General features: G+C 59.6%; 112 protein-coding genes (2 of these 112 only partly in view). 53 read left to right on the plus strand and 59 right to left on the minus strand.

The features are described 5' to 3' along the window. From FHX05_RS05920 to FHX05_RS05935, 4 genes are all read right to left on the minus strand, one after another. Positions 1-722, minus strand: partial view of a methyltransferase domain-containing protein gene (locus FHX05_RS05920; RefSeq protein WP_183870937.1) — the 5' portion only. 7 nt of this gene lie to the left of the window's left edge; only the first 722 of its 729 coding nucleotides appear in the window; the start codon lies at positions 720-722; its stop codon lies off the left edge, out of view. A gap of 126 nt (positions 723-848) precedes the next feature. Continuing rightward, on the minus strand, positions 849-1,355 hold the full coding sequence (locus tag FHX05_RS05925; RefSeq protein ID WP_112604429.1) for a VOC family protein: 507 nt from the start codon (positions 1,353-1,355) through the stop codon (positions 849-851). After that, complete coding sequence (locus FHX05_RS05930) at positions 1,355-1,744, minus strand: RidA family protein (RefSeq protein ID WP_183870938.1); 390 nt, start codon at positions 1,742-1,744, stop codon at positions 1,355-1,357. Before FHX05_RS05930 ends, FHX05_RS05925 begins: the two co-directional genes overlap by 1 nt. Before the next feature lie 61 nt (positions 1,745-1,805). Continuing rightward, positions 1,806-2,702, minus strand: a complete 897-nt coding sequence (locus tag FHX05_RS05935) for a DMT family transporter (RefSeq protein WP_112411484.1) — start codon at positions 2,700-2,702, stop codon at positions 1,806-1,808. 247 nt (positions 2,703-2,949) lie between these two features. On the opposite strand from FHX05_RS05935, the gene FHX05_RS05940 reads away from it, so the two are divergent. Continuing rightward, positions 2,950-3,375, plus strand: a complete 426-nt coding sequence (locus tag FHX05_RS05940; RefSeq protein ID WP_183870939.1) for a hypothetical protein — start codon at positions 2,950-2,952, stop codon at positions 3,373-3,375. 51 nt (positions 3,376-3,426) lie between these two features. Here FHX05_RS05940 and FHX05_RS05945 read toward each other — a convergent pair whose 3' ends face one another. The 3 genes from FHX05_RS05945 to ung form a co-directional block, all read right to left on the minus strand. After that, on the minus strand, positions 3,427-4,038 hold the full coding sequence (locus FHX05_RS05945) for an alpha/beta hydrolase (RefSeq protein WP_183870940.1): 612 nt from the start codon (positions 4,036-4,038) through the stop codon (positions 3,427-3,429). A 15-nt stretch (positions 4,039-4,053) separates the two neighbouring features. Next, a complete protein-coding gene (locus tag FHX05_RS05950) occupies positions 4,054-4,986 on the minus strand; it encodes a VOC family protein (RefSeq protein ID WP_183870942.1) in 933 nt (310 codons plus the stop codon). 167 nt (positions 4,987-5,153) lie between these two features. After that, entirely contained in the window at positions 5,154-5,855 is a 702-nt protein-coding gene (gene ung, locus FHX05_RS05955; protein ID WP_112415417.1) for a uracil-DNA glycosylase, read from the minus strand. A gap of 40 nt (positions 5,856-5,895) precedes the next feature. Here ung and FHX05_RS05960 point away from each other — a divergent pair, with 40 nt between their 5' ends. Then, complete coding sequence (locus FHX05_RS05960) at positions 5,896-6,621, plus strand: AAA family ATPase (protein WP_246698844.1); 726 nt, start codon at positions 5,896-5,898, stop codon at positions 6,619-6,621. Positions 6,622-6,666: 45 nt separating this feature from the next. Here the strand turns inward: FHX05_RS05960 and FHX05_RS05965 are convergent, their stop codons facing one another. Together FHX05_RS05965 and FHX05_RS05970 are read right to left on the minus strand one after the other, a co-directional pair. Further along, positions 6,667-9,114 (minus strand): FAD-dependent oxidoreductase, encoded by a 2,448-nt coding sequence (locus FHX05_RS05965; RefSeq protein ID WP_183870943.1) that lies wholly within the window; start codon positions 9,112-9,114, stop codon positions 6,667-6,669. 9 nt (positions 9,115-9,123) lie between these two features. After that, positions 9,124-10,002, minus strand: coding sequence for a choline kinase family protein (locus tag FHX05_RS05970; protein ID WP_183870944.1), 879 nt, complete (start codon positions 10,000-10,002; stop codon positions 9,124-9,126). Positions 10,003-10,311: 309 nt separating this feature from the next. Here FHX05_RS05970 and FHX05_RS05975 point away from each other — a divergent pair, with 309 nt between their 5' ends. After that, positions 10,312-11,121 carry a DeoR/GlpR family DNA-binding transcription regulator gene (locus tag FHX05_RS05975; RefSeq protein WP_112334951.1) on the plus strand — a complete coding sequence of 270 codons (810 nt, stop codon included), beginning with the start codon at positions 10,312-10,314 and terminating at the stop codon, positions 11,119-11,121. 15 nt (positions 11,122-11,136) lie between these two features. Here the strand turns inward: FHX05_RS05975 and FHX05_RS05980 are convergent, their stop codons facing one another. Beyond that, a complete protein-coding gene (locus FHX05_RS05980; RefSeq protein ID WP_183870945.1) occupies positions 11,137-12,018 on the minus strand; it encodes a LysR substrate-binding domain-containing protein in 882 nt (293 codons plus the stop codon). A 115-nt stretch (positions 12,019-12,133) separates the two neighbouring features. On the opposite strand from FHX05_RS05980, the gene FHX05_RS05985 reads away from it, so the two are divergent. Then, positions 12,134-13,153 (plus strand): YeiH family protein, encoded by a 1,020-nt coding sequence (locus FHX05_RS05985; protein WP_183870946.1) that lies wholly within the window; start codon positions 12,134-12,136, stop codon positions 13,151-13,153. 25 nt (positions 13,154-13,178) lie between these two features. On the opposite strand, the gene FHX05_RS05990 is transcribed toward FHX05_RS05985, so the two are convergent. The 6 genes from FHX05_RS05990 to FHX05_RS06015 form a co-directional block, all read right to left on the minus strand. Beyond that, complete coding sequence (locus FHX05_RS05990; RefSeq protein ID WP_183870947.1) at positions 13,179-14,948, minus strand: GGDEF domain-containing phosphodiesterase; 1,770 nt, start codon at positions 14,946-14,948, stop codon at positions 13,179-13,181. A gap of 145 nt (positions 14,949-15,093) precedes the next feature. After that, entirely contained in the window at positions 15,094-16,878 is a 1,785-nt protein-coding gene (locus tag FHX05_RS05995) for an IlvD/Edd family dehydratase (protein ID WP_183871197.1), read from the minus strand. Positions 16,879-16,885: 7 nt separating this feature from the next. Beyond that, positions 16,886-17,770: an NAD(P)-dependent oxidoreductase gene (locus FHX05_RS06000; protein WP_112604406.1), complete on the minus strand. Its 885-nt coding sequence runs from the start codon at positions 17,768-17,770 to the stop codon at positions 16,886-16,888. A gap of 326 nt (positions 17,771-18,096) precedes the next feature. After that, positions 18,097-21,294, minus strand: a complete 3,198-nt coding sequence (locus tag FHX05_RS06005) for an efflux RND transporter permease subunit (RefSeq protein WP_112399206.1) — start codon at positions 21,292-21,294, stop codon at positions 18,097-18,099. Between the two features lie 120 nt (positions 21,295-21,414). Next, on the minus strand, positions 21,415-22,605 hold the full coding sequence (locus tag FHX05_RS06010) for an efflux RND transporter periplasmic adaptor subunit (RefSeq protein WP_112334957.1): 1,191 nt from the start codon (positions 22,603-22,605) through the stop codon (positions 21,415-21,417). A gap of 170 nt (positions 22,606-22,775) precedes the next feature. Beyond that, complete coding sequence (locus FHX05_RS06015; RefSeq protein ID WP_112399207.1) at positions 22,776-23,588, minus strand: alpha/beta hydrolase; 813 nt, start codon at positions 23,586-23,588, stop codon at positions 22,776-22,778. Positions 23,589-23,821: 233 nt separating this feature from the next. Here FHX05_RS06015 and FHX05_RS06020 point away from each other — a divergent pair, with 233 nt between their 5' ends. Continuing rightward, a complete protein-coding gene (locus tag FHX05_RS06020) occupies positions 23,822-24,733 on the plus strand; it encodes a LysR family transcriptional regulator (RefSeq protein WP_112399208.1) in 912 nt (303 codons plus the stop codon). Between the two features lie 61 nt (positions 24,734-24,794). Here the strand turns inward: FHX05_RS06020 and FHX05_RS06025 are convergent, their stop codons facing one another. Further along, complete coding sequence (locus tag FHX05_RS06025) at positions 24,795-25,253, minus strand: carboxymuconolactone decarboxylase family protein (RefSeq protein WP_183709211.1); 459 nt, start codon at positions 25,251-25,253, stop codon at positions 24,795-24,797. Positions 25,254-25,386: 133 nt separating this feature from the next. Here FHX05_RS06025 and FHX05_RS06030 point away from each other — a divergent pair, with 133 nt between their 5' ends. Next, positions 25,387-26,271 (plus strand): sigma-70 family RNA polymerase sigma factor, encoded by an 885-nt coding sequence (locus FHX05_RS06030; RefSeq protein ID WP_183709209.1) that lies wholly within the window; start codon positions 25,387-25,389, stop codon positions 26,269-26,271. 2 nt (positions 26,272-26,273) lie between these two features. Here the strand turns inward: FHX05_RS06030 and FHX05_RS06035 are convergent, their stop codons facing one another. Next, positions 26,274-27,035, minus strand: coding sequence for a helix-turn-helix transcriptional regulator (locus FHX05_RS06035; RefSeq protein ID WP_112604400.1), 762 nt, complete (start codon positions 27,033-27,035; stop codon positions 26,274-26,276). A gap of 139 nt (positions 27,036-27,174) precedes the next feature. Here FHX05_RS06035 and FHX05_RS06040 point away from each other — a divergent pair, with 139 nt between their 5' ends. From FHX05_RS06040 to FHX05_RS06070, 7 genes are all read left to right on the plus strand, one after another. Then, the gene (locus FHX05_RS06040) at positions 27,175-28,122 is read left to right on the plus strand and encodes a DMT family transporter (protein ID WP_183870948.1); all 948 of its coding nucleotides are present in this window, start codon (positions 27,175-27,177) and stop codon (positions 28,120-28,122) included. Between the two features lie 83 nt (positions 28,123-28,205). Then, a complete protein-coding gene (locus FHX05_RS06045) occupies positions 28,206-28,934 on the plus strand; it encodes a GntR family transcriptional regulator (protein ID WP_183870949.1) in 729 nt (242 codons plus the stop codon). A gap of 93 nt (positions 28,935-29,027) precedes the next feature. Then, complete coding sequence (locus FHX05_RS06050; RefSeq protein WP_183870950.1) at positions 29,028-30,308, plus strand: cysteine desulfurase-like protein; 1,281 nt, start codon at positions 29,028-29,030, stop codon at positions 30,306-30,308. 169 nt (positions 30,309-30,477) lie between these two features. Beyond that, positions 30,478-31,260: an aldolase/citrate lyase family protein gene (locus FHX05_RS06055; protein ID WP_183870951.1), complete on the plus strand. Its 783-nt coding sequence runs from the start codon at positions 30,478-30,480 to the stop codon at positions 31,258-31,260. A gap of 188 nt (positions 31,261-31,448) precedes the next feature. Beyond that, complete coding sequence (locus FHX05_RS06060; RefSeq protein ID WP_246698845.1) at positions 31,449-32,657, plus strand: pyridoxal phosphate-dependent aminotransferase; 1,209 nt, start codon at positions 31,449-31,451, stop codon at positions 32,655-32,657. Positions 32,658-32,736: 79 nt separating this feature from the next. Next, positions 32,737-33,534, plus strand: a complete 798-nt coding sequence (locus FHX05_RS06065; protein WP_112399211.1) for an ABC transporter substrate-binding protein — start codon at positions 32,737-32,739, stop codon at positions 33,532-33,534. Between the two features lie 93 nt (positions 33,535-33,627). Further along, a complete protein-coding gene (locus FHX05_RS06070; RefSeq protein ID WP_112334969.1) occupies positions 33,628-34,302 on the plus strand; it encodes an amino acid ABC transporter permease in 675 nt (224 codons plus the stop codon). Positions 34,303-34,366: 64 nt separating this feature from the next. On the opposite strand, the gene FHX05_RS06075 is transcribed toward FHX05_RS06070, so the two are convergent. After that, on the minus strand, positions 34,367-34,882 hold the full coding sequence (locus tag FHX05_RS06075; protein WP_112604390.1) for a MarR family transcriptional regulator: 516 nt from the start codon (positions 34,880-34,882) through the stop codon (positions 34,367-34,369). Between the two features lie 97 nt (positions 34,883-34,979). Next, a complete protein-coding gene (locus FHX05_RS06080; protein ID WP_183870952.1) occupies positions 34,980-36,548 on the minus strand; it encodes an NAD(P)/FAD-dependent oxidoreductase in 1,569 nt (522 codons plus the stop codon). A gap of 390 nt (positions 36,549-36,938) precedes the next feature. Between FHX05_RS06080 and FHX05_RS06085 the strand changes: the two genes are divergently transcribed. From FHX05_RS06085 to FHX05_RS06095, 3 genes are all read left to right on the plus strand, one after another. Continuing rightward, positions 36,939-37,721, plus strand: a complete 783-nt coding sequence (locus FHX05_RS06085; RefSeq protein ID WP_183870953.1) for a cyclase family protein — start codon at positions 36,939-36,941, stop codon at positions 37,719-37,721. 71 nt (positions 37,722-37,792) lie between these two features. Next, positions 37,793-39,382: an NAD(P)/FAD-dependent oxidoreductase gene (locus FHX05_RS06090; RefSeq protein ID WP_183870954.1), complete on the plus strand. Its 1,590-nt coding sequence runs from the start codon at positions 37,793-37,795 to the stop codon at positions 39,380-39,382. A 27-nt stretch (positions 39,383-39,409) separates the two neighbouring features. Further along, positions 39,410-39,916, plus strand: a complete 507-nt coding sequence (locus FHX05_RS06095; protein ID WP_112334973.1) for a MarR family transcriptional regulator — start codon at positions 39,410-39,412, stop codon at positions 39,914-39,916. 49 nt (positions 39,917-39,965) lie between these two features. Here FHX05_RS06095 and FHX05_RS06100 read toward each other — a convergent pair whose 3' ends face one another. Both FHX05_RS06100 and FHX05_RS06105 read right to left on the minus strand, forming a co-directional pair. Beyond that, positions 39,966-41,525 carry an indolepyruvate oxidoreductase subunit beta family protein gene (locus FHX05_RS06100; protein WP_183870955.1) on the minus strand — a complete coding sequence of 520 codons (1,560 nt, stop codon included), beginning with the start codon at positions 41,523-41,525 and terminating at the stop codon, positions 39,966-39,968. Between the two features lie 9 nt (positions 41,526-41,534). Beyond that, a complete protein-coding gene (locus FHX05_RS06105; RefSeq protein ID WP_183870956.1) occupies positions 41,535-43,688 on the minus strand; it encodes an indolepyruvate ferredoxin oxidoreductase subunit alpha in 2,154 nt (717 codons plus the stop codon). A 116-nt stretch (positions 43,689-43,804) separates the two neighbouring features. On the opposite strand from FHX05_RS06105, the gene FHX05_RS06110 reads away from it, so the two are divergent. The 7 genes from FHX05_RS06110 to FHX05_RS06140 all read left to right on the plus strand — a co-directional run bounded on the left by FHX05_RS06110 (position 43,805) and on the right by FHX05_RS06140 (position 50,058). Continuing rightward, entirely contained in the window at positions 43,805-43,963 is a 159-nt protein-coding gene (locus FHX05_RS06110) for a hypothetical protein (RefSeq protein WP_183870957.1), read from the plus strand. An 82-nt stretch (positions 43,964-44,045) separates the two neighbouring features. Next, complete coding sequence (locus FHX05_RS06115; RefSeq protein WP_183870958.1) at positions 44,046-45,581, plus strand: ABC transporter substrate-binding protein; 1,536 nt, start codon at positions 44,046-44,048, stop codon at positions 45,579-45,581. Between the two features lie 230 nt (positions 45,582-45,811). After that, positions 45,812-46,819, plus strand: coding sequence for an ABC transporter permease (locus FHX05_RS06120; RefSeq protein WP_183870959.1), 1,008 nt, complete (start codon positions 45,812-45,814; stop codon positions 46,817-46,819). Further along, positions 46,812-47,705, plus strand: coding sequence for an ABC transporter permease (locus tag FHX05_RS06125; protein ID WP_183870960.1), 894 nt, complete (start codon positions 46,812-46,814; stop codon positions 47,703-47,705). Before FHX05_RS06120 ends, FHX05_RS06125 begins: the two co-directional genes overlap by 8 nt. Next, positions 47,702-48,574 (plus strand): ABC transporter ATP-binding protein, encoded by an 873-nt coding sequence (locus tag FHX05_RS06130; RefSeq protein WP_183870961.1) that lies wholly within the window; start codon positions 47,702-47,704, stop codon positions 48,572-48,574. Before FHX05_RS06125 ends, FHX05_RS06130 begins: the two co-directional genes overlap by 4 nt. Then, positions 48,571-49,425, plus strand: coding sequence for an ABC transporter ATP-binding protein (locus FHX05_RS06135; RefSeq protein ID WP_183870962.1), 855 nt, complete (start codon positions 48,571-48,573; stop codon positions 49,423-49,425). The genes FHX05_RS06130 and FHX05_RS06135 overlap by 4 nt, the downstream gene beginning before the upstream one ends. 69 nt (positions 49,426-49,494) lie before the next feature. Continuing rightward, complete coding sequence (locus FHX05_RS06140) at positions 49,495-50,058, plus strand: VOC family protein (protein WP_183870963.1); 564 nt, start codon at positions 49,495-49,497, stop codon at positions 50,056-50,058. A gap of 34 nt (positions 50,059-50,092) precedes the next feature. Here the strand turns inward: FHX05_RS06140 and FHX05_RS06145 are convergent, their stop codons facing one another. After that, complete coding sequence (locus FHX05_RS06145; protein ID WP_183870964.1) at positions 50,093-51,706, minus strand: AMP-binding protein; 1,614 nt, start codon at positions 51,704-51,706, stop codon at positions 50,093-50,095. A 297-nt stretch (positions 51,707-52,003) separates the two neighbouring features. Between FHX05_RS06145 and FHX05_RS06150 the strand changes: the two genes are divergently transcribed. The 8 genes from FHX05_RS06150 (at position 52,004) to FHX05_RS06185 (ending at position 61,240) form a co-directional block, all read left to right on the plus strand. Then, on the plus strand, positions 52,004-54,322 hold the full coding sequence (locus FHX05_RS06150; protein ID WP_183870965.1) for a bifunctional salicylyl-CoA 5-hydroxylase/oxidoreductase: 2,319 nt from the start codon (positions 52,004-52,006) through the stop codon (positions 54,320-54,322). Positions 54,323-54,329: 7 nt separating this feature from the next. Beyond that, positions 54,330-55,109 carry an SDR family NAD(P)-dependent oxidoreductase gene (locus tag FHX05_RS06155; protein ID WP_183870966.1) on the plus strand — a complete coding sequence of 260 codons (780 nt, stop codon included), beginning with the start codon at positions 54,330-54,332 and terminating at the stop codon, positions 55,107-55,109. Between the two features lie 3 nt (positions 55,110-55,112). Next, a complete protein-coding gene (locus FHX05_RS06160; RefSeq protein WP_183870967.1) occupies positions 55,113-55,964 on the plus strand; it encodes an enoyl-CoA hydratase family protein in 852 nt (283 codons plus the stop codon). A gap of 4 nt (positions 55,965-55,968) precedes the next feature. Continuing rightward, positions 55,969-57,147 carry an acyl-CoA dehydrogenase family protein gene (locus FHX05_RS06165; protein WP_183870968.1) on the plus strand — a complete coding sequence of 393 codons (1,179 nt, stop codon included), beginning with the start codon at positions 55,969-55,971 and terminating at the stop codon, positions 57,145-57,147. A 107-nt stretch (positions 57,148-57,254) separates the two neighbouring features. Beyond that, positions 57,255-58,442: an acyl-CoA dehydrogenase gene (locus tag FHX05_RS06170; protein ID WP_183710101.1), complete on the plus strand. Its 1,188-nt coding sequence runs from the start codon at positions 57,255-57,257 to the stop codon at positions 58,440-58,442. 8 nt (positions 58,443-58,450) lie between these two features. Next, complete coding sequence (locus tag FHX05_RS06175) at positions 58,451-58,882, plus strand: thioesterase family protein (RefSeq protein WP_183870969.1); 432 nt, start codon at positions 58,451-58,453, stop codon at positions 58,880-58,882. Then, positions 58,860-59,255, plus strand: coding sequence for a RidA family protein (locus tag FHX05_RS06180; RefSeq protein ID WP_015340927.1), 396 nt, complete (start codon positions 58,860-58,862; stop codon positions 59,253-59,255). Before FHX05_RS06175 ends, FHX05_RS06180 begins: the two co-directional genes overlap by 23 nt. Positions 59,256-59,272: 17 nt before the next feature. Further along, positions 59,273-61,240, plus strand: coding sequence for a 3-hydroxyacyl-CoA dehydrogenase NAD-binding domain-containing protein (locus FHX05_RS06185; RefSeq protein WP_183870970.1), 1,968 nt, complete (start codon positions 59,273-59,275; stop codon positions 61,238-61,240). 20 nt (positions 61,241-61,260) lie between these two features. On the opposite strand, the gene FHX05_RS06190 is transcribed toward FHX05_RS06185, so the two are convergent. The 3 genes from FHX05_RS06190 to FHX05_RS06200 form a co-directional block, all read right to left on the minus strand. Next, entirely contained in the window at positions 61,261-62,472 is a 1,212-nt protein-coding gene (locus FHX05_RS06190) for an adenylate/guanylate cyclase domain-containing protein (protein WP_112334990.1), read from the minus strand. Between the two features lie 151 nt (positions 62,473-62,623). Then, complete coding sequence (locus FHX05_RS06195) at positions 62,624-63,526, minus strand: SDR family oxidoreductase (RefSeq protein WP_183870971.1); 903 nt, start codon at positions 63,524-63,526, stop codon at positions 62,624-62,626. Positions 63,527-63,605: 79 nt separating this feature from the next. Next, entirely contained in the window at positions 63,606-64,346 is a 741-nt protein-coding gene (locus FHX05_RS06200) for an SDR family oxidoreductase (RefSeq protein WP_183870972.1), read from the minus strand. 122 nt (positions 64,347-64,468) lie between these two features. Here FHX05_RS06200 and FHX05_RS06205 point away from each other — a divergent pair, with 122 nt between their 5' ends. From FHX05_RS06205 to FHX05_RS06215, 3 genes are all read left to right on the plus strand, one after another. Next, positions 64,469-65,380: a LysR family transcriptional regulator gene (locus tag FHX05_RS06205; protein WP_183870973.1), complete on the plus strand. Its 912-nt coding sequence runs from the start codon at positions 64,469-64,471 to the stop codon at positions 65,378-65,380. Positions 65,381-65,517: 137 nt separating this feature from the next. Beyond that, positions 65,518-66,864, plus strand: coding sequence for an LLM class flavin-dependent oxidoreductase (locus tag FHX05_RS06210; protein WP_183870974.1), 1,347 nt, complete (start codon positions 65,518-65,520; stop codon positions 66,862-66,864). 23 nt (positions 66,865-66,887) lie between these two features. Continuing rightward, positions 66,888-67,430: a hypothetical protein gene (locus FHX05_RS06215; RefSeq protein ID WP_183870975.1), complete on the plus strand. Its 543-nt coding sequence runs from the start codon at positions 66,888-66,890 to the stop codon at positions 67,428-67,430. A 166-nt stretch (positions 67,431-67,596) separates the two neighbouring features. Here the strand turns inward: FHX05_RS06215 and FHX05_RS06220 are convergent, their stop codons facing one another. Then, the gene (locus tag FHX05_RS06220) at positions 67,597-68,025 is read right to left on the minus strand and encodes an OsmC family protein (RefSeq protein WP_112334995.1); all 429 of its coding nucleotides are present in this window, start codon (positions 68,023-68,025) and stop codon (positions 67,597-67,599) included. Between the two features lie 211 nt (positions 68,026-68,236). Between FHX05_RS06220 and FHX05_RS06225 the strand changes: the two genes are divergently transcribed. After that, the gene (locus FHX05_RS06225) at positions 68,237-69,502 is read left to right on the plus strand and encodes a glycerate kinase (RefSeq protein WP_183870976.1); all 1,266 of its coding nucleotides are present in this window, start codon (positions 68,237-68,239) and stop codon (positions 69,500-69,502) included. Between the two features lie 18 nt (positions 69,503-69,520). Here the strand turns inward: FHX05_RS06225 and FHX05_RS06230 are convergent, their stop codons facing one another. Then, on the minus strand, positions 69,521-69,703 hold the full coding sequence (locus tag FHX05_RS06230; protein WP_112334997.1) for a hypothetical protein: 183 nt from the start codon (positions 69,701-69,703) through the stop codon (positions 69,521-69,523). A gap of 275 nt (positions 69,704-69,978) precedes the next feature. On the opposite strand from FHX05_RS06230, the gene ggt reads away from it, so the two are divergent. From ggt to FHX05_RS06245, 3 genes are all read left to right on the plus strand, one after another. After that, complete coding sequence (ggt, locus tag FHX05_RS06235) at positions 69,979-71,721, plus strand: gamma-glutamyltransferase (RefSeq protein WP_183870977.1); 1,743 nt, start codon at positions 69,979-69,981, stop codon at positions 71,719-71,721. 355 nt (positions 71,722-72,076) lie between these two features. Then, positions 72,077-73,531, plus strand: a complete 1,455-nt coding sequence (locus FHX05_RS06240; protein ID WP_183870978.1) for an MFS transporter — start codon at positions 72,077-72,079, stop codon at positions 73,529-73,531. Between the two features lie 127 nt (positions 73,532-73,658). After that, positions 73,659-75,212, plus strand: coding sequence for a VOC family protein (locus FHX05_RS06245; RefSeq protein ID WP_183870979.1), 1,554 nt, complete (start codon positions 73,659-73,661; stop codon positions 75,210-75,212). A 73-nt stretch (positions 75,213-75,285) separates the two neighbouring features. Here FHX05_RS06245 and FHX05_RS06250 read toward each other — a convergent pair whose 3' ends face one another. After that, a complete protein-coding gene (locus FHX05_RS06250) occupies positions 75,286-76,563 on the minus strand; it encodes an L-fuconate dehydratase (protein WP_112399233.1) in 1,278 nt (425 codons plus the stop codon). Between the two features lie 331 nt (positions 76,564-76,894). Between FHX05_RS06250 and FHX05_RS06255 the strand changes: the two genes are divergently transcribed. Continuing rightward, positions 76,895-77,308, plus strand: coding sequence for a carboxymuconolactone decarboxylase family protein (locus tag FHX05_RS06255; RefSeq protein ID WP_112415381.1), 414 nt, complete (start codon positions 76,895-76,897; stop codon positions 77,306-77,308). A gap of 57 nt (positions 77,309-77,365) precedes the next feature. Here the strand turns inward: FHX05_RS06255 and FHX05_RS06260 are convergent, their stop codons facing one another. Further along, complete coding sequence (locus FHX05_RS06260) at positions 77,366-77,755, minus strand: hypothetical protein (protein WP_112335002.1); 390 nt, start codon at positions 77,753-77,755, stop codon at positions 77,366-77,368. 331 nt (positions 77,756-78,086) lie between these two features. Between FHX05_RS06260 and FHX05_RS06265 the strand changes: the two genes are divergently transcribed. From FHX05_RS06265 to FHX05_RS06280, 4 genes are all read left to right on the plus strand, one after another. Continuing rightward, positions 78,087-78,590 (plus strand): cupin domain-containing protein, encoded by a 504-nt coding sequence (locus FHX05_RS06265; RefSeq protein WP_112399234.1) that lies wholly within the window; start codon positions 78,087-78,089, stop codon positions 78,588-78,590. A gap of 209 nt (positions 78,591-78,799) precedes the next feature. Next, positions 78,800-79,648 carry a MetQ/NlpA family lipoprotein gene (locus FHX05_RS06270; protein ID WP_112420288.1) on the plus strand — a complete coding sequence of 283 codons (849 nt, stop codon included), beginning with the start codon at positions 78,800-78,802 and terminating at the stop codon, positions 79,646-79,648. 125 nt (positions 79,649-79,773) lie between these two features. Beyond that, positions 79,774-80,859 (plus strand): methionine ABC transporter ATP-binding protein, encoded by a 1,086-nt coding sequence (locus FHX05_RS06275; protein WP_183870980.1) that lies wholly within the window; start codon positions 79,774-79,776, stop codon positions 80,857-80,859. After that, a complete protein-coding gene (locus FHX05_RS06280) occupies positions 80,849-81,505 on the plus strand; it encodes a methionine ABC transporter permease (RefSeq protein WP_183870981.1) in 657 nt (218 codons plus the stop codon). The genes FHX05_RS06275 and FHX05_RS06280 overlap by 11 nt, the downstream gene beginning before the upstream one ends. Before the next feature lie 29 nt (positions 81,506-81,534). On the opposite strand, the gene FHX05_RS06285 is transcribed toward FHX05_RS06280, so the two are convergent. The 3 genes from FHX05_RS06285 to FHX05_RS06295 all read right to left on the minus strand — a co-directional run bounded on the left by FHX05_RS06285 (position 81,535) and on the right by FHX05_RS06295 (position 84,399). Further along, positions 81,535-82,530 carry a prohibitin family protein gene (locus tag FHX05_RS06285; RefSeq protein WP_183870982.1) on the minus strand — a complete coding sequence of 332 codons (996 nt, stop codon included), beginning with the start codon at positions 82,528-82,530 and terminating at the stop codon, positions 81,535-81,537. An 87-nt stretch (positions 82,531-82,617) separates the two neighbouring features. Next, complete coding sequence (locus tag FHX05_RS06290) at positions 82,618-83,649, minus strand: hydroxyacid dehydrogenase (RefSeq protein WP_183870983.1); 1,032 nt, start codon at positions 83,647-83,649, stop codon at positions 82,618-82,620. Between the two features lie 54 nt (positions 83,650-83,703). Next, complete coding sequence (locus tag FHX05_RS06295; protein ID WP_112335009.1) at positions 83,704-84,399, minus strand: DNA-3-methyladenine glycosylase I; 696 nt, start codon at positions 84,397-84,399, stop codon at positions 83,704-83,706. A gap of 256 nt (positions 84,400-84,655) precedes the next feature. On the opposite strand from FHX05_RS06295, the gene FHX05_RS06300 reads away from it, so the two are divergent. Continuing rightward, positions 84,656-84,916, plus strand: a complete 261-nt coding sequence (locus tag FHX05_RS06300) for a DUF982 domain-containing protein (RefSeq protein WP_183870984.1) — start codon at positions 84,656-84,658, stop codon at positions 84,914-84,916. Positions 84,917-85,007: 91 nt separating this feature from the next. Here FHX05_RS06300 and FHX05_RS30310 read toward each other — a convergent pair whose 3' ends face one another. Further along, positions 85,008-85,436: a hypothetical protein gene (locus FHX05_RS30310; protein WP_246698846.1), complete on the minus strand. Its 429-nt coding sequence runs from the start codon at positions 85,434-85,436 to the stop codon at positions 85,008-85,010. A gap of 143 nt (positions 85,437-85,579) precedes the next feature. Between FHX05_RS30310 and FHX05_RS06310 the strand changes: the two genes are divergently transcribed. From FHX05_RS06310 to FHX05_RS06330, 5 genes are all read left to right on the plus strand, one after another. Continuing rightward, a complete protein-coding gene (locus FHX05_RS06310; RefSeq protein WP_112335012.1) occupies positions 85,580-85,834 on the plus strand; it encodes a DUF982 domain-containing protein in 255 nt (84 codons plus the stop codon). A 121-nt stretch (positions 85,835-85,955) separates the two neighbouring features. Then, entirely contained in the window at positions 85,956-86,207 is a 252-nt protein-coding gene (locus tag FHX05_RS06315; protein WP_112399240.1) for a DUF6074 family protein, read from the plus strand. Positions 86,208-86,339: 132 nt separating this feature from the next. Then, entirely contained in the window at positions 86,340-86,729 is a 390-nt protein-coding gene (locus FHX05_RS06320; protein WP_183870985.1) for a hypothetical protein, read from the plus strand. A gap of 287 nt (positions 86,730-87,016) precedes the next feature. After that, entirely contained in the window at positions 87,017-87,271 is a 255-nt protein-coding gene (locus FHX05_RS06325) for a PilZ domain-containing protein (protein ID WP_015340956.1), read from the plus strand. A gap of 182 nt (positions 87,272-87,453) precedes the next feature. Then, positions 87,454-87,663, plus strand: a complete 210-nt coding sequence (locus FHX05_RS06330; protein WP_183870986.1) for a hypothetical protein — start codon at positions 87,454-87,456, stop codon at positions 87,661-87,663. A 203-nt stretch (positions 87,664-87,866) separates the two neighbouring features. On the opposite strand, the gene FHX05_RS06335 is transcribed toward FHX05_RS06330, so the two are convergent. The 4 genes from FHX05_RS06335 to FHX05_RS06350 form a co-directional block, all read right to left on the minus strand. Then, positions 87,867-88,733: an SIR2 family protein gene (locus tag FHX05_RS06335; RefSeq protein WP_183870987.1), complete on the minus strand. Its 867-nt coding sequence runs from the start codon at positions 88,731-88,733 to the stop codon at positions 87,867-87,869. Continuing rightward, positions 88,730-89,713, minus strand: a complete 984-nt coding sequence (locus tag FHX05_RS06340; RefSeq protein WP_183870988.1) for an AAA family ATPase — start codon at positions 89,711-89,713, stop codon at positions 88,730-88,732. The genes FHX05_RS06335 and FHX05_RS06340 overlap by 4 nt, the downstream gene beginning before the upstream one ends. Before the next feature lie 242 nt (positions 89,714-89,955). After that, positions 89,956-90,273 (minus strand): hypothetical protein, encoded by a 318-nt coding sequence (locus tag FHX05_RS06345; protein WP_183870989.1) that lies wholly within the window; start codon positions 90,271-90,273, stop codon positions 89,956-89,958. A gap of 81 nt (positions 90,274-90,354) precedes the next feature. Then, a complete protein-coding gene (locus FHX05_RS06350) occupies positions 90,355-90,867 on the minus strand; it encodes a phospholipase D family protein (RefSeq protein ID WP_183870990.1) in 513 nt (170 codons plus the stop codon). A 477-nt stretch (positions 90,868-91,344) separates the two neighbouring features. Here FHX05_RS06350 and FHX05_RS06355 point away from each other — a divergent pair, with 477 nt between their 5' ends. The 4 genes from FHX05_RS06355 (at position 91,345) to FHX05_RS06370 (ending at position 93,551) form a co-directional block, all read left to right on the plus strand. Further along, positions 91,345-91,584: a hypothetical protein gene (locus FHX05_RS06355; protein ID WP_183870991.1), complete on the plus strand. Its 240-nt coding sequence runs from the start codon at positions 91,345-91,347 to the stop codon at positions 91,582-91,584. A 58-nt stretch (positions 91,585-91,642) separates the two neighbouring features. Then, positions 91,643-92,194, plus strand: a complete 552-nt coding sequence (locus FHX05_RS06360) for a hypothetical protein (protein ID WP_183870992.1) — start codon at positions 91,643-91,645, stop codon at positions 92,192-92,194. Positions 92,195-92,593: 399 nt separating this feature from the next. Next, complete coding sequence (locus FHX05_RS06365) at positions 92,594-92,935, plus strand: hypothetical protein (RefSeq protein WP_183871212.1); 342 nt, start codon at positions 92,594-92,596, stop codon at positions 92,933-92,935. Then, on the plus strand, positions 92,826-93,551 hold the full coding sequence (locus FHX05_RS06370; RefSeq protein WP_183870993.1) for an SOS response-associated peptidase: 726 nt from the start codon (positions 92,826-92,828) through the stop codon (positions 93,549-93,551). Before FHX05_RS06365 ends, FHX05_RS06370 begins: the two co-directional genes overlap by 110 nt. Before the next feature lie 299 nt (positions 93,552-93,850). On the opposite strand, the gene FHX05_RS06375 is transcribed toward FHX05_RS06370, so the two are convergent. From FHX05_RS06375 to FHX05_RS06475, 21 genes are all read right to left on the minus strand, one after another. Beyond that, on the minus strand, positions 93,851-94,282 hold the full coding sequence (locus FHX05_RS06375) for a hypothetical protein (protein ID WP_112399255.1): 432 nt from the start codon (positions 94,280-94,282) through the stop codon (positions 93,851-93,853). A gap of 274 nt (positions 94,283-94,556) precedes the next feature. Next, entirely contained in the window at positions 94,557-94,814 is a 258-nt protein-coding gene (locus tag FHX05_RS06380; protein WP_183870994.1) for a hypothetical protein, read from the minus strand. Beyond that, entirely contained in the window at positions 94,811-95,710 is a 900-nt protein-coding gene (locus FHX05_RS06385; RefSeq protein ID WP_183870995.1) for a glycoside hydrolase family 108 protein, read from the minus strand. Before FHX05_RS06385 ends, FHX05_RS06380 begins: the two co-directional genes overlap by 4 nt. A 598-nt stretch (positions 95,711-96,308) precedes the next feature. Then, entirely contained in the window at positions 96,309-97,007 is a 699-nt protein-coding gene (locus FHX05_RS06390; RefSeq protein ID WP_183870996.1) for a methyltransferase domain-containing protein, read from the minus strand. Positions 97,008-97,102: 95 nt separating this feature from the next. After that, the gene (locus FHX05_RS06395) at positions 97,103-99,835 is read right to left on the minus strand and encodes a hypothetical protein (RefSeq protein ID WP_183870997.1); all 2,733 of its coding nucleotides are present in this window, start codon (positions 99,833-99,835) and stop codon (positions 97,103-97,105) included. Positions 99,836-99,902: 67 nt separating this feature from the next. Continuing rightward, the gene (locus FHX05_RS06400; protein ID WP_183870998.1) at positions 99,903-102,089 is read right to left on the minus strand and encodes a hypothetical protein; all 2,187 of its coding nucleotides are present in this window, start codon (positions 102,087-102,089) and stop codon (positions 99,903-99,905) included. Next, the gene (locus tag FHX05_RS06405; RefSeq protein ID WP_246698847.1) at positions 102,086-102,421 is read right to left on the minus strand and encodes a hypothetical protein; all 336 of its coding nucleotides are present in this window, start codon (positions 102,419-102,421) and stop codon (positions 102,086-102,088) included. The genes FHX05_RS06400 and FHX05_RS06405 overlap by 4 nt, the downstream gene beginning before the upstream one ends. An 87-nt stretch (positions 102,422-102,508) precedes the next feature. Then, positions 102,509-103,108 carry a hypothetical protein gene (locus FHX05_RS06410; RefSeq protein ID WP_183871000.1) on the minus strand — a complete coding sequence of 200 codons (600 nt, stop codon included), beginning with the start codon at positions 103,106-103,108 and terminating at the stop codon, positions 102,509-102,511. Further along, a complete protein-coding gene (locus tag FHX05_RS06415; RefSeq protein WP_183871001.1) occupies positions 103,108-103,863 on the minus strand; it encodes a hypothetical protein in 756 nt (251 codons plus the stop codon). Before FHX05_RS06415 ends, FHX05_RS06410 begins: the two co-directional genes overlap by 1 nt. A 4-nt stretch (positions 103,864-103,867) precedes the next feature. Then, complete coding sequence (locus FHX05_RS06420; protein ID WP_183871002.1) at positions 103,868-107,362, minus strand: phage tail tip lysozyme; 3,495 nt, start codon at positions 107,360-107,362, stop codon at positions 103,868-103,870. Between the two features lie 11 nt (positions 107,363-107,373). Continuing rightward, entirely contained in the window at positions 107,374-107,544 is a 171-nt protein-coding gene (locus FHX05_RS06425; protein ID WP_183871003.1) for a phage tail assembly chaperone, read from the minus strand. 26 nt (positions 107,545-107,570) lie between these two features. Further along, the gene (locus FHX05_RS06430; protein WP_183871004.1) at positions 107,571-107,966 is read right to left on the minus strand and encodes a hypothetical protein; all 396 of its coding nucleotides are present in this window, start codon (positions 107,964-107,966) and stop codon (positions 107,571-107,573) included. Positions 107,967-107,977: 11 nt separating this feature from the next. After that, entirely contained in the window at positions 107,978-108,424 is a 447-nt protein-coding gene (locus tag FHX05_RS06435) for a phage tail tube protein (RefSeq protein ID WP_183871005.1), read from the minus strand. Positions 108,425-108,459: 35 nt separating this feature from the next. Then, on the minus strand, positions 108,460-108,870 hold the full coding sequence (locus tag FHX05_RS06440) for a DUF3168 domain-containing protein (RefSeq protein ID WP_183871006.1): 411 nt from the start codon (positions 108,868-108,870) through the stop codon (positions 108,460-108,462). A 1-nt stretch (position 108,871) separates the two neighbouring features. Next, positions 108,872-109,366, minus strand: coding sequence for an HK97 gp10 family phage protein (locus FHX05_RS06445; RefSeq protein WP_183871007.1), 495 nt, complete (start codon positions 109,364-109,366; stop codon positions 108,872-108,874). Beyond that, positions 109,366-109,755, minus strand: coding sequence for a head-tail adaptor protein (locus FHX05_RS06450; protein WP_183871008.1), 390 nt, complete (start codon positions 109,753-109,755; stop codon positions 109,366-109,368). The genes FHX05_RS06445 and FHX05_RS06450 overlap by 1 nt, the downstream gene beginning before the upstream one ends. 180 nt (positions 109,756-109,935) lie before the next feature. Continuing rightward, positions 109,936-110,232, minus strand: coding sequence for a head-tail connector protein (locus tag FHX05_RS06455; RefSeq protein ID WP_183871009.1), 297 nt, complete (start codon positions 110,230-110,232; stop codon positions 109,936-109,938). A gap of 24 nt (positions 110,233-110,256) precedes the next feature. Continuing rightward, positions 110,257-110,412 carry a hypothetical protein gene (locus tag FHX05_RS06460; protein WP_183871010.1) on the minus strand — a complete coding sequence of 52 codons (156 nt, stop codon included), beginning with the start codon at positions 110,410-110,412 and terminating at the stop codon, positions 110,257-110,259. Positions 110,413-110,476: 64 nt separating this feature from the next. Further along, positions 110,477-111,778, minus strand: coding sequence for a phage major capsid protein (locus FHX05_RS06465; RefSeq protein WP_183871011.1), 1,302 nt, complete (start codon positions 111,776-111,778; stop codon positions 110,477-110,479). A 12-nt stretch (positions 111,779-111,790) separates the two neighbouring features. Continuing rightward, positions 111,791-112,681: a head maturation protease, ClpP-related gene (locus tag FHX05_RS06470; protein WP_183871012.1), complete on the minus strand. Its 891-nt coding sequence runs from the start codon at positions 112,679-112,681 to the stop codon at positions 111,791-111,793. Next, a protein-coding gene (locus tag FHX05_RS06475; protein WP_348648307.1) for a phage portal protein crosses the window boundary here: on the minus strand, positions 112,665-113,409 show its 3' portion. It continues 506 nt past the right edge of the window; 745 of the gene's 1,251 nt are visible here — the last part of the coding sequence; the start codon falls outside the window, past its right edge — the gene reads right to left on this strand; its stop codon occupies positions 112,665-112,667. The genes FHX05_RS06470 and FHX05_RS06475 overlap by 17 nt, the downstream gene beginning before the upstream one ends.

The raw sequence follows: 113,409 nt of genomic DNA on the forward strand, positions 1-113,409 counted from the left end.
CGAGTGGAAATCAGGAGAAACATCGGCCGCTCGCGCTCGATTGCCCATTCCGGATGGGCTGCAAGATCCTCATCGCTCGGCGACCATTCTTCGACATGGGCAATGATGAAGCCGGACACGATCAACAGGTTGAGCGTCGTACCCATGGTGCGATGCTGCTTGACGACGCCCTCGGCGAGCCAGTTCGTCACGCGTGGCCCCTCGATTTGATAGGCACTGAGCGGCCAGATTTTGCCGCCGTCGGCGTCATCGAGCCATTCCGGCCGTCGGGGCGCCATATAGATCGGATGCTCGATTGAAAAGATCAGCCGACCGCCCGGCTTCAGCGCCTGACGGATCGTCGTCAGCAGTCCGGCAAAGCCTTCGATATAATGGAAGGCGAGTGAACTGTAGACGAGATCGAAGCTCGCTTTCGGAAGCTGAAGTTGCTCCAGATCAACGCGATCGTAGCGAACCCGCGCATCCTCCGTTTCCGCCCGCGCACGTTCCAGCATTTTTTCCGAGACATCGAACCCCAATACACTGGCCGCCCCCTGCTCGGCCGCCCAACGGCAGAACCAGCCGAAACCGCAGCCGAGATCCACGACATCGAGACCCTTCATGTCCGGCATCAAGGCACGGATGGCCGGCCATTCAGCCGCACCCGCCAGCCCGTCGATGGATCGCTGTAGGCGACTATAGCCTTCGAAAAAGCCCGGATTGTCGTAGATATTCTGCGTCATGTTGGTCTTCCACGCTTCTGCGCGCCCTGGAACTGGCAGTATCGCAGGTATAGCTCGTATCCTCTTCGCTTAGACCATAAGCAAGCCGACGAAAAGCCAGTTAAAGGGAGGTCCCGCCTGTACCGGTCAAGCCGCCGGCTTTGGCCGCGATAGCCACTGTGAATAGGGCTTTACGCCGAAATCCGGATCGGCCGCCTCTTCAAGCACGTGGATGAATTCGATCGAATGCCCGTCGGGGTCCGAAAAATATTGCGAGACGGCCGGCATCCAACCGACAACGACCGGCTCATCGAGCGGCTCGCCATTGAAACCCTTCGGCTGAACACCATGAGCCTTCAATGCGGCGGCGGAGCCGATTACATCGGCGAGAGACGTTCTGAACGCGATATGGAGACGCATCTTGAGAGGGGAGCTGCCCGTTTCCCAAAGGCCGAGCATGCCCATCCGTTTATCGTCGATCCAGAGGAAAGCAACATTTCTGCTCTCGATGACCGTCCCGACTTCGAGCTTCAGGACATCGCGATAGAAGGCGATCGAGCGCTGGAGATCGGCAACCGTCAGATGCGTCTCGTAAAGCCCCTGAATGCGCGGTATCGACGGATCGGCCGGACGCTCAGGATGACCGGCCGTCATCACATCACCTTCGCCGCCGTAACCTCGACCTCGACCAGAAACTCGGACCGTGTAAACCCGCCGACGATCAGCAACGTGGAGACCGGTGCGGGATTTTGGACATAGCGATCGCGCACGGCCATGTAGGCGGGAAAATCCTCGCGCGTAGTCACGAAACCGCCGATGCGGATGACGTCGGCAAAACCCATGCCAGCCTCCTCAAGGATAGCCCCGATCGCCTTGAAACATAGTTCGGCCTGGCCGGTAACGTCAGCCGGAATGCGATCGTCGATACCGATGCCGAGCTGGCCGGAGGTGACCAGCATGCTGGCGCCGGACGGCACCAGCAGGCCGTGATTGTAATTGCCGAAAGGGCGGCGGACAGATGCGGGATTGAAGACCTTTTTCATCGATTCCGACTCCTGATGACCGTGCCGATACCAGCATTTTATGATGAAAGGGGCAAGTCGGTCAGTGGGCCTGAGCCGATGTCACCGCTCGATTCCGCCGCACTTCCAACAGGATATGTCCGAAAAGCGCTGCAAGCACGATCGGCCCGCCGATGAGCGTCGCCGTCGAAGGGCGCTCGGCAAAAATCATCCAGACCCAGAGGGGCGTCAGCGGCACTTCGAGCGCTGTCAGCAGGGCGGCATCCGACGCCGGAACCAGCCGCGAGCCGAAGGTATAGAGGCTGAGGCCCATGGCGTTCTGGATAATGCCGAAGGCGATGATCAGTCCGAGATCCTGTCCGGAGATCGAAAGCGGCGAGGCGAACCAGAAGGTGATGGAGGAACACAACCAGGCGGAAAGCGCCATGGCAGGCAGCATCGGCACATTGCGATGCTGGCGCATGACGACGGCAAGACAGGCGACGGTCAGCGTCATGACGGCGGCAAGCCCCTTGCCGAGCCAGCTGCCGCCATCACTTGCATGGCCGGAAAGCATGACGAGCACGCCGATGAAGGCAACGCCACTGGCAATCAGCGTCCTCATGTTGGGACGTTCGCGGATGAAGAGAAAAGCGACCCCCGCGGTGACAAAGGGCACAGTCGCATAGATGACCATGGCATCGGCGACCGACGTATAATAGATCGAGCCGATGCCGCTGATCATCGACGCGGTGGAAAAGATCGTCGCCGCCAGCGAAGGACCACCCATGGAGCGCAGGATGCGAAAGGCGTTGCGGCGCTCGATATAGAAGAACAGCGCGAAAACGCCGAGGCCGGAGACGATGCCGCGGCAGAACAGAATGGTCATGAGATCGGCATGGATCGCCCGAACGAAAAGGCCCGATGTCGACCAGGCGAGCGCCGAAAGGGCCACATAAATCACACCGAGCCTGTATTGTTGCTGTTCCGCCAGCGTCACGATGGAATCCCCCCGCCCTATAGTGGCAGAGCATTAGCGGGCGGGCATGATACCCACAAGCAAAGCTTGCGCCGCTGGAGCTCGCGGATGCCGGAAGATGGAAAGGGTTGCAGGAAGGTCACGCCACACGTTGCCGCGGGTGGTCGAGGGAGCGCCTTCTCCCCGTTGCTGTTGGCAAGATCACATTGATCTTGCACATATTTGCGATCGCTCTACGGTTTCGGCGGCTTTGTCGAAGGAGAATCAATTGCGCCTGCTGTCAGCCACCTTGTTTGCGTGCGGCTGCGTCAGCCTGGTCGACGGACCGCTCTGGCCGCCGGCGCAAACCTATGTCGACCAGACGGTGCAATGCAGTCAGAGCAGCAATCCGGCTCGCTGCGAACATACAAGGGATAGCTGGAAGGATGATTACGAGGAAGCCATCGCGGGCGGGTATCGGGCGCAGAAACACGTCGCTTTATGCCTGAGCACAGGCTGCGATCAGGCAATCCAGCCTGACAAAATGCTTGGCTGCGCTTGGCGCATGGTCATTGCTGAAACAAGGCATGCGCTGCCTGACAGTATGGATTTCGCCAATCTCAACCGCTTCTGCGGAACAGGCTATCTCGACGAGAACGGAAAACTCGCAGCCGCCTCGCAAGCGAAGGCGATGGTGCGCCTCATCGGCAAATAGCAGGCCACGCGGCAGGAGCTGTCTGCCGCGTGGCCTGGTCATTTTTGGAGCTTACGCGTAGGCCACAAGGAATTTGCCGATAGCCTCGATCTCGTTGGGGCGAATATCATGACCGCCCGGATGCCATTCGAGCGTAACCTCCGCATCCTGTCGCGCAAAATAATCGGCGAGCGCCTTGGTGACCGGCGCCGGCGCGATCGGATCGCGTTCACCCGCGGTGATCAGCACGCGCTTGCCAGCCAACCTGGCATTGCCCTTCGGCTGGAAGGGGATCAGCGGATGCATCAACACGGCCGCATCGAACAGATCGCCATGCTCGATAAGCACGTTGGCAAGGATGTTGGCGCCGTTGGAAAAGCCGAGGCCCAGCACCTGCGATGCGCCATATTCGGCCGCCAGTTCCGAGACATACTTCGCCATCTTTTCCGTCGCCCTGGCAAGATCGGCCATGTCATAGACACCCTCACCCGTCCGACGGAAGAAACGCGCTGCGCCATATTCCGAGACATCGCCGCGCGGCGAGATGATGGTGGCGTCCGGCAACAGGCGGGTGGCGAAATCGAAGAACTGGTTCTCGTCGCCGCCGGTGCCATGGAAGGTAAAGAAAACAGGCTTTCCGGATGCACCGGCCCTCAGCCGGTGCACATAAGTGGTATCCATCATGATCTTTCTCCTGGATTAGCCTTCCAGCGGTTCGAGATGCTGCTCGATCAGGCCACGCAGATGCGCATGCTGTTCCGGCAGTTTCAGCGCCTCGCCGAGATGGGCCGTATCCTCGTCGCGGTCGAAGCCGGGCTCGTTGGTGGCGACTTCGAACAACACGCCGCCAGGCGTGCGGAAGTAGATCGCCCAGAAGTAATCGCGGTCGATGACCGGGGTGACCTGATAGCCGGTATCCATCAGCGCCTTGCGCACTTCGAGCTGCTTTGCACGATTCTCGACGGCAAAGGCGACATGGTGGACGGAGCCCGCACCCGGAAGCGCGCGATTGATGTTTGGCATCGCCTCAAGGTCGACATAATCGGCACCGTTGCCGCCGGGAATGGCAAGCCGCTTGATGCCATCATGCGTATCGACCACCTCGTAGCCCATGTACTTCAAAAGCTCGGCAGTAGCGCCTTCGTCCCTGAGCCGCATAGCAACGGAATGGAAGCCCCTGATGGCATGCTCGGCATCGACCCCGTTATGCGTCCAGGGCTGACGCTTGTCATCCTTGACCTCGACGAGCGCGAAACCGTCGCCATCCGGACCGGCAAAATGCAGGCGCTTCTGGCCAAAGGATTCGTCGGCCTTCAAGCCCTCGACACCATGCTGGCCGAGCCGCTCGGTCCAGTAGCCGATGGCGCCTTCCGGAACGGAATAGACCGTATTGCCGACTTCGCCGCTCCCCGGGCGGCCGCGCGCCATCTTCGGGAACGGGAAGTAGGTCATGATCGTGCCGGGCGTGCCGACCTCGTCACCATAGTAGAGGTGATAGACATCGGGAGCGTCGAAATTCACCGTCTTCTTGACGCGGCGCAGGCCGAGCGTATCGGTGAAGAACTTATTGTTGGTCCGGGCGTCTTCGGCCATCGAGGTGACGTGGTGAAGACCTTTGATCTGGTTGAGCATCTTAAACCCCTTGTTTCGCCTGCACCGGCAGGCGTTTCTCATGGGCAGAAGATGGTCTTGTCGGCCGCCTTTCGATAGCCCTCAAGTGCCAAACGGATTGTCTTCAAAGAGTGAACGATAAATTCCAATCGTTCACTGATGTAAAGCGCAATCCAGAAGACCGCGCCTCACTGAGCCTCCGGATTGCTCGGCAGCGCCCAGTCAATCGGCTCCCTTCCATGCTCGGCCAGATAGGCATTGGCCTTGGAAAAATGCCGGCAGCCGAGGAAGCCGTTATGGGCTGACAGCGGCGAAGGATGCGCTGCCTTGAGCACCAGATGGCGCTCGGTATCGACGAAGGCGGCCTTCTTCTGCGCGTAGGAGCCCCAGAGCATGAAGACGACGCCATCGCATTCGTCGTTGACCCTGCGGATCACCGCATCGGTAAAGCGCTCCCAACCCTTGCCCTGATGCGACGCGGCCTGGGATTCCTCCACCGTCAGCACGCTGTTAAGCAGCAACACGCCCTGCTTCGCCCAGCTTTCCAGAAAGCCGTGGCGCGCCGGCGGAATGCCGAGATCGGTTTCCAGTTCCTTGTAGATATTGACCAGAGATGGCGGAATGCGCACGCCGGGGCGTACGCTGAAGCAGAGCCCATGCGCCTGGCCGAAGCCGTGATAGGGATCCTGTCCAAGGATGACCACCTGCACTTCATCAAGCGGCGTCAGATCCAGAGCCCGGAAATACTCGCTGCCACGGGGAAATATCACCTTGCCGCGCTGCTTTTCCTCGACGAGAAAAGCCTTGAGCTGCTGCATGTAGGGGCTTTCGAACTCCGGAGACAGCGCCTCTTTCCAGCTCTCCTCCAGCTTGATATTCGCCTCAGCCATCGTTTCCGGCCTCCGTCAGTTGTCAGCCTGTCGATTGAGGATGAAAGCGCCGGCGTGTCAAGAAAATGGCGGCGGCGGCGGCGGGGAGATCACAGTTTTTGAAGGGGTGTGGCTTGGTTTCAATCTTCACGTAAATGGCGCAATGATGAAAATACGACACGCAAGCGTTGACAAGGTGGTTCGCTTCGGCCATTGGAAACCATCCCAATTTTTCGACCGGTGCCCCATGCTTCCCTTGCATTCCCTTGGCGAGCGCATTGTCGTGCTCGGCCCTTCCAATGCCGGTAAGTCAACCCTGGCGGTTGCACTTTCCAAAAAACTTGGCTTTCCAACAATCCATCTCGATCAGCTTCATCATCTGCCCCATACCGATTGGCAACAGCGACCAGAAGCAGAATTCGCCGCGCTTCACGATGCGGCCATTCTTCGCGACCAGTGGATCATGGAAGGCAATTATACGCGCCTGATGCCGCAACGTTTGGCTCGCGCTACCGGCGCCATCCTCATCACCTCCAATCATTGGCTGCGCTTTTCCCGCTATCTCAAGCGGACCCTGATCAACCGCTCAGATCGAGCGGGCCATCTCGAAGGCGCCAAGGACAGCATCAAATGGGAGATGATTCACTGGATCCTCGTGAAGACCCGCAAAAGCGGCGTCAAATACGCGAAAATTCTTCAGGACTCCGAGTTGCCGATGGTGGAGTGCCGCACAGCGAAGGCCCTCAACAACCTTTATCAGGCGTGGGACCTGCCGAGGAGCCGATAGGCTTCATATCGAAATGGTCTTTGAGTTGATATACGCGGCTCCCGATCACCCCTTAATCCGCACCATCTGCGGATCATAGAGCGGCTTCAGCGACACCTGGCATGGCACGCGGCTCTGCGCGACATCGAGCTCATAGCGCCCCGAAAGTACGAAAGCCTCCGTCACGCCATCGGGATTGCGGACATAGCCGTAGCCGATGGCCTTGCCGATCGTGTAGCCGTAACCGCCGCTCGACAGCCAGCCGACGCGCTGCCCGTCGCGATAGATCGTCTCGCGGCCCAGAAGCACGGTTTCGGGATCGTCGGGCACGAAGCAGGCGAGCACCTTCTTCACACCGGAAGCTAGCTGCCGCTCGATCGCCTCCCTGCCGCGGAACGCGACATCCTTCCTCGTCTTCACCGCCCAGGCAAGCCCTGCCTCGACCGGCGTATGATCCGGCCCGATATCGGAGCCCCAGGCGCGATAGCCCTTTTCCAGCCGGCAGCTCTCGATGGCGCGATAGCCGGCATTGATGAGGCCGTGCTCGCGCCCGGCCGCCATCAGCACGTCATAGACGGTAGCGGCATATTCCACCGGCACATGCAGCTCATAGCCGAGTTCGCCGACATAGGTGATGCGTAGCGCCCGTACAGGGCAACCGGCGATGCCGACGGTCCTCACCTTGCCGAAGGGGAATGCGGCGTTCGAAACGTCGGCCGAGGTCACAGCCTGCAATATCTCGCGCGACTTCGGCCCCATCAGCGACAGCACGGAATAGGCCGAGGTGACATCCACCAGCTCCGCATGCATTTCGGGCGGAATGTTGCGGGCAATCCAGTCGAAATCATGTGTGGCGAAACCGGTGCCCGTGGTGATGTAGAACTCGTTCTCGGTGATGCGGGCAACGGTGACATCGCATTCGATGCCGCCGCGGTCGTTCAGCATCTGGGTATAGGTCAAAGAACCGACAGGCTTGGCGACGTCGTTGGCAGCGATCCAGGAGATCGCCGCCTCCGCGTCCCTGCCTTTCAGCACGAATTTGGCAAAGGAGGTCTGGTCGAAGATGACGGCCGCTTCGCGCACAGCCTTATGCTCCCGGCCGACGGCGTCGAACCAGTTCTGCCGCCCATAAGTGTACTCGTCCTTCGGCTCCTCGCCGGCAAAGAGATCGGCAAACCAGTTCGGCCGCTCCCACCCGAGCTTTTCACCGAAGCAGGCACCCTGCGCCTTCAGCCGATCATAGAGTGGCGACTTGCGGCAGGGCCGGCCACTGGAATGCTCCTCGAACGGCCAGGCCATGGTGTAGTGCTTGCCATAGGCTTCCAGCGTGCGGGTGCGCACCCAGTCGGTGTCGAAATGCGGACGGCCGAAGCGCCTGATATCGACCGGCCAGAGATCGTAAGGCGGCTCGCCCTTGGCGACCCATTCGGCAAGCGCCATGCCCGCCCCGCCGGCCGACGCGATGCCGAAGGCGTTGAAGCCGGCGCCGACGAAGAAATTCCGCAGTTCCGGCGCTTCGCCGAGAATGAAATTGCCGTCCGGCGTGAAACTCTCCGGGCCGCACAGCAGCTGCTTGACACCGGCCGTTTGCAACGCCGGCACGCGCACCAGCGCCTGTTCCATGATCTGCTCGAAATGATCGAAATTACTGTCGAGCAGCGTGTAGTGGAAATCCCTAGGGATGCCGTCGAGCGCCCAGGGGATAGGATTGGGCTCATAGCCGCCCATGACAAGCCCGCCGACCTCCTCCTTGTAATAGGTCAGCCGGTCGGGATCGCGCAGCGTCGGCAGATTGGACGGCACGCCAAAGGATTCGGTGATGAGATATTGATGCTCGACGGAGACGAGCGGCACGTTGACACCGAAGCGGCCGGCAAAGTTCCGCGTCCACTGCCCCGCGCAGACGACGACGCGCTCGCATTCGATGCGCCCCTTCTCGGTGATGACGGCGCGGATTCGCCCCTTGTCGATCTCCAGATCGAGAACTTCCGTATTCTCGAAGATCGACACACCGCTCATGCGGGCGCCCTTTGCCAGCGCCTGGGTGATATCGGAAGGATTGGCCTGGCCATCGGTCGGTAAGAAGGCGGCGCCGACGAGGTCGTCGATATCCATCAGCGGCCAGAGATCGAAAGCCTCCTTGGGCGTCAGCAGATGCATCTGCAAGCCAAAGGACTGTGCCGTCGTCGCCTGGCGCTTCACCTCCGTCCAGCGCTCCTCATTGCAGGCGAGACGCAAACCGCCATTCATCTTCCAGCCGGTAGCAAGCCCCGTCTCCGCCTCGAGCTTCTTGTAGAGATCGACGGAATAGCCGAGCATCTGCGTGATGTTGGCGCTGGTGCGCAGCTGGCCGACGAGGCCGGCGGCATGAAACGTCGTGCCCGAGGTCAGCTTCTTGCGTTCGAGCAGCACGGTGTCGGTGAAGCCGAGCTTGCCGAGATGGTAGGCCGTCGAGCAACCGATGATGCCGCCGCCGATGACGACGGTCTTTGCGGTAGCAGGCAGTTCCTTCATCGTGTCACCTCAAGAATTGCGAAAATCCTGCCATGCGCTTTCGAACCGCCGCAGATTTTCAGCTGTATAGGAAGAATAATCGAAATCGATGTCGGAATGGATTTCCGAAACCATGCTCCACATCGTCTCGCGCAGGAGGGAAGCACATTTCATCGCCTGATAGCGCCGGCGCAGATCGTCGCTGATGGAAGCTTCGAAATAGGCCTCCAGCATCGCCTCTTCCTGCGTCTCGGAGAATTCATTGTTGGAGGCAAGGCCGCCGAGATCGAAGAGCGGCGTGTTGAACCCAGCATAATCCCAATCGATCAGCCAGAGCCGCTTGCCGTCGTCGAGGAAATTCGCCGCCAGCAGATCGTTGTGACCGAAGGCGATTTCGAAAGGACCGGCTTCGCGTTCGAGCCGTTCGGCAATTTCCAGGAAGGAAATCAGCCGCGACTTGTGCCGGCTACCACCAGCCTCGAGAACGGCCGCATAATCCCTGACCACATGGAAGACCCAGAAGATGGCTGCCGGTCCGCGAAAATGCCGGGCGACGTCCCGATGACAGGACCGGACGAGCGGCACGACGCGGCTCATCATTGCCGGCTTTCTTATATCATCGGCCGATAGCGGTTTTGCATCGATATAGTCGAGCACCAATATGCCGGGCTCGTGATGTATGACGGCAGGCGAAAGACCGGCGGCATGTGCAGCCCTGCTCGCAGCCACCTCGTTTGCGCGGCTGATGTGATGAACGGGAATGTCCGATCCAAGCCGCACGACGAAGCGGCGACCATCATTGCCGACCAGATAGTTGCGATTGGTAATGCCGCCGACAAGCGGTTCGATGTCGATCGGCCCGCGCCAGATGCCGAGAGAATGTATCCTGTCTTCCGCTGTCGCAGTCATGCCCCCTCCGGTCCTGCTGCTGAGCATCCTTCGGATGTGAAAGGTTCCCCACAAACGTTAAGCTGTCAAGAAGCAGCCCACAAAATGAAACGAATATTTGGTTTTTTGTTGGAATCGAACGGCCGTCTCCAATCGGATGAGCTATGGATATCCTAAAGACTGCGCTTCACCGTAGGTGAGATTTGTCTTAAAAACTCAGGCGCGAAGCAACCGGATAGATGCTGCGCGCATTATGGCCCCAGCGGCGGTAGGACAGCCAGTTGGAGCCACAGAAGTTTGGGATCAATACCCACAACAGGATCAGGAACCATGCCGGGCACATCCCAGCCACCGCAGCACTCCAACCATCGCGAACGCGAGATTCTCGAGGAATTGCGGTTAGCCGGCGGCGCCAGCCGCATCCAGTTCCTGGCCGAACGGCTCGGCGTTTCCGAAGAAACCATCCGCCGCAACATCCGCAGCCTTGAGGCCAATGGGCTTGTGACCAAGGTGCATGGCGGCGTCCACATCAAGGACTCGATGATCGAGCCGCCGCTTCATCTGCGCATGAACGAGAATGCCGAAGCCAAGCGCATGATCGCCGCCTCGGTCGCGGCCATGATCGAGGATGGCGATGCGCTGTTTCTCGACGTCGGCTCGACCACTGCCTTCATCGCCGTCGCGCTGCAGAAGCATCAGAACCTCTTCGTCGTCACCAACGCAGTCGCGGTTGCCCATGCGCTTGCCACCCGCAACGGCAATCGCGTCTTCTTTGCCGGCGGCGAATTGCGCGGCCATGATGGCGGCACTTTCGGCATGGAAGCCGCCAATTTCCTGCGTCGTTTCAATGTGCGCCACGCGATCCTCTCGGTCGGCGCCATCAACGCCGCGTCGGGCTTCATGCTGCACGATCTCGAAGAAGCGGAATATTCGCGGGAAGCGGCCAGCCGCGCCGAAAACTGCATCATCGTTGCCGACAGTGCCAAGTTCGGCCGCAGCGCGCCGATCGTTTTGAACGAGCCGGAAAACTTCAACGTTCTGGTCACGGACGAACAACCGCCGGCAGACATTCGCGCCATGCTGGAGCGCAACGAGATCGAGCTCATCATCGCCAACCGGCAGCGGGACGAACGGCGATAGCGGGTTCGCCGATACTCAGCCGTTGCACATCGTCTCAAGCGTCTGCGCGGCCTTGCTGGCATGGCGCTCCTTGTGGCGAAGCAGCCGGAAGCTGCGGGCGGGCAGATCGAAGTTTGCCTGAACCAGCAGACCCTGCCCGAGATAGGCTTTGGCCGCAGCACTCGAAATGGCCGCAGCACTTTGCCCCGCGCAGACTGCGGAGAGCACTGCCTCATTCGAGGGAAGGACCAGCGTCACGTCGAGGTCCCGCGGTGAAGCACCAAGCCTTGCGACGGCATTTTCGAATTCGGAACGCGTACCCGACCCCTCTTCTCGCATTACCCAGGATGTCCTGCTTATGAGGTCGGCGGCGGTGAGCTGTCGCCCGTCCGCCCAGGGATGGTGTGGCGGCACGACGATGACAAGCGCATCCTCCGCAACGATCTTTATCGACAATGCCGGCGCATCCACCTCGCCCTCGATGAAACCCAGCTCGGCCGCACCGTCGATAACTGCCTCGGTGACGGTTCTGGTGTTGCCGATCGTAAGGTCCAGCTCGATGCCGGGATATTCGCGACGAAACCGCATCAGCAAGGGCGGTAGCCAGTAGCTGGCGATGGTCTGGCTGGCATAGAGGCCAAGGCGGCCGCGCTGCAGCCCGCCCAATTCCGAAAGCATGAGTTCCGCCGCACGTACGCGTGCGAGGGTCGCCCTGGCTTCTCCGAGGAAGGATCGTCCCGTCTCCGTCAGCTCGATCCGCCGGCCGACGCGATGAAACAGCTCCACGCCATAATAGGCTTCCAGGTTCTTGATCGCCGAGCTGACGGCGGAAGGCGTCAGATTGATGGCTTCAGCGGCATTGGTCAGATGCTCTCGCTCGGCGACGGCGACGAAGATTGCGAGCTGTTCGAAAGTCATGGGAAATCATTCTAATTTATCGAACGAAACATAGGATAATATTCGATGGATGTCGACATCGACAGATGAGACTTTCCAGCCGTCAGCAATCATCAGAAACGAATGACGGCACGCAATGTCTCCCGCTCAACACGCAAACAAAATTCTGCCCGGCCTCGCGCTTAGCTCGGCCGTTGCTCTTCTGGCCTTTGTTGCAGAGCATGTGGAAACCGGTCTTCTCGGTGGGCGGTGGATCGAAAGCCTGGTGCTTGCCATCGCCCTCGGCATTGCGGTTTGCACGATCAAGCCGCTAAAACCGGCCATGAAGCCGGGCATCGATTTCAGCGCCAAGTTCCTTCTGGAAATCGCTATCGTCCTTCTCGGCGCCTCCATCAGCCTTTCGGCCATCCGCGGCGCCGGCGTCTGGCTGATCGCCGGCATTGCCATTGTCGTCGTGCTGTCGATCGCCGCCACCTATCTCATCGGCCGGGCACTCGGCCTGCCGCCGAAGCTCGCGACCTTGATCGCCTGCGGTAACTCGATCTGTGGCAATTCCGCCATCGTCGCCGTTGCGCCGGTGATCGAGGCAGACTCGCAGGAGATCGCCGCCGCACTGGCCTTCACCGCCGTGCTTGGCATTGCCGCCGTATTTCTCCTGCCGCTTTTCTATTTCCACTTCGGCATGAGCGTACCGCAATATGGGACCCTCGCCGGACTGACGGTCTATGCCGTACCGCAGGTGCTGGCGGCGACAGCCCCTGTCGGGATGCTCGCCGTCCAGACCGGCACGCTCGTCAAACTCGTCCGCGTTCTGATGCTAGGCCCGGTCATCTTTCTGCTCGGCATCCTCACCAAGACCGAGACCACAGCGCCGGATGGACGCAGCGGCCACCATTCGCTGGTTCCCTGGTTCATCTGCGGCTTTCTCGGGCTGATGGCACTTCGCTCCTTCGGACTCATTCCCGATGCGCTGGTGGCCCCGATGCAAACGGCTTCCGGCATTCTCACTGTCGTCGCGATGGCGGCTCTAGGCCTGTCGGTGAACATTCGCTCGGTCGCCCATGCCGGCGGCAAGGTGATCGCTGCGGCGACGCTATCGCTTTTAGCTCTCGGCGCCATCAGTTATGGTCTGATCGTCGCCCTGCAGATCCAGTAGCATAGGACGCATTACTGGCAGAGGATCAGCTCGGGCTCAATGCTTCGGCTGATTTCAGCAAAGTAGCGGTCTCGCTTTCGCAAGAAGGATAGCCGATGGCATAGCCCTGAAGTTCATCGCATCCGACCTCGGCCAGAACGCGGGCGTGGTCCTCGGTCTCGACCCCCTCGGCAACCACCTCGACATTCAATGCGCGTGCAATTTCAACGATGGAGCCGACAAGACGCCGCTGCTCTTCGGATACCGTTACGGCGGTCACCAGTTGCCGGTCTATCTTCAACCGCTTCGGCTTCAGCTTGACGAGCCCGATCAACGACGCGTGACCCGAGCCGAAGTCGTCGATCTCGATATCGATCCCCATCGCCTTGATACCAGCGATATTGGCAAGCACAACCTCGTCCGGCTCATCCAGGAAGATGGTCTCCACCAGCTCGAAGGCTATGGCGCCGCGCGGTATTCTGAGTGCACGCAATCCATCGATCAGATCGGGATCGGCAAGGCGACGGCCGGAGATATTGACGGCAATGCGTGGCGGCGAAAGCCCGCGCGAAACCCAAGCTGCCCGATCCGCCAGCGCCCGTTTCAACACGGCCGCATCGATTTCTGCTGTAATCCCATATTCGTCTGCGACCTTGAGGAAGGCGACGGGACTGAGCAATCCCCTCACCGGGTGGCGCCAGCGTGCCAGCGCCTCCAGTCCGACGATGTGCCGGGTCTGCGCATTCACTTGGATCTGATAGAAAGGTTCGATCTGCCGCAGCATCGGCGCCAATCGCAGCTCGTCGGCCAGACGGCGTTCCGCATGCAGATCGGACTGGAGCTGCGGTGTGAAAAACTCTACCCGGTTGCGGCCGAGTTTCTTGGCCTGGAAAAGAGCGACATCGGATTCTGCCAAAAGATTGCCGGTGCCGCTCGTCTTGCCGAGCGCCACGCCGATGGATGCACGGATTCGCAGCATCTCGTTGCCGAAACGCACTTCCCGGCGTAAGCGCGATAAAATATCGTCAGCGATCACCTGAATCCGTTCGATACTGCCGATATTGACCAGCACGGCGACGAACTCGTCGCCCCCGATGCGGGCAACGACATCGTTGGCGGTGATCGCTCCGGAAATGCGAGCGGCGGCGCTTTGCAGCGTAGCATCACCGGCCGCATGTCCCCATTTGTCGTTGATCTCCTTGAATCCATCGAGATCGATATGGAGTATCGCCAAAGTTTCGATAGAGGCGTCTTTGCGCAGCTCGGCCAGGCGCCGGTCGAAATAGCGGCGGTTCGGAAGACCCGTAAGATAATCGTGATCGGCGGCATGCTCTATTCGCGCACGGCTGTGCTCCAAGGCGACGGCGCGCGCTTCGGCGATAGCCTTTTGGCCGGACAATTCGCGATTGAGCAGGACGTCGGCAGTGACGTCCCATTCCGCGCCGATGAAGGAAGGCGCCCCCTCGGCGTCCTCATAGTAATGCGCGCGCGAACGCAGATGGCGCACCTCGCCTCCTGGCAGAATGATGCGGAATTGGGAGTTATAGAAACCCTTCGTGGCCAGCGCGGCATCGAAGTCTTGGATGGCCCTTTCGACATCCTCCGGATGCAACGCATTCATCCAGACGTCGGAGGAAACCTTGCGCTCTTGGAGCCCGGTTTCGTAGAGCTTATGCATCTGCTGGTCCCAGAGCAGTTGCTGCTCATTGACGTTATGCTGCCACACGCCGATTTGGGACGCCTCCAGCGCCAGCTCCAGCCTCCTCAAAAGGTCCTGGAACTCTTCTTCGCTTCGCCCTGATATCGTCTCTGCCAAAGAGCTCCACCCCCTTCGGAAATAGAAGAGACTAGCTAACCGCAGCCAATGATAGTTGCACTACTCCCTTTCGCGAACTTTAATGGCTGCGCAAGCTACCCAAATTAACAGCAACGCCGCAATCCCTGCCGCCGGCCATGCCCCGTCAATGATTATGCCGCGGCGGATTGGCGGCGATGTCGCGGAAATCGGCGGCCCCATCGAGCACCGCTCCATCGGAAAGCTGCGTAACTGAACGACGATAGATGCGCTGCCACGGCGTCGCATCCGGCGGCACCGGCGGAATTCCATCGCCCTTGCGACGCACAATCTCCGCCTCTTCCACCAGCATGTCGCACCGCCCTTGATTGAAATCGATGCGGATGATGTCGCCGGTCCTGAGCCAGGCAAGGCCGCCACCGGCCGCACTTTCCGGCGAGGCGTTGAGGATCGACGGGCTGTCGGCCGTGCCCGATTGACGTCCGTCGCCGATCGTCGGCAGGCTGCGGATGCCGCGCTTCAGAAGCGCATCGGGCGGCTGCATGTTGACGACTTCCGCCGATCCCGGCCAGCCGATCGGCCCGGCGCCACGAATGACGAGAATGGTCTTTTCGTCGATATCGAGATCGGGATCGTTGATGCGCTTGTGATAATCCTCAGAGCCATCGAAGACGACCGCCCTGCCCTCGAACACGCCCTCGTGCCCCGGCTCCTGCAGGTAGCGGCCGCGGAACTCTTCCGAGACGACGCTCATCTTCATGATGGCGAAGTCGAAGAGATTACCCTTAAGAACCAGGAAACCGGCGCGCTCCTTCAGCGGCTCGGCGAAGGGACGGATGACCTCGCGATCCGTCGCCTCCCGGCCCTTCAGGTTCTCCGCCATCGTCCGACCCGTAACCGTCGGACAACTGCCAGCGAGCTTGCCGGCCTGCAGCAGCTCCCACATGATAGCCGGAACGCCGCCGGCGCGATGGAAACGCTCGCCAAGATAGGCGCCTGCCGGCTGCACATTGGCGAGCAGCGGAATGTCGAAGCCGTGCACCTGCCAGTCGTCGGGATAAAGTTCGACGCCGGCATGCTTGGCCATGGCTGCAAGATGCGGCTGTGCATTGGTCGAGCCGCCGATGGCGGAATTGACCCTGATGGCATTGAGGAAGGCCTCGCGCGTCAGCACATCCGAAGGCTTGATATCCTCCAGCACCAGTTCCACGGCCCGCCGTCCGGTGCGGTAGGCCATCTGGCCGCGCTCACGATAGGCGCCGGGAATGGCGGCACAGCCGGTGAGCGACATGCCGAGCGCCTCGGCCATGGCGTTCATGGTCGAGGCTGTTCCCATCGTGTTGCAATGGCCGATGGAGGGCGCAGAGGCAAGCGAAGCCTCCATGAACTCTTCCTCATCGATCTCGCCTGCCGCCAGCTTACGGCGTGAACGCCAGATCACCGTGCCGGAACCGGCAAGCTCGCCCTCATGCCAGCCATCGAGCATCGGGCCGCCGGACAGAACGATCGCCGGAATATTGACGGTCGAAGCCGCCATCAGCGCCGAGGGCGTAGTCTTGTCGCAGCCGGTCGTCAGCACGACGCCATCGAGCGGATAGCCATAGAGCACTTCCACCAGGCCGAGATAGGCGAGATTGCGGTCGAGCGCCGCCGTCGGTCGCTTGCAGTTCTCAAAGATCGGATGGGTTGGAAATTCAATCGGAATGCCGCCCGCATCGCGGATGCCGTCACGCACGCGCTTGGCGAGATCGAGGTGATGGCGGTTACAGGGCGTAAGATCGCTACCGCTCTGGGCAATGCCGATGATCGGCTTGCCCGACCGCAGCTCCTCCGGCGTGATCCCGTAATTCATGAAGCGTTCGAGATAAAGCGCCGTCATATCGATATGATCGGGATTGTCGAACCAGTCCTGCGAACGCAGACGACGCTTGGATGCACCCTTATCGCTCATCTCTTCCTCAAGCCTTTCCTCGGGCATTCTTGTCTTCCAGATGCTGCAGCAAACCGCTGTGATCCTGCTCGCCGCCGCCATTCTCGACGAATTCGGCAAACTCGGCACGGACGGCTTCGGTCAGCGGCAGATGAAGCGACAGGTTCTGCGCCGCCGCCAGGACCGTATCGAGATCTTTCAATTGGTTGCGAGCGGTGCCGCCCGGCTCGAAGTTGCGCTCGATCATGCGCTGGCCATGGAGCTCCAGAATCCGGCTTTCCGCAAAGCCGCCGCGAATGGCATCCCGAAACGCCTCACGCGAACCGCCGCCGGCCTCGACCAGCAGCATCGCTTCCGCAACGGCCCCGATGGTTACTGCAACGATCTGCTGATTGCCGAGCTTTGCGAGCTGGCCTGTTCCGCTCGGACCAACGCGGGTTATACGCCCGAGGGGCGCCATTATATCGCGGACGCTGTCGATGACCGCAGCATCGCCGCCGGCCATGATCGCAAGCGTCCCGGCAGCCGCCCCGACCACACCGCCGGAGACCGGCGCATCGATGTGCCTGACGCCGCGCTCGGCGAGTTTGAAGGCGTGTTCGCGGGCAACGGTCGGCGATATCGAGCTATGGTCGATTACGATCGTCCCGGCCTCCAGCACATCGGCGACACCGCTGCCGAACAGGACTTCACCAACGGCGCCGCCGTTGGTCAGCATGGTGAAAAGAACGGACGCTCCTCGAGCAGCCTCTACGGCAGTATCGGCGACCGTCGCACCATCGGCAGCCAGAGGCTCGGCCTTGCTCCGGTCGCGATTCCAGACCGTCACCGCAAAACCAGCAGCGAGCAGCCGCCGCGCCATCGGTGCGCCCATCAATCCCGTTCCGAGAAAAGCGATCTTCCTGCCGTGCATAAACTATCCTCCGAATGGAACGCATCGGACACCGAAACAGAATAACGGGAGCCTTTTCGCCGTGCGAATGCGGCGACGGTCTTCCGGCTGCGGTGGCCTCAACTCCCAAATTCCACGGGCGCCTCCACGCCCGATGTACGTCAATCAACTCTTCCCAAAGCTTGATAAACCTCTGGTGCCATCATGCAAAGGAAATCAGCGACCACCAGCAAATTCTTCGAAATAAGGGTAAATTAGCTAAAACGAAAATATGAACATAGAAAAGGCGGGACCTTTCGGCCCCGCCCTGGCATGTCGAGTATTGGAGTTAAGTCTCGGCACGGCCCCTATTCGGCGGCGATCGGGAGTACCTCCGCCGAATGTTCGTTGTCGTTGTGGTGATGCTGCTTGAGCGGACGGTTGCCTGTCAGTCTGCGAATCAGCACGTAGAAGACCGGCGTCATGAAGATGCCGAAGAAGGTGACGCCAATCATGCCCGAGAACACCGCAACACCCATGGCGGCACGCATTTCGGAACCGGCACCGGTCGAGGTGACCAGCGGCACGACACCCATGATGAAGGCCATGGAGGTCATCAGGATCGGGCGCAGACGCAGGCGGCTGGCTTCGATCGCAGCCTGAACCGGCGTGCGACCCTCGAATTCCAGCTCGCGGGCGAATTCCACGATCAGGATCGCGTTCTTGGCTGATAGACCGACGAGCACCACCAGGCCGATCTGAGTGAAGATGTTGTTGTCTCCACCCGTGAGCCAGACGCCGGTCAGCGCCGCCAAGACGCCCATCGGCACGATCATGACAATGGCGAGCGGCAAGGTCAGGCTCTCATATTGGGCGGCCAGCACGAGGAAGACCAGGAGCAGCGCCAGCGGGAAGACGACGACGCTGGAATTGCCGGCCAAGATCTGCTGGTAGGTCAAATCAGTCCATTCGAAGTCTATACCGGGGGGCAACGTCTCATGCAGAATCTTCTCGATCGCCGCCTGTGCCTGGCCGGACGAGAAACCGGGCGCCGGGCCGCCATTGATGTCAGCCGCCAGGAAGCCGTTATAGCGGTTCGTGCGTTCCGGACCGGTCGTGGCATCCACCTTCAGCAGGGCTGAAAGCGGGATCATCTGACCCGATGCCGAACGAACCTTCAACTGGCCGATATCTTCCGGCTGAGCGCGGAACTTGGCATCGGCCTGCACGCGGACGCTGTAGGTGCGGCCGAAGGCGTTGAAGTCGTTCACATAGAGCGAACCGAGATAGATCTGCAGCGTCTGGAAGACGTCGGTGACGGAGACTCCGAGCTGCTCGGCCTTGGCGCGGTCGAGATCAGCAAAGAGCTGCGGCACGTTGATCTGGAAGCTCGAGAAGATGCCGGTGAGTTCCGGTGTCTGGTAGGCCTTGCCAATCACCGCCTTGGCCGCCTGGTCGAGCGCATGGTTGCCGAGGCCGGCGCGATCCTCGATCTGCAGCTTGAAGCCGCCTGTCGTACCGAGACCGTTGACCGGCGGCGGCGGGAACATGGCGATGAAGGCATCCTGGATGGCGCCGAACTTCTGGTTCAGTGCCATGGCGATCGCCCCACCCGAAAGGTCGGGCGTCTTGCGTTCTTCGAAGTCCTTCAGCGTCACGAAAACGATGCCGGCATTCGAGGAATTGGTGAAGCCGTTGATCGATAGGCCCGGAAAGGCGATCGCATTGGCGACGCCTGGCTGCTTCAGCGCAATGTCCGTCATGCGCTTAATCACGTCTTCCGTACGGTCGAGGCTTGCGGCATCCGGCAACTGTGCGAAGCCGATCAGATACTGCTTGTCCTGCGACGGCACGAAACCGCCTGGAACCGTTGTGAACAGGCTATAGGTCGCTCCTACCAGCGCGAGATAGACCACCATGACGATGCTCTTGCGCGACAGCAGGCCGCCGACGCCCTTGCCGTAGTATTTCGAACCGGCTCCGAACGCCCGGTTGAAGCCGCGGAAGAACCAGCCGAAGACCGCGTCCATGATCCGCGTCAACCGATCCTTCGGCGCATGATGACCCTTCAGGAGCAGGGATGCCAGTGCCGGAGACAGGGTGAGCGAGTTGAAGGCCGAGATGACGGTCGAGATGGCGATCGTCAGCGCGAACTGGCGGTAGAACTGGCCGGACAGGCCGGAGATGAAGGCGAGCGGCACAAATACCGCGACGAGGACCAGCGCGATCGCGATGATCGGACCGGAGACTTCCTTCATGGCCTTGTAGGTGGCGTCTCGCGGACTGAGCCCGTTCTCGATATTGCGTTCGACGTTCTCGACCACCACGATCGCGTCGTCCACGACGATGCCGATCGCCAGCACCAGGCCGAACAGACTAAGCGCGTTGATCGAGAAGCCGAAGACATACATCACCGCAAAGGTGCCGATGATCGACACCGGAACGGCGATCAGCGGGATGATCGAGGCACGCCATGTCTGCAGGAACAGGATGACGACGAGGACGACAAGCGCGATGGCTTCGAGCAGTGTGTCGATCACCTTCTCGATCGAGGCGCGGACGAATTTCGTCGTGTCGTAGACGATCTCGTACTTGACGCCCGCAGGCATGGCCTGCTGCAGCATGTCCATGGTCGAGCGCACATTGTTCGCGATCTCGATCGCGTTCGAACCAGGCGCCTGGAGAACGGCGACGGCGACGGCCGGCTTGCCGTCGAGCAGCGAACGCAGCGTATAGTCTTCCGCGCCGAGCTCGACGCGGGCAACGTCGCGAAGGCGGGTGATTTCGCCATTGGCGCCCGTCTTGACGATGATGTTGCCGAACTCCTCGGGCGTGCGCAGGCGGCCCTGGGCATTGACGTTGAGCTGCAGATCCACGCCCGGCCGGCTGGGTGAGGCACCGATGATGCCGGCCGCGGCCTGGACGTTCTGGGAGCTGATCGCATTGCTGATGTCACTGGCCGCAAGATTATGCTCGGCGGCCTTCTGCGGATCGATCCACACGCGCATGGAATAGTCGCCGGCGCCGAAGACCTGCACCTGCCCGACGCCTTCGATCCGGGCGAGTCGATCCTTGATGTTCAGGGTCGCATAGTTTCGCAGATAGGTGATGTCGTGGTCGGCTCCGTCCGAGACGAGGTTGACGACCACGATGAAGTTGGGCGAGCTCTTGATGGTCGTAATGCCGAGGGCACGGACTTCCGCGGGCAGGCGCGGCTCGGCCTGCGAAACGCGGTTCTGCACGAGCTGCTGCGCCTTGTCCGGATCGGTGCCGAGCTTGAAGGTGACCGTCACGTTGAGAGCGCCGTCCGATGTCGCCTGGCTGGACATGTAAAGCATGCCCTCGACGCCGTTGATCTGCTCTTCGAGCGGCGTCGCCACCGTTTCGGCGATGACGGTCGGGTTGGCGCCGGGATAGGTGGCGTGCACGACAATCGAGGGAGGCACGACCTCTGGATATTCGGAGATCGGCAGCGCTCTGAGGCCGATCAGGCCGGCGACCACGATGAGGACCGAAAGAACACCGGCAAAGACCGGACGGTCGACAAAGAATCTGGAGATGTTCATATCAAAGCCCCCTCTGGGGTGAGAACGGATGCAAAATTCCTGTCCGACGGTTTGAGAGCCGCCGGCGGATCATGTGATTTCGGAATGTCGGCCTTCTGCCCACGGGCAGAAGGCGAAGCCTTACTGCGCGGTCGCAACCTTCTCGGCCAACTGCGGCGCGACGACTGCACCGGGGCGGATGCGCTGCAACCCGTTGACGACGATCTTTTCGCCGGCTTTCAGGCCGTTCTCGATCACCCTCTGGCCGTCGACCAGCGATCCGAGCTGGACCTGCCGGTAATTGACCTTGTTCTCGCCATCCACGACGAAGACGAACTTCTTGTCCTGGTCGGTGCCGACTGCACGATCATCGATGACGATCTTATTCTCGGCCTTCGGCTGCCCCATACGGACCCGCACGAACTGACCGGGGATAAGACGGCCGCCCGGATTATCAAAGACGGCGCGAACGCTGACGGTGCCGCTCGCCGCATCGACCTCGTTGTCGATCAACTGCAATTTGCCCTTGATCGGCGTGCCATTGTCGCTTGCAGTACCGATCTGAACCGGGATCTGCTCGACCGGTGGAAAAGCGCCTCCGGTTGTCGGCAGTTCGGCCAGAGCCTGGGTGACGGTCTGCTCGTTGGCGCTGAAGCTCGCATAGATCGGATCGACCGAAACCAGCGTCGTCAATGCCGGCGAGGTCGAGCCGGCCGCCACGAGATTGCCGACAGTGACGGCGATCTTGCCGACCCGGCCGGCGATCGGGGCACGGACCTGCGTATAGTCGAGGTTCAGCTGCGCAGTCTGAAGGGCCGCTTGCGCTGCCTTCAGATTGGCTTCTGCCTCGGCAGAGTTGCTGGTGCGGGTATCCATGTCGCTCTGCGAAATCGTCTTGTTGTCGAAGAGCTTCCGGCCGCGATCGATTTCCACTTTGGCGAGATCGAGCTTGGCTTTTGCCGCCCCGACCTGCGCCTGAGCTTGGGCAACCACCGCCTCATAGGGCGCCGGATCGATCGTCACAAGCAGATCGCCTTGCTTGACCAGCGCGCCTTCGCGGAAATGCACTGATTGAATCGCCCCGGCGACACGCGGACGGATCTCGACACGGTCGATAGCCTCCAGACGGCCGGAAAATTCCTGCCAGGAGGTTACGTCGCGCTGCTCGACAGCGGCAACCGTAACGGGGATCGCCGGCTTCGCAGCCTGGCTTGCCGCCTCGGTCGCCTGGGCGCCGCGCGGCAGATCCAGATAGAAGGCCGCACCTGCAACAGCCGCAGCAACACCCATGCCAGCACCCCACAGGGCCCAGCGCTTATCGTTGGACTTCATGTCAGTCTCTCCTTTGGCCCCGTCTTGGGATACGGGACCGCAAATTCCTATCGTCTCAATAAAATCAGGGGCCGAAGCACCGCGCATCCGCGTGACCATCGCTCCGGTCTCATGCCTTCGACATAGATCTAGTCCGCGCTCATCCCTCGCGAACGGGATCTCCTAGTCGATCAAGCCTGCACGTCTTCGACAAAACCCTTGAAACAACAGCAGATATCCTGCTGCCACGAAGGCTTGTCCTTCGACTGCCCGCCATAGAGGGTGGGCCAGCCTGTCCCGGCGGGAAGGACTTGCTGGCGAACACGGACGCCAGCCGCTTTCAGCCGACTGCCGTATTCCATGCTCTCGTCGCGGAGCGGGTCGTCCTCGGCCGTGAGCACCAATGCCGGCGCGAGGCCCGAAAGCCGCGAACAGTATCGAGGCGCTGCATAGGGGTGACAGACACCGCCCAGGAAACCCAGGTAACGGTTCCAACCCTCCGTCCAGCGCTCGCGCATGCCGCTTTCCTCCGCCTGGAGGAAAGATTTCGATCCCATGAAGGGATCAAGCAAAGGCGATATCAAAACCTGTCCGTCCAACGAACCGGGCATCTGATCGCGCGCCTTTAAAGCGACGCCCGCTGCGACATTGCCACCCGATTCCTCTCCGGCGACAAACAGCAGCGATTTTTTCGCCCCGCCCAACGCAAGCATGTTCCGCTTGTTGCTGAGGTAGGCGAGAAGTCCGTAAGCGCATTCCAGCACCTTCGGAAAAGCATTCTGATTGCAGCTCGTATAATCCGCTGCTACCACGATGGCGCCTGCCTCAGCGAGGCTTGCCGCCACCGGTCTGTTGGTCGCGTGGTCGGTATCGAGAAAGGCTCCCCCGTGCAGGTAAAGCACCAGCGGCGCCGCCTTCTTCAAACCATCACCGTTGTAGATCCGAGCTGCCACCGGGCCCGTAGGCACGTTTTCCAGCACAACATCTTTCCACGGCGCACTCATCAACCCAAATCCCTGTCTGCTCGAGCGAATATGTCCCAATCCAAAAAGCGGTTTACCACGCTTTGTGACCATATTCTCGAAATGCGGTCTTTGGCGCCCCCATGCCGCATTGCAACAACTTACGAAGCAACATATTGTTATTCCGCTCTGAGAATAAGTAGCCTACATTCGATCAGACTATTCAGAATAACAAACAATCGGCCTCTTCATTTTCGGCCGAGGGGCATCACGGAATGGACCAGTTGTCAGCAATGCGGGCATTCGCGCGTGTGGTGGAGACGGGTAACTTTACCCGCGCCGCGGCAGCCCTTTCCATGCCGAAAGCGACGGTGACGACGCTCATCCAGTCGCTTGAGGCGCATCTGCACGCCAAGCTTCTCAATCGTACCACACGGCGCGTCATGGTGACGACCGATGGCGCGCTCTATTACGAGCGCGCCATTCAGATCCTCTCGGAGATCGAGGAGCTGGACGGCAGCATCAGCAATTCGCAGAGCCTGCCAAGCGGCCGCCTGCGCGTGGAAATGGCCGGCGCCTTTGCCGAAAAAATCGTCATGCCAGCGCTTTGCGATTTCCATCAGCGCTATCCCGACATCCATATCGATCTCGGTGTCGGCGACCGGCTTGTCGATTATCTCGCCGAAAATGTCGATTGTGCGCTGCGCGCCGGCATGCCGAGCGACCAGTCGCTGATCGCCCGCCGCGTCGGCGAGATCCACCTCATCACCTGCGCAGCCCCTCTTTATATTGAGAAGCATGGGACGCCGGAACGGCCGGAAGATCTTGAGACCAACCACTATGCGGTCAGCTATTTCCGCGCGCAAACCGGCCGTACGATTCCGTTTCTGTTCGAACACGGCAACGAGGCATTGGAAATCAGCCCGCGCTATATTCTTTCGGTAAATGACAGCCGCAGCTATCTCCAGGCGGCCTTAATGGGGCTCGGCATCGCGCAAGTTCCGAGCTTCATGGCTCGCGATGCGCTTGCACGCGGCGAACTCGTCCCCATTCTTTCCGGCTGGACCCGGCCATCGCTGCCCTTGCATATCGTCTATCCGCCCAACCGGCACCTGAGCAACAAGGTGCGTGTCTTCGTGGACTGGATGGCCAAATTGCTGGTGACCTCGCGAGTGGGCGAGGCTTGAAAATGCGGACCACCGTCTTCTGACCATGCAGTGGGAAGACGGTGGCGCTCATTGCGGACGATCAGTTCCAGGATGCGCCTGCCTGCTGCCGGACCGTGGCGTTCAGCCGGTTCCAGACATTGTCGATCGCGATCGAAACGATCAGGGCCGACAGAGCCTTTTCGTCGAAATGCTTTGCTGCTTCGTTCCAGATCTCGTCGCTGACGGCATCGGACCGGTCGGCAAGCCGGGTGGCCGCTTCCCCGAGAGCCAGAGCCGCGCGCTCGGCATCCGAAAAATAGGGCATTTCGCGCCACGCCGAGACGCCGACGATTCGTTCCATCGTCTCGCCGGCCTTCTGGAGCTTGCGAAAGCCCATATCCGTGCAGACGCTGCAGCCGTTGATCTGGCTGATGCGAAGATGCACGAGGTCCATGATATTTTCCGAGAGACCCTGATCCTTGATCGAATTGCTGACGGCCAGAAGCGCTTGCAGCGTTTCAGGCAGAACAAGGACTGGGTTCTTCATACGAGCTTGCATGTTTCTTTCCTCCATTTATCAGAGCCTGTTGCGGCTCATTTCCCGACGATGCACTTTCCTGCCGATCCGATGTCACACCGGCCGGATTTCGTTCGTCATGGGTTTGACGGATGAGGATGAGGAGATGTGACCGATGGACGAAAAAAAGTGGCAGGCAGAGAAATTCGAGGCGAACCGGCCGCATCTGCGCGCCGTCGCCTACCGCATGCTCGGCTCGCGCGCTGAGGCCGAAGATGCGGTGCAGGAGACATGGCTGCGCCTGATAAGGAGCGATACGTCCGGCGTCGAAAATCTAAGCGGCTGGCTGACGACTGTCACGGCGCGCATCTGTCTTGATCTGCTGCGATCACGCAAATCGCGTCGCGAGGAGCCGCTGACCATCCATGTTCCAGAGCCGATCGTGGTGCATGAGGCTGGCAACGGCACCGACCCGGAGCAGGATGCCTTGCTCGCGGACTCCGTCGGCCTCGCCCTTCTGGTCGTGTTGGAAAAGCTGAACCCGGCCGAACGGCTGGCCTTCGTCCTGCACGATATGTTCGACGTCCCTTTCGATGACATTGCCCCGATTCTAGGGCGCACGGCGGTCGCGACACGCCAGCTTGCGAGCCGCGCCCGCCGCCGCGTACAGGACACGCCATCAACGACGGAGGCCGATCTTACCCGCCAGCGCCACGTCGTCGACGCCTTCTTCACCGCCTCGCGTGACGGCGATCTGCAGGCGCTGCTCGCCGTCCTCGATCCCGAAGCCGTTTTCCGTCCGGATGCGGTTGCCGCCCGCATGGGGGCGGCAGGCGAAATCCGCGGGCGCATGGATGTCGCCAAGACCTTCCAGGGCCGTGCGCGGGGAGCCCGGCTGGCGGTCATCAACGGCGCGGTCGGTGCCATCGTCGTCATCGACGGACAGCTACGCATCGCCCTTCGTTGCACCCTCAATGCAGATGGCATGATTGCCGTCATCGACGCGATGGCCGATCCGGAAGAACTGCACAAGCTGGAGATCGTTTTGATTGAAACCTGAGATTAGCGCATCTGCGTCGGGCTCGTGCCTGTGAGCCGGCGGAACATAGCAATGAAGGCCGACGCGTTGCTGTAACCCAGCTGCGTTGCAATCCGGTACACGGGCTCTCCGGCCTCGATCATCGACAGTGCAGCAACAAGCTTCAGTCGCAGCCGCCACTCATTGAAGGAAAGGCCGAGATCATCCTGGCACCGGCGCGACAGCGTGCGCTCGGTCGTCCCCATCCGGCGCGCCCATTCCGCAAGGGAGTGCCGGTCGCCGGGATCGGCTTGCAAGGCGCTCAGTAACGGGCCGAGCAACGGATCGTCGGAAAGCGGCAAGTAGCTCTCGCACCGCGGCGCCAGGCGAATCTGATCGACCAGAACCTGTGCGAGCCGCAAATCTTCGGCTGTTTCAGGTATGGTGACATCACGCGCAGCAAAATCCGCCAGGATTGCCTTAAGCAGCGGACTGATGCTGAGCGTCGATGGCTTGTCAGGCAAGTTCGCGCAAAGAGCGCGTTCGACATAGACGGTCGCATAGCGCAGATCGTGCTGGATGGCGGCGCCGTGCATCGTCTGCGGCGGCAGCCAGATGGCATAATGTGGCGGCGAGAGATAGCGCATGCCTTCGATATCGAACTCACAGATGCCGGTAATCGCATAATTAAGCTCGCCCCACGGCTGGCTCTTTTTGGGGAAAACCGTACCCGCTCTGTAATTTTCGGTTCGGAAGGAAACCGGGTTGGGCGGATCACCCTCGATGCGTGGAGGCCTGCCGGACATGTCCTGATTTCGCTACGGGCTGTCTTATTCTCGCTATATACCAGAATTCGGACAGGCAGTACAAAGTCTTTGGGATGGCGAACCCAATCCGCCGTCCTTCGTTTCGCCCCAAGCCACAAGACGACGAGAGACCATTCACATGAGCACCGAGCAGAATGCTTCCGCATCCATCGTCAGCACGGCCGGCCTTGCGCCCTTGCTGACGGTGCTGATCTGGTCCGGCAACACGGTCGTCACCAAGGCATCGGCGGGCTTGATTTCGCCAGGCTCGATTTCCTTCTATCGCTGGCTGCTGGCCTTTCTCGTGCTCATGCCCTTTGTCGGCCGCGCGGCATGGCGCAATCGTTCCCTGCTACGGCAGCACTGGCTGAAGCTCGCCACCCTCGGTGCCCTCGGCATGGTGATCTATCAGAGCCTCGCCTACGAGGCGGCCAAGACGACATCAGCTGTCAATATGGGTGTGACGATCGCTCTAATGCCGCTTCTTTCGACGGTGCTAGCCGGCCTGCTGGCGGGCGAAAAGCTCACCGTGGCGAGCCTAGCAGGCGGCACCATCTCGCTGATAGGGCTTATCTATTTGACATCGCAGGGTGATCCGATGCGCCTTGTGAATGGCGGCTTCCACATTGGCGACGGCCTGATGATCATCGCCGTTCTCTCAAATGCGCTCTATGGGGTTATGCTGAGACGCTGGGCGATGCCGCTTCCCATGTGGCAGCAGCTTTTCTGGCAGATCGGCTTTTCAACCTTGCTGCTGATCCCGATTTTCCTGATGGGCGATATCTCGCCAATCACTACCACCAACCTACCGCTGATCCTTTATGCTGCAATCCCGACCTCCCTCCTCGCGCCGCTTTGCTGGATGATCGGTATCCAGAGGCTCGGCGCGAGCCGCACCTCGCTGTTGATCAATCTCCTGCCAATCGTCGTTGCAGCGCTGGCCTGGGCGCTGCTTGGAGAACAGCTGCATTCCTATCATGCGATCGGCGGTGCGCTTGCCCTCATCGGCGTTGGGCTCGGCTTACACAAGCCTCGGGCGAAGAATGATCCGGCCGATGACGAAAGCTGGGAAACCGAGGAAGCCTGACCGCCACTCCGAGAGGCCTCTTTCCTTTCGCTCGCCCTTCGTTCTACCATGAACGAGTCCCGAGAAGCGGAGAGGAAGCAAGCGTGCGCATAGCCCTGGAACCGGTGTCCTCCAGAACGACGATCCAGGAGAGCGTTTATCAGCAGCTGCGGAACGCGCTCATGGTAGGCAATTTCGATCCCGGTCAGACGCTGACCATCGCCTCGCTTGCTGAAACCTTTGGAACCAGCAATATGCCGGTGCGCGAGGCTCTGCGCCGTCTTGCGGCTGAAAATGCTTTGGAGGTCGCAGCCAACGGCTCGGCCCGCATCCCGATCGTTACTCTTGCCCGGCTGAACGATCTTTGCCGCGCCCGCATCGCCGTCGAAGGTCTGGCCGCAGAGCTCGGTTTTCCGAACCTCACTGTCGGCGACATAGCGACGCTCGATCGCATCGCCGGGGAGCAGCATGTGATCGGTCGAGGCGCTAATGTCTATGATCTCATGGCCAGGAACCAGCAGTTCCACTTCACCATCTATCGCGCCTCAGGCTCCGAGGTGCTGCTCCAATTGATCGAGACCCTGTGGCTGCGCTTCGGCCCCTATATGCGCATGCTCTCCGCCTCTGCAGAACCTTTGATGCGCAGCGGCGAACTCGATCCCGCCGGCGAGCACGTTGCCATCGTCGATGCTTTGAAGGCCGGAGACTTCGCCGCCGCCCGCGACGGTATTGTCGCCGATATCAGCCGCACCCACGAAATCCTGCAGGATTACTGCCCGGCCACGCAGGACGAGCCCCGCAAGGGCTCAAGCTCCGGTCGCCGCCAGGCCTAAACAAGAGACCAAGGAATTTGGTTGAACCTTAAAGTATTTTGTGATCAAATGATCAAAATCAGATTTCAATCCCAATATTCAGAGCGAGATCCCATGAGCTCCGCCCCTTCCGCATCGCAATTCGCCGGCCACAACAGCTTCCCGGTCGACGAGATCCGCGCCATGTTCCCCGCCATCCGGAAGGCTGGCGATTTCGTCTTTCTCGATAATGCGGGCGGTGCACAGGTGCCGCAGGCGGTCGTCGATGCGGTTGCCAATCACCTCATCGATTTCAACGTCCAGCGCATGGCGAAATACCAGCACAGCCAGGGCGTCGACCGCAATCTGGAAGAAGCGCGCGAAAGCGTCGCCATGCTGGTCAACGCCTATCGCCCGGAAGAAATCTCCTTCGGCCAGAACGCCACCTCCTTCATTCGGCTTGTCAGCCTCGGCATTGCCAAGCTGCTGGGCGAGCGCAACGAGATCGTCGTCACCGACATGGATCACGATGCCAACATCGCCACCTGGATGGCGCTGGAAGCTGATGGCGCCAGGATCGTCTGGTGGCGCATGCGCGACGACGGCACGCTGCATGTGGAAGACCTGAAGCCGCTGCTTAACGACAAGACCCGCCTTGTCGCCTGCACCGTCACCGCGCATTCCATTGGCACGATCGTCGATGTCGCTCGTGTCTGCAAACTGGCACAAGCTGCCGGCGCCGAAACCTTTCTCGATTGCGTCCATTACGGCCCGCATGGCCTGATCGACGTGCAGGCCTGGGGCTGCGACTATCTTGTCTGCTCCGGCTACAAGAATTTCTCGCCGCATATGGGCTTCCTCTGGGGCCGCTATGACGCGCTGGTCAAGCTTCCCACCTTCAAGGAAGACTTCATTCCGGACGTGCCGCCCTACAAGATCGAAGTCGGCACCTTCACCTATGAGAACGTCGCCGGAATGAACGCGGCGGTCAAATATCTGGAAGGTCTCGGCCGCCGTTTCCTGCCTACCGGTAACCATAGTCGCCGTGAGGCGCTTGCCGCCGCCATGGGCGCGATCCGTCAGTACGAACTTATGCTCTCGCGTGAGATGATTGCCGTTTTGAAGCACCACGGCGCCACCATATACGGCATCTCCGACGAAAACCGCCTGGAACAGCGTGTGCCCACAATCTGCTTCAACATGCCTGATATCACGCCGCAGGAATTTGCCGATGAGATGGGCAAGCAGCGCATCGGCCTGCGCGACGGCCACATGTTCGCACCGCGCCTGATGAAACGCCTTGGCCTTTCCATGGAAACGGGTGCCATCCGCGTGTCGCTGGTGCATTATAACAAGGTCGAGGAGATCGCCCGGTTTGACGCGGTCCTGACCGAGATCATGGCGCGGCGCAAGTAAACCGTGCCTGTGAGCGGTGGCGGCGCCCGAACAACTCCGCCACCGCAATGCCCCCGTGCCGGTGCCGGATCGGTACGGAAAACTGTTCTGAGTACGGAGCAAATAGCCGTTTCGCAGTTGTATCTTTCGACGTACCCCTCGTTGAGAGACCGCTAAAATGAGGATGACGATGAGCGATTTTCGCCGGAACTGTATCGAGCAGAAGCTGCTCATCGGTACATTTGCGGCCATTCCGCATCCCGTCGCCATCGAAGTCACGGCAGCCTCAGGCGTCGATTTCCTCTGCATCGACTGGGAGCATTCGCAGATCAGCCGCGAGCGCATCGAGGATCTGATCCGCGCCGCCGATGTCCATCGCGTTCCGGCCATGGTCCGCGTGCCCGGACATGCGGCGGAGGATATTGCAGCCGTTCTGGATGCAGGTGCGGCAGGCGTTCTCGTGCCCCGTGTTTCGACGGCGGAGCAGGCGCGCTCAGTCGTCAAGGCCACCCGCTATCCCCCGCTCGGCGCCCGTGGCGTCGGTCCGGGTCGTGCGGCCGCCTATGGCTATCGTATTCCGGATTACCTCGCCAAGGCCAATGCCGAACTCGTGCTTGCAATCCAGGTCGAAACAGCCGAAGGGCTTGCCAATATCGCCGAGATCGCCGCCGTCGATGGCGTCGACCTCATCTTCATCGGTCCTGGCGATCTCTCCGTTTCGATCGACGCCATGGGTCCTACTGGCAAGGACAGGCTCGATGCGGCGATCAGAACCATCACGCAAGCCGCACTGTCCGCCGGTCGCGCGGTCGGCATCTTTCGACCTTCGGCAGACGATGTCGGCGCGTGGTCGGAAGCCGGCATCAGCTTCTTCATACTGGCAAGCGATACGATGTTTCTGGGCGCCAGCCTGGCTGCCGGCGTCGATGCCGCAAAACAAGGCAAGCATGTGCCATGGAACAAGGAAAGCTAATTTCTATCAGTGCGTTACCATTTCAAAGGGCAAAGCGAAATTGAGCAGGAAGGTAGACTTTTTAAGCTTAAAATTTGTCCTTGAAATGCCGTTGTTTTTGGATAACCATTCGAAATTGAGGGGTTGCAAAAGCGAAAGTTGCCGCAGCCGTTTGAACCCTCCAATGCAGAATTCCCAGGGGAAATTTCTTGTCTCTTCTATCGCAGCATAACCTGCCGAACGTGATGACGGGCCGCGATGCTCTCGAAGGCATTCGCGCCCAGATCCGCGACATGCGCACCGACAATATCGCCGTGCTTGCCAAGCGCGCCCGCGAACTCGGCGGCGTCATTCCGCTCTGGTTCGGCGAAGGGGATATCGTGACCCCGGAGTTCATCCGGGATGCCGCGAAAAAGGCGCTCGACGATGGGGTAACCTTCTACGTCCCGAATATGCGCGGATTGGCGACGCTGAACGAAGCGCTGTCCGACTATCAGACACACTGGCATGGCCGCCCCATCCCGATCGAGCGCACGACAGTCGCCCCCGGCGGCATGCAGGCGCTCTATATGGCGCTTGAACTGCTCGTCGATGTCGGCACCAATGTTGTCTATGTCGCGCCGCAATGGCCGAATATCCATAACGCCATCCACCTCATCGGCGGCGAGCCGCGCGCCGTGTCACTCGATTTCGATACCGACTGGCGCCTCGACCTCGACAAGCTCTTCGCCCGCTGCGATGCCCGCACCCGAGCCATCTTCCTGTCGACGCCCTCCAATCCCACGGGCTGGACCGCCTCGCGCGAAGAGATGCGGGCGCTACTCGATTTCAGCCGTCGCACCGGCATCTGGATCATCTCCGACGAGGTCTATGCCCGCCTCTATTTCGATGGCGACATCGCCCCTTCGATCCTGCAGGTGGCCGAAGACGGCGATCGCGTGATCGCGATCAACAGCTTCTCCAAGGCCTGGGCGATGACCGGCTGGCGCGTCGGCTGGCTGACGCACCCATCGGCAGCGGCCGACCAGCTCGGCGCGATGACGCAATATATCAATAGCGGCACCTCGGCCATGGTTCAGGCGGGTGCCGCTGCCGCTCTGCGCGAAGGCGAGCCGCTGGTTTCAGAAATCCGCGAACGCATCAAGGCCGGCCTCGATCTTGCCTATGAGAAGCTACCGAAGATACCGGGCATCATCCTGCCCGAAAAGCCGCGCGGCGGCATGTATGCCTTCTTCGCGCTGCAGGGCGAGCCCGATGCGACGGCGCTTTGCGAGCGCATTCTCGAAACGGCCCGCGTCGGCCTGGCGCCCGGATACCATTTCGGCGAGGCATCCCGCGCATTCCTGCGTATGTGCACCTTCCGCGAAACCGAACAGATGCGCATCGCGCTCGATCGTATGGTCAACGCGATGACATGATACGGCCGCCGGTCGGGCGGACGGGAACACCGCGGGTGAGAGGAAAAGCCCGCGGCCATAACCAGAGGGAGACTAAAAAATGTCCATTACTCGTCGCGGTCTGCTTATCCTGGCGACCGCCGTCGGCCTCGCCGGCGGAAGCCATTTTGCCTATGCCGCCGATGTCTTGAACGTCGGCTCTTATCCAAACAACCCGCCCTTCGAATATAAGACCGCGAATGGCGGCTTCGAAGGCTTCGAGGTCGATATCGTCAACGAAGCGGCCAAGCGCGCCGGCATGACCACCAACATCGCCGACTACGGCTTTCAGGCCCTGTTTGCGGCAACCAGTTCCAAGCGCATCGACGTGGCGATCTCGTCCATCACGATTACGCCGGAACGCCTGAAGTCGCAGTCTTTCACCCAGCCCTATTACGACTCCGATATGGGCGTCGCCGCCAAGGACGGCAGCTCGATCAAGGCGCTTGCCGATCTCAAGGGCAAAACCATCGGCGTGCTTTCGGGCTCGACGGGTGAAAAATGGGTCAATGACAACAAGGCCGCCCAGGGCTTTGCCGACGTCAAGGGCTACAATTCGCAGCAGGATATGTTCCTCGATCTCGGCGCCGGTCGCATCGATGCCGTCGTCAGCGATATTCCCGGCATGCAGTATCTCTTCGTCAAGACCAAGGGCTTCGCCATCAAGGATCGCATCAAGACCGGCGAACAATACGGCCTGATGATGACCAAGGATTCGCCACTCGTCGCCAAGATCAACGATGCGATCACCGCGATGAAGAAGGATGGCACGCTGGAAAAGATCCACGAGAAGTGGTTCGGCGGCAAGGCGCCGGCAGGCTCCTCGACCGTTACTGAATTGCCCATCCCTAAAGCGTGATCAAAAGATCATTATTGAAATGAAACTACGCCGGTCGCAACGACCGGCGTGGATGTAGGAAACCTCGTCTTCGTTTCGCACGCGGGAGTGCCAATGTCTTTCGTCGACACCTTCCTTAACTCCGACGTCATGATCTCGGCCTTTCCACAGCTGCTGCGCGGGCTTTGGATGACCATTGCGCTCGGCGTCGTCAGTATCCTGATCGGCGTGACCGGCGGCCTCGTCATCAGCCTGATCCGCCTCTATGCTCCCAAACCTTTGCAGCTCCTGACGATCGCCTATATCGACATCATGCGCGCCATGCCCATGCTGGTCGTGCTGATCCTGATCTATTACGCGCTACCCTTCGTCGGCATCAGCTTTTCCGCGTGGTGGTCGGCGATCCTCGGCTTCTCGATCGTGCTTGCCGCCTATTCGGCCGAAGTCTTTCGCTCAGGGATCGAAAGTGTGCCGCGCGGGCAATTCGAGGCGGCCGCAGCCCTCGGCATCCCCTTCCTGATCACCCTCTATAAGGTTGTGCTGCCGCAGGCGGTGCGTATCGTCATCCCGCCGACGACGAGCAACTGCGTGTCGATGTTCAAGGATACGTCGCTCGCTTCGACTGTGGCCCTTCCCGAATTGCTCAAGGAAGGACAGAACGCTCAAGGCTTCTACGCCAACCCCTCCCCGCTCATCATGGCCGCGTTGATCTACATCATCCTGCTCTGGCCAATGGTCCGCCTCGTCAGCGTGCTCGAAAAGAAGTTCAAGGACGAGCGGGCGAGATAGTCCCTCGTTGACGCATGTCGTTACCGCAAAACCGCTACACACTTTTGCGTGACATGCTTTACCATCAATCGAAGTCGGCGCCGGAAAGATGGTTGCTGACCGATGACTTCACCGCGCCGATATCCCGCCACAGCTCGCTGACGATCGCGGGCTCCACATCCGCCATCATGTCGCGCAGCCAGCCTTCATGGGCGGCGGCCATGGCGCTGAACTGGGTCTCGCCCTTTTCCGTCAGCTTCGCGACCGTGACGCGCCGGTCGCCATCGGGTGTCACACGCAGCACGAGGCCATCCGCCTCCAGCCTCTCGACAAGACCGGTGACGTTGCCGTTGGTGACCATGGTGCGCTTCGACAACTCTCCAAGACGCAAGCCCTCTCGCTCACGATAGAGCTGCGCCATCAGGTCGAACTGCGGCAAAGTCGCTCCGAACTCATTGCGCAGCCGGCGGCGGATTTCCTGCGAAATCAGCTTGGTCGTCGACAACATCCGCAGCCAGAGCCGCAGTTCGAGCTTCTTGCCTTCCTGCGCGCCCTGAACGATGATCTCCAGATCAACGCTTGCACTCTCGGACTCTGTCATAACGTCGCCTCGGCCTATCGTTCCGCATCGCTAATCCCAGCGATCTAGGGGACGATATTTGAAATGTCAAAGGTTTGAACGTCAAGTCATATGGCGCTCACTTGGCCAGCATTTTCCCCAGCATGAAACCGGAACCTGCACCCGTTCCTGCGCCAGGCCATGTCGAGGCCCCGCACATGTAGAGCGATGCCACGGGCGTCTTGTATCGCGAATAGCCAGCAACGGGGCGGAACAGGAAATTCTGGTCGAGATGATGACTGCCAGAGAGGTTGTCGCCGCCGATGAGATTCGGGTTCTCGCGCTCCAGGTCGATGGGCGAAAAGACCGAGCGCCCCAATATCTTGCCGCGCAAGCCGGGCGCATAACGTTCGACGATATCGAAAACGCGCTCGGCATAGATATCCTTGATCTCATCCCAACCCGCGCCGCTGACTTGACCGGCGGCATCGCCATGGAATTCCGCCGGCAGGACGCGCACCTGTATCCAAAGCACATGTTGCCCATCGGGCGCGCGCGACGGGTCGATGGCTGTCGGTTGGCCTACCACCAGGGCAGGTTCAGCCGGCAGCAGCCCGCCCATCGCCTCGGCATAGACACGCGACATCATTTCGAGATCCGGCGCGATATGCACATAGGCAAAATTCTGGAGCGCCTTGCCCGCCGTCCAATCCGGAAGGCCCGACAGCGCCAGATGGATCATCATCGTACCTGGTCCGGCGCGGAAGCGCTTGATCTTGCCGTCAAACTCCTGGCGCGCCGGATCCTGATCCAGAAGCTTGCCGAACAGGATCTGCGGATGGACATTGGCGATGACCGCACGCTTCGCTTCGTAACGTCGTCCATCGGCCAGCACAACGCCCGTCGCTTTGCCGCCCGAGGTCGTGATCTTGTCCACGCGCGTGCCGAGTATCAGCTCGCCGCCCTTGCCCTTCAGCACGGCCGCCATCGCCTTGATGATCGTATCGGCTCCGCCCTTGCCGATCACCATGCCGAATGCCTGATTAGCCATGGATTCGAGATAGGGAAACAGCGCGCCGCCGGCGACGTCGGGTGTGAAGTCGAGATGCAGCCCCCAGGCGGCCATCATCGTCTTTAGCTTCGTATTCTGGAAACGGGCATCGAGAAAATCGCGTGGAGATGCAAAGAGCATGCGCGCGGTCTCATAAATCCAGCCCATTCCCTTTTCGCGCCATGCCTTCCACACGACCCTGGCGGCGGCCATCGAAGGCATGGGCGAGCCGAGCAGGCCGAAAATATGCGGCGCATCCGCACCGAATGTAGAGAGCATATTGCGCCAGGCGGCAGCATCCTGCGGTGAAATCTCGGCGATGGCGCCCGCGGTCTTTTCCAGATCGGTGCTGACGCCGAGATAGGTGTTGTCGCGAAAGACGCTGGCGAAGCAATCCGCGGCGGGCACGAAGCCCAGCCCTTCGGCCAGAAGCTCGTTCTTATACTGCGCAAAGAAGGCCGAGCCGGCGAACATCGAGAGGTTCATGGCGCACAGATCGTGCCGAAAACCGGGCAGCGTCACCTCACGCGTCTTGACTGCACCGCCAGCCTCCGCATTACGCTCGATCACGGCGACTTTCCAGCCCTTGGCGGCCAAATGCACCGCCGCCGCCAGGCCATTGTGACCGGCCCCGACTATGATCGCATCATAGCTCATCGTCTGCCCCTTTTGTTTGTGATTATTATTATCACATGCATACATTTTGAGTTTTAAGCTTCAAGTATCTGTTGGCGCGAATCACAGGGGACTCAGGCAACCACTGATAGCATTTCACCGAATTACGCCGAGGAATGCCATTTTACTTCAGTAACTTACAAACTCATAATGGCCGCCGATTTTATGTCAAAATTGGCGGCGCGAACCCCAGCCGAATGCTTGCAATATCATATATTGTGACATAGGCTCCCCTTCATTCCGCCGCCACGCGGACCCGGTGCCAGGAGGAAAGGCACCCGCGTCTGTCGATTTCATGCCCGATCCTGAACAAAAGACCTGCAAAAAGGCTCTTCGCACGGGATTCTGCAACAACAAGGGGAACGCAAAAAAATGACCGCTACCACACTCGCCAGCCTCGCCTCGGCCCTGCTTTCGCGCTCCGTCAAGGTCGTCGATCTCACCGCACCGCTCGGTCCGGATACTCCAGTGCTCTACCTGCCGCCACAGTTCGGCAAGAACACGCCGAACGTCAAGGTCCATACGATCTCGGAATACAACCAGGACGGCCCGTTCTGGGCCTGGAACTGGCTGGAGCTCGGCGAGCACACCGGCACACATTTCGATGCGCCCTGCCACTGGATTACCGGCAAGGATAATCCGAACAACACGACCGACACCATCCCGCCGCAGAACTTCGTGGCGCCGGTCAATGTCATCGACCGCTCCAAGGAAGCCGCCGCCAATCCTGATTATCTGCTGACGGTCGAAAGCATCAAGGAATGGGAAGCTGAGAACGGCGCGATCGAGCCCGGCAGCTGGGTGCTGCTGCGCACAGACTGGTACAAGCGGAACGGTTCGACCGAAACCTTCCTGAACGCTGATGAAAACGGCCCGCATTCTCCCGGCCCGACGGCAGAAGCGATCGAATATCTGCTCACCAAGGGTATCATCGGCTGGGGTTCGGAAACGATCGGCACCGATGCCGGTTCTGCTGGTGGCATGAACCCGCCCTTCCCGGCGCACAACCTTATGCACAAGGCCAATCGCTATGGCCTCGCCAGCCTCTCCAACCTCGACCAGCTTCCGGCCAAGGGCGCAGTGCTGATCGCCGCACCGCTGAAGTTCGTCAAGGGCACGGGCTCGCCGGTTCGCGCACTGGCATTGATCGCGTGATAGGCTGGAGAGGCGGGAGCCTGGGGCAGGCTCCTCCTTTCTGTTCATCTTGCCAATGAGGGGCGGCAGCAATGGGCGATCATGACTACATCATCGTCGGCAGCGGCATAAATGCGCTCGTCGCAGCCGCCATGCTCGGCAAAAAGGGCCACAAGGTGCTCGTCCTCGAGCGCAACGACCGCATCGGCGGTTGCCTGCGCACCGAGGAGATCACCCAGCCCGGCTTCATCCACGACGTCATGGCAACGACCATGGTGCTGTTCCTCACCTCGCCGGCCTATGGCGCCGTCGGCAAGGATCTCGAGGCGCGAGGCCTGGAATTCGCCCATGCCGAGCTCCCCACGGGCGTGCTCCGTCCTGACGGTTCGCATGTGATCTTTTCCAAGAACAGACAGCCAAATATCGCCACTTTCGACAAATTGTCGCCCGGCGACGGGCAGACCTTTTCCCGTGAGATGGAAGCACTTGCGGCCGACGCGCCATTCCTGTTTTCCCTGCTTGGCGGTGCGCTGTGGTCAGGATCGACCCTGAAGACTGTTGCAAAACAAGGCTGGAGCCGCGGGTTGCGCAAGCTCGCCGCCTGGTTTGGCGATGCTTTGACGCCGGCACGCGGCTATCTCGAAACCAGCTACAGGTCCGAGGATATCCATGCGCTCTGGGCGCCGTGGGTGCTTCATTGCGGCCTCGGGCCTGAAAGCGCCTATTCCGCCGAAATGCTGAAGGTGATCGGCTTTGCATTGGAATTGGGTGGCGCGCCGATCGTCAAGGGCGGTGCCGAGAAGCTGCTGAAGGCCTTCGAACGATTGATTGCCGATCATGGCGGTGAAATTCGTGTGAGTGCCGATGTCGCGGCCATCATTCCGGACCACAATCGCAGCGCCGATGGCGTGCGTCTTGCGAATGGCGAAACGTTGAAAGCGAAAGCCGGCGTGATCTGCTCGGTAACGCCGAACCAGCTCTACGAGCGGCTGATGAAGGATTGGCCGGATCCGCTGCCGCCGGAAGTTAAATCGGGCGTTGCCAGCTACCGCTACGGCAAGGGCGATATGCAGATCCACTACGCGCTTTCCGAGCCGCCGCGCTGGAAGGCCAATGCCGAACTCGGCAAGGTGGCGCTGCTGCACCTGACCCCTGGCCTCGACGGCGTCTCGCGCGCCGCCAATGAATGCGAGCGCGGGCTTCTGCCGGCCGAACCTACAGTCTGCGTCGGGCAGCCTGTCGCGCTAGATCCCAGCCGCGCACCGGAAGGAAAGTCGATCCTCTGGCTGCAGCTTCCCGAAGCACCACGCCGCATCAAGGGCGATGCCGCGGGCGAAATCGAAACGCCTGAAGACGGCCGCTGGACGGAAGAGGTGCGCGAGCGCTACGCCGACCGCATCGAAGCTCTGCTTGCGAGCCATATCGAGGATTTTGCAAACATCAAGCTCGCGCGCTGCGCCTATTCTCCGGCGGATCTGGAAGCGATGAACATGAACCTCGTCGGTGGCGACCCCTACGGGGGCTATTGCGGCCTCGACCAGTTTTTCATCTGGCGTCCCTTCAAGTCATCTGTTAACCACCGCACCCACATATCAGGCCTTTACCACATCGGCGCTTCGGCGCATCCCGGTGCGGGCCTTGGTGGGGGCTCCGGCTTCCTGCTCGCATCATCGCTGAAGTAACACGTTTCCGAAGGAGGAGTTTCGTCGATGGAGGAACGGTTTTCAGGCACCGTTTTGAGGCGCACGCGGGATGAGAACGCGAAGCGCCCGACCATGGGCGAAATCGGCCTCAATCACTTCGCGCCCTATCTCATGAACCGGCTGATGGCGCGTTGGAACGCCAATCTTTCGGAAGAGCTGCGCGAATACGATATGACGACCGCCAAGATGCGTGCGCTTGCCGTCCTCAGCGTCTCCTCCAGCGTCACCATCAACGAGCTCTCCGTCTTCGCCGTGACCGAGCAATCGACGATGAGCCGCACTTTGGACTCGCTCGAACAACAGGGTTACATCCGCCGCCAGCCCCGCGCCGAAGACATGCGCATCCGCGATGTCTCCATCACCGAGGAAGGCCGCGCCGCCTTCGAGAAGGTGTGGCCGACCATGTACGACCTCTTCCTGCAAATGTTCGACGGCGTCGACGAGGCCGAATACCGCACCTTCATCTCGACACTGCACAAGGTGCTGCACAATATCAGGAAGCATGAAATCTGAGCGGCTTATGCCCCCAAGGGCGAAATAAGCCACCGTGCTCTCAGCAACCTCACAGCGTCTCCACAGTCTTCATAGCGCCATCGAGCGCCGTGCCCTTCTCGTCCAGCAATGCAGCCTGCCGCAGCCGCCGCATCCAGGCGGCTCCATCCTCGCGGTCGCGCAGGAGCGGCAGCGCCGACATGACCCGATCGAACTTGGAAAGCCCGCGCGCATGCGTATCGGAATAGCCCTTCACGAGGCGGCGGTTGCCGAGCACCTCGACGGCGAGATCGTAATTCGCGGCCAGCAGGTTGGAGGCCGCCGCAAGCCAGGCCTCGCGATGCTCCACCTCGCGTGCGTGCCGCAGCGTGCCGCGACGGATACGGCGCAGCGCCGAGACCATGTAAAGGCCGAGGAACCAGAACAGCGTGCCCGTCTGAACGCGCCGCCCCTTGTTGACGAAGCGGTCCAGCCGGGCAAACAGCCGCGGCCGGTTTTCAATCCATAGGCCCATCGCCTTCGGCATCGTGCCGCAGACCTCCTCCATGCGCGGATGCATGTATTCGGTCATGTAGACGATCTGGTCGTCCTTGGCGCCGACCTCCTTGCGAACGCGCTCGAAGCGCGAGCCACGCACCTTCAGATCGGCAACGCGGATGACATCATCGTAAGCCATGGCGACCGCGACATATTTCGCCGCCTGTACGGTGAAAGCGAAATCCTTATTCGCCCCGCCAACCTTTCGATCCAGCGCCTGGAGTGCCGCAACACGGCTCAGATATTCGTCAGCATAGACCGGGTCTTGATAGTCGGTCAGCTTCTTGACGCCGGCAAACAGCAGCGGCCAGGCAACTTCGGGAAATTCGGAGCGGATGCGATTGACCAACCGGTCCAGCGCCGGATGACCGGCCGTCTCAGGCAGCGCATCGAAATGCTTGGGCGGCGTCGCGTAAACCGCATCGCGCGGCTTTTCCTTGACCCTGTCGAAGGCGGCATTGAACGCCTTCAGGCTGGGCTCGATACCCTTGCCTCCGGCGCGGATCATCGCCTCGAAAGCCTGCTTGCCGAACGGCAGTGCACCCGAGCCGGCCAAAGCGCCAAACATGGAGGCCGAAATCACGCTGCCATTCCTGACGGCCATCGTTTCCATGTCGAAAGCGATGGTGCGCTTGGCGGCAAAATCCGTAGCATCGACCACCACTTCGGCATTGCCGATGCCATCGCCCGGCTTTTCCTTTTCTGCAACCGCAAAGGAGCGGTGCGTCGAGGCGATCAGCAGCGTTTTGTCCGGCGTGACGAGGCCGCGCAGCACGGAACGGCCGGCTTCCATCAGCTCCGCCGCCATGACGACATCGACATCGCCCGGTGTCGGCATCAGCGAAAAGACCGGCGCGTGGCCGTCGCGTGCCGGCAGCATCTCGATATAATAGATCGTCGCGCCCGTGCGCTGGGCAACGCCCGGCACAGACGTCGTCTGCGCCATCCAGCCTTCGGCTTCGGCAAGGCCGACGATCCAGTCGGCCAGGACGCCGCCGCCCTGCCCGCCCATGGCGAGAATGGCAAGCGACAGCGGCTTGTCCGTCGAAAGCCTGCTGGTCCCAAGATCACTCATGCTCACATGCTCGTTCATCTCGCCCTCTCAATCCGAAAAGACGATGCGACCGGCACGGCGACGCGCCTGCAGCCAGCCGATAATGCCCGAGCGCATGCGGGCGACGAAGCGATCCCAACCAGTCGGATTGTGGATGATATCGGCACGATAAAAGGAGGGACAAAGCACCGCAGCCTCGGAAACCTCGCCGCAATTGCCGCAGCCGACGCAATTATTGTCGATCGCCGCCACCGGATCGTCCTTCAGCGGGTCGTCGGTATGCTTGACGGAGAGCGAGGGACAGCCGGAAAGGCGGATGCAGGCGTGATCGCCAGTGCAGACGTCCTCGTCCACGCCGAAGCGCTCCTTGACCATGCGCTTGCCGTCCTTCACCGCCTTGGCGAATTGCGGCTTCACGCGACGCTGCTTGTTGAGCATGCACTCCGAGGAAGCCACGATGATCTTCGGCCCCGGCTCCTTCGAGGTCAGAGCCTCACGCAGCGTATCGCGCATCTTGGCGACATCATAGGTCCGGTCGATCTGGCGCACCCAGGTCGCGCCGATGCCCTTGACGGCATTGACGATGGAATTGTTGGTCTTGCGGCGCGGGTTGAGCGCACGCGACGACGGTATGTCCTGCCCGCCGGTCGCTGCCGAATAATAGTTATCGACGACGAGGATAACACCGTCCTGCTTGTTGAAGACGGCATTTCCGACAGAGGTCGCCAGGCCATTGTGCCAGAAGCCGCCATCGCCCATGACGGAGATCACGCGCTTATCGGCCGCGACATTGAAGGCCGAGGCAGCTGCCGGCCCGAGCCCGTAGCCCATGGTCGTGCTGCCGATATTGAAGGGCGGCAGGATCGAGAAGAGGTGACAGCCGATATCGCCTGATATGTGATGCTGGCCGAGCTCGCTCTCCACTATCTTCATGGCGGCAAAGATTGGCCGCTCGGGACAGCCGATGCAGAAGCCGGGCGGCCGCGGCGGCACGACTTCGGCGAGCGCCTTGATCTTCGGATCGTTGAGGATCGGCATTGGATCCGGCAGCGGCGGCTGGTTGCCGAGCAATACGCGCTGGTGGATTTCCAGGAAATTCTTGATGCCCTTCATCAGCACCGGCGCGGTATATTCGCCGCCCATCGGCAGCACGTCCTTGCCCGCGACCTTTGTCTGGATATCGCGGCGGCGCAGGATCGTATTTAGGGACTGCTCGATATATTCGGGCGCCCCCTCCTCGACCATCAGCACCGCCTTCTTGCTGGCGCAGAATTCGGCGATCTGATCATCAACAAGCGGATAGGCGACGTTGAGGACGTAAAGCGGTACGGCGGAATTACCGTAGACATCGGCAAGCCCGAGCTGCTGCAGTGCGCGCAGCACGCCGTTATACATGCCGCCAAGCAGGATGATGCCGACATCGCCCTCGGAGGGTCCGAAATACTCGTTGAGCTGGCGTTTCCTGATGAAATCGACCGCGGCAGGCCAACGCTTCTCCAGCTTCTCCTTCTCATGCAGGAAGGAGGCCGGCGGCAGCACGATGCGGCTGACGTCGCGAACCGGATTTTCCAGCGCCTGCTTAAGCGTATAGGCCGGTCGCTTGTTATCCTTGGCGACGAACTGGCCATGCACATGGCAGCTGCGGATACCGACCTGTAGCATGACCGGCGTGTTCGACACTTCCGAAAGCTCAAAACCCTCTTCCACCGCCTGCACGATCGACGGCAGGTTCGGGCGCGGATTGAGCAGCCACATCTGCGATTTCATCGCATAGGCGTGACTGCGCTCCTGCATGATCGAGGAGCCCTCGCCGTAGTCCTCGCCGATAATGATGAGTGCGCCGCCCGTGACCCCGCCCGAAGATAGGTTGGAAAGCGCATCGGAGGCGACATTGGTACCGGCCGTCGATTTCCAGGTGACGGCGCCGCGCACCGAATACATGACGGAGGCGGACAGCATGGCAGCAGCTGCCGCTTCCGATGCCGATGTCTCGAAATGGACGCCCAGATCCTGCATCACGTCCTTGGCGTCGGCCAGCACGTCCATGAGATGCGAGATCGGCGAGCCCTGATAGCCGCCGACATAGGAAACACCGGATTGCAGAAGTGCCTTGGTGATCGCGAGAATACCCTCGCCGCGGAAGATGTCGCCTTCCCCGAGCTTCAGATCCTCGACCTCGCGCGCAAACGATCGCTCGGCCATGACGTTACCCCTTTGCCCTTGTGGGCTTGTTTTAAATCATTTGCAAAATCATATTTTGAACTTCATTGAACTGTCAACGAACAAATATGAAATCCAGCTCTATGGAGTAAGTTCGAATGGGAAAGCCATTGCCTTCCTTCTTCCACATCGGAATCTTCGCTCCTTGGGTTGCAGCGAAGATATATGCGTACGCATTTAATATGGATGCCAAAAAAGCATCAGATTCCTTACAAGCACCAGAGAAAGCGCTTGCCGCTCCAAAATATGTATTTTAAGATTAAAACATTCCGACAATAAATCGCCAGCGACAGTTGAGTGCCATGCTTTTCTGCCGCTTAACAGGGGAACGGGGTGACCATGAATAAGCTTACTCGGCGCGAGGCACTCAGCCTCGGCGCGGCCGCATTCATAACTGGGATTTTAGCCGGCAGGACGCCTGTGGAAGCAGCGGAAGCCGGCACGCTGACCATCGCCTTCAACGTCAATTTGCCCTCTTTCGATCCGACGACAGGCCCATCCGCCGTCAACCCGACGATCCAGGCGATCTATCGCTCGATCTTCGACCAGTATATCGGCCAGGGACCGGACCTGAAATTCCAGCCGGGCCTGTTGACGGCCTGGGGCTGGAACGACGACAAGACAAAGGTCTGGATGGATGTCCGCGAAGGGGTGACCTGGCATGACGGCTCCAAGTTTACGCCCGACGACGTCGTCTGGTCGCTGGAGCGCGCCGCCAAGCAGGACACCGGCAATCCGATCCAGTTCATCTGGTCGACAGCCAACAATTACAAGGTAGAAGGCAACCGCATCACCGGCGATGTCGTTCGCTTCGAGCCGACCTTCTTCAAGTGGATGGCGTTCCTGACAGGCTATATTCTGCCGAAGGACTATTACAACAAGGTGGGCGCGCAGGGCTTCGAAAAGAAGCCGATCGGCACCGGCCCCTATATGGTCGACGCCTATGAGGGCAATTCCTATCTGCGCCTGAAGGCAAACCCGAACTATTTCGGCGGCAAGCCGGCCTTCGATACCGTCATCTTCAAATTCGTGCCGGATACGACGAGCCGCGTCGCCGAAATCGAATCCGGCTCTTCCGACGTGACGCTGGAAATCCCCTACGAGGATTTTGACAGGCTGAAGAAGAAGTCGGGGCTATCAGGCGTCGCCACCCCCATCTCCGATATCGGCATGATCTTCATCAGCAATGTCGACCCGATGCTCGATAAGAACGTCCGTCTTGCTGCCAATATGGCGATCGACAAGGAAGCGATCATCAAGCGGCTGCTGCGCGGCTACGGCAAGCCGCTATCGACGCTGGAAGCGCCGGAATATGAGGCCTACGACGCCTCCGTCAAAATCCCTTACGATCCGGAGCAGGCCAAGAAGCTCCTGGCCGCCAGCGGCTATTCGCCGGAAAAGCCGGTGAAATTCACCATCAAGACGACCCGCGGCTTCAAGCCGAAGGATTACGAGATGATCCAGGCGATCGTCGGCATGTGGCGTAAGGTCGGCATTGAGGCTGACATCGAAGTCTACGAAATCGCCAAGCACTACGAACTGCGTGCCGCCCACCAGCTCGGACCGGCCGCCTTTTACAACTGGGGCAACGCCATCGGCGATCCGACGACATCGACCGGCTTCGCCATGTTCGGACCCTCGCCGCACTCTGCCTGGAAGACCAAGGATGTCGACGACATGCTGGGACCGCTCTGGGTGGAAAAGGACGAAACGAAGCGCATTGCCGGCTGGAAGGCGGCGATCAAATATATTGCCGAGCAGGGTTATGTGATCCCGCTGCTGCAATATGCCCAGCCGATCGTCTACAAGTCGAGCCTCAAGGTCACGCCTAACGTCTCCGGCGCCCTGCAGCCGACGCTCGTGTCGAAGGCTTGATGCATCAGGCTTTGAGTATGTGGCTGCCCATCACCCTAGCCCACTCCCCGTTCTGACGGGGAGAGGGGACGACCTCTGTACCCTCGTCTGGAAAAACGGTCGGAAGGAAGGCTCCGGGTGCTTCTATCCCCTTCTCCCCGTCAAAACGGGGAGAAGGTGGCCGATAGGCCGGATGAGGGGCCTGTACTCTCCATGTTACAGTCAGCACATGCGATCGGAACTCATAACGCATGATAGCAGTCTCCATTCTCAACCGGCTGATCATGGCCGCGATCACCCTCTTCGGAGTGGCGGTGATCGTCTTCGTCCTGCTGCGCGTCGTACCCGGGGATCCGATCGCGATGATGATCTCGCCGGGCGCAAGCCCTACCGATATCGCCGCACTGCGCGCCCATTACGGTCTCGATGCAAGCCTCACGACCCAATTCTGGCTCTGGCTGAAATCGGTTCTGACAGGCGATTTTGGGATATCGATTTCCCTGAAGCGCGATGTACTCTCTTTGCTCGGAGAGCGTCTCCCCGCAACGCTGGAACTGGCCTTCGCTGCATTGGCGCTGGCAGTTCTTCTCGGCGGTGCGATCGCCATTGTCGGCACACTTGCCCGCCGCACGATTTTCGAACCGGTCATCGACAGCCTGAACGGCCTTTTCCTGGCAGTGCCGGATTTCGTCTGGGCTCTCGCACTGGTCCTCGTTCTAGGCGTGTTGTTTCCGCTCTTCCCGCTCTCGGGCCGCATCGATCCGAGCACGGACGTGCAGTTCGCCACTCCCTTCTATCTCCTCGAAAGCCTGCTGACGTTCCGTTTCCGGATCTTCGCCGATATATCAGCCCATATGGTCATGCCAGTGCTGGCGCTCGGCCTGCCGCTCGCCGCCATCATCGCCCGCGTGCTGAAAGCCGCACTCTCCGAGGCCATGGTGCAGGACTATATCCTGCTTGCCAAGTTGAAGGGCATGTCCGAGCTGCGTCTCGTGCTGCAGGAAGCGCTGCGCAATGCCGTCGGCCCGACCATCGCGCTGACCGGCGTGCAGTTCACCTTCCTGATCGGGGGCACCGTCATCGTCGAGCGCATCTTCGCCTATCCCGGCATCGGCAACATGGCGATCGACGCGGTCATCAACCGCGACCTGCCGCTGATCCAGGGGCTTGTCCTTGTCTTCGGCGCCCTCTTCATTCTCGTCAATCTGGCGGTCGATCTTCTGGTCGCGGCCTTCAATCCGAGGCTCGCCCATGGCTGACATCACCTCGCCCGCCATGCCGAGCTCGCCCTCCAGAATGGCGAAACGCCTTCGGACATTGCTCTCCGAACCGAAGGTGATCTTCGGCGGCGGCTTCATTCTCATCCTGCTCATCCTCGCAATCTTCGCACCCTTTATCGCACCGAAGGATCCACTGGAGCAGGACCTCATGTCCGGTACCCTGCCGCCGGCATGGATCGCGGGTTCCGATCCCGGCTTCCTGCTGGGGACGGACGATCTCGGCCGCGACGTGCTGTCCCGCGCCATTTTCGGCACGCGCATCGCCCTCACAGTCGCCTTCGTCGCGGCCGGCCTCGCGGCGTTTATCGGCACGCTCCTCGGTCTTCTCGCCGGCTGGTATGGCGGCTGGATCGACAAGGTGATCTCCCGCCTCGTCGATATCTGGATGGCCTTTCCGCCCGTGCTGCTGTCGATCCTGCTGGTCGCCGTTTTCGGTTCGGGCGTACACTCTGTCATCGCCGCCATCGTCATCATCGACTGGACCCGCTTCTGTCGCGTCGTGCGCTCCGAAACCCAGGCACAGGCGCATATGGACTATGTGACGGCCGCCCATACAATCGGCTTTTCGCGGGCTAGAATCCTCTTCAGCGAAATCCTGCCCAATGTCATGCCGGTGCTGATCGCGCTTGTCAGCCTGGAGATGGGGATTGCCGTCATCGTCGAGGCCATCCTGTCCTTCGTCGGCCTCTCCGTCTCCTCGGACACGCCGACCTGGGGCGGCATGATCGCCGAGGGGCGTCAGATGATCTATCAAGGCTGGTGGGTGCTGGTAGTACCGCTGATCGCGCTCTTTGCGGCGGTGCTTGCCTTCAATCAACTCGGCGATGGCCTGCGCCGCGCCCTCGATCCGGTAATGCGCCGATGACATCTCCACTCCTCTCCATTACCGGCCTCAACGCCGTATCCGACCGCGAGGGCGGCACACCGATCCTGCGTGATGTTTCCCTGACCCTGGAACGCGGCGAAGTGCGCGGGCTGGTCGGCGAAAGCGGTGCTGGAAAATCGACGATTGCCAAGGCCCTGCTCGGCATCCTGCCGCGCAGCGTCCGCGTCACGAATGGCTCGATCCTGTTCGAAAACCGCGATCTACTCACGCTTTCCGCCAAGGAATTGCGAGACATCATGGGCAGCGAGATCTCGCTGATCCCGCAGGACCCGCAGACGGCACTCAATCCCGGCCGCCGCATCGAGGCTCAGTTGACCGACGGACTACGGTTTAAGCGGGGCCTGTCATCAAGTGATGCCCACCGTCGCGCGCTGAAGCTGCTGGAAGAAGTGCATATTCGCGATCCCGAGCGTGTATTGCGCGCCTATCCCCACGAATTGTCGGGCGGCATGCGTCAACGCATCTTGATCGCCGCCGCCTTCGCGCTGGAGCCGAAGCTGGTCGTCGCCGACGAGCCGACCACGGCGCTCGACGTCACGGTGCAAAAGCAGATCCTGCGGCTGATCCGCGGCCTGCAGGAAGCGCACGGCACCGCAGTTATCTTCGTCACGCATGATCTCGGCGTCGTCGCCCAGATCTGCGACAGTGTGACCCTGCTTTACGCCGGCAAGGTGATCGAAGAGGGGCACACGAGCGACGTGCTGGCGCATCCTCAGCACATCTATACAAAATCCTTGATATCGGCCGGGCCGCGCTACGACCGACCGGATGCCGGGCTGACGCCGGTGCCGCAAGCCGTTTTCGAACAATTGCGCCGCGAGATCGGCATCCCGGAGGGAAGCCGATGAGCGTTTCCGATACTCTCCTTTCGGCCAGAGGCATCGAGGTTACGTATGGCGCCAGGCCGCATCTTTTCGGCCCATCTGGCCTGGGCATCAAGGTGCTGCACGGTGTCGACATCGATATCCGTCGTGGTGAAACGATTGGCATTGTCGGTGAAAGCGGCTCGGGCAAGACGACGCTCGGCCGCGCCCTGCTGCGGCTGATCGATGTGACAGCAGGCAGCATTCATTTCGACGGCCGAGACATCACGCATCTGCCCGATTCAGAGATGCGGCCGCTGCGCCGCCGCATGCAGATGATCTTTCAGGATCCGATGGCCTCGCTTAATCCGCGCCACACGATCCGCCGCATCCTCGTCGAGCCACTGCTGCTGCACAGGCTGGCTTCGGACAGAAAAGAGGCAGAGCGCCATGTCGCCAAAATCCTCGAACGCGTGACACTGCCGCAGGCCTGCCTCGACCGCAATCCGCATGAGCTCTCGGGCGGCCAGCGCCAGCGCATCGGCATCGCGCGCGCGGCTCTGCTGAAGCCGGATTTCGTGCTCGCCGACGAGATCGTCTCCGGCCTCGATGTGTCGACGCAGGCACAGGTTCTCAATCTGCTGAAGGAACTTTCGCGCGATCTTGGCCTCTCGATGGCCTTCATCAGCCATGATCTTTCCGTCATTCGCGCCGTCTGCGACCGCGTCTATGTCATGCGCCATGGTCGCGTCGAAGAAGAAGGCGATTGCGAGCGCGTCTTCACCGCACCCGCCTCCGCCTATACCCGCATGCTGCTCGACGCCATTCCCCTGCCGGAAGTCGACCCGCACTGGCTTGGTCGCGAAAACCTGATGGAAGAAGCGCCCGTTGCGTAAAGGTTATTAATTGTGCTGCAGGTGTTAGCGAGACTGCAACAACATCGGCATATGGAAAGGAAAGACCCTATGACGGATCCTGTTTCAGCAGCAACAAAAACCACGGGCTTGCCCGGTCTTCGTGGCCACGACCATACAGGACTGACGGTGCCGGATATGAAGCAGGCGGTCGACTTCTTCGAAAACGTGCTCGGCTGCGAGGTCGTTATGTCGTTCGGCCCGTTTGCCGATGATACGGGCACATTCATGACCGATTTGCTTGGTGTCGATCCCAAGGCTGAAATCAAGCAGATAACCCAGGTGCGATGCGGTTTCGGATCGAACATCGAACTGTTCGAATATTCGGCGCCCGATCAGCGGGACCTCAAGCAGAAGAACAGCGATATCGGCGCGTTTCACATCTCGCTTTATGTCGACGATATCGACGCCGCAAAAGCTTATCTAGACAGCAGAAACGTTGCGACGCGCTTAGGGCCATTGCACATTACAGACGGTCCAGCAGCTGGCCACTCGATCCTCTATTTCCAGGCACCCTGGGGCCTGCAGTTCGAGGCTATCAGCTACCCCAAGGGCATGGCTTACGAAAAGGACGCCGAAACCGTGCTGTGGAGCCCGAAAGATCCGGGCAAATAAATCAACGCGTCATGACGTTCGCCTTGCGGCATTCCTAGTTCCGCAGGCGGAAGCGCTGTATCTTGCCGGATTCCGTCTTCGGCAAAGCGTCGACGAAGACGATGGAACGAGGATATTTATAAGGCGCAATAACGGCCTTGACGTGATCCTGCAGCGCCTTAGCCAGTAGATCCGACCCTGTGACCCCAGGCACCAGCACGACATGCGCCTGCACGATATAACCCCGTTCCTCGTCCGGTTTGCCGATCACAGCGCATTCGAGCACGTCGGCATGCGAAAGAAGGGCTGCCTCGACTTCCGGCCCGGCAATATTGTAACCGGCCGAAAGAATGATGTCGTCGGAACGGGCGGCGAAATGGAAATAGCCGTCCTCATCCTGAATGAAGCTGTCGCCCGTCAGGTTCCAGCCATCTCGCACGTAATCGGCCTGCCTGTGGTCGGCGAGATAGCGGCAGCCGATCGGCCCGCGAACGACGAGTTTGCCGATGGTCCCGCGCGGAACCTCGTTCATCCCGTCATCGACGACACGGGCCTCATAGCCCTTCAGCGGCTTGCCCGTGCAATTCGGCTTGGCGTCGGAGAGATGATTGGAGATGAAGATATGCAGCATCTCGGTCGAGCCGATGCCGTCGAGGATCGGCTTGCCGGTCTTGCGCGTCCATTCCTCGAAAATCGGCCCCGGCAGCGTCTCACCGGCGGAAACGGCAATGCGAAGCGAAGACAGATCCGCCCCCTCCTCCATCGCCGCCAGCATGGCACGATAGGCCGTCGGTGCGGTGAAGCTGACGGTCGCTCCATATTCCTGGATGATCTCGACCATGTTCTTCGGCGAAGCGTTTTCCAGCAGCGCCGTCGATGCGCCGAAGCGCAAGGGGAAGATGACCAGACCTCCGAGTCCGAACGTGAAGGCAATCGGTGGCGAGCCGATGAAGACGTCATCCGGCGTCACCTGCAGCACTTCCTTGGCATAGGCATCGGCGATAATCAGGATATCGCGATGGAAATGCATGGTCGCCTTGGGCACGCCCGTCGATCCGGAGGTGAAACCGAGCAGCGCCACATCATCCCGCCCGGTCTTCACCGGCTCGAAGCGAACGGGCTTGTTGAGCGCAATGCGGTCGAGTTCCGCATCGTGGTTGGCGGTGCCGTCGAAGCCGACAACCTGTTTCAAAAACTGGCTGTCCTTGGCCGCCGCGACAAGCTCTTCCAGCAGTCTTGTATCGCACAGCGCGAATGAGATTTCCGCCTTGTCGATGATCTTCGAAAGCTCGCCTGCCCGCAGCATCGGCATGGTATTGACGGCAACAGCGCCGACCTTCGTCACCGCCAGCCAGCAGGCGATCATGGCGGGATTGTTGCCGGAGCGGATGAGAACGCGATTGCCGGGCTTGACGCCGAAATTCTCGATGAGCGCGTGCGCGATGCGGTTGGTCCAGTCCGCCAGCTCCTTGTAGGTGCGGCGGCGGCCGTTGCCGATTAGGGCAACGTGATCGGCGAAACCCTTCTCCACCATCCGGTCGCTGAGTTCGAAGCCGGCATTCAGCCATTCCGGATAGTCGAAACCCTCCATTCGCAGTTCGGGCCATTCGTCGAAAGGCGGCAGATTGTCTCGCGTGAATGTATCGGTATGACCAGTCGGTCCCAGCATCGCCTTGCTCCCGCATTCTTATCGATCAATCGCCACGACAGCCGTTTCCCCGCGGCGCATGTGGCGTTGCTAAAAAAGATCGCACTGAAGCCCGCAATGTTCAAGCAAGAAATTTTAAGCATAAACTATTTTTAAATTCCCATTGATTTAAAAAGAAAATTCTCAATTTTCACGATGTTGTGACCATCAGCCCTCCGCAAATCCGAACAGAAAAAGCCTTGACGAATGGCATCGACAAGATATTTTAAGTTTAAATGATTTTGAGGTCGGCTTCGGTCTGACGAGGAGGGAAAAGCGATGCGCATCGTCTGTATCGGCGGCGGCCCCGCAGGGCTCTACTTCGCGCTTCTGATGAAGAAGCTCCATCCCGAGCACTCCATCCGCGTCGTCGAGCGCAACCGCCCCTATGATACTTTCGGCTGGGGTGTTGTCTTTTCCGATGCGACCATGGTTTCGATGCGGGAATGGGACCCGGAAAGTGCCGCCGAAATCGAGGACGCCTTCAACCATTGGGACGATATCGAGGTCCTGTTCAAGGGGACGCGCCAACGCACCTCGGGCCACGGCTTCGTCGGTATCGGCCGCAAGAAGCTTTTGAACATCCTGCAGCGCCGCTGCGAGGCGCTCGGCGTGGAGCTTATCTTCGAAACGGACGTCAATTCCGATCTCGACTATCCGGATGCCGATCTGGTCGTCGGCTCGGACGGCCTCAATTCGCGCATTCGCAACCACTATCCGGAGGTCTTCCAGCCGGATATGATCACCCGGCCGAACCGCTATATCTGGCTCGGCACCAACAAGCTTTTCGACGCCTTCACCTTCGATTTCCGCCGCACCGATCACGGCTGGTTCCAGGCGCATATCTACAAGTTCGACGACAAGACCTCGACCTTCATCGTCGAGACGACGGAAGAAGCCTATCTCGCCCACGGCCTTGACAAGATGGATCAGGACGGCTCCATCGCCTTCTGCGAAAACCTGTTTTCCGAAGTGCTCGAAGGCGCTTCGCTGATGACCAATGCCCGCCATATCCGCGGTTCGGCCTGGCTGAATTTCAACCGCCTGATCTGCGGCAAATGGAGCCATTTCAACGGCAACTCCCATGTCGTGCTGATGGGTGATGCCGCCCATACGGCGCATTTCGCGATCGGCTCCGGCACCAAGCTTGCCATTGACGATGCCATCGAGCTCACCCGTCAGTTCCAGATCCACGGGCACGAGAAGGACAAAATCCCGGCAGTCCTCGAGACCTATGAAGAAATCCGCCGCGTCGACGTCGCCCGCATCCAGAACGCCGCCCGCAATGCGATGGAATGGTTCGAAGTCGTCGGCCGCCGCTATGCCGATACGCTCGAGCCGCCGCAATTCATGTATTCGATGTTGACGCGCTCCCAGCGCATCAGCCACGAAAATCTTCGATTGCGCGACAAGACCTGGCTTGAAGGCTATGAGCGCTGGTTTGCCGAAAAATCCGGCCTTGAGGTCGGTAACGACCGCTGCCTGCCGCCGATGTTCACGCCCTATCGTCTGCGCGAGGTCCAGCTCGTCAACCGTATCGTGGTCTCGCCGATGGCCATGTACTCGGCTGAAGACGGCGTGATGAACGATTTCCATATCGTCCATCTCGGCTCTCGCGCCCTTGGCGGCGCAGGGCTGATCTTCGCGGAAATGACCTGCGTCACGCCCGATGCCCGCATCACCCCCGGATGCCTCGGCCTCTGGAATGAGGAGCAGGTCGCGCAGTGGAAGCGGCTCATCGATTTCGTTCACATGAACAGCGCCGCCAAGGTCGGCATCCAGCTCGGCCATGCCGGTCGCAAGGGTGCGACGAAACTTGCCTGGGAAGGCATCGATCAGCCGCTTGCCGAAGGCGGGTGGCCGCTGATTTCGGCGTCCTCAATCCCTTATCTCAAGAACAGTCAGGTGCCGAAGGCCATGGATCGCGCCGATATGGATCGCGTCAAGGCGGACTTCATCCGCTCGACCGAACTGGCGATTGAGACCGGCGCCGACTGGCTGGAATTGCATTGCGCCCACGGCTATCTGCTGTCGAGTTTCCTGTCGCCGCTCACAAATCTGCGCGACGACGAGTATGGCGGCAGCCATGAAAACCGCGCCCGCTATCCCCTGGAGATATTCAATGCAATGCGCGCGATCTGGCCAGCGGGCAAGCCGATCTCGATCCGCCTCTCCTGCCATGACTGGACTGACGGCGGTAACACACCGGAAGATGCGGCGATCTTCGCGCGCATGTTCAAGGAAGCCGGCGCCGACCTGATCGACTGCTCCTCAGGCCAGGTATCGAAACAGGAAAAGCCGGTTTACGGCCGCCTGTTCCAGACGCCCTTCTCCGACAAGATCCGCAATGAGATCGGCATCCCGACGATCGCCGTCGGTGCAATCTCCGAGGCCGATCACGCCAATTCGATCATTGCGGCGGGCCGCGCCGATCTTTGCGCCATTGCCCGCCCGCATCTGGCCGATCCGGCCTGGTCACTGCACGAAGCCTCCAAGATCGGCCTGACTTCCATTCCCTGGCCGAAGCAATATCTTTCCGGCAAGAGCCAGTATGAAATCAACCTCGCCCGCGCAGCCACGGCAGCACCGGCTAAGTGAGGAAGATATGACGACTTCGGGCAAACTCAGCGGCCGTCACGCTCTCGTCACCGGGGCCGGCAGCGGCATAGGTGCCGCGATCGCCAAGGCGCTTGCCGCCGAGGGTGCGCGCGTCAGTCTCGCCGGTCGCCGCCGCGAGCCGCTGGAAGCGGTTGCCGCCGAGGTTGGCGTGCACGCTTTTGTCGTCGATGGCTTCGATGTCACCAGCCCCGACGCCGTTGCCCAGGGCCTTGCCAAGGTGCGTGAAAAGTTCGGCCCGGTCGATATCCTCGTCAACAATGCCGGGGAAGCGCCGAGCGCGCCTTTCGAGAAAACGAGCCTCGAGGCATGGAACCATGTCCTGTCGGTCGACCTCACGGGCTTTTTCGTGGTGACGCAGGCTGCCCTTCCCGACCTAAAGGCTCGTGGCCACGGCGCACGCATCATCAACATCGCCTCGACGGCCGGCCTGAAGGGTTACGCTTACGTCTCGGCTTACGTGGCCGCCAAGCATGGCGTCGTCGGCCTCACCCGCTCGCTGGCGCTGGAACTGGCGAAAACCGGTATCACCGTCAACGCCGTCTGCCCCGGCTTCACCGATACGCCGATCATCCAGCGCTCGATAGAGACGATCGTCGCCAAGACCGGGCGCACGGCCGAACAGGCGCTTGCCGAATTCACGAAATCCAATCCGCAGGGGCGCCTCGTCAAGCCGGAAGAGGTCGCCGATACCGTGCTATGGCTGGCCTCGCCGGCCGCGGCATCGATCAATGGACAGGCAATTGCGGTTGCCGGTGGGGAGATTTGAGGGATGAACGATCGGGACATGACGATGAAGGGGCATTTGAAGCCCTTCAAGGATTACAAGCCTGAGCACTTCCTCTGGGATGTCAGTGAAGATGGCCGCGTCGCCACCATCCGCCTCAACCGCCCGGAACGTAAGAATCCGCTGACCTTCGACAGCTATGCCGAGCTGCGCGATCTCTTCCGCGATCTCGCCTATGCATCGGATATCCGCGCCATCGTGCTGACCGGCGCCGGCGGCAATTTCTCCTCCGGCGGTGATGTCTTCGAGATCATCGAGCCGCTGACGCGCATGGCAATGCCCGAGCTTCTGGCCTTTACGCGCATGACGGGCGATCTCGTCAAGGCAATGCGCAAGTGCCCGCAGCCGATCATCTCGGCAGTCGATGGCATCTGCGCCGGCGCTGGCGCCATCCTCGCCATGGCTTCCGATCTGAGGCTCGCAACGCCCGAAGCCAAGACGGCCTTCCTCTTCACCCGCGTCGGCCTGGCCGGCGCCGATATGGGCGCTTGCGGCATCCTGCCCCGCATCATCGGCCAGGGCCGTGCCGCCGAGCTTCTCCTTACCGGCCGCTCGATGACGGCAGCGGAAGGACAGGCCTGGGGCTTCTATAACGGACTGCACGCGAGCGCCGACCTCGAGAGCGAAGCGGTTAAGCTCGCCCGTTCGCTCGCCGACGGGCCCTGGTTCGCTCATGGCATGACCAAGACCATGCTGAACCAGGAATGGGCGATGGGCATCGACGAAATGATCGAATCCGAGGCGCAGGCGCAGGCGATCTGCATGGCGACGCAGGATTTCCGCCGCGCCTTCGAGGCTTTCGCCGCTAAGCGCCGGCCGGAATTTCAGGGGGATTAAGAGGATGTCCACGGCAAGCAGCCTCCCCGGCCCGACACGCGATCATCTGGATTGGCCCTTCTTCGAAGATCGCCACCACCGGTTTGCCGCCGAGGTCGATGCCTTCGCAAAGTCCAGCGTCATGGCTTCCATCGATCACGCCGATGTCGATGGCGCATGCCGCAAGTTGGTCAAGGCGCTGGGCGCAGCCGGGCTCCTGACTGCCGCAACCGGTTCGTCCGATAGCGAACCGCTGATCGATTCCCGCATGGTCTGCCTCGCCCGCGAAACGCTGGCCTGGCATGACGGCCTTGCCGATTTCGCCTTTGCCATGCAGGGGCTCGGCACCGGCGCCATCGGCCTCTCTGGCTCGCCCGAATTGCGGGCCGCCGTGTTGCCCAAGGTGCGCTCGGGTGACTGGCTCGCCGCCTTCGCGCTATCGGAAAAGGGCGCCGGCTCCGATGTGGCCGCCATGAGCTGCGCTGCCCGTTCCGATGGTGACCACTATGTTCTCGACGGCGAGAAGACCTGGATTTCCAATGGCGGCATAGCCGACGTCTACACCGTCTTCGCGCGCACCGGCGAAGCGCCTGGAACACGCGGCATCTCGGCCTTCATCGTCTTTGCCGACGATCCCGGCTTCTCGATTGCCGAACGCATCGAGGTGATCGCGCCGCATCCGCTGGCGTCGATCCGTTTCGACAATTGCCGCATTCCTGCTTCGCGCCGCCTCGGCGCACCGGGCGAAGGCTTCAAGATCGCCATGCGCACGCTCGATATTTTCCGCGCCTCGGTGGCGGCTGCCGGCCTCGGCTTTGCCCGCCGCGCGCTCGATGAATCGCTTGCCCACGCGCGGTCGCGCCCGATGTTCGGTGCCACTCTTGCCGACCTTCAGTTGACGCAGGCCGCCCTCGGCGATATGGCGACCGGCATCGACGCTGCGGCATTGCTCACCTATCGGGCGGCTTGGCGCCGCGACGTGCAGCGGTTGCCGACGACGCGCGAGGCGGCCATGGCGAAGATGACGGCGACGGAAACCGCGCAGAGCGTCATCGACCGCGCCGTTCAGCTCTTTGGCGGGCGCGGCGTGAAATCGGGCGAGATAACGGAAAAACTCTATCGGGAGATCCGCGCGCTTCGCATCTATGAAGGTGCGACGGAAGTTCAGAAACTCATCGTCGCGCGCGAACTTTTGAAGGCATAGAGCAATTCCAGGAAAAGTGTGAAACGGTTTTCCGTCCGGAATTGCGTAGAACAAACAAATTGAGCGGTTCAGTCGCTCTGTAAAACTGAACCGCTCCAATGGGAGATATGCACATGAGCCGCGAGATTTTCGACTGGGCCGACCCGTTCCGGCTGACGGAGCAGCTGAGCGACGACGAACGCATGGTGTTGGATACCGCGCATTCCTACGCGCAGGAAAAGCTCGCGCCCCGCGTGCTGGAAGCCTTCCGCCACGAAAAAACCGATCCGGCGATCTTCCGCGAAATGGGTGAGCTCGGCCTGCTCGGCTCGACAATCTCGCCGGAATATGGCGGCGCTGGCCTGAGCTACGTTGCCTATGGTCTCATCGCCCGCGAAGTCGAGCGTGTCGATAGCGGCTATCGCTCGATGATGAGTGTTCAGTCTTCCTTGGTCATGGTGCCGATCGAAACCTTCGGGTCGGAAGCGCAGAAGCAGAAATATCTGCCGAAGCTTGCAACCGGCGAATGGATCGGCTGCTTTGGCCTCACCGAACCGAACCACGGCTCCGATCCCGGCTCGATGGTCACACGTGCAAAGAAGGTCGATGGCGGCTACAGCCTCACCGGCGCCAAGACCTGGATTTCGAACGCGCCGATCGCCGATGTCTTCGTCGTCTGGGCCAAGACCGAGGATGGCCTCATCCGCGGCTTCATCCTCGAAAAGGGCTGGAAGGGCCTGTCGGCGCCGGCCATCCACGGCAAGGTTGGCCTGCGCGCGTCCATAACGGGCGAAGTGGTCATGGAGAATGTTTTCGTGCCGGAAGAAAACCTGCTGCCGAACGTTTCCGGCTTGAAGGGTCCGTTTACCTGCCTCAACTCCGCTCGCTTCGGCATTGCCTGGGGTGCGCTCGGTGCTGCCGAGGATTGCTATGCCAAGGCGCGGCAATATGTGCTCGACCGCAAGCAGTTCGGCCGTCCGCTTGCCGCCAACCAGCTGATCCAGAAGAAGCTTGCCGACATGGTGACCGAGATCACGCTCGGCCTGCAGGGCTGCCTGCGCCTCGGCCGCATGAAGGAAGAAGGCCATCCGCCGGTCGAACTCACCTCCATCCTCAAGCGCAATAGCTGCGGCAAGGCGCTTGATATCGCCCGCGCCGCCCGCGACATGCTCGGCGGCAACGGTATCTCGGACGAATTCGGCATCGCCCGCCATCTCGTCAACCTCGAAGTGGTCAACACCTATGAGGGCACGCACGACATCCACGCCCTCATCCTCGGCCGCGCCATCACCGGCATCGCCGCCTTTTCGAACTGAGGCCGGCCGTGGCATTTGGAACCACCAGACCCCTGCGCTTCGGAGATTGCGATCCCTCCGGGATCGCCTATTTCCCCTCGTACCTGAACATCCTCGTCGGGGTGCTGGAGGACTATTTCGCCTCGATCGGCTTTTCCTGGCGAAAGCTGATCGACGACCGCCGCATCGGTGTTCCCACCGTGCGCCTCGATCTGACCTTCATCAAGCCGGGCCTGCAGGGTGACGATCTCGAATTCGTCCTTGCCGTCCATGGTGTCGGCCGCTCCTCGCTCGATCTCGAACATCAGGTCTCGGCGAACGGCCATGTGCTGTGGACGGCCAGGCACCGCGTCGTCGCCACCTCGCTCGATACGCATAGATCCATTGAATGGCCGGATGATCTCCGCGCCGCACTGACCTCTCATCTGGAGACGACCGATGCACACCATCCTGCAACCTGAGGGCTGGGCCAAGCCGATCGGCTATGCCAATGGCATGGCGGCGACGGGCCGCATGGTGTTCGTCGGCGGCCAGGTCGGCTGGAATGCCGCCTGCGAATTCGAAAGCGACGATTTCGTCGAGCAGGTGCGCCAGACGCTGAAGAATGTCGTCGCCATCCTTGCCGAGGGTGGCGCCGAGCCGAAGCACATCACATCGATGACCTGGTATTTCACCGACAAGCAGGAATATCTCGGCAATCTGAAGGGTCTCGGCCAGGCTTACCGCGAAATCATCGGCCGGCACTTCCCGGCCATGGCCGCCGTGCAGGTCGTCGCCCTCGTCGAAGATCGTGCGAAAATCGAGATCCAGGCAACGGCCGTCATCCCGGAATAGTAGAGGCGATTAAGATTATGTCGGCATTGCGCTTTTCGGACACCATCTCGGCTGCGCTAGCCGACGGGATCCTCGTCGTCACCATCGACAATGCACCGGTCAACGCATTATCAGCTGATGTCCGGGCCGGCCTGATGGCCGCTTTGGATCGTGCCGAGAAAGATGACACAGTCGCCGGCGTCGTACTGACCGGAGCGGGCAACAATTTCATCGGCGGCGCCGACATCAAGGAATTCGGCAAACCGCCGGTCGAGCCGCATCTACCTGATGTCATCTCCCGCATCGAATCCTCTCCGAAACCCGTTGTCGCCGCGATCAACGGTGTTGCGCTGGGCGGCGGGCTGGAAGTGGCGCTCGCCTGCCATCGTCGCCTTGCCGCCCTGACCGCGAAGCTCGGCCTTCCCGAAGTTAAACTCGGCATCGTACCCGGCGCCGGCGGCACGCAGCGCCTGCCGCGTCTGACAGGCATCGCCGCCGCCATCGATATGATCGCCAATGGCCGTGTGGTCTCCGCCGCAGAAGCGTTGAAGCTCGGCATCATCGATGGCGTGACCAAGGGCGAACTGATCGCCGAAGCTATGGCCGACGCCAAGATGACCAACGCCGCATCGTTGCGCCGCACGGGATCGCTGACAGTTCCTCCAGAAGCTGCAGATGCGATCGACAAGGCGGCATCGGACGCATTGCGCAAGGCGCGCGGCCAGTGTGCGCCTTCCGAGGCCGTCCGGCTTTTGCGCCTGACGGAGACCGTCTCTTTATCAGAAGGACTGGCCGAGGAACGCCGCACATTTATTGCCCTCCGCGACAGCGAAGAGGCCGCAGCCCTGCGTCATGTCTTCTTCGCCGAGCGAGCCGCCGGCAAAGTCGAGGGGCTGGAGACAGTCGCTCCGCGCAAGATCGAAACCATCGGCATCATCGGCACTGGCCTGATGGGATCGGGCATTGCCGTCTCCGCCCTCAATGGCGGCTACCGGGTCATCGGCGTCGAGCAGAGTGCCGAGGTCGCGGAAAAGGGACGCGAGCGCATCACCGGCCTCCTCGACAAGGCCGTGCAGTCCGGCCGCCTCGATGCTGCGGGGCGAGAAGATAGCCTGGGCCGGCTGACCGTCACCGCCGACATGCAGCAGCTGGTGCAGGCCGATCTCGTCATCGAAGCTGTCTTCGACGATCTCACAGTCAAGACCGAGCTGTTCCAGCGCCTCGATACGATCGTTCGCGCCGACGCGATTCTTGCCACCAATACGAGCTATCTCGACCCCGACGTGATCGCTGCCGCAACACAACGGCCAGAGCGGATTGTCGGACTACACTTCTTCTCGCCCGCCAATATCATGCGGCTCCTGGAGGTGGTGAATTGCAAGCAGACGGCGCCGGATGTGCTGGCGACAGCCATTGCCCTGGCAAAACGGCTCAGCAAGTTGCCTGTGGTGTCGGGCGTCACCGAAGGCTTCATCGGCAACCGCATCTTTTCCGCCTATCGCCGCGAAGCAGAATACATGGTCGAGGATGGCGCTTCGCCGCAGGAAATCGACGCAGCACTGGAGGCCTACGGCTTTCCGATGGGGCCTTTTGCCGTGTTCGACATGGCGGGTTTGGAAATCGCCTGGGCGCGCCGCAAGCGGCAGGCCGCGACACGCGATCCCTTAGAGCGCTACGTCGTCATCGCCGACCGGCTCTGCGAAGCGGGACGCTTCGGCCAGAAGACGGGCCGCGGCTGGTATGCCTACCGCGATGGCAAACGGACTGTTGATCCTGAGGTAACGGCCATGATCGAAGCCGCGCGCACCGAAAAAGCCATTGTGCCGAAGAGCTTCACCCCAGAAGAGATCGTCAGCCGCCTGCTGAAAGCCATGGTTGACGAAGGCGAGGCGTTGCTTTTGGAAGGCGTTGCCGCGCGCGCCAGCGATATCGATCTCGTCATGATCAATGGCTATGGCTTTCCGGCCAGCAAGGGCGGCCCGATGTTTGCGGCCGGCCGTCGCTGAAAGCAGTCACCGCAGACGGGTCAGGCCGCCGAAGAGAGCAGCGTGAACAATTCCTGCGGCCGGTTGACGCCACGCAGCGCATAGCGGCCGACGGAAACGAGATCGTTGCTCTGCTGGCCTGACAGCGCCTCGACGAAATTCGACGACATCAGGACATTGCGGTCGGCCGATCGGCACATCGAAGCGATGCGACTGACCTCGTTGACGGCCGGCCCGATCACCGTGAAATCCAGCCGGTCCATGCTGCCGATATTCCCGTAGAAGACATCGCCGATATGCAGGCCGAGATAGACGTCCGTCACCGGCCGGCCCTCGATCTGCCGCTGCGAGTTGAGGTCGCGCAGCCGCTGGCGCAGCAGCGATTCCGCCATCAGGGCGGCGGCGCAGGCATCGGCGGAATTACGAGCCTTGAAGATCGCCAGCGTGCCATCGCCGATCAGCTTCAGCACATTGCCGCCCGCCTCATGGATCGAGGAGATGACCGCGTCGGCATAGGCATTCAGCATCGGGATGATTTCATCCGGCTCGGCCGTATCGGAAATGCGCGTGTAGTTGGCGAGATCGGAAAACCAGAGTGCCGCCGAAATCCGCTCGGTCTTGCCGCGGGTAATCTTGCCCTCAAGCACATGCCGGGCGGCATCCTCGCCGAGATAGACTTCGGCAATGGTGCGGGCGATTCGGCTCATGCCGGTACATTTGATCGCCAAAGCCAGCGCGGGCGTCAGCTTGCGAAGCACGCGCAAATCTTCCTCCGGAAAGCCGACCTCATGCGCGGTGGCAAAGTTGGAATAGAAGCAATCCATCTCACCGATCGTGCCGCCCTCTTCGAAACGGTGGATCATGGCGATATAGTCGGTGTGGCCGTCGGCCAGTAGCGTATCGAGCCCGTAGAAATCGGTCGGGTCGCCGAAGCCGATGCGCCGGCGCACCTCGTCTCCGCCCGTCGTCAGCATGTGATAGAAGGCGGAACGCTGCCAGTTTTCAGAGGCGATCCCCTGTTGCGTCGGGCCATATTCGAACTCGCGCTCGATGATCTGATTGCCGTCCCAGCGGAAGGCGCGCCCTTCATAGACCGGATGCAGAGTATCCATTAGCGCCATGGCCCGATCGATGTTGAGACCATGCTGACGGCACTGCTCGCAGAAACCCGAGAGGATATCGACTTCCGTCATTCCCTTGAGGCCGGCCTGCATGAGCCAGCTGGCAATTTCGCCAATGTCCTTCGCGTCCATGGATATCTCCCGACCCTCTGAAGGATTCGCTTTAGTACGAAACTCTAAGGCTTGGAATGCCGTCCTGCACAAAATAGTTTCGATGCACGTCAGTCATCGCCGCTCCTGTGGCACAGAAGCGGCGATTTGACGCTGGGATGGCAATGCGGTCTCAGCTCTTGACGACAGGCCTCAGCAAATCCTCCAAGCCGATGCGCCGGAAGAGTTCTGCCCTCACCCGATCGGCAACGCCATTGACGATTTCCGCACCATCTTCCGAGGGGTCTATATGGGTGCGGAACGGGCGTGTTCCAAACGGCATGTCGATCACATCGACGACCGCGGTCGCAACCGAGGCTGCATCTGCGTCGGCCGGCTCCAGCGAGGCGAGCCCCTTTAGTGCCTGATCGGGAACACCTGCATAGGGACCATTGTCGTATTCGGCGGCACGAGCCTTGTCGGCCGGCGAGCCGGAATGGGCAAAATGGTTGGTGCCTTTCGTAAAGGCACCCGGCACGATGATGGCGGTCTCGATGCCCCAGCGTGTCAGCTCCGACGCATAGGAAACGGCAAGCGAATCCATGGCCGCCTTCGCTGCGAAATAAGGCGAGAGGTACGGCGGCGTGCCGCCCCGCGTGCTCGACGAGGAAACCCAAACGACCAGCCCCTTCCCTTCTTTGCGCATGTGAGGCAGCACGGCCCGATTGACGCGCTGGGTGCTAAGCACGTTGATGTCGTAGAGTTCGGCGAACTGTTCGGGCGTGAAGGCTTCTGCCGGACCGAAGGACATATGGCCGGCATTGTGGATGATGGTGTCGATGCGGCCCTGCTCGGCGATGACGGCGGCAATGCCGGCTTCCACCGACGCGTCCGATGCGACATCGAGTTCGACGGTTCTAAGATCGACGCCGTTCTCCTTGGCGAAAGCCGCTGCTGCCTCGACCTGCGCCGCATTGCGCCCCTTGGTTTCGCGGATGCCGGCATAGACCGTATGGCCTGCCTTGGCGAGAGCGCGTGCCGTCAGAGCCCCGAAGCCGCTCGATGCGCCAGTGATTACGATGACTTGCTTGCTCATGATCCTGTTCCTTCAGAGGATTGGCTGTTGTTGACGATGAATTGGAGAGCGGCAGGAATTGCCCTGCCGCCAAGTTGGCTCAGATCATGCCGCCATTGGCGCGTAGCGTCTGGCCGTTGATCCAGCCGCCGTCCGGGCCGACGAGGAAGGAAACGGCGGCGGCGATATCCTGCGGCGTGCCCAAGCGCTCCAGCGGGTTCATCTTGGCCATGCGGTCGATGAGCTCGTCGCTCTTGCCGTTCAAAAAGAGATCGGTGGCCGTCGGGCCGGGTGCGACGGCATTGACCGTTATCGAGCGCCCGCGCAGCTCCTTCGCCATGATGCCGGTCAGAAGCTCGACCGCCGCCTTCGTCGCGGCATAGACGCCGTAGGTTTCCAGCTTGAGGCCGACGATGCTGGTCGAGAAATTGACGATACGCCCGCCGTCACGCAGGCGCCTGCCGGCTTCGCGCAGCGAATTGAACGTGCCCTTGAGGTTGATGGCGATATGGCGGTCGAAATGCGCGTCGTCGGCATCGGCGATCTTGGCCAGTTGCATGATGCCGGCATTGTTGACGAGGACATCGACACCGCCGAAGGCAGTTTCCGCCGCATCGAACATGCGGCGCACAGCCTCGGCATCAGAAACATCGGCTTTGGCGGTCAGCGCCTTGCCGCCCTTTTCCTCGATCTTGCGAGCGAGTTCTTCGGCGGCTGCTTCGCTGCCGGAATAGTTGATGACAACAGTGAGGCCGTCTTCGGCCAAACGCTCCGCAATCGCGGCACCGATGCCGCGCGATGCGCCGGTGACGATTGCTACCTTTTTGGAATTGCTGCTCATTTTCCTCATCCTTCGTTGCTTTGCGCCGTAGCGCGTTTCGATGAGGAGAAGATGCCTCTTTTCATGAGGCGGATAATCGACCATTAATCGGCATCACTATCCGAAATCAGCGAACAAATAATATGGACAGATTCGATGCCATGCGGGTGTTTTGCCGGGTCGTGGAACGGCGCAGCTTCACGCTGGCTGCCGAAGACACCGGCCTGCCCCGCTCGACGGTGACGGACGCGATCAAACAGGTCGAGGCGCGTCTCGGCGTGCGCCTGCTGCAGCGCACGACGCGCCATGTCAGCCCGACGCTCGACGGCGAAGCCTATTATCAGCGCTGCCTGCGTATCCTCTCCGATATCGAGGATGCCGAAGGCGCTTTTGCCGGCGCCAAGCCAAAGGGCGTCCTGCGCGTCGACGTGCACGGAACGCTGGCGCGGCATTTCGTCCTGCCGAACTTGCCTTCCTTCCTCGAAACCTATCCCGATATCGAACTGCAGATCACCGAGGGCGACCGGTTCGTCGATCTCATCCGCGAGGGGATCGACTGCGTGCTGCGCGTCGGCGCGCTGCAGGATAGCGACATGATCGGCCGCCGCGTCGCGATGCTGGAAGAGGTGACGCTTGCAGCGCCCGCCTATGTCGAACGGTTCGGCATGCCCGCCCATCCGGAGAAGCTCGACGGGCATCGGATGATCGGCTTCCGCTCTTCCGCAACAGGCGGATTGCTACCACTGGAATTCCAGATCGATGGCGCCGTGCGCGAAATTACCCTGCCGGCCACAATCTCGGTCAATGCGGCCGAGAGTTACTACGCGGCGGCCAAGCTCGGTCTCGGCCTGATCCAGGTCCCGCGCTACCACGCAGAGGAAGCCTTACGATCGGGCGAGCTGCTGCATGTCCTTGAGGACTATCCACCGACTCGAACGCCCGTCTCGATGCTCTATCCGCGCAGCCGCCAGCTTTCGCCGCGGATCCGCGTCTTCATAGATTGGCTTGTGAAGGTTTTTGCCGGACAGAACGTGGCTGAAAGCCCGGCCGGATGAATATTCCGCGAAAGCGATCAAATAAATGAAATCGGCTCTTTGAATGCGCGGCCGGCACGCCTACGTCGTAGTGCATTACTCTACGGGCAATGCCGTCGCTACTTCATGATAGCCCGACGATTTTCGAGAGAGAGCCGATGACCGAACAGAAGCAATTGAAGCTCGGGGCCTTCATGCGTCCCGTCAGCTTGCATACCGGTGCCTGGCGTTATCCCGGCGCCTATCCGGACGCCAACTTCAATTTCCAGCATATCAAGAGCTTCGCGCAGGAACTGGAAAAGGCGAAGTTCGATGCCTTCTTCATGGCCGATCACCTCGCGGTCCTCAACATGCCGATCGAGGCCCTGAAGCGCAGCCAGACTGTCACCTCCTTCGAGCCCTTCACCCTGCTTTCGGCGCTGGCCGCCGTCACCGACCGGATCGGCCTCGTCGCCACGGCGTCGACCACCTTCGACCTGCCCTATCACATCGCCCGCCGCTTCGCGTCGCTCGATCACATCAGCGGCGGCCGCGCCGGCTGGAATATCGTCACCACGTCCAATCCCGATGCCGCGCTTAATTTCGGCCTCGAAGAGCATATGGAACATGGCGAGCGCTATCATCGCGCCCGCGAATTCTATGATGTCGTCACCGGCCTCTGGGACAGCTTCGCCGACGATGCTTTCCTTCACGACGCCGAAAGCGGCATCTTCTTCGATCCAGACCGAATGCACGTGCTCGGGCACAAGGGCGCGGAACTGAGCGTTCGTGGCCCCCTCAACATCGCCCGACCGCCGCAGGGCTGGCCCGTCATCGTCCAAGCCGGGCAATCGGATGCCGGCCGCCAGCTTGCCGCAGAAACGGCCGAGGCGGTCTTCGCCGCGCCGCGCAACCTGGCGGACGGCAAGGCGATCTTCGCCGATATCAAAGGGCGGATGAAGGCGATCGGCCGCAATCCGGATCATCTGAAGATCCTGCCCGCCGCCTTCATCGTTGTGGGCGACACGATCGAGGAAGCAAAGGCCAAGCGGGCTAAGCTCGATAGCCTCGTCCATTACGATAGCGCCATCGCATCCCTGTCGATCGCGTTGGGGCATGACGCTTCCAAGTTTGATCCCGATGGCCCGCTACCGGAGATTCCGGAGACCAATGCCAGCAAGAGCGGCCGCGAGCGCGTCATCGCGCTTGCCGAAGCCGAAAAGCTCACCGTGCGCCAGCTTGCCCAGCGCCTCGGCGGCTATGCCGGCCTCGCCTTTGTCGGCACACCTCAGAGCATCGCTGACGAGATGGAGCAGTGGCTGCACGAAGAAGGCTCTGACGGCTTCAACGTCGTCTTCCCCTTCCTGCCGCAAGGCCTGCTTGACGTGACGACCCGCGTCGTTCCAGAGCTGCAGCGCCGCGGCATCTTCCGCCGCGATTACGAAGGCACGACCTTGCGCGAACACCTCGGCCTGCCGCGCCCGGAAAACCGCTTCTTCACGAAACCGGCTGCGGCAGCGCAGTAACAGAGCCGCGACAAGAGACTGACATGAGCCATATCACGCCGATAGACTATGAGACCGCTTCCGAGGCCGTGCGCACCGAGCATGACCGCGAAGTGCAACTGCGCGGCCGCATGACCAACATGAAGCGGACATTGCTCCACTCGCCGGTCGCGCATCGCATCTATGCGGAATGGTTTCCCCTGCGCGAAGAACTGCGCCCGGCGCTTGACGATCGCGCCGTCTGGCTGCTTTGCCACGCCATCGCGATCGAATGCCGCTCGATCATCCCGGTCGGTTTCTTCCGGCGCGCGCTGATGAATGTCGGCCTGACGCCGGAAACGATCGTGCCGACAGACGACGAGGCGCTGCTGATCGAATTCGGCAGGGCGATCGTCAGGGATTCCAACGCGATTCCTGAAGACGTCTGGGCGCGGCTAAAAGCCCGCTATGACGAGCCGACGCTTGCTAACCTGGTCGCCTTCGCCGGCATCACGATTGCAACAGCGATATACAACAATGCCGTGAAGGTGGATATCGATCCGGAGCTTGGACCTTATCTTGAAGGATTTGAGTTTCCCTCGAAGTAGTGAAGTGCCCCTCACCCTAGCCCTCTCCCCGCGAGCGGGGAGAGGGGACGACCTCTGTATCCTCGCCTAAGCAAATCGTTAGGGATGGGCAGCCGGTGCCGGTTTCCCCTTCTGCCCGTCAAAACTGGGAGAAGGTGCCCGACAGGGCGGATTAGGGGCTTGCATCCTACCCCGAAATCGTTGTCGAAAACTGCGGATTGCCGCGGATCGTGTTGCTCACGGTGCAGATTTCATCTTCGGCCGCATGCGCGATCGCATTACGCACCTCATCACTGAAATCGCCCTTGATGGTGAAGGCGATGTTGAATTTCTCGACGCGAGAAAGGCCCTCCGCCGCCTTTTCCCCTGTCACGACAGCAGTCACTTCCGTGAGCTTGTCGAGCACGCCGAGGCTGCTGGCTGCCATGCGGGCGCTCAAGACTAGGCAGGCCGAGAGCGACGAATAGAGCAGGTCGAGCGGATTGAAACCCGGCTGCGATGGTGAAGTGACGATGTCGATTTCGCCCCCCGTCACGGACGTCACATGCGGAAAGCCGGTGCGGCCGACCGTAGCGGTCGCGCCCGTCTGCCTCGTCTTCACTTTCAGTTCGGCCATGTCGAAAATCCTTGAAACAAAAGCGGGAAACCCTTTCCCTCTACATAGGGATTCATCGCGCAGGACACAATTGCAGTTCGTGGCCCTTGCGTCTTCCAGCCAGTTAAGCCACCAAATGGTTACACGCTCTGAGAAGCAATTTCAGGAAAAATGCGTAGTGGTTTTCCGTCCGGAATTGCGTACAAACGCTCTAGAAAACAGGCAGTTCGATATGACCGTTACCGATCCCCGCGCCTTCCTGACCTCGCTGTTCGATGCCGCGGTTCGTGCAGCAGATCCGTTGACCGGCATTCGCACGCATCTGCCGGCCAAACCGAAGGGCCGCACGATCGTTATCGGCGCCGGTAAAGGATCTGCCCAAATGGCGGCCGCGCTGGAGCAATGCTGGGATGGCCCACTGCAAGGCCTTGTCGTGACGCGATACGGTTTTTCCGCCCCCTGCCGCCGGATCGAGATCATCGAAGCCGCCCATCCCGTGCCGGACGAAGCAGGCCTCGTCGCTTCCCGTCGGCTTCTGAAACTTGTCGAGGGCCTGACGGAGGACGATCTGGTGATCGCACTGATATCAGGCGGCGGCTCGGCGCTGCTTCCCTCGCCAGCGGACGGCCTGGGCCTTGCGGACGAAATCGCGGTCAACAAGGCGCTGCTCGCCTCCGGCGCGCCGATCTCGGCGATGAATGTCATTCGCAAGCATCTGTCGACCGTCAAGGGTGGCCGGCTGGCTGCCGCAGCCCATCCCGCCAAGGTCGTCTCGCTCGTCGTCTCGGACATTCCCGGCGACGATCCAGCTCTCGTGGCCTCCGGCCCGACCGTACCCGGCCTCGGCACGCGCGCCGAAGCGCTCGATCTCATCCGCCTCTACCGCATCGTACTGCCGCCGGCCGTTCTCGCCCATATGGAGAAAATTGAAGCGGATGCGCCCCGCCCGGACGATCCTCGTTTTGCCGGCAATGAAGTGCATGTCATCGCCTCTGCCGGTGTCTCGCTGGAAGCTGCTGCTGAGGTGGCGCGTTCCGCCGGCATCGAAGCGGCCATCCTCTCCGACGCCGTCGAGGGCGAGGCCCGCGAAGCTGCGCGTGTCCACGCCGCGATTGCCCGCGAGGTGCTTCATCGCAACCGGCCCTTCGCCAAGCCGATCGTGCTACTGTCAGGCGGCGAAACCACGGTGACCTTGAAAGGCAAGGGCAAGGGCGGGCGAAACTCGGAGTTCCTGCTGTCGCTGGCCATCGATCTCGACGGCCATGCCGGCATTCACGCCATGGCCGCCGACACGGATGGCATCGACGGCAGCGAGGACAATGCCGGTGCTTTTGCCGATGCGGGTACGGTGGCGCGTTTGCGCAAGGTTGGAATGGTGCCGGCCGAGATGCTGGCAAACAATGATGCCTGGACGGCCTTCAACGCGCTCGGCGATCTCTTCGTCCCCGGCCCTACGGGAACGAACGTCAACGACTTCCGCGCCATCCTGATCGCGTAACCCCCGGAACGGGTAAGCTTAAATAATTGCGGTGCAATCGTCACAGCGCCAGTAGGCGGCTGCCGTCGATGCCCATCGAAGAAAACGTCGGCTGCAATGGTCGCATTCGATTTCCACGACATGCGTCCTTTCGCCAACGATGAATGGCCTGGTCTTGATCCTGCGCTCGCTCTTCCATTGCTCGAGCTTCGTCACGGCCATGATTACCCTCCACGCAATACTCGCCTCGACAAGCAACAATCTAAAATAGATTCAACTAATAAAAGAAATATTGCAAGTGCGAAGCGATTTTCCGCGCGGCAGGAGGACCGAAATTATCCATAGTAGTGCATGGAAGACATAGTGCGCCGGCTTCCGGCCGCGATGGGATCGCTCCATTAAAAAATTGTGACAGCGGATATCGCCATTTTCGCGCGCGACGCCATGTCATTCGTTGGCGATTTTCCATCAAGATAACAATGGGAGGCATATTCATCATGCGCCACTTCCGCCAGCGGGCGATTTCGTCGGTAACCCTGGTCACATTTGCTCTCTTTTCCGTCACCGCCAGAGCTGCCGCGCCGCCACCGGTCGAGGCGGAGCATGGCATGGTGGTCACGGCTCAACATCTCGCCACCGATGTCGGCGTCGAAGTGCTGAAGAATGGCGGCAATGCCGTCGATGCCGCCGTTGCGGTCGGCTATGCGCTGGCCGTCGTTTACCCCACAGCCGGTAATATCGGCGGCGGCGGCTTCATGACCATCCGCATGCGCGACGGCAAGACGACCTTCCTCGACTTCCGCGAGCGCGCGCCCCTGGCGGCGACCAAAGGCATGTATCTCGACGACAAGGGCAATATCGTCAAAGGCGCCAGCACGGACGGCTATCTCGCCGTCGGCGTTCCGGGCTCAGTCATGGGCTTCGAGACGGCCCGCGAGAAATACGGCACCAAGTCCCGCCAGGATCTGATCGCGCCGGCCATTCGTTATGCCAAGGAAGGCTTCACGCTGAACCAGGCCGATGCTGCCGAACTGAACGGGGGCAAGGCATGGCTTTCGCGCGATCCGGCCACCGCGGCGATCTTCACCAAGGCGGATGGAAAACCCTTCGCGACAGGCGACAAGCTGATGCAGCCGGATCTCGCCAATGCCCTATCCGGCATTTCCGATCAGGGACCGGATGGCTTCTACAAGGGGCCGGTCGCCAACGCCATCGTCAAGGCAAGCCAGGACAAGGGCGGCATTCTCGCAAACCAGGATTTCGAACAATACAAAGTCCGCGAGCTCGAGCCCGTGAAGTGCAATTACCGCGGCTATGAGATCATCTCCTCGCCGCCGCCCTCCTCCGGCGGCGTCATCATCTGCGAAATCCTCAACGTGCTGGAAGGCTATCCGCTCTCCTATACCGGCTACGCCTCGGCCGACACGGTCCACTACATGGTCGAAGCCATGCGCTACGCCTATGTCGACCGCAATTCGGCGCTCGGCGATCCCGACTTCGTCGACAACCCCGTCAGCAAGCTGCTCGATAAGGCCTATGCCCAGAAGATCCGCGACGGCATCTCGCCCTATAAGGCTGGCATCTCCAAGGATCTGATGCCCAAGGGCCTCGGCGAAAGCCACGAAACAACGCATTATTCGATCATCGACAATGACGGCAATGCCGTCGCCGTCACCTACACGCTGAACGGCTCCTTCGGTGCCGGCGTCGTTGCACCCGGCACTGGCATCCTCTTGAACAACGAGATGGATGATTTCACCTCCAAGCCCGGCGTGCCCAACCTTTACGGCCTCGTGCAGGGCGAGGCCAATGCCATTCAGCCAAAGAAGACGCCGCTCTCCTCCATGAGCCCGACGATCGTCACCAAGGACGGCAAGCCCTTCATGGTGATCGGCAGCCCCGGCGGCTCGCGCATCATCACCATCACGCTGGAAGCGATCATCAACGTCATCGATTTCGGCATGAACATTCAGGAGGCGATCGATGCTCCGCGCATCCATCACCAATGGCTGCCGGATAAGGTCTACATCGAGCCGCGTGCGCTTTCGCCCGATACGGTCAAGCTTCTGACCGGCATGGGCTACACGGTTCAGGTGGACAATAGCTGGCCGATCTGGGGCCAGGCAGCCGGCATCCTTGTCGGCGGCAAGAGCCTTAGCGACATCGCCAAGGGCGGTGGTGCCCGCTACAACGGCGCCGTGGACAGCCGCGCCGGCTCAGGGCTTGCCGAAGGCTACTGATCACCTCGGCGCCTGCCGAAAACGACGACTCGGACCGGTGCCACCACCAATTGGCACCGGTCTTTTTGCCTATGGCATCCGACCAAACGAGCACATTATCTTACGCGAAAAAACCAAGCGTGAGCATTTCGGCGCGATATCGCGCCTATTCATTCACCTCACGTTCATTTGATGCCGTTTGCCCCTGCATGTGCGTCATTTTTTTCATCCCATGAATGGGATTTGCGATTTCTGATATAGCAATCGCGTGCAAGCAGGAGTATACAAACCGCCGTTCAAATAGGCCTTCGCGCCATGACCAGACTTGCGGTTCTGTCTTACGACCCCACCGCACCATCGAGAGCGATCCCCGACAATGTCGGATCAGATATTTCAGGCCGCCCCCACCCGGCGGGCCGCACCGAATTTTCGTGTAGTAGCGCTTATAGTAGCAAGCGCGATGTTCATGGAACAGCTCGACGCGACCGTGCTCGCAACAGCTCTTCCGACCATGGCGAGAGACTTCGGCGTCAGCGCGCCGGCTATGAGTATCTCGCTGACATCCTATCTCCTCAGCCTGGCGATCTTCATTCCCGCCAGCGGCGCCATCGCCGATCGCTTCGGATCGCGCACAGTCTTCCGCTCCGCTATCGCGGTTTTCGTTGTTGGCTCGCTTCTCTGCGCGCAAGCGCCGAACCTGTTCTTCCTCGTGATCGCGCGCCTCCTTCAGGGTCTCGGCGGCGCGATGATGCTGCCCGTCGGTCGCCTCGTGCTGATGCGCAGCGTCGCCCGCAAGGATATGGTCAACGCCATGTCCTGGCTGCTGATCCCGGCGCTCGTCGGCCCCATTCTCGGCCCGCCGGTCGGCGGCTTGTTCGTGACCTATCTCGACTGGCGCTGGATCTTCTACATCAACGTGCCGATCGGCATTATCGGCTTCATCCTGGTGACGATGTTCATAGAGGAGGTGAAAGGCCCGCGCACCGGCCGTTTCGATCTCTCGGGCTTCATCCTCTCGGGCATTTCGCTGGGATCGCTGCTTTTCGGCTTCGAAATGTCGAGCCGCGAGGGCGAAGGCTATCTCGCGGTCTTCCTCATCTCTATCGGCCTGCTCTTCGGCATCGCCTATCTGCGCCATGCCCGCAAGCATCCCTCGCCGATCATGGATTTCTCCTTGATGAAGGTGCCGACATTCCGCACCTCGGTCATCGCCGGTTCGCTGACGCGCATCAGCCAGGGCGCCCATCCCTTCCTGATCCCGCTGATGCTGCAGCTCGGCTTTGGTCTTTCGGCCGCCGCTGCCGGCCAGATCGCCATTGCGACCGCTCTCGGCTCCATGGCGATGAAGCCTTTTCAGGTTCGCATCCTGCGCACGCTCGGCTTCCGCACCGCCCTTATCATCTTCGGCCTCATCGGCACGCTCGGCTATGGCATGTGCGCCATCTTCAAGCCGGATTGGCCACTGCCTGTCATCTTCGTGATCCTGTTCTTCTGCGGCTTCTTCATGTCGTTCCAGTTCACGGCCTACAACACGATTGCCTATGACGAGATCGAGCGCGACCGCATGAGCATTGCGACGAGTTTCTACTCGACCTTCCAGCAACTGATGCTGTCTCTCGGCATCTGCGTCGCCGCCTTGGCGCTGCATGGCTCGACACAGTTCCTTGGTCACGCCAAGCCGGAGATGGTCGACTTCTCCGTCGCCTTCATCGTCGTCACGGCCATTGCGCTTCTCGCTGTCATCTGGAACGCCAGCTTCTCGCGCACAGCCGGTTCGGAAATCAGCGGCCACCGCCGCAAATCACCGGAAGACAGCCTCGCCGAGCACTGATGCTCGCCTCTCGCCAACTGCGGCAATAGCGTCTTTTGTGAACAGTGCCTCCACGGGCGGTGCATTGCATTGAACAGTGGCGGCGACCTAAATAGCGACCAGAACGAATAACAATCTGGAGCATCCCATGGTCGCCGGCATCCATCACATCACGCTGATCACCCGCAAGGTCCAGGCGAATGTCGATTTCTACGTCGGCTTCCTCGGCCTGCGCCTAGTCAAGCGCACCGGCGGCTTTGAAGACGCCACCCAGCTTCATCTCCTCTATGGCGACGCCAAGGGCTCGCCCGGCTCGCTGATTACTTTCCTTGTCTGGGAGGATGGTTCGCCCGGCCGCGCCGGCGTCGGGCAGATCGGCGAAATCTCTCTCGCCATCGATCCCGCCAGCATCGGTTTCTGGCTGACGCGTGCCCTGAGTGCCGGCCTCAAACCGGAAGGCCCATCGGAGGAATTCGGTGAGCCGGTCCTGAGGTTGAAGGACCCGGATGGCGTCATCGTCAAACTAGTGGGAACAAACACGCTACAGGCGGCGGCTCCATGGGCAATCGACACCATTCCGCAGGAGCACGCGATCCGCCGTATCCGCGGCGCGACGCTATTCAGCGAAACGCCCGAGGAGACGCAGGCCATTTTGGTCGACCATTTCGACTACCGGCCGCTTACTACCAGCGGGGCGATCAGCCGACTCGTCTCGGAGCCTGGCGATATCCTCGACATCCGCGATGCTCGCGGCTTCTGGGCGAGCGCCCCGGGTACGGGTACGGTCGATCATGTCGCCTTTCGCGCCGCCGACGATGCGGAATTGCAGTCGGTCCACACCGCCCTGCAGGCGATCGATTCCGGGCCGACGACGATGCATGACCGCAAATATTTCCGCTCGCTCTATGTCCGCGAACCTGGCCAGATCCTGTTCGAACTCGCCACGGATGCGCCTGGCATGTTGATCGACGAGGACGAAACGACGCTTGGCACGCGCCTCTTCGCTCCCGGCGACAGTCCCAAGCTTTTGGCCGAGCTGAACGTGATCCTGCCGCAGTTCTCCATGCCCGGAGAGCCGCGCGTCATCTATCGCGACCTGCCCTTCATCCATCGTTTCTTCACGCCCGATGAGCCGAACGGCAATGTCCTGATTCTGCTGCACGGTTCCGGCGCCAACGAAACGACGATGCTGCCGCTTGGTCACGAGATCGATCCCAATGCGACCTTGCTCAGCGTGCGTGGCCGTGCGCTGGAAGAAGGAGCGCCGCGCTGGTTTCGCCGCAATGGGCCGATGTCCTTCGATCAGGCGGATATCGTCAGCGAGGCCGAAGTCTTTGCTGCCTTCATCGACGGCGCGATCCATGCCTATGGCCTCGATCCAGATCGCATCGTCTATATCGGCTATTCGAACGGCGCCAACCTGCTGAACACCATGCTGTCGCTGCACCCGCATCTCATCCGCCGCGCCGTGCTGCTGCGCTCGATGGCCGTGCTCGAAAATCCGCCGGTGGCTGATATGTCGGATGCCAATGTGCTGGTGGTCGCGGGGGAGAAGGATCTTTATGGCCCATACGCTCAGCCATTGGCCGAACGCCTGCGCGATGGCGGCGCAAAGGTCGAACTTGCAACGGTTCCCGCCGGTCATGAGTTTGACGATGCCGATGTGCCGGTCATTCAAGAGTGGCTCAACAAGTCCGCCTGAAACCGACCTCTTGAGCAGAAAGACAAAAGCCCGCGATCTGGCGGGCTTTTGCGTTGACGAATACAGTTGGGGCTCAACCCTTGAACGTATATTCCGCGATCGATTCCGGTTTCATCTCGATCGAGAAGCCAGGAAGGCTCGGCGGCATATAGGCTGCGTCGCGGATGATGCAGGGGTCGATGAAATGCTCGTGCAGGTGATCGACATATTCGATGACGCGGCCATCCTTTGTGCCGGATACGGCGATATAGTCGATCATCGACAGATGCTGCACATATTCGCAAAGACCGACGCCGCCGGCATGCGGCCAGACCGGCAACCCATACTTGGCGGCGATCAGCAGCACCGCCAGCACTTCGTTGAGGCCACCCATGCGGCAGGAATCGATCTGCACGATGTCGATCGCGCCCTCGGCGATGAACTGCTTGAACATGATCCGGTTCTGGCACATCTCGCCGGTCGCGACCTTCACCGGGCCGATGGCCTGACGGATCTTGCGGTGTCCGGCAACGTCGTCCGGGCTTGTGGGTTCTTCGATGAAGAAGGGCTTGGCGAAGGCGAGCTTCTTCACCCAGTCGATCGCCTGATTAACTTCCCAGACCTGGTTGGCGTCGATCATGAGGTAACGATCGGGGCCGATCACCTCGCGGGCAATGGTGAGACGGCGAATATCGTCTTCGAGATCACGGCCGACCTTCATCTTCACATGGTTGAAGCCGGCATCGATCGCCTCCTGGCACAGGCGGCGCAGCTTGGCATCGTCGTAACCGAGCCAGCCGGCTGATGTCGTGTAGCAGGCGTAGCCCTCGCGCTCGAGCGTGGCGATTCGGGCGGCCTTGCCGGCTTCCGCCTTCTTCAGGATGGCAACGGCCTCGTCGCGGGTCAGCACATCGGTCAGGTAACGATAGTCGACGATATCGGCGATCTGTTCGGCATTCATCTCCGAAACCAGCCGCCAGACCGGCTTGCCGGCCTCCTTCGCGAGCAGATCCCAGACGGCATTGACGACAGCGCCGGTTGCCAGATGCATCGCCCCCTTCTCCGGGCCGATCCAGCGCAGCTGGCTGTCGCTGGTCAGATGCCGCCAGTATTTGCCGGGGTTTTCCAGAACCGTCGCAAGTTCGGTGCCGACGACCAGATGCCGCATCGCCTCGATTGCCATGCAGCAGATGTCATTGCCGCGGCCGATGGTGAAGGTCAGGCCGTGGCCGGCAAGGCCCGGCTTGTCGGTGTCGAGGATGACATAAGCTGCCGAATAATCCGGATCCGGATTCATCGCGTCCGAACCATCGAGGCTCTGCGATGTCGGGAAGCGCAAATCGAAAACGCGAAGATTGGTGATGCGCGTCATTGGAAAACTCCTTCTAAATCCATCGCGACCTCTCAACCTCTAACCCGAGGTCGAACTCCTCCCAGAGGGCCACATTATGCGAGCTGCATATTCGAATTTCAGCAATCACCTCTCGATGCGGATAGGCGGATGTGTCCTCAAAGCGCCTCTCCTCCTAACCCTGCCGTCGTTTCTGCAGAGAGCCCTTATTTTCTTATGTGAATAGTTTTTTCACATATGCATGATTTTTGCAATCGAAAAGACAGCATGAATTCGGGCTCTATGCTGCCGCCAGCGCCACAAAATGCGCTATTGTCCGACCCAAATGGATTTGCTGAAGGAGATGCAGGGAATGGCAACGGTTAAATTGCTCGATGATGCGGAGGCAGAGGCGATCCCGGCCGTGAAGGCGGTGTTCGACGATATTCGCGCAGTGAGAAAATCCGATTTCGTCAATAATTTCTGGCGCGGCCTGGCGAACGACCCGGCACTGCTGAAGCGCACCTGGGAAGGGCTGAAAGCTGTCATGATGACGGAAGGCGCGCTCGATCCGCTGGTGCGCGAGATGATCTACATTGCCGTCTCCACTGCCAATGGCTGCAGCTATTGCATCCATTCCCATACGGCTGCCGCGAAGGCGAAAGGGATGACCGATGCCCAGCATGCGGAGCTGCTGGCGGTGATCGGCCTTGCCGGACAAACGAACCATCTGGTCACGGCGATGCAGATCCCTGTCGATCCGGAATTCGATGTCCGCAAACGCTGAAAATGCAGAAGGCCCGCGGGCGTGCCGGCGGGCCTTCCTTAAATGGTCTTTCGCTTTTCAGCGATCGGATTTTTCCGTCGTCTGAGCGTCTGCAGCAAGGGCGGCAACGTTGAGCCCGTTATTCACGGCGAGCAGCCTTTTGCGAACGAGAACGCCCATCACGCGGGCAGCCGTCGAAAAGGTCATCGTGTCAAGCGGGCCTTCGCCCTCCCAGGGCTTGGTTAGCCGCTCGGTTACGGCCGAGACAATGTTGTTGGGCACAATGTCTGTGCATTCGCGCATCGCTTCGAACACAACGCTGATGGGATGGATGCGTCCTTCGAACGTCACGATCGGTTCGGTTACTTCGCTGTCCCATTCCTCGAAGGCATAGAGCGCTTCGCGGAAGAGCTGCTGCAGGGTGATGGGTGCATGACCCTCATGAAGGGGCGGCAAGGCATTCGACATGTCTGTCTCCTTTCAATTGGAAGTCCGGCGCATGTATGAAATTGGATGGTCTCTCCTCCGAGACCCAAGCGCTGCTTCGTCAGCTTGGCGCGCCGGAAGAACGGGGCGTGGCGCGGCAAACCATCTCGTGACCGGCGCAACGCGGGACACACACGAAATGTTCCCACCGGTCATTTAACTTGATCAAGTCTATAGATTAATCTCGACTTGAAAAGCCTCTTTAAGAATTTTCTGTAATTCTCTTTATTTTTGAATGACTTCGCGTAGTATGAAATTACCGGGTGCCGAGGAAAGGCGCGCGAATCTCTCTCCCAAGAGCAAAGGGAACGCCATGTGCGGCGATCATGAACATCAGCATCACGACGGGCACGATCACGACCCTCAGCCCATCGATTGGCGCAAACACGGCATCAAGATCATTCCCGGCAACGCGCTGGATCCGAATACCGCACAAACCCCCGGCATGAACCGCGCGACCGCGATCAATCATGCGCGCGCGGGCGCTGAAAAGATCTGGGCGGGAACCGTGACGATCCACGCCAATGCCAAGACCGGCGCTCACCATCACGGCGACCTCGAAAGCATCATCTACGTCGTCAAGGGCAAGGCCCGGATGCGCTGGGGTGACAACCTCGAATTCGTCGCCGAAGCCGGCCCCGGCGATTTCATCTTCGTGCCGCCCTACGTGCCGCATCAGGAGATCAATGCCAGCCGCGATGAAACGCTGGAATGTGTTCTCGTTCGCTCCGGGCAGGAACCGGTCGTTGTCAATCTGGATATCGAACCGGTGGAAAAACCGGAAGAAGTCCTCTGGAAGGACCCGATCCATCGTTAATCTGCACATTTTTCAGGCAAAATCTTATTTGCCGCATAAATAATCTACAATATTTATAGAAAATTAGTTTGCGCTTTGCACCGCACTGAAAAGAGTTTTTCAGAAGTGCGGCGCACAACGCATGATCCTGCTTGGCAGCGCGAACACGCGTCTGAGATGATTAAGCCGTCACGAGATATTGATCTCGATCATCAGGAACAGGATTTCCCATGACTGAAAAGCTTTCTAGAGGTTTCGACGCGCTGCGCCTTTCCCGCCGCGCCGGCCTTGCTGCCATCCTCGCCTCTGCTGTCGCCGTTTTCGGCTGGACGGCGACTTCTACGCCATCTTTCGCGGCAGACAAGACAATCAAGGTCGGCATCATCAGCGGTGAAGACGAAGATGTCTGGCGTGTCGTGACTGCTGAAGCCGCCAAGAAAGGATTGAAGATCGAGACGGTCGTCTTCAACGACTACACCCAGCCGAACGAAGCCCTCGAGCGCGGCGAAATCGATGCCAACGCTTTCCAGCACAAGCCTTACCTCGACAATCAGATCAAGCAGCACGGCTACCACATCGTCAGCGTCGGCTATACTGGCGTCTGGCCGATCGGCCTCTACACCAAGAAACACAAGACCGTGGCAGAGCTTCCGAAGGGTGCGGTCATCGGCGTACCGAACGATCCGTCCAACGAGGGCCGTGCACTGCGCGTGCTGCAGAACGAAGGCGTGATCAAGCTCAAGGATGGCACCGGCATTCTCGCCACGACCGCCGACATCGTTGAAAACCCCAAGAACGTCGAGATCAAGGAACTGGACGCCGGCATCGTCGGCCGCTCGATCGACGACCTGGACGCAGCCGTCGTCAACACCGACTGGGCGCTGAAGAGCGGCCTGACCCCGAAGGATCGCATTGCGCAGGAGCCGATCGACGGCAACCCCTACCGCAACTTTATCGCCGTCAAGCAGGGCAGCGAGAACGAGGCCTGGGTTAAGACGCTGGTTGCGGCTTACCAGAATGACGCCGTCAAGGCAGAGTTCGACAAGGTTTACAAGGGAACGGGCATCAGCGCCTATTGATGTCAGGGCGGCGCGGGGACCGCGCTGAGCGGCGAGGCGGCCGGGGTATCTTGCCCGGGCCGCCTTTGATGTTTAAAGCCACGCTCAACCCGCGCCGAACGCAAAAAGAAGATTGGGAAGCAGACATGAATTCCTTCATCCCGGCCACATCAATCGACGGACAGGCGCCGCCCGAACGAGCGGTGGGCGACGAAATCGTCCGCCTGGTCGATGTCCGCCGCCGGTTCGGCACGACGCCTGCGCTTGATGGAATTTCACTGACCGCGCGCCGTGGCGAGATCGTCGGCATCATCGGCCGCAGTGGCGCCGGTAAATCGACGCTGATCCGTTGCCTGAACGGGCTGGAGCGCGCCGATAGCGGCGAGATCCATATCGAAGGCCGCGACATCGCACGCCTCTCGGAAAAGGAACTGCAGCCGCTGCGTCGCCGCATCGGCATGGTCTTCCAGCATTTCAATCTGTTGTCCGCAAAGACCGTCGAGGAAAACATCGCCCTACCGCTGAAGATCGAGGGGGTGGCCAAGGCCGAACGGCTGCAACGGGCGCGCGAGCTGCTTGATCTTGTCGGCCTCGTCGATAAGGCAAAAGCCTATCCCACCGCCCTCTCCGGCGGCCAGAAACAGCGTGTCGGTATTGCCCGCGCACTAGCTGCCCGCCCGGCGCTTCTGCTGTCGGACGAAGCAACGTCGGCGCTCGATCCGGAAACGACGCGGTCGATCCTCGCACTGCTGAAGGATATCAATCGCAAGCTCGGCCTGACGATCCTACTCATCACCCACGAGATGGAAGTGGTGCGCTCGATCGCAGACCGCGTCGCGGTCATCGATGCCGGACGGATCGTCGAGGAAGGCTCCGTATGGACGGTCTTCGCCAACCCCGAAACGGAGATCACGGCAAGCCTGCTCGGCGGCATCCGCCCGCAGCTTCCCGAGCACATCGCCGCCCGTCTGTCGCCGACATCAGGCGTCGAAGCGATCCTAAGCGTCGATCTTGCCGGTCCGGCCGCGCAAGGGGCACTGTTTGCAGAACTCTCGGCTGCCCTGCCGCGCTCTTTTCGCCTGGTTCACGGTGGCATCGACCACATCCAGAACCAACCCGTTGCCCGCTTCTTCGTCGCCGTCCCGACGCGCGATCCGGATCTGCCGGCGCAGGTCAGCGATTTTCTGAAAACCCGCTCCGCCCGGGTGGAGGTTTTAGGCTATGACAACTGATGTGATCCTCGGCCTGCTTTGGCGCTCCTTCTGGGAGACGATTTGGATGACGGCTGCGTCCGGCCTCCTCTCCCTGGTCATCGGCCTGCCGCTCGGCCTCGCCATCGTCGTCACCGGTCGCGGCGGCATTGCCGAGCAGCCTGCGATCAACAGCGTCCTTGCCGCGCTCGTCAACGGCTTCCGCGCCGTGCCTTTCGTCATCCTGCTGATTGCCCTCATCCCGCTGACAAGGCTGATCGTCGGCACGGCGCTCGGCACAACGGCGGCGATCGTGCCGCTGACCATCGCCGCGATCCCTTATTATGCCCGTATCGCCGAGGTCTCCCTACGTGAAGTCGATCGCGGCTTGATCGATGCGGTGCGCGCCATGGGCGGCAATCGCTGGACGATTATCCGCGAAGTGCTGGTGCCAGAGGCCATGCCCGGCATCGTCGCCGGCTTCACGGTGACGCTGGTGACTCTGATCGGGGCTTCCGCAATGGCGGGTACCATCGGCGGCGGCGGCCTCGGCGACCTTGCGATCCGCTACGGCTATCAGCGCTTCGAAACCGGCGTCATGATCGCCGTCGTCATCGTGCTGATCATTCTGGTCTGCGGCATGCAATGGCTGGGCGATCGCTTAGCCAACCGGCTCGACCGCCGCTAGCTCGGCTCCCTGATCACGCGCAATCGATGCTATTCATGCTCCGCCGACGTGGCGGGGCTCTGGCGCTGATCGAGATTAAGCATCGGCACCGAAGCGTTCGGCAGCATGGTGGTTGGCAATTGACCATTCCACTTTTCCGCCTGAGTGAGGAAAATCAGGTTCGGATTGTCGCGCAATGCATCGCCCCGGGCCTTGATTGCCTTCGCTTCGGCGTCGCCGCGGAGCTGGATCGCTTCAGCCTCGGCTTCCGCCTGCAGCTTCACGGCGTCGGCCTGGGCCTGCGCATCGGCGCGACGTGCGTCCGCTGCGGCCTGAGCCTGCGTTACGGTGATCTGCGCCTGCACCTTCTCGCGCTCCGCATTCTGCCGCAGCTTCTGTACTTCGACTTCCGCCAGCATGCGCTGCTCGATGCTGTTCTCATAGGCATCCGAAAAATCGATATTCTCGACTTGCACGCTGTCGATCTGTACCGGACCCTGAATGCCTGCCTCGATCGCCGCCTGGACGTCGGTGTTGAACTGCGCCCGGTTCTGGATGACGGAGGCGGCGGTGAATTTGCCGAACACCGTCTTTACATCCTGAGGAGCTCGCCGTGCGATCAGCCGTGATTCCAGATTGCCGAGCGAACCGAACTCCGAATAGACATGTTCCACGGCATCCGCCGGCACATGCCAGGAGATGGTGACGCGCATATCCGCCGGCTGCTGATCCTGCGAATAGGCCTGCATCTGTTGATGCTCGTTGGCCTGACAGTTCGAGCCGTTCTGGCAGGTCCAATAGGTGACCTGCTGGGTCACCGGGATTTTGACGACGGTCTCGATCCAGGGCAACTTGAAATGCAAGCCCGGTTCCGCCGTGCCGACCATGGCACCGGTGCGCAGGATGACGCCGCGCTCGCCCTGATCAATCGTGTACCACGAACTGAAGACGAGCATCAGCACGGCTATCACGGCGATGATGCCGATGAATGCCGTAATGCGACCCTTGTTCGCCACGGATGCTATGTCGATTTCCCGGTTTGCCATCGATATCCCCATCTGCACGCTATGGGGGAGAGATAGATGAGTCGACTCGGAAATGCACCTGCCGTTTCATGCCTCGTGCGACCACCGTCAGTTGCGCGTCACCGGCTTTGAACGCATGCGCGACACCGTTTCCCGTTCGGCCCGCTTGCAGCGCATCGGCGGCAGGCCGCGATCCATCAGATCCATATCCTCCAGCACCATGTCGCCCATTTTCTTGAAGGCGCTGTCGAGCGCGCCGGCACGATGGGCCGAGCGGAGAAAGCCCTTGAGCTTGCGCACGGGGTGATCGAGGCCGAGCGGCTCCTCAGGATAGACGTCGCTCGCCGCCACGATATGGCCGGATGCGACCGCCGCCATCAGCGCATCGAAATCGACGACATCGGCCCGGCTGAGCAGGATGAAGGCTGCACCCTTGCGCATCCTCGCGAAAGCCTCAGCGCCGAGAAAACCCTTGTTCTCGCTGGTGACGGAGGCAACAACGAAGACGAAATCGCTGGCGGACAGCACCTCGTCCAGCCCGGCGGGCTGCACGCCATGCTCTCTCAGGATCGATGGCGGCATCCAGGGATCGAACACGCTGATATTGGCACGGAAGCCGGAGAGAACCCGGTTCAGCGCCTTACCGAGATCGCCGAAACCGACGATACCGATATCGCTGCCCGAAAGCAGCCGGGCGCTGGCATTGCCATCGCCGCCCCAAAGCTCCCTGCCCTCGCGGAAATCAAGATCGGCATCGGCGATGCCGCGCGCCAGGCTTAGCGCAAACCCAAGGCCGATTTCGGCAACCGGTTCGGCAAAGACGAGACCTGTGGTGACGACATGGATGCCGCGTTCAAAGAGCACTTCATAGGGCATATTGTTGATGAGGTTGCTCTCGACATTCAGAATGCAACGCAGCTGCGTCATGCGGTCGAGCGTCTCCTTCGACAAGGGCGGCTGGCCAATGATATAGCGCGCCTCGCCGAGCACATCATCCCCTAATCCCGCGACATCGTCAGGATCCGTTTCGACGATGCGGTATTTCGAGCGAAGGAGCGCCAGTGCTTCCTTGGTGAAGATAAGCTCAAGCGAGCGCGGCTCCGGCGCGCTGATGGCCAAGGGTCTGCTGTCGGTCGTCATTCTGCTCCTCCTGTATCCCGAGGCGATCCAATATCATTCGATGGATGAGATCAATCAGGCCTCGTCCTCCTCCCCTGGCATTCCGACAGAGAAGGCGCAAATGCGCGAGAGATGGGTGAGCGGCAGGCCCGTCTCCGCGTGCCAGGCATTGAACTGATCCTGAATCAGCCGCAGATCCTTCTTGGTGGGCTTGCTTTCCGAAACGGGCACCCCCGCAAGCCGCAGGCAGACGAGAACGTCATGGCTCATGACGAAGCTGTCGCGGCCGATTGCGCGCAGCAGATATTGTCCGGTCATACCGCCGAGCCGGCTGCCCTGCTTGTCCAGAAGAGCCAGCAGGCCGATCTGGTCGTCCATCGGCCAATCGGCGAAGAAGCGGCCGGCGCTGCCATGCTCGTCGGCAAGCCGGCGGACGAACTGCGCATTGGCCCTGACCGACATGATTTTGGCGCCATTGCGGATGACCCGGACATCGGAGGTCAGATCATGCCAGTAATCGTCCGGTGCGAGGTTGAGGAAGGCGGGATCGAAGCCGGAGAAAGCGGCTTCGAAGCCCGTCCATTTCGAATCGATGACGTTGCGCACGAAACCCGCATAGAAGATGTAGCGCGTCATTTCCGACAATATCCGATCGTCGGGCAGCGTACGCAGCGCGTCATGGTTCGGCATTCTGGGCATCAACGCCCTCAGTCCATCGGTGCCGCCCTTGCGCTTCTCGGCGCGCTCCCTGATCTCCGCAAAGCTTCCCATCATCCTCTCCCGGTCATGCCGCGCGACAAGTCTTTTATGACCTCATTGCCCCGCGCATGTAATCTCCGTGCGATGATTTTCTGTGAAAAACATCCTATCGAAAGTTACGGTTCGAAAGTTGATCACGCCGGCGCTCGAATTGATTTCCCGACGATTGAAACAATTCCGGACTGCTCCAGATATGGTCTTGAAATTAACTTGAGATTTCACGCACCGTAGCGTTAATTGCGGCCGCGTCGGATCGGAGCCCCGTGCCATGAATAATAAAGACTGGAATAATCCCATCATGGTCATCTGCAAGCGTACCGGAAAAGTCTATACGGTCGCAAACACGAAAGAAGCACTGAACATGCTGCTGAACGCATGGCCCGTTGCGGAGGGCAAGGCGTTCATGATGGCACTGCAAATCTGTGCCGACGTCGAAAGAGGTCAGGGACAATCACTGGAGGCCCGCAACAGCTTTGTCGCCGCGGCATCCGAGGCTGGCGTCCCTCTGGAAATGCCGGTAATTCAGTAAAAACGATCGCCCTCTTTCATCCATTCGGGGACGGGACATGCCGCATGTCTCGTTATGGAATGGTTCAGCGAACCAGCCAGTGCGACTGGGCTCACCAATCGCGGCACTGTCGCGGATGACCGTCCTCCCGGTGATTGCCGTATGATCGGACCGCTTTCCCGCGCAGAATGACTAATTTTCCGGATATTGCGAAACTTTTTGCCCCGGCAGGAGTTGGGGGAGGCAATTTCGGAGCATCATCGAAATGACCAGTATTTTTAGTGCCGGCGATGGCCGCTGGCACGAGCCAGTCTATTTGCGCATCGGCTATGGAATGCCCGAGGCCGTCCGAAGCCCTAGGGAAGCCCACAATCACCTTCTTTTCCGTTGGCCGGCCATCAGAGGCGAAAAATATGATTCCGCCCGAAGCCTCTGCCTCCAAGCCGATATCGATCCCCTGCTGAGTGATAAAGCCAGGAAGATGTTCATCGCGGCCTGCGTGGAAGCGAACGTATTGGATTAGAGCTCTCGCGAGGTTCAATCCATTCTCAAACCGCTGTCAGATCCTCGCGGTTTTCGCGGGGCTTTGATGGCGCCTAAATGCGAAGGCATCGGGCAAGACCTACGGTCCGGAACGCTTCTTGCAGTCTTACCGAAGCATGAATGTTTCGGAGGTAATACGTTTTGAAACGAAACACTTTACGCCCATTTCCGGCTATCACGCTTGTCATGGGAGAGAACGGCGGAACCCGCCGTATCAATTCAGTGCATCAGGCGGCGGAGTTGCTGCTGGAATATTGGCCGGTGGAAAATGGCGAGGAATATGTCGCGGCAGTGCGGATCTGCCTCGAAGCGATGCTTGGAGCCGTCCCCGCCGAAGCCGTAAGGGAGGCCTTGATCAAGGCTGCACGGGAGGCTGGCATATCCGTCATGCAATGAAATCATCCCGCGCTTCCCGCGGCATGCGGGATCTCTCTGACATTATTCACTTTTTGTGAACAAGTGCCGGCGATCTTGCCAACAGAGGCAGGCGATTCGCCCTGCCAATGACGGAGAGAATATGTCGCTTCTACCATTCCCGGCCGACAGGCGTACCAGTGATGTCAGGCGGTGTGCCGCAGCCCTTCAACAGCTAAATGGCGAAGCGGCAAACCGCTTCTGGCGTTCGGAAATGGCAATCTTTGCCAACGCCTTGCGCGAACAGGGAGTGGAAGACGGCGAAATCTCGCGGCAAGCAGGCCTCTTCATGCATGCGGTGCAGATGGAACTGCAGCTTACCTATGCCGAAGAGGAACTGAACGCCTCGGCCTGACGACGTTAGAGCCCCTCCGCTTTTTATTGAATCGCGAGAACACTCTATCTCTTTGTTTTTTCGCGGTTCCGGACGGAAAACCTTTAATCAGTTTTCCTAGAGTTGCTCTATTTCGGCAATCTGCAAAATGCGATGGATTTGTCGCCGCTGGTGGGTGACTTGATCTGCACGGTCCATTCTCCTCCAGGGAAATGGAGCCCCTTTGACGAAACCACGCCGGTAATCTGCGCGCAGGCCTTTCTGGCGTCGGCGCTCGGCAGATCTATTGTCGCCATGACGGCGTACCTGCGGCTGGACACCTGGCACGGCGCTGTAAACAAGCCCGTATTGTCGATCATCTTGCAGACCCGGAACGCATTGTTCACGGCATCGTCTGCCGCCATCGCGGAACTGGCGCCCACCAGCATGGTGGCCGCCGCCAAAAACAGTTTCATTGAAAATCCCGATCCCCTATGGCAGCACGGTGCCAGAGCAGGTTTCGTCTTGCAAGGTATGTCGCGTGGATTTCCATGGGCCATTTGAAAATACAACGCAAATGACGGCGGGTTGTTCGCCGGCGACGTCGTCCATCCGGCTCTGCCGAGATATTTTCAACGGAAAGCGTGCCGAAGGATGGCCTCTCGGGAATGGGGAAGTGCCAATGCATTCCGGCTGCGCCAAGCTCCGACCGACGGGCATTCACCCAACACTTGGACTAGCCTCCCGACCACCCTAGTAAGTGGAAAGTGCTCAATTTGCGGGTTCTCTTTAATCTCTTGGATATTAGAACATGCCATATTAGCAAAAACAAAAGTCAAGGAGCCAATCCCATGACGGCATTCTCACCCGAAGGCCGGGTAGCGACCCGAAAGCGAACGCTTCTCGGCGCAAAAATTATCTTCAACGATGGACATTCGGTCTTCGATTGCCTCGTGCGAAACCTGTCCGATACCGGCGCCCTGATCCAAATCGAAAATCCTCTCGCAGCACCCAACACCTTCGACCTGCAACTTTCGGACGAGAGATTGATGGCATGTGCAGTACGCTGGCGCAAAATCAACAGCATGGGCGTCGAGTTTGTGTGAGGGCACTCTCGCCCACAACTCCTATGGGCGTCCAGATGAATATCCGAAATAGCTCCCCGTCAAAGTTGGGCGGTATACCGGTTACAGTTACCGCGCGTCGATAAGGTTCGCCCGGAACAAATAAGCCGCACCATGCATTGGCATATGCACCCCTGCCGAATTGACCTGTGAAGGAGACGGCTATGAACCAGGAAACCATCGATCGGCTCGATACAATCGGCCAACAACTGCATGATCGCGCTCTTGCTCTGTCCCAATCGCAATCCCAAGAAGGCCAAGACCATGCCCTCATGATGTCGGCACTCGCGACCCTGGCAACAGCGGTGCGAACCTTGGATGACAACGTAACCCGGCTCGACGGGCCCAAAGGGATTCGAGCAGCTGGCTCCTGAATCAGGTCCTCTCAAGTGTCGAAGTGGTTTAGCTTCCGAGCCCATAGGAACAAGCACGCCATGCAGGTCGCTAAGAGCTTGCGATCACGAGAGCTTTCAACACTTTGGAAGTTCTGGTAGCGGAGGACCGTCTCAAGCAATCTCCCCAAATTTCGTTGGGCCGGGTAAACGTCCGTTAGCGACCAAAGCTGGTTAAACCGCTCTCACCAGAGGTTTGATTCCGCTAGTTTTTCTCTTCGCTGCTCGACTCTGTTATTCAGGTCTCTCATCGATTCCAATAATTCTTCATGGCCGTCGGCCGCAGAATATGGGAGGAGTCTGAGATTGAAGTTTCGCTCTAGCAAGCTGGCGAATTCCGGAGTCCTCTTTCCGCTTACGGCGAAATAGTGCGGCGGAGCCGCGCCAAAAGAGCGAGCATACTGTTCAAGGACAAGCGATAGGTCCGGGTCGTTCATCCCGCATCCGATAAACAGAAAAGTGTGGGTCAGAATGAGAGCATCCATTGCCCGATAAAAATTCGCATGGCGATTGCGAATGTCTGCGTAGTCTTCCCTAGTGAAAACAAGTTTGTCAGGCGTATCAATGCAGCCGTGAATTTTAAGAATTAAGCGATTTCTTTCCCCGCCACGGAGCACGCGCGGTAGGTCGTCGTCAAAATACTTCTTTATCTTTAGCAAGTTACCTGTGGTGGCTGTCGCGTAGTTATCAAATATTTTATCGAAGTTTGGCGTCGCGACTATTGACGCGTCTAGCCTTAGGATTTCCTCATGCATTGGGGCATGAGAGAATTGGGGAGCGAGAAAGCACTCTTCTAAATATGGTACCCAATCGTGTCCCATTTTATGTTTAATAATTTGGCAGCAGGTAAGCAAATCTCCTGATCTCAACAACCTTTTCATTTCAGTTTGAGAGCCTGCGCATTTGGCAATGCCATCTTCCAGAAACCTGCTCCAGTTCGGGGGCGAATTACCATGCTGATCTTTGGAATTCATCGATATGCCGGCGCCAATAAATATCACGGCACGTCTCCGTGCTATGGCGGAAACGAGATCTTCCGGCCAGGCAATCATGGGAGCGCCTCAATGTTATTTAGAAACCGTGCCGCAATGGAATGGAATATATCACTTGCCTCAGCCACCTTCACAAAATGGGCGCCAACTATCCCATCGCTCCCTTTCAGCGCGAATATGGGCTTCCGGCTAGTTTGCGACATTGGAACGAGGCTGTGGAGGTTCGGGACTGCACCGAGTGAGTAGTCAAAATGCTCCGGGCTCGGTTGATGCTCGTCAATGATGCTCCGCTGTATCGCATCAGGGATCTCCCGCATGATTTTTTCGTAGGCTTTAACAGCACGACGCTCGCCGCGAGGGTCCCTTTTTGCGGTGTACTGTTGATTGACGTACCCCAACAATCGAAGCCGAAATTCCAAATCGGGAACTTCAATTTCAGAATGATCGCTTATAGAACTAAGCTGTAAGGTTAATCGACGTTTCCATTCTGTGAGCCAAGAAGAAATATTCTCCGTCGCTCTTATACTAAAGAGATCGATAGAAAGGGGCAGCACAAAATAATCACAGCCGATCAATACGGATCGATTTATAGAGCCCAACGACGGTCCCATATCGAAAAAGACGAAATCATAATCTCCGCAATTGAGCAGGAAGTTTCTGAACATATAAGTCGTGCGTAGACCACGGACGTTACCGCTATTCCAGTCAGCGGCCAACGTGTCCTCAATCAGTGCTAGTCGCGGGTCGCCAAGTAAGACATCAACGAAAAAGGAATGAGAGCGCCTGAAGACGTTATCAGTCGAAAACCCCTTTCCCTGGGAAAGAGGTCTTGCCATCGAATAGACTGTATAAGCTGACTTTTTTTCATAGATTTCATCCAAGACGCTGTCTTGGAACATATATTGCGTGGCGTTCGTTTGAGGGTCAGCATCGACAACGAGGATCTTTTTGTTGTATGCCGCCAGTGCCGCAGCAAGATTGCATACAAGGGTAGTTTTTCCTACCCCGCCTTTATTCGTAAAGAAGGCCACGGACTTCATCGTTAATCCCCAATTTTACGATCTTTGAGTAGCTGCTCGCAAATTCAATTGCAACTAGGGTTGATCGATGGCGCCGATGGCCACAGCAAAGCCTCGCATCGCTGTCAAAGATGATGTGTGAATAGTTGCAGCGCGCCGGAGCCGAACGGGAATAATGAGCACGTTCGATGAATTGACTCTGCTATTAATTACATCATAGGGCGCCAGGTTTGCAGAAAGAGCGTCAGCTTGGGAAGCTCGAACTAATGCCTACGGTTCAAGCGCTTAGCTGTAAAACTCAGCCGTTCGCGCGAGAAAAAGCCATTTGGTATCAATAGGGGTGTAAAACGGCGTGGGTTGCATAGGCGAGCAAATGACCTTGATTTTCCGCTGATCACGTCCATCCTGTGGAGATGGTTCTTATATCGCCACCAACCTTGCCGCCTGGAGATCCTGACCGGCACCTGAAATGCCAGGACGCCGTTCACGTCGCCTTCAGCGATCTTGCGCAGGCGGCCGTTGAAGCTGGATGGGATGAGCAGGAGGTCGCAACCGCCCTCGTCGAGGTTGCCGATGCCCATGTTCTCACAGTGATCGAAAACGCAGGCTTGGACGATGCGCTGAGCCGGTTCAAAAAGCGCTTCCGGCCGGAATAGGCGCGGCTACTCGAAAGCTCTCGACACCTTCAATCGGCTATCCCAATTTGTCATGAACTGACGCGCGATCTCTCGGCTCTCGGTAAAGGTCACGTTCTCCGCATTCCGCTTCTGCGCCGCGGCGGTGTAATTGTAAGACCCGCCGATCGTCAGGCGTCCGTCGATCACGATGATCTTGTTATGCGCGATCGCCGGCTCGAAATCGATCCAGACTGGAACGCCGACGGCTTCAAGCAGCGTCGCGCCCGAATATTTCCGCTCATTGGTCTTATCGAGGATCGCGAGCACTTCAACGCCCCTGCCCGCGGCTCGTTGCAGCGCATGGATGATCGGGAGCGAGGAAAAGCCATAAGCCTGGACGCGGATTGATGACCGAGCTCGGTCGATCGCATCGATGATCTTGCTCTCGCATTGTTCGCCTGGCGTGAAGCAGACGGAAACTTTCGCCTCGATTGGCTGGCCGGAGTAAACCGGGCTTGCAAATATAAGAGCGACAATCGTGGCGGCGGCGAATCTCATGCGATCTCCATAGCATACCGAGGGCGCCCAGCTCACATCCAGCGCGCCTAAGTAAGAAAGAAGAGATATTGGGAGACTCTTCGCTCCGCATCCCGCCTATCAGGCAGAGCGCTCCTCCATCACCGTCGCGCATACCGCTACGCGTTACATGGTACGGTCGAACTTCTTCGTGTTCGCTTACAGAAATAGTATAAGCATAGAAATACCAAGAACAGTCAGGCCGCCAAAGATCGGCAGCAGTATCTTCATAATCAGATGAGCAAGTTTCTCTCGCTCTTCTCGTGTCAAGTTAGTCCAGCGCGATTTTGCCAATTGAATAAATACCTATCCCCGAGAGGATCATCACATTTGAAACTGAATTGGCGCTTAATACAGCTTGATGTAATATTATGAATTACATTTTTCTAATGTTCTTTTCTGAAGCCTTGACTCTTCTCCAAAATGAGAACATTTTGAGAACAAATTAAGGAAGACGCCATGAGCACCGCCGAGAAATTCATTGTCCTGCCCTATCGGAAGAACCGCGGCAACCTGGTGCCGGGTGAGATGCGCCAGGCTTCAAATGCGGTCAGCGCCGAACGGATTGCCGAGGCAATGGCTTCCCGCTTCGTCGGCGTCGCGGCTTATGCTGTCATGGTCGATGAGGAGAGCGGCGATATGTCGTCACCTCGCCTTCTGGCGAAGCATGGCGAGATCGCCGATCTAAACGCCGCCTGAGATAGACCGATATTTTCAATACTGAACCGCCCCTCCGGGCGGAACGGAGACGTGCGCCATGCAACCGAACCATTACACAATCACGCGCCAAGACGCAGAGGTGCTCAAGCAACTTGTCGCATTCGTCAGCCAGGATGTTTTTGATGAGCGGCGGCACGACGGCGGCATTGGCAAATCCGCAGCGTTCCTCGCGATCATCAATGATGCGCGCGGCGCGCTCGAGCAAATCGGCGCTTATGACTATGATCACGAGAATGACGACGACCTCCCGCCATATACCTTCTGGTGGGAAGGCCCATTCGATCTTCCGAGCAACGAAATCGAACATGCGCTCGCCGTTGAGACCGAAGGCAGGCCTGGCCTCGTTTTCAAGCGGGTGCAAGTGAATACTGCCTTGCCATCGGGATACTTCGCAGATTTGCAGTTTGTGATCGATGAAGCCGAAGGCAAGATCTGCACGCTCATCAGCATCCAGATCGATCGAACCGAACTCAATCTCGGGCCGAACTGGTACGATATTGGCGAAAACCTTGAGGCGACCATTGGGCTCATTGTCGATGGGATCGAAACCCATCCCACCTGGGTGCAATATTTCCAAGCACAAGCATGACCGATGCCCGAGAAGGCCCCGAGCCGAATGGACGTGCTTTCGGCGCCTACGCTATCCAGCTATGCGCAAGGGTCGCACTTTGTCAAAATCACCTGTGAGCTCTGCCGGGTGAAACGCTTTTATGAGCCGGTGGATATCATGCAGCTGTGCGGAAACATTTCCGTTCGACAAATCGCAAAGCAATTCCGCTGCGAGAAGTGCGAGCGAAAGGATTACTTGGACGTCGACTTAGTAAGCCCGTCAGCGGCTGAACGCGTCGGCATGAGCGTACGTCGGCTTACCGAGATCAGAATTATCCGCAGACCGGTGTGGAAAGATATAAAGCTTTGAGGTGGATCGATGGATCGGAGAATGAGGCTGACGAGAGCCCAACTGGACAGGGGATGGCCGCATAGGCTTATGATCCTGGTCGAGGGCATGACCTATCGCGAATCCGGACCGCTTCACGAGGCAGTCAGGCAAATCGACCCTACGTACAAGACAAAGCACGCCCAGTATTGCGGTGCCTCATATCAGGTGCTTTGTTTCAAAGAAGAGGCGACAATGCGCAATGTTCAACGGCTGATCGGCGGCCGGATCGTGCTGCCAAGTGATTTTTCCAAGTCCGGCGAATGGAACGGCAGAGGATCAAATGTGCAATCTTTACAACGTTACGACCAATCAGGAAGCGATACGGCATTTTACCCGAGCGATGATCGACAGCATCGGAAACCTGGAGCCGGAACTGGACATTTATCCTGATAAGATGGGGCCGATCGTGCGGAACACGCCCGCCGGCCGAGAGTTGGCAAAGGTTCGCTGGGGGCTGCCCTCTTCCGCAGATGCAATATTTGAGAATGCAAAGAAGCGCGCCGATAAGTTGCGCGCCAAGGGCAAAGAGTTCGACTTCAACGAATTGCTGAGATTGGAGCCTGACGGAGGCACGACCAACGTCCGAAACATCAATAGCAAACACTGGAAACGTTGGTTTGGCGTAGAAAATCGCTGCGTCGTGCCGTTCACCCGTTTTGCCGAGCCGGACCCAGCAAGCAAGGTCGAAGGAGGAAGGACACCGAATGCCTGGTTTGCGGGCAGCGAGGACGAACCGCTGATGTTCTTTGCGGGCTTATGGGTGCCGCAATGGACTTCCGTGCGCAAGATTAAGGAGGGAGAAGTCACAGTCGATCTCTATGGCTTCCTGACTTGCAAGCCGAATGCCGTCGTCGAGCCGGTTCACTACAAGGCAATGCCCGCCATTCTTCGCGATCAAGATGAAGTCGAGACTTGGCTAACGGCCCCATGGGAAGAAGCGAAGTCGCTTCAGCGGCCGTTGCCAGATGACGAACTGGTGCTTCTATCGAAAGAGAAGTTGAACTGAGATGAGCGAGGAGCCGGACCGCCCGACGAAATTCCTGCCGACATCGACGAGGCTCATGGTCTACAGGCTATTCCTGGTAGCGATCTGTGCCTTCTCACTGATGATTTGGACGGAGACGATTGCAGTCCTAGCATTGATTTTTTTCGCGTGCCTTCCCGGATTTTTTATGACCAGCTCCAGGCCCAGGTCGGCGACAAGTTTTTTATTCCCTACCGATTTATCGCTCCCTACCAACTTTTCGTTTTCATTTGGAACGGCTTCAGATCGAAAAATGGTTAGGGCTTCCAATGGCTAGTGAATCATCTCGGGCGAAACACCCCGGGCGATGGCTTGCCGGTCATCATATCGACCTTAGACCCGACAACCTCAACCTTCGTCGAGATCGCGGACATATCCTTGCGAAGAAGATCAAAGCCGGTTTGCATCGTCTGCCGCATCGCGTCCTGACCGTTAATCATCAGATCGGCAAGCCGGTCCATGCGGGCGTTAGCAACCTCCTGCCCCTTTTTCAGCTCAACGATATCCTTCGGGGCGCTGGCGACATCGGCAAGCGCCTTCTTCGTTTCGGCCTGAAAGGTATCGGAGATCTGCATTCGGGCAAGGCCGCGCTGGTCGATGACCTGAACCTTCGCTTCCAGGGCGGCGTAACGATCCCACCCCGCCAGCGCCAGCGCGAGCAGTGGGAGAAGAGTACCAAGATTGAAGTCGAAGATGATGCGAGGCTTATTCATTGCCGTATCCTCTTTACCAGTGCCCATTTATCCCGCCCTGCCCTTTGAAATGCTAAATGGAATGCCACGCCAGCAGCAGGAGAGCCGCCAGCGTGGTTGATGTGATGAAGAAGCCCAAGATCTGCCCCGCTGCCGCCAACGTCATTTCCGGCACAGCGGATCTTTCCCGCACTGGATGTTGTGGGCGGCGACTTCACGCGTGAACGGCTCATCATTCGCGAAGATGAAAACTCGAGTCTTTGCGTTGGGGTGTAGTGCCGCATAGCCGGCGCCGTCACTGGCACCCGTCGTCGCGCCACACCCCGCCAATAGCCAGACAGACATCAGGGCGAGACATATTCTTGACCTTGGCATCAGTATCGTTCCTTTCCGTGATTTGGTTGGCGACGGCGGTCTTCGCTTCATGTTCGGCCGAAGCGGAGCCATCCGAACGGCCTTTCATGTAAATGGCTCCAACGCCCAGCAGGATGCCGCCGACCAAAGCCAGCGAAATCCAATTCTTGCTGAAAAACGCGCCGACGAGCCCGATCATGCCGCCACCGCATCAAGGGTCTGCGCGCCTGCCGCCTGTGCAATCGTGGGGAGATCGAGGACATCTGCCCGTCTGTTCTGAACCCGCTTCGCATACCAGCGGTAGGCAGCGCCTGCGCCGACGAGCGCGATCGAGCCGACCGTCATCCACATAAGCGCATGATCGATGAAGGTGCTCGACCCAGCGAACTGCGATAGCTGATCCTTGGCCGATGCAATGTAGCCGGTCACCGCGCCGCTGGCGAAGCCAGAGCCGGTCGTACCGTCCGCGATGGCAAGAACCGGAGCGGCCTTGGCATCCGAGATGAAGGCTTTCGCCTGGCCGCCTTCAACAAAAGCAAAGGCCGGGTCGGGACCGACGGAGCCGGAGGCCCACACCTGGCCGGTCTTGAGGACAGCGGCACACCGAGCCGACCATCCCTTGCCGAAATACTTCCATGTCTTCAGAGCTTTCAGGAAGGCGAGACGGCGCTCCATGATGATCCTGATCAGCCCATCATCATCATTTACGCCGCCGGCCGCCAGGATGGTTCCCTGACCGCAAAGTCCGTCGATAGCGCCCTGGTAAAGGCCGAGCTGTTTCAAAGCACGCTGCAGCCACTTCACGGCCTGCGAGACGCCGGAATTAACCGTGCCGTCAAACAGGACGTAGGACACGCCGGAGCGAAGCTTGCCGCAGCTCGCCATGTCCCAATAGCGGGAACGGTAGATGTCAGAGACCTCGCCATCGCTGATCAGCTTGACCGACTGTGTCGGAAGACCTTTCGCTGTCCTATACTCATTATAGACGCGCTGGGTGATGCCCTTGTTCGTGGCGCCGCCCGGATCGTTTGGATTGTTGGTGAAACCGCCCTCGCTGATAAGAACCTTGGCGAGAGAGCGTGCGAAATCGTCCATAGGGTTGCTCCATGGATAGGGTTGAACGGGATTTTGAGATGCGCCGACGCAACCCATCCCGCGTTCGGGACGAGTTTCGGTTTCATGGGATTTCCTGAAAGGATCACTCGGAAGTGAAGGCCTGCGCCTCTATGGTTGCAAACACTTCACAAGAAATACATTCAATGCTAGCACTACATTGCGAGCCAGCAGCCCTACCTGCTAACCCCACTCGCAAATATGAGCGTTCCCCTGTGCTATGGCCCTGCTTGCCCCACCGGCAGGGCCGATTTTTTTGCGACGGTTTAGCGAGAGGGTCTTATCAATCGGCCCGCATTCGGGACGAGTTTCATATTTCACCGATTTTTGGGTTAGTGTGATGGCAGATTGATGGGGAGCTAATGTCCTGATAAGAATGACAATATAGATAGGGAAGATGGCATCATGGATGTTGCTAGCAGAGTCAAACCCGAGAGCCTTTAAATCGCGCTTCAGGGACGGGTTTTGGTTTCATTCTTGCACCAAATTGTTTGGAGGATTTCTCTGCCGAAACGGCAAGACCCGCCGGGTGCGCACCACCGCGACGGTTCTTAGTAAATCCGCAAAACTCCGCGGCTATTTAGTCAATGCGCTCGCAGAATAGATAGTGATGACGACCAGCCCATGTTGTTTCTTCTGCTATGATCTTAAGGCCGGCAGTTTCAGCCATACGGCGAAGTGTAGCGGGGGAGTATAGCCACCACCACGGGCCGTAGCTTGGTTCTCCATTGCGGACCCAATTCCAGCCTTCGGTGTTGATGTGATGGATTTTCATGCCGAACGCGTCGTAATGCGCGCCCATGACACGCCGTTCATAATCGCCCAGCGCAGGGACGAATAAGAGCCTCCCGCCCGAAAAATCCAGCGCCCCTTGTTCATTTTCGACCCTATCAGGTACCACCATTGAGCCGAGAAGGAAGTATTTTCGGGTCAGCTTGCGATACTGTTGAAGCGTGAAAACAGGCGACGGAACGTGGTAAAGAATGCCGGCGCTATAAACGAAATCGTATGTCCCAATCTTTTCGGTGATCTGCGGGTCATCGATGCTGACAGAATGCTCTTTCACATCGCTGATATTGAGCTCTGCCAGGCGGGATCTAAGCGCGGCCCACGAAGGAGCGTCTAGCGGGTCTATATCCGCTGCCGTCAGGGACTTGGGCCCGTACTTGGCCGCGACGCTCAGCGTCTCGTTGACCGTGCCGTATAGAGGGCCGACGTCAAGGTAATCCGCATTCGGCACATATTTCTCAAAAACATCCAGCATGAATTTATCGCGCATAATTCGACCCTGTGTTGAAAAATTCCGGCCGGATATGCGCACACAGCGGCGACGGGTGTCAATCTGGGATGGAGATTATTTGCCTGATTAACACGTCACGCGGGCGTAATTGTGGTTCCGTCTCGTAGCGAAACCCACGCTGCCGTTGCCGATGCCCCGAGCGCGCGATAAACATGGGTGTTGGTCGTGTTGTAGACGAGCATGCCCTTGCGCTTGTTGGTAGTATTGACCGCATTCGTGGCCGAGCCGAGCGTGGCAGAGGTGTATTCGAGATCTACGTCACCGATGGAACGCCATGCACTTGATGAAGACGCGTCCATTGTGATCCAAAGGGCGCCATTTGCAGTATCTGCGACGAGACTGCCCTTTGCTTCCGTTCGGAAGGTGTTAGGGTTCCCAAATACCGCCTGAAGGCTTAGGCCGCCAGCAAAGAGGAAGCGGTTATAGTTGTTGAAGTTTGAGTAGCCGAAGGACAGAGCACCGGCACTGTTATGAACCTGCATGCCATCGGAAGCCCATGTCACATAGCCAGCAGCAACACCATTGATGTAGACGGTGCCCGATTGGGCTACGCCAGCATCGCCATAAAGCAAGGTGTCGGTGAGCGCCTGATTAGCATTCGCCATCCCTGCTATTTCGATAGTGTTAGTTTCAAATTCGAAGGCTATGCGGCCAGCGGATCGGTTGACGCGATTTGCATCGGCCGCCAACTTCGGCATGCCTTTGAAGATGACCGTCGTGTGGACAGTCGCCCCATTGGCATAATTTAGGCTGGTCTGCGCCCCGGTATTCGGATTTGTGCCGAGCAGATATGTCTTGCCAGGGAACGCTGCGCCGCTGCTGATACCGTCGATATTCGCAGTAAAATTGAGCTCCACATCGCAGCTCACGCCATCCCATATAATGGAGTTGGCATAGGTGCGGGCGTCAACAACGTTATAGATGCCGTGGTTGCCGTGGCCGCTAACCCCGAAGCTTCCGTTCGTCGTTAGCCAGACATTCAGAGTACGCTCGGAATGCGTGTTGTCGATGACAGCACCAGCGCCGTTCTCGAGCTTTATCGCGTCGAAACATTCGTCGATCGCGTTAGCATCCATCGACAGGCCATTAAAGTAACCAGCAAACACACCAAGCGGCTTGTCGCCAGCCAGCACGCGGCCGGCTGCGTGTATCCAGTTGTCTCGAATGCCAAAGCTGTGAAGATTGCCGAATTGCCCGTAGATGCCGTAGTCGCCGAAATCGTAAATTGCGGACTTTTGAATGTTGCTTTCCCAGCAGCTTTCGACAAATACGCCGCGCCTTACGTTGCGAATACCCACCTTTGATAGGTTTGATTTCGTCGCTGCAGTCCAGCGGATACCAGCAAAAATCTCATTGATGGGCCATATCGTTAGGTCAGATACATCAGCACCCTCACAGTAGCTGATCTTTTGGTTGTCGATGTCGGGGCCATTGATCGCAGTGGCAGAGAGCGATTTGAATTGCGTGCCGACCGTTTGGCCTGCCAGGCCGGCCGATCCGCCTGTGAGGTTGAGAACCCAAGGCGCGACATGCAGGCCAACGCCGAGAGCGCGGTCCGCGAGAACGAAATCCGGCCGCAAGATAGTAGCGTTCGGGAAAGAATACTGGCCGTAGGTCGATGCATCCATAGGCGACTGCGGGAACATCGCCATGCCGTCGCCGTAGATACGGACGAACGGCCCAGAATAAAGCGTCTTCGTGAAGCGCCATACACCTGCGGGGATCCTAACACGGCCGCCGCCCGACATGGCAGAGGGGCGATCCGTAATGGTTCCGGTTGGGAGCCACTTTACAGGTGACCAATAGTCAAGCAGTTTCTGCAACGGTTGCCAATCGTCCGCCACGCCATCGCCGAAACCACCGAACATGTAGGCGTCAGGGAACGCTTCCGCCAATCCCCAACGTTTCGTTCCACCATTTGATGTCTGCTCGCCAGGCCGAGCAACTTCGGGCGCCATCACCTGCCGATAGAGGGCGGCACCCTTGCCGTTGGCTGAATAATAGCCGTTGGTGCGAATGAACGTTATGCCGTTAGGTATGGCAAGCCCGGCCAAACCGACGGCTGTGGCGTATATGGGAACATTACCCTGGCTGACAGCATCGGAAGCATAGCCGGCAGCGATGTCACGCGCTTCTTCAGCGGCATGCTGCGCATCTTCCGCGCGGCTCTGAGCGAGTTGCGCCGCATCGCGAGCAGCATAGGCAGCATCACGCGCTGCATAGATGAGACTTGCGACGGCGACATCAGACAAAAGATAGAAAATCGAACCAAGGCGAACACCCAGAAGATAGCCAGGCGTCAAATCGCCAGCGCCAATATCGAGCCCACTGCGCGTTTTTATTGTAAGAGGCAATTGGTTATTGAAAGCGATCGTCACCGGTGTCCCGGTATTCGTCACGGTAACGTTGACCGAAACGAGCATGCCATTTGTTACTGGAACAGTTGACGTCGCCTTGATGGCATTCTGGGTACCTGTTCCGCTATTGCTTGCTGCGATGTACGTGTAGGGGAGCGGCAGCGCGAAAGACCACGATCCAGAGCCGCTTCCCCCATTTTTGCGGTATATGCCGTTGTTCGTCACATTGCCGTCAGCATAGACCCATGCCATCGTGTCGGCCGAATGCGCCAGATCGCCGTTCAATTGCGCAAGTGTCTGCTTTGCGATCGTGCCTGCACCCGCAGCGATAGCATCCGTTGCCGCTTCGAGCTGTAGAAGATAGGCGCGAATTTCTGGTTTCGACGGCTGCAATGGAGTTGCGGTTGGACCGTCCGCATAGACAGAAGCCGCATTCGGACTGAAAGGCATAGCATTCTCCACATGTTATCGAGCCGGCCGATGGCCGGGAGAACGGGACCAATTGTGTTTTGAGAGATCAGGTGACTGTGAATGCGCCGGTGGCAACTTCGGTGGCTGGGATGCCGGATCGATTGATTGCGACAACCCATCCATATCTTGTGCCGGCACTGATTCCTGTCACGATGCGGCTGTCCGCACTGCTTGGCGCGCCATACTCTGGCGGGCTGGCGGCGGTTGCGGTCGAGTAATTGTTCGCCGTATTCCAATAAAGGCGAGCGCCTGCATAGTTTGAACTATTTGGGGCGGTCCAGTTGAATGTAGCCTGCCCGACACCACCCGTTGCTGTGGCACTTGTCACCGGACCCGGCGGCGTCGGATCGGCTGTCGAATGCACCTCTTCCGTCGAGGAGCGTGGCCCATAGGAGCCGTTCGAACCGATGAAACCGGCTTGGACGTCGAGATCGACATCGACAGGAACGGCTCCCGTATTCAGTTCGACGAAGCCCCCTGAGGCTGTCCAGTCCGGGAACCGCTGCTCGATCCACGCTCCTGGCATGCCGCTGCCGGCATCCGTCGGGCGATAGAAGACGACTGGTGTCCAGCTATCGGAACCAGGATCGACAAGAACAACGCGTAAATAAACAGATCCGCCATTTGCCTTGGCCTCAACAGTATTGATGACGCCTGGCGAGATTTCCGCCGTACCTAGCGTATTTGGAACCGGAGGCTGCTTTCCCTCATCCGTCGCCGGGTTCCAAACTTCGATCGTGTCCGCAGGATATTGGGCAATATCCATGGTGAAAACGCCAATCAGGATCGACAGATCCGCGTTCTTATTCTCGACGACTTTGCCGTTCAGCTCCGGCAGCATGATTGGCGTATCGAGACGGACCCATCGGCTATAGGCTGCATTGACGCCAGAAAATCGGCAATCGATCTGTCCGCGCGGCTTTTCCTGCAGGCAAAGCCATTCCCGCTTTCCAAGCCTCCTCGCCTGGCGCCACTGATGGCACCAGAGGTACTCACCATCCTTCGATAGCACGCGGCCGGACGACATCTGCGCCGCAGTGTCCTCGAAATAATCAGTGTCGCAAGTCGAGTATCCGGTGTCTGGATAAGTGAATTTCGGGACAAGCCGGTTTGTTTCATCCTCAAATAGGACATCAAACTGTATGCGGTGCCCGATAAGGTCGTCATCGGTAATGGTTTCGACGCGGCTTTCGCGAAACTTGCCGACAGTGAGCAGCAAGGCGCCATCAGGGCGTTCCATTGTCCATCCGTCACAGGTCGCAAGAATGGCCTTGCTTCCGACCTTTGGGCCATTTTCCGTCGTATCCCAACCGTTGCACTCGTAGCGCTTCTCAGTGCCGCCCAATGCGCGGGGCACGTCCTCGTCGCAAATGTTCGCCTCCTCGATCCACATATCGAGCAAGGGTAGGATGGCAATGCGGTAATCGCGAAGATTGCCGAACTCATTGAAGCATTCGTGCCAGCAAAGGATAAGAACGCTATTTTGTGTCCACACCCAAGCGGCTGGATTTTCCGGGTTCGCATCGATCCGGTAATCCCAGCACAAGGCCCAATCACCCTCGACGGAGGCCTGCGGTGCTCCGTATGGAAATCGCTTGTTTTGGTTTTTTGCTGCGCTCGACTCCGCGATCATGGCAAGAGAGGTCTGCCCGTCGCCGCGATGATTGTTCGTCCAGACACCTGATGCGGCAAGCTTGTCAACCAACGGTGCGTAAGGTGTCTCAGTCGAAAGACCGAGCCTGGTAAGGAGCCTGACATTGTTGCCGTAACGGCCATTATCGTCATTGGTCGTATAGCCGTTCGCATCAATGAACACTTCGTCATTGTGCAACCAGTATCGGTTGATCGATTTTGAGCGATGAGCGACCAAGGCTTGCACGGCATAGAGATAGTCTCCGCTTGCCTCCCACATCGTATAGGCGCCGGCAAGCCGCGTCCTTCCGACCGCCCATACCCTGAAGGGAACGCTCTGCGTCTTTGGAACGCGGCCGCTTTCCGGATCAGGAACCTTGGGAGCCATCAAGGCTTGGACACCAATTGCAAGCGCAGTCGTCGCAATAGCACTCGATGCGGTCACCGCCACGGAGAGCGCCGTTCCCGACAAGCCAAGCCCCCCGCTGAATATGGCTGTGAAGAGCGGCGTGAATATGGGATCGAACAGGACCTGGCTGTAAAGGGATGTGCTATAGGATAGCCCATAGCACACCAGCATCCGCTGCTGATGGTTCATCATGCCACGATGCTCCATGCAGCGATAAACTCGGCCCTGCACCCGATGACCCCCTGATATCCCAGACAGGCCCATTGATGACCGAACTTGATGGCGCCGATCTCCTTGATCTGCAGATCGCTCGCCGACCTTGCCGAGATCAATGCGATATCGCCATTCTGCGGGGCATTGGTGTGCGTAATCCCACCTTTGCGAGCAAGACGATCCACAAGGGCGAGCATCCCGCCAGCCTTCTTGATCACGGCAACTGCCTGCTCTTCGGATGCATAGGTGCCTCTATATTCAGCGGCTGGATCGAAACCGCGGACATACTCCACCCATGAGGCGCAAAACATTAAGCAGTCGTCTCCACCGACGCCGCCCCAGCAGAAGCGGTGCGGCAACTCAAGCCACTCTCTCAGGATCATGGTTGTCTCTGATATCTAGTAGTTCGGCCAAACGGGCGCGATGCCATAGGCTAGGCGCTGCACCTGTTTGCAAAAGTCGTCAGTTGGCGAGATCGCCTTCTGCTGCGCGTCGGACCATAAGGTCCGCGTTGCCCGCGAGCGCGTCAGCGTGCCGGCGACGACGGAGAGCGACAGGGTGATCGATGGCTGATTGAGGCCAAAGACGGCTTGCCGCGATTTCGACACATGCGACGCCGTTCCCCGCCAAACGGGCACGATCGGTCCCATGGGCTGATAGTAATCGTCCAACGTCATCATGCCGACCTGAACAGCCGCGCCGCGAACCGGCGGGATCGAGGCGAGCGTCTCGCTCGCCGTCGCCGGATCAATGCCCGATAGGGTGATATCAACGCTATCGGCCGTTCCGCCGATCAAGTTTTGGAGCACCGGCAGTCCAATGAGACGGCCGCCGCCCATATAGACGGTGCCGTCCGGATCGACGCTCTCGAAGCGAGCCGGAATATCAGTCACGCCAAAGTAGATATGAAGCGCTGGATCGGTGGCGATGCGTAAGAAGATCCCAAGCATGTGGCTCGTGCGCATCCTGGCGATCACATTGTCAGGAAACCAGCCCATCAGAACGCCTCAACGAATTGAATCGTCTGCTGCGTGACGAAAAACGCTTCTATGACGCTCGGCAGCGTGAAATCGGTCTTGAACTTGCCGACAAAACGCGGGCGGGAGAACTCGATACGCGTGTCTGATGTTGCCGCCTCGCGCAATGGCGGCGCGATAGCGAGTAGATAATCCGCGTAGTTGACGGTCACTCCACTAACCACTTCCGTTCCCGCTGCCAGCTTCTGGCTTTCCCAATAGCGATAGGCGCGCCAACCCTTGTTCGGATGGGCAATCGAAAACCAATCCGACATGCGCAGGTCGCGAGATGCGCCATAGACGCGCATCGTGATCTGTCCGGCATGAAGTGCGGCGTTGCTGAGCAACTTTCCCCATACGGTCGCTTGGCTATATCCAGACCTATCGGAAAACAGCGCACCATCGGAATGCGGAATTCCGGAAATGATTGGCGTCGGCAGCTTACCGATGATCGGGAACGGTCCAAACCAATCGGTCGGGATCGGCACAACAATATTGCGAAAGCCGCCGTTCAGGCGTGCCCCGAGCATGTTGATATACTCGTATTGCTCCGGATCCTTGATCTTGCAGTCCTCGAAGGCGGCGGTAATGATGCCGCCGCCATTCAGCTCGATCGTCTGGGTTTCGCCGACGCTGTTGCGACCGCCATCGATCGCATTGCCCACGACATCAATGGTGGCCTTGGGGCAGTTCAGGAAATCGAGAAACAGCATCGGCTGGTTGATCAGGCTCCCCACGAAATCAACCCTTCTGACTTGTATAGCGAGCCTGGACAGCGCCAAATCCGCTCCGCTCCTGCTGCTTGCTATAGGTTTGCAAGCCCTCGCCAACCCCCTGACGGACAAGCATGCGAACATGATCGTCGCCGCTGGCCCCGGAGATTTGGACCTGCAGGATACCGGGTTGACGATTGTCGTTCCCGGCCGCCGCCAGACGCGGCGCAAGCGTCGGCGCGATGGGCGTGCTGACCATGCGCGGAGCTACAAGACCACCGTCCGCAAAGCGGGCGATGGACCCATTGTTGATCGCTTCAAGCATGGTCCGATGTTTGCGCGTTGCCTGCGCGTTGACGACGAATTCGCCGTTCGAAAGCCATGCCGGAACACTGTCGCTGCGGCTGGTTCCCGGTCCGGCGACATGACCTCCATCTGCGAAACCAAATATCTTCGGTATCCAAGAGAATAGCGACCCGAACAGGCTTCCTGCCGACCGCTGCTGCGCGTCGGGCATACCTATCACCGCGCCCAGGGTGGTGTTCGGAGTGAAGTTCGGAGACGACAACATTGACAGAAGTGAGCCGCCGCCAGCGCCGTTTCCGGTTATATTGGTGGCAATTTTACCTATACCGGCGCTGAGGCTACCGATTCCATCCGTTGCTTTCGAAGCCGTGGTGCCGAACTTCGACAGGGCATCATTCGCCGCATTAAGCCTGCCTGAGAAGTTGTGTGCATCCTCTGGGTTCGCCCATGAGAAGCCCCTTGGGCGCTCGAAGCCGGCAAAAGCCGCAGTCGCACTGCGAACGTCCGTCGACTTCAAGAGCGCCTGGAATGCGCGGTTCTCGGGTCCCTGCAGTTCCGACCACGCATAGTTCAGCTGACTGTTTACGTCGCCAAGATTTTGCCGGCCGCCAATCGCCGAGAGCATCTTTGGCGCGCGGTCGTTCCACTGAAAAAGCCCGAGCGCCTTCCCGCCATCACCCTTTGCGAGTGGATTGAACCCGCTCTCGGCATTGATGTTGCCAAGAATGCCGGCAACCTGATGCGGCTGTAGGCCTTTGCCGGCGAAGAAATTCCATGCCTGCGCTGCAATGCCTGTTTGAGCCGTCTGCGATGCCGCAGCGCCAGTGACCGATGGCGACGATAGCAGTTTTCCCGCAACCTGAGCGCCCGCACCTATAATCCCGCCGCCATCACTGGCGCCTCCACCCGCCTTGGTACCCAAGACCAGGTTAGCGACCTGATTGAACAGTTTATCCCAAAGCTTGTCAGCCTGCTTCATGAGCGCATTCTGCAGCGCGCTACCGAAGGCTTTGCCGATGCCGTCGCCATTCTTAACGATGCCATCCTTAAACTCGGTCAGGAACGACGTGATCGTCTCTCGATTATCGTTGGCCACGAGTTGCTGGCGGATCTGCTTCGCCTGCGGGCTGTTCAGATCCTTGTCATCCAAACCGTACTGACGCAGGGTTGTTACAATCTGCTGATCCTGTTTGGACAGGGTGGACAGGCGCGCCTGATCGGCGAGATCCTGATTGAGTTTCACCTTCGCCAGCATATCGGAAAGCTCGCCATATTGCGCCGACAGCGCCTTGATGCTGGCGATTTCCTTGCCGTAAACTTCATCGAACCGGCCCTCTGCCTCGATACCGTTGGCGATTGCCTCCTGACGGATCTGCGATGTCAGTTCATACTGTTTGCGCAGCGCTGCCTGCTCGGCGCTCGACTTGCCAACCAGCGCAATTTCCTGCTGCTGATCGTCAATGGAAGACTGAAGTCCTCGCGAACGGCTGAGCGCAGCATCACGCAACTCGCGCGCCTGCCTGTTTCGCTCGGCTTCCACCGCGCGTGCTGCGCGAGCGTCTGCGCCACCGCCCTCGTCGGCCTGCTGTGGTCGATCCGCGCGCGAGACACGATCGGCCGCAGCAAGGCGCTCCGCAAATGTGCGGGCATTCTGTTGTTGCTGATCGGCCGCAAACTGCTCGTTGAGCTGCCGAAGGGATGCAGCCCTCTTGGCAACATAGGCCGGCAAGGTGTCGCGATCCCGGAGTCCCGGCCGGGTATCCTCTCTATCGATCGCCTGCAGAGCCCGACGGAGTGTTTCCGCTTCCTGCGCAAGCTTGACGATGTCTCCACCCTTCGAAATCAGTTCATCGGCAAGCTTCGAGATCCCTTTCTCTTCGCCAATACGATGAACCTGATCAGCGAATTTCGCCAGGCCGTCAATTCCCTGGACCTTGAGGATGTTAATGGCATCCTGAAAGGGTTTGAACTTGCCCGAGACGGAAAATGCGGCATCAGCGAGCGCCTTCACCGCGTCCGCTGAATTTCTCAGGGTTTGAACATCGTCTGTGTTCCTCGATAGCGTCGTGTAGAGATCTTCGATCTGTGAGTTGAAGCCATCGAGGTCAGTTCGGCCGTCCTTGACGCCATCGAGGAGAGCCCTGACGGGACCGGAAAACTTGGCGAGTTCGCCGGGAAGGTTCTGCAAGGTCTTTACATTCTCAAGGCTATTCGCGCTGGCAACATAGCTTGTGAGCGACGTATCATTTGTGGCGCCGAGATAGCCGCCAAGCTGGTTACGCAACGTCGCCTGGATAGCAATCTGCTTTGTCCTGGCGTCCGACAGGACGAACGAATTGCCGGCAACGCTCGTAAGGCTTGTCGGCACCTTCGACAATTCACCGTACTTGTCGTGGATGCGATCGAGCGCTTCCGCATTTGCCTTAAGCGCATCGTCTAGCGAAAGGGCGCCATCCTTCGCCTTGGCGAAAAATTGGATACCGGCGGCGGTCAAGCCGGTAAATGCGATCGAGGCGAGCGCAATCGGATTGAGCAGGTTCGTGACCGCACCGGCCAGAACAGCGCCCGTCTCCTTCAGCGTCAGGCCCTGTACAGCGCCGGCAATCTGCGTGCCCTGCTGAAGAGCAATCATCTTCGGGCTCATGCCGCCAACGGCTGTCGTGATGATGTCCTGTCCCTGAAATGCAATATCCCGTGCGAGAAAGCGCCGGTTGCCTTCTGACAAGCTGTTGTCATTGGCATGGCTGCCAGACGAAGGAGGCGCTACGGCAGCAATCGCCTGGTTGCGGCCTTTGATGGCGGCGGTCGCAGCAAGTGCTGCCTGCCTCTCCTTGCTCATCGCAGCCTGATACTCGGTGCTGGAAATGGCACCAAGTGCGTGCGCCCGCCGGATCTCGCCAACCGCCGTCTTGTAATTGCTGATGACGGAGAAGATCGGGCTGTACTTGGCGCGCAGCCGATCAAGCTCCTTGCCCTGATCGGCGAGAGCGCCGGTCCATTCCTTGGCGGCCTTCGTGCCAATGCCCGTCATGGCATTGATGCGCTGCTGCACCGTCGAGGAAACGGAGCTGTCGATGGAGCGGCCCACGGAGGCGAACTTACGGGCAACGCTCCCCGACAGGCCGTCAAACGACTGCTCGATGCGCTGGATACTGCGGCGAAGCGCAGACTTATCCTCGCTGATGCTGAAAATCAGATCGTCAGCATTATCATTCATGGAGATGAAACCTATCCATAGCGCTTGAGCAGATCTTCAATTTCGCGGTCGGTTGGCGTCTCGGCATTCTGCTTGCCGCCGTTCGCCTCGTTACGGCCGCGTATCGCCTCGAAGAATTCGGTGATGGTGACGCCCCAGAAGTCGGCGGGGCGCCACCCAAGGCCGCCAATCCCCAGGCGCATCCATCTGCGCCAAGGGAAGGGATCATCTAAGCCGTCTCGTCGACGGCTTCCCCGTTTCCCTCGTCACCATCAAAATGATGCATGAGGATAGTCATGAATGCAGCGCCGCAAGCGGAGAAGTGCTCCAACTTCAGGGTGGCGAGTGCTGCCCGCCAATCACCGCGAACGGTCAACAGCTCAATGCCGGCCCAAGTCGCAGCGGCTTCGACGCCGCTCAGACGAGCATAGAGATCGTTCAAGGATTTGCATTGGAGACGGCTGGAGACGGCGACAAGTCGCTCCATTTCCGCAGCCAAAACGAGCGGCACTTTGCCGATCCACAGCGGGGCTTCGCCGCGCGCTTCATTGACCTTGAGCGGAAAGGGCTTTTCGACGGCCGCGCTTTCCGGCGTCTTTGCAGGCTTTTTTATCGGCTTTTTCATCCGTCAGATCCTTACGGGGCTTCTTCTTCGAACGAATAGACCGTCGTCGTGTTGAAGGTCGCGCTGAACTCCATGGTGTTCGTCTCGTCACCGGAGAGTTCGAAATTCGTGACCACCCACTGCGCGGTATAGGTGCCGTCGCCGGGGACGATGACTTTCGCGTTGAAGGGAGTGTTCTCGCGAACATATTGCCGAAACTTCTTAGTATCGGCACCCACGATGGCCTTGCCGGCGCCCGTAAAGGCGACGCTCTGGACGCCGGGGCGAGAGGTTTGAACGACGGGACCGCCTGGATTGGTGCAGCTCGGAACGGTCGTGTCGATGCGATCGGCCGAGAGTGTGAAACTGCGGGTCTTAAGGCCGCATAGGTTTTTGAAGACCTCAGGGCTGGCGCCATCGCCGATCTGGATCAATAGGGTACGGCCAAAGACCTGGCCGTCTTCGTATTCGTCAGCCATGTGACTATCCTTCGTAAGGTTCGAAGTTGCTCCGGTCAGGCCGGAATTGCCTCGACGCGAGCAATAAACTGGTTGACCGCGTGAGATGTGACGCCATCGGGATCGCGAAACGCCCGGCTCTGGCTATGGGTGATCAGGGCAACCCTGAAATTCTGCATGGGCAGCGGCGCGAGATGCAGCGCATCCTCGATCGCGTCGGCGATCTGTTTAACTTCCGTAAAGCCGACTTTCTGCGACCAGCTATGTAAGGTGAGATAGGCATCCCAGGCACGGATGCAGCTCATGTCGGTATTCAGGAACTGCGTTTCGCCGAGAGTGACGTAAGGGTATTTCGCCTTGTCCGGCACGGCGTCGAATACGCGATCGGCGACAAGTGCTGACAAGCCAGCAAAACCCTTCAGGCGCGCGACAATCGCACCCTGCAGCTGAAGTTCCTTGCTTGCCATCTTACTTCTTCATCGCCTCGCGGACGCCGCGATTGATCGCCGTCAGCAGTTTACGCCTGGCTTCCTGCCGATAGGCCCGCCAGACAGGGAAGATATGTGGCATGGCGCGAGTACCGGGATGCAATCGGCCCTCGCCCCCCTTCAGCTTTGCCTTGCCGAGCGCCGTGCCTCCGCCCTTCTCCACATTGTGCGGCGCTGTCCCGAATTCGAGAAAGCGCCAAATGAACATGGCGAACAGGCCAGCCGCGCTCGAGTCCTTCGTCGGGTTCGTTCCCGGCAGCACATGTGCACCTGTACGGTTTCGGAGGAAATCACCGTCGATCGTTTCGGCATATACCTGCGTCGCGCCTCGCGGCGCTGCCTGTCTAATGCGCTCTGCGGCCTCCTGCATGATCTCGTATTTTGCCGCCTCGGTGTACTTCTCGACATTCGGCGCAAGCTTGTTCAGCTTCTGGCGCAGCGCCTCGCGACCGAGGAATTCTGCTTTGATAACCATCAAGTAGCCTCCCCTTCGACTACGAGCATTTCCAGATATTGCCGCCGCTCATCAGGATCGACGATCGTCCTGATGGAAAACACGCGCTTCGGCTCGCCGTCGCCATCAAGACCGGTGCGTGCATCGTAGGCGCGCCAGTTCGTGGTGATATCGAGCGCCGCCGCACAGCGACGAATAATCAGATTGTAGGGCTGCTGCGATTGCAGCCGAGAATGCATCACGGTCTCGACATCAAGACGGCTCGTGAATAGCGGCTGCAAACGCGCCGAAAGCGTCAATCGATCCTGCCATGGCCCCGGCTGCTGATTACCGTAGCCGTCGTCATTCGTTTGTCGGGACTGAAACGTAACACGCTGGTCGAGAGATCCGGCCCCACTACGCTGCACCATGTCGTCTTCCCTTCCCGGCCTTGCGATTCGCAGGCCGCTTGACGATGAGGCCGCGACCTGAGGCAACGACAGCATCTGCGCACCGACGATGGACGAACTCCGTCGTGCTTGCGCGATAGGAAATTGTCACGGCAGGCGTTAGGCGGAAATCATGCGGAGCTTTGAAGTGGACCCAGGGCATCAGACACGTAGCCATCTGTAGGGATCAATGAGAAGCATTGCGGGCCTGGGAAGGCCGTCGGATGCGCCACGCTTCTCGTAAAAATCCTCGACCGCCATCATGGCCGCAATCTTGAATGTCGCCTGCTTCCCTTCAGGGACAAGCGACAGATTGCAGTATTGCAGAACGGCATTCTCCGCGGCATCCATGAAGGATTGGATGAGGGTATCGTCGTCAGCAAAGTCGACGTTCAAAAACTGCTTCACCTCCTCAAGGGAGTAAAGCGGTCCCGTTTCAGTGATGACGACGTTTCCCATTTCCAAGCCCTCAACCGACTGGCGTCACTCCGCCTTCGGATCTTCCTTGTGATAGCCGAGCGCGCGTTCGCTTGCTTCCTGACCGGACATATGCGGGTCATTCAGATCGATGCGGTTACGGGGATCATCGTCGGCCACTTCCGCTTCCGGCTTCGCGGCCTCATTCTTCTTGTCTGCCATTATGGTTACTCCGGTTTGATGAAGGTTGCCGGCCCTTCGACAGGGCCGGCCAGTTCACGCCGCCTTAGGCGCCGATCTTGAGCGCGCGCATCGGCTCCGGATTGGTGACGCCGCCACCAACGCGCTTGCGGGTGTAGAAACCGACAAACGGCTTGTTGGTGTAGGGATCGCGCAGGACGATGATGCCGATGCGATCCACCACGAGATAGGTCAATTCCATGTTGCCGTAGAGAGCGGCGATGTTGTCAGCGGCAACGCCGGGCATATCCGGAACCTCGACGATGGCCTCACCCGCGAGCGTGGCGGGCTGCCCTGCGGCATAAGACGGCTGCCAGAGGTAATTATTCTGGCCGTCCTTCAGCTTGCGAACGGAGGATTGCGTCAAGCGGTTCATGTAGAACTTGGCGCCGATGCGATAGCTGGCCGGAAGATCATAGATAAGATCGATGATGCTATCCGACTTGATCAGATTGGCGTCGCCGCTGGTGACGACCTTGATGGCACCCCAAGGATGCTTGGCTGCGTTGGCGGCACCTTCGACGTAGGTCAAGATGCCGAACGGCTTGTTCACGCCATCCCCGGAGACGAAGGCAATTCCCTCCTGGCGCGCAAACTCCACATTCACTTCGCCGGCCAACCACTGCTCAAGATTGACTTCGGAGTCTTCGAGCAGGTTCTGCGAGGCGAAGGGATTGGCGTAGATTTCGCCCGGAACGAAATCCAGAATGCCGAGCTGAGGCGTACCGGTGGCCGGGCGGGCAGCAGTTTCGCCGACCCAGCCGGAAACGACGGCACGGTCATTATAAACCTTGCGGATGCCGGCGCCGCTGATCGACTGCACGTGTGCATTCTGCCGAATCGGAGAGATTTCTTTCAGCTTGCTCGTGATGGTGCGATCCCACTCGATCGGAGCGAGGTAGCCGCCATCCGTATTGACGCCGACCGTCATGGCTGCGCGAGGGCCAACATTGTGCTTCGAGCGGATGCCGGATTCGTCGTCGCCATGGCGGAAGAACTTAGCCCATGCTTCGGTGTATTCCGGATCGGAAGGCGTCAAGCCACTACCGCCGGCGCCGCCGCCGAAAGCCGCCGCGGCGATCTTGGCGTTGATGTCGTCGATAGCCTTCTGGAAATTGCCGATCGAGGCGTCGATGCGCTCAACCTTTTCGTCGAGGACAACGTCAGCCTTGCCTTTCAGCTTTTCGTCATTTGCCTTCTTGAACTCCTCGAAGGCCGCCTGGATCACGCTGATCATGGCTTTCGGATCGGTGTTGTCTGCGCGAACGCTCTGGCTGAGAATGGCACGCGGACGCGGAGTGGAGATCGCCGCCGCGATAGCGAGGGCGCTGGGAGAAACGTGCTTCATCGGAAGCTCCTGTTAGGTTGCGGATATAGTTGCAAGCAATCCGGTAAGACCGGACCAGTCTTCGCCAGCGCCCGGCGTGGCTTCAAGGGCAGCGCCTGGCGTGCCTTTGATCTTGTTGATGCGTGCGCGGGCGTCCGTCCGGTTCATGCCGGCATTGACGAGCGAAAGCTCCAGCGCACGCAGTTCGTTGATGTCGAGATCCCGCGCCTTGGCAGCATCGTCGACCTTCATGCTGTCGGCTGACAAAAGAGCATCGGCGAAGCCGCGCTCGATCGCCTGCGATCCGGACATGTAAGTGCCGTTGCCGCCGTTGGCATTCATCCACTTCGTGACCTTATCTACGGGCTGGCCGGATCGTTGTGCGTAGAGATCCGCCATCGCCTGATCGAAGGGGGCGAGATAGTCCGCCGTCTCGCGCAGATCGAACTGATTTCCCATCGCCAGGACCCAGCAATTATGGATCATGAGGAAGGAGGCGGCTCCGATCTCGACACGATCCCCAGCCATGGCAATGATGGAGGCCGCCGACGCCGCCATAGCCATGATCTTGACGGTGACCTCCTGCGAATGCTCGCGAAGGACATTGTAAATGGCGATACCCTCGAACATGTCGCCACCGGGGCTGTTGATCTGCACCTCGACGGGGCGATCACCAATGGCGCGCAGCTGAGCTGTCACGGATTTGGCGGTAATGCCGCCACCAGACCAATAATCCTGGCCGATAACATCGAACATGCTGATGATGTTATCGCCTGTCTCCACCGCGCGAACGCCGGCCGCTTCGTCGGCCCAACGATCGAAGACATTGGACTTGGTGAAGGCGCAAACGTCATGATTGGCCGGGACCGGAAGCGCGCCAAGGCGAGCCATTGCGAACACACGAGGATTATGCAGCTTTCGCATTCTTGTCTCCACTGTCGAGAGGAGGGCCGCCATTGTGGCCCATCATCGGGTTTGGCGGATCTTCCCGCTTCGGAAGATCCATCACATCGCGAACTTCGTCGACGTGCATCCACGGCTGCGAACCGCCGGAGCCAAGCGCCTTGGCAAGGAAATCGGCCTGATCTTTCAGCGAGCCGCGCAGCAGGGCCGCAGCATTGAACTTTGCGGCGTACCGATCCTTATCCGCCCCAAAGAGCAGGCAGCGCTCGATTGCCTGCTGCCAAGCCTCAAACCATGGGTTAAGCGCGTAGGCGACAAAGAACTGGCCCAACGCCTCGATGCCAGTGCCCCACGAGGTTTCGTCCACCATGAGGAGCGGGCGCGGGACGCCGGTCACTCTGGCGATCTCCTCGACCTGCATGCGACGGATCTCAATAAGCTGAGAATCCCGCGCCGACGAGCTAATCGCCTTATATTCCATCCCCTCTTCGAGGATGAGGTTCTTGCCGGCGTTTTCCGGGCCTTCCTTTTCCGCGAGCGAAGCCTTCAGCCGCTCATAGGCAGGATCGGAGAGCTTTCCCTTATGTGAGAGAGCGCCGCCGGCAAAGGTGCCGTTCTTGAACATGCGGCCCGATGCCCGCTCGGTCGCCAGGGCGAGCCCGATAGCATCCCGCGCCTGCCTGATCAGCGATAGACCGCATATGCCATCAAGGGACGGCCCGCGCAGGTGAAATACCTGGCTACTACTG

Origin of the sequence: Rhizobium sp. BK491 (assembly GCF_014194925.1) — a bacterium.
GTDB lineage: Bacteria > Pseudomonadota > Alphaproteobacteria > Rhizobiales > Rhizobiaceae > Rhizobium.

Excerpts from the sequence above, each read along its gene's own strand:
- FHX05_RS05925 (WP_112604429.1), bottom strand. The coding sequence starts at position 1,355 with ATGACGGCCGGTCATCCTGAGCGTCCGGCCGATCCGTCGATACCGCGC.
- FHX05_RS05930 (WP_183870938.1), bottom strand. The coding sequence starts at position 1,744 with ATGAAAAAGGTCTTCAATCCCGCATCTGTCCGCCGCCCTTTCGGCAAT.
- FHX05_RS05945 (WP_183870940.1), bottom strand. The coding sequence starts at position 4,038 with ATGATGGATACCACTTATGTGCACCGGCTGAGGGCCGGTGCATCCGGA.
- FHX05_RS05950 (WP_183870942.1), bottom strand. The coding sequence starts at position 4,986 with ATGCTCAACCAGATCAAAGGTCTTCACCACGTCACCTCGATGGCCGAA.
- ung (WP_112415417.1), bottom strand. The coding sequence starts at position 5,855 with ATGGCTGAGGCGAATATCAAGCTGGAGGAGAGCTGGAAAGAGGCGCTG.
- FHX05_RS05960 (WP_246698844.1), top strand. The coding sequence starts at position 5,896 with ATGAAAGCGCCGGCGTGTCAAGAAAATGGCGGCGGCGGCGGCGGGGAG.
- FHX05_RS05965 (WP_183870943.1), bottom strand. The coding sequence starts at position 9,114 with ATGAAGGAACTGCCTGCTACCGCAAAGACCGTCGTCATCGGCGGCGGC.
- FHX05_RS05970 (WP_183870944.1), bottom strand. The coding sequence starts at position 10,002 with ATGACTGCGACAGCGGAAGACAGGATACATTCTCTCGGCATCTGGCGC.
- FHX05_RS05975 (WP_112334951.1), top strand. The coding sequence starts at position 10,312 with ATGCCGGGCACATCCCAGCCACCGCAGCACTCCAACCATCGCGAACGC.
- FHX05_RS05980 (WP_183870945.1), bottom strand. The coding sequence starts at position 12,018 with ATGACTTTCGAACAGCTCGCAATCTTCGTCGCCGTCGCCGAGCGAGAG.
- FHX05_RS05985 (WP_183870946.1), top strand. The coding sequence starts at position 12,134 with ATGTCTCCCGCTCAACACGCAAACAAAATTCTGCCCGGCCTCGCGCTT.
- FHX05_RS05995 (WP_183871197.1), bottom strand. The coding sequence starts at position 16,878 with ATGAGCGATAAGGGTGCATCCAAGCGTCGTCTGCGTTCGCAGGACTGG.
- FHX05_RS06000 (WP_112604406.1), bottom strand. The coding sequence starts at position 17,770 with ATGCACGGCAGGAAGATCGCTTTTCTCGGAACGGGATTGATGGGCGCA.
- FHX05_RS06005 (WP_112399206.1), bottom strand. The coding sequence starts at position 21,294 with ATGAACATCTCCAGATTCTTTGTCGACCGTCCGGTCTTTGCCGGTGTT.
- FHX05_RS06010 (WP_112334957.1), bottom strand. The coding sequence starts at position 22,605 with ATGAAGTCCAACGATAAGCGCTGGGCCCTGTGGGGTGCTGGCATGGGT.
- FHX05_RS06015 (WP_112399207.1), bottom strand. The coding sequence starts at position 23,588 with ATGAGTGCGCCGTGGAAAGATGTTGTGCTGGAAAACGTGCCTACGGGC.
- FHX05_RS06020 (WP_112399208.1), top strand. The coding sequence starts at position 23,822 with ATGGACCAGTTGTCAGCAATGCGGGCATTCGCGCGTGTGGTGGAGACG.
- FHX05_RS06025 (WP_183709211.1), bottom strand. The coding sequence starts at position 25,253 with ATGCAAGCTCGTATGAAGAACCCAGTCCTTGTTCTGCCTGAAACGCTG.
- FHX05_RS06030 (WP_183709209.1), top strand. The coding sequence starts at position 25,387 with ATGGACGAAAAAAAGTGGCAGGCAGAGAAATTCGAGGCGAACCGGCCG.
- FHX05_RS06035 (WP_112604400.1), bottom strand. The coding sequence starts at position 27,035 with ATGTCCGGCAGGCCTCCACGCATCGAGGGTGATCCGCCCAACCCGGTT.
- FHX05_RS06040 (WP_183870948.1), top strand. The coding sequence starts at position 27,175 with ATGAGCACCGAGCAGAATGCTTCCGCATCCATCGTCAGCACGGCCGGC.
- FHX05_RS06050 (WP_183870950.1), top strand. The coding sequence starts at position 29,028 with ATGAGCTCCGCCCCTTCCGCATCGCAATTCGCCGGCCACAACAGCTTC.
- FHX05_RS06055 (WP_183870951.1), top strand. The coding sequence starts at position 30,478 with ATGAGCGATTTTCGCCGGAACTGTATCGAGCAGAAGCTGCTCATCGGT.
- FHX05_RS06065 (WP_112399211.1), top strand. The coding sequence starts at position 32,737 with ATGTCCATTACTCGTCGCGGTCTGCTTATCCTGGCGACCGCCGTCGGC.
- FHX05_RS06070 (WP_112334969.1), top strand. The coding sequence starts at position 33,628 with ATGTCTTTCGTCGACACCTTCCTTAACTCCGACGTCATGATCTCGGCC.
- FHX05_RS06075 (WP_112604390.1), bottom strand. The coding sequence starts at position 34,882 with ATGACAGAGTCCGAGAGTGCAAGCGTTGATCTGGAGATCATCGTTCAG.
- FHX05_RS06080 (WP_183870952.1), bottom strand. The coding sequence starts at position 36,548 with ATGAGCTATGATGCGATCATAGTCGGGGCCGGTCACAATGGCCTGGCG.
- FHX05_RS06085 (WP_183870953.1), top strand. The coding sequence starts at position 36,939 with ATGACCGCTACCACACTCGCCAGCCTCGCCTCGGCCCTGCTTTCGCGC.
- FHX05_RS06090 (WP_183870954.1), top strand. The coding sequence starts at position 37,793 with ATGGGCGATCATGACTACATCATCGTCGGCAGCGGCATAAATGCGCTC.
- FHX05_RS06095 (WP_112334973.1), top strand. The coding sequence starts at position 39,410 with ATGGAGGAACGGTTTTCAGGCACCGTTTTGAGGCGCACGCGGGATGAG.
- FHX05_RS06100 (WP_183870955.1), bottom strand. The coding sequence starts at position 41,525 with ATGAACGAGCATGTGAGCATGAGTGATCTTGGGACCAGCAGGCTTTCG.
- FHX05_RS06105 (WP_183870956.1), bottom strand. The coding sequence starts at position 43,688 with ATGGCCGAGCGATCGTTTGCGCGCGAGGTCGAGGATCTGAAGCTCGGG.
- FHX05_RS06110 (WP_183870957.1), top strand. The coding sequence starts at position 43,805 with ATGGGAAAGCCATTGCCTTCCTTCTTCCACATCGGAATCTTCGCTCCT.
- FHX05_RS06115 (WP_183870958.1), top strand. The coding sequence starts at position 44,046 with ATGAATAAGCTTACTCGGCGCGAGGCACTCAGCCTCGGCGCGGCCGCA.
- FHX05_RS06120 (WP_183870959.1), top strand. The coding sequence starts at position 45,812 with ATGATAGCAGTCTCCATTCTCAACCGGCTGATCATGGCCGCGATCACC.
- FHX05_RS06125 (WP_183870960.1), top strand. The coding sequence starts at position 46,812 with ATGGCTGACATCACCTCGCCCGCCATGCCGAGCTCGCCCTCCAGAATG.
- FHX05_RS06130 (WP_183870961.1), top strand. The coding sequence starts at position 47,702 with ATGACATCTCCACTCCTCTCCATTACCGGCCTCAACGCCGTATCCGAC.
- FHX05_RS06135 (WP_183870962.1), top strand. The coding sequence starts at position 48,571 with ATGAGCGTTTCCGATACTCTCCTTTCGGCCAGAGGCATCGAGGTTACG.
- FHX05_RS06140 (WP_183870963.1), top strand. The coding sequence starts at position 49,495 with ATGACGGATCCTGTTTCAGCAGCAACAAAAACCACGGGCTTGCCCGGT.
- FHX05_RS06145 (WP_183870964.1), bottom strand. The coding sequence starts at position 51,706 with ATGCTGGGACCGACTGGTCATACCGATACATTCACGCGAGACAATCTG.
- FHX05_RS06150 (WP_183870965.1), top strand. The coding sequence starts at position 52,004 with ATGCGCATCGTCTGTATCGGCGGCGGCCCCGCAGGGCTCTACTTCGCG.
- FHX05_RS06155 (WP_183870966.1), top strand. The coding sequence starts at position 54,330 with ATGACGACTTCGGGCAAACTCAGCGGCCGTCACGCTCTCGTCACCGGG.
- FHX05_RS06160 (WP_183870967.1), top strand. The coding sequence starts at position 55,113 with ATGAACGATCGGGACATGACGATGAAGGGGCATTTGAAGCCCTTCAAG.
- FHX05_RS06165 (WP_183870968.1), top strand. The coding sequence starts at position 55,969 with ATGTCCACGGCAAGCAGCCTCCCCGGCCCGACACGCGATCATCTGGAT.
- FHX05_RS06170 (WP_183710101.1), top strand. The coding sequence starts at position 57,255 with ATGCACATGAGCCGCGAGATTTTCGACTGGGCCGACCCGTTCCGGCTG.
- FHX05_RS06180 (WP_015340927.1), top strand. The coding sequence starts at position 58,860 with ATGCACACCATCCTGCAACCTGAGGGCTGGGCCAAGCCGATCGGCTAT.
- FHX05_RS06185 (WP_183870970.1), top strand. The coding sequence starts at position 59,273 with ATGTCGGCATTGCGCTTTTCGGACACCATCTCGGCTGCGCTAGCCGAC.
- FHX05_RS06190 (WP_112334990.1), bottom strand. The coding sequence starts at position 62,472 with ATGGACGCGAAGGACATTGGCGAAATTGCCAGCTGGCTCATGCAGGCC.
- FHX05_RS06195 (WP_183870971.1), bottom strand. The coding sequence starts at position 63,526 with ATGAGCAAGCAAGTCATCGTAATCACTGGCGCATCGAGCGGCTTCGGG.
- FHX05_RS06200 (WP_183870972.1), bottom strand. The coding sequence starts at position 64,346 with ATGAGCAGCAATTCCAAAAAGGTAGCAATCGTCACCGGCGCATCGCGC.
- FHX05_RS06205 (WP_183870973.1), top strand. The coding sequence starts at position 64,469 with ATGGACAGATTCGATGCCATGCGGGTGTTTTGCCGGGTCGTGGAACGG.
- FHX05_RS06210 (WP_183870974.1), top strand. The coding sequence starts at position 65,518 with ATGACCGAACAGAAGCAATTGAAGCTCGGGGCCTTCATGCGTCCCGTC.
- FHX05_RS06215 (WP_183870975.1), top strand. The coding sequence starts at position 66,888 with ATGAGCCATATCACGCCGATAGACTATGAGACCGCTTCCGAGGCCGTG.
- FHX05_RS06220 (WP_112334995.1), bottom strand. The coding sequence starts at position 68,025 with ATGGCCGAACTGAAAGTGAAGACGAGGCAGACGGGCGCGACCGCTACG.
- FHX05_RS06225 (WP_183870976.1), top strand. The coding sequence starts at position 68,237 with ATGACCGTTACCGATCCCCGCGCCTTCCTGACCTCGCTGTTCGATGCC.
- FHX05_RS06230 (WP_112334997.1), bottom strand. The coding sequence starts at position 69,703 with ATGGCCGTGACGAAGCTCGAGCAATGGAAGAGCGAGCGCAGGATCAAG.
- ggt (WP_183870977.1), top strand. The coding sequence starts at position 69,979 with ATGCGCCACTTCCGCCAGCGGGCGATTTCGTCGGTAACCCTGGTCACA.
- FHX05_RS06240 (WP_183870978.1), top strand. The coding sequence starts at position 72,077 with ATGTCGGATCAGATATTTCAGGCCGCCCCCACCCGGCGGGCCGCACCG.
- FHX05_RS06245 (WP_183870979.1), top strand. The coding sequence starts at position 73,659 with ATGGTCGCCGGCATCCATCACATCACGCTGATCACCCGCAAGGTCCAG.
- FHX05_RS06250 (WP_112399233.1), bottom strand. The coding sequence starts at position 76,563 with ATGACGCGCATCACCAATCTTCGCGTTTTCGATTTGCGCTTCCCGACA.
- FHX05_RS06255 (WP_112415381.1), top strand. The coding sequence starts at position 76,895 with ATGGCAACGGTTAAATTGCTCGATGATGCGGAGGCAGAGGCGATCCCG.
- FHX05_RS06260 (WP_112335002.1), bottom strand. The coding sequence starts at position 77,755 with ATGTCGAATGCCTTGCCGCCCCTTCATGAGGGTCATGCACCCATCACC.
- FHX05_RS06265 (WP_112399234.1), top strand. The coding sequence starts at position 78,087 with ATGTGCGGCGATCATGAACATCAGCATCACGACGGGCACGATCACGAC.
- FHX05_RS06270 (WP_112420288.1), top strand. The coding sequence starts at position 78,800 with ATGACTGAAAAGCTTTCTAGAGGTTTCGACGCGCTGCGCCTTTCCCGC.
- FHX05_RS06275 (WP_183870980.1), top strand. The coding sequence starts at position 79,774 with ATGAATTCCTTCATCCCGGCCACATCAATCGACGGACAGGCGCCGCCC.
- FHX05_RS06280 (WP_183870981.1), top strand. The coding sequence starts at position 80,849 with ATGACAACTGATGTGATCCTCGGCCTGCTTTGGCGCTCCTTCTGGGAG.
- FHX05_RS06285 (WP_183870982.1), bottom strand. The coding sequence starts at position 82,530 with ATGGCAAACCGGGAAATCGACATAGCATCCGTGGCGAACAAGGGTCGC.
- FHX05_RS06290 (WP_183870983.1), bottom strand. The coding sequence starts at position 83,649 with ATGACGACCGACAGCAGACCCTTGGCCATCAGCGCGCCGGAGCCGCGC.
- FHX05_RS06295 (WP_112335009.1), bottom strand. The coding sequence starts at position 84,399 with ATGGGAAGCTTTGCGGAGATCAGGGAGCGCGCCGAGAAGCGCAAGGGC.
- FHX05_RS06300 (WP_183870984.1), top strand. The coding sequence starts at position 84,656 with ATGAATAATAAAGACTGGAATAATCCCATCATGGTCATCTGCAAGCGT.
- FHX05_RS06315 (WP_112399240.1), top strand. The coding sequence starts at position 85,956 with ATGTCGCTTCTACCATTCCCGGCCGACAGGCGTACCAGTGATGTCAGG.
- FHX05_RS06320 (WP_183870985.1), top strand. The coding sequence starts at position 86,340 with ATGGATTTGTCGCCGCTGGTGGGTGACTTGATCTGCACGGTCCATTCT.
- FHX05_RS06325 (WP_015340956.1), top strand. The coding sequence starts at position 87,017 with ATGACGGCATTCTCACCCGAAGGCCGGGTAGCGACCCGAAAGCGAACG.
- FHX05_RS06330 (WP_183870986.1), top strand. The coding sequence starts at position 87,454 with ATGAACCAGGAAACCATCGATCGGCTCGATACAATCGGCCAACAACTG.
- FHX05_RS06335 (WP_183870987.1), bottom strand. The coding sequence starts at position 88,733 with ATGATTGCCTGGCCGGAAGATCTCGTTTCCGCCATAGCACGGAGACGT.
- FHX05_RS06340 (WP_183870988.1), bottom strand. The coding sequence starts at position 89,713 with ATGAAGTCCGTGGCCTTCTTTACGAATAAAGGCGGGGTAGGAAAAACT.
- FHX05_RS06345 (WP_183870989.1), bottom strand. The coding sequence starts at position 90,273 with ATGGGCATCGGCAACCTCGACGAGGGCGGTTGCGACCTCCTGCTCATC.
- FHX05_RS06350 (WP_183870990.1), bottom strand. The coding sequence starts at position 90,867 with ATGAGATTCGCCGCCGCCACGATTGTCGCTCTTATATTTGCAAGCCCG.
- FHX05_RS06355 (WP_183870991.1), top strand. The coding sequence starts at position 91,345 with ATGAGCACCGCCGAGAAATTCATTGTCCTGCCCTATCGGAAGAACCGC.
- FHX05_RS06360 (WP_183870992.1), top strand. The coding sequence starts at position 91,643 with ATGCAACCGAACCATTACACAATCACGCGCCAAGACGCAGAGGTGCTC.
- FHX05_RS06365 (WP_183871212.1), top strand. The coding sequence starts at position 92,594 with ATGATCCTGGTCGAGGGCATGACCTATCGCGAATCCGGACCGCTTCAC.
- FHX05_RS06370 (WP_183870993.1), top strand. The coding sequence starts at position 92,826 with ATGTGCAATCTTTACAACGTTACGACCAATCAGGAAGCGATACGGCAT.
- FHX05_RS06375 (WP_112399255.1), bottom strand. The coding sequence starts at position 94,282 with ATGAATAAGCCTCGCATCATCTTCGACTTCAATCTTGGTACTCTTCTC.
- FHX05_RS06380 (WP_183870994.1), bottom strand. The coding sequence starts at position 94,814 with ATGATCGGGCTCGTCGGCGCGTTTTTCAGCAAGAATTGGATTTCGCTG.
- FHX05_RS06385 (WP_183870995.1), bottom strand. The coding sequence starts at position 95,710 with ATGGACGATTTCGCACGCTCTCTCGCCAAGGTTCTTATCAGCGAGGGC.
- FHX05_RS06390 (WP_183870996.1), bottom strand. The coding sequence starts at position 97,007 with ATGCGCGATAAATTCATGCTGGATGTTTTTGAGAAATATGTGCCGAAT.
- FHX05_RS06395 (WP_183870997.1), bottom strand. The coding sequence starts at position 99,835 with ATGCCTTTCAGTCCGAATGCGGCTTCTGTCTATGCGGACGGTCCAACC.
- FHX05_RS06400 (WP_183870998.1), bottom strand. The coding sequence starts at position 102,089 with ATGATGAACCATCAGCAGCGGATGCTGGTGTGCTATGGGCTATCCTAT.
- FHX05_RS06405 (WP_246698847.1), bottom strand. The coding sequence starts at position 102,421 with ATGTTTTGCGCCTCATGGGTGGAGTATGTCCGCGGTTTCGATCCAGCC.
- FHX05_RS06410 (WP_183871000.1), bottom strand. The coding sequence starts at position 103,108 with ATGGGCTGGTTTCCTGACAATGTGATCGCCAGGATGCGCACGAGCCAC.
- FHX05_RS06420 (WP_183871002.1), bottom strand. The coding sequence starts at position 107,362 with ATGAATGATAATGCTGACGATCTGATTTTCAGCATCAGCGAGGATAAG.
- FHX05_RS06425 (WP_183871003.1), bottom strand. The coding sequence starts at position 107,544 with ATGCGCCTGGGGATTGGCGGCCTTGGGTGGCGCCCCGCCGACTTCTGG.
- FHX05_RS06430 (WP_183871004.1), bottom strand. The coding sequence starts at position 107,966 with ATGAAAAAGCCGATAAAAAAGCCTGCAAAGACGCCGGAAAGCGCGGCC.
- FHX05_RS06435 (WP_183871005.1), bottom strand. The coding sequence starts at position 108,424 with ATGGCTGACGAATACGAAGACGGCCAGGTCTTTGGCCGTACCCTATTG.
- FHX05_RS06440 (WP_183871006.1), bottom strand. The coding sequence starts at position 108,870 with ATGGCAAGCAAGGAACTTCAGCTGCAGGGTGCGATTGTCGCGCGCCTG.
- FHX05_RS06445 (WP_183871007.1), bottom strand. The coding sequence starts at position 109,366 with ATGGTTATCAAAGCAGAATTCCTCGGTCGCGAGGCGCTGCGCCAGAAG.
- FHX05_RS06450 (WP_183871008.1), bottom strand. The coding sequence starts at position 109,755 with ATGGTGCAGCGTAGTGGGGCCGGATCTCTCGACCAGCGTGTTACGTTT.
- FHX05_RS06455 (WP_183871009.1), bottom strand. The coding sequence starts at position 110,232 with ATGGGAAACGTCGTCATCACTGAAACGGGACCGCTTTACTCCCTTGAG.
- FHX05_RS06460 (WP_183871010.1), bottom strand. The coding sequence starts at position 110,412 with ATGGCAGACAAGAAGAATGAGGCCGCGAAGCCGGAAGCGGAAGTGGCC.
- FHX05_RS06465 (WP_183871011.1), bottom strand. The coding sequence starts at position 111,778 with ATGAAGCACGTTTCTCCCAGCGCCCTCGCTATCGCGGCGGCGATCTCC.
- FHX05_RS06470 (WP_183871012.1), bottom strand. The coding sequence starts at position 112,681 with ATGCGAAAGCTGCATAATCCTCGTGTGTTCGCAATGGCTCGCCTTGGC.